Origin of the sequence: Actinomadura nitritigenes (assembly GCF_017573545.1) — a bacterium.
Classification (GTDB): Bacteria; Actinomycetota; Actinomycetes; order Streptosporangiales; family Streptosporangiaceae; genus Spirillospora; species Spirillospora nitritigenes.
In genome coordinates this window covers 1-102,402 of the sequence record NZ_JAGEOK010000037.1, presented here as the reverse complement: position 1 = coordinate 102,402, position 102,402 = coordinate 1, and the positions used below count along the sequence as shown (strand labels likewise).

At 69.4% G+C, this 102,402-nt stretch carries 84 protein-coding genes and 9 pseudogenes; 41 read left to right on the top strand and 52 right to left on the bottom strand.

Features of this window, described 5'->3' with window-relative positions:
• A partial coding sequence (locus J4557_RS40770; RefSeq protein ID WP_208272182.1) for a M24 family metallopeptidase occupies positions 1 to 170 on the top strand: 170 nt, incomplete at its 5' end.
• A 218-nt stretch (positions 171 to 388) separates the two neighbouring features.
• Here J4557_RS40770 and J4557_RS40765 read toward each other — a convergent pair.
• On the bottom strand, positions 389 to 694 hold the full coding sequence (locus tag J4557_RS40765; RefSeq protein ID WP_208272185.1) for a hypothetical protein: 306 nt from the start codon (positions 692 to 694) through the stop codon (positions 389 to 391).
• Here J4557_RS40765 and J4557_RS40760 point away from each other — a divergent pair.
• The 3 genes and pseudogenes from J4557_RS40760 (at position 693) to J4557_RS40750 (ending at position 3,573) form a co-directional block, all read left to right on the top strand.
• Positions 693 to 929, top strand: coding sequence for a dTMP kinase (locus J4557_RS40760; RefSeq protein WP_243777143.1), 237 nt, complete (start codon positions 693 to 695; stop codon positions 927 to 929). The genes J4557_RS40765 and J4557_RS40760 overlap by 2 nt on opposite strands.
• Positions 930 to 1,337: 408 nt before the next feature.
• A pseudogene (locus J4557_RS40755) lies at positions 1,338 to 2,706 on the top strand (IS1380 family transposase).
• A gap of 540 nt (positions 2,707 to 3,246) precedes the next feature.
• Complete coding sequence (locus J4557_RS40750; RefSeq protein WP_208272175.1) at positions 3,247 to 3,573, top strand: hypothetical protein; 327 nt, start codon at positions 3,247 to 3,249, stop codon at positions 3,571 to 3,573.
• Between the two features lie 809 nt (positions 3,574 to 4,382).
• Here the strand turns inward: J4557_RS40750 and J4557_RS40745 are convergent.
• The 5 genes and pseudogenes from J4557_RS40745 to J4557_RS52325 all read right to left on the bottom strand — a co-directional run.
• Entirely contained in the window at positions 4,383 to 4,592 is a 210-nt protein-coding gene (locus J4557_RS40745) for a hypothetical protein (RefSeq protein WP_208272174.1), read from the bottom strand.
• 632 nt (positions 4,593 to 5,224) lie between these two features.
• On the bottom strand, positions 5,225 to 5,488 hold the full coding sequence (locus J4557_RS40740) for a histidinol dehydrogenase (RefSeq protein ID WP_208272173.1): 264 nt from the start codon (positions 5,486 to 5,488) through the stop codon (positions 5,225 to 5,227).
• A gap of 643 nt (positions 5,489 to 6,131) precedes the next feature.
• The gene (locus J4557_RS40730) at positions 6,132 to 6,482 is read right to left on the bottom strand and encodes a MerR family transcriptional regulator (RefSeq protein ID WP_208272172.1); all 351 of its coding nucleotides are present in this window, start codon (positions 6,480 to 6,482) and stop codon (positions 6,132 to 6,134) included.
• Positions 6,483 to 6,492: 10 nt separating this feature from the next.
• On the bottom strand, positions 6,493 to 7,251 hold the full coding sequence (locus J4557_RS40725) for an SDR family NAD(P)-dependent oxidoreductase (RefSeq protein ID WP_307800499.1): 759 nt from the start codon (positions 7,249 to 7,251) through the stop codon (positions 6,493 to 6,495).
• A 411-nt stretch (positions 7,252 to 7,662) separates the two neighbouring features.
• A pseudogene (locus J4557_RS52325) lies at positions 7,663 to 8,115 on the bottom strand (transposase); the annotation flags it as partial.
• 50 nt (positions 8,116 to 8,165) lie between these two features.
• On the opposite strand from J4557_RS52325, the gene J4557_RS40715 reads away from it, so the two are divergent.
• Complete coding sequence (locus tag J4557_RS40715) at positions 8,166 to 10,271, top strand: ISAzo13 family transposase (RefSeq protein WP_208272171.1); 2,106 nt, start codon at positions 8,166 to 8,168, stop codon at positions 10,269 to 10,271.
• Positions 10,272 to 10,286: 15 nt separating this feature from the next.
• On the opposite strand, the pseudogene J4557_RS52320 reads toward J4557_RS40715, so the two are convergent.
• Both J4557_RS52320 and J4557_RS40705 read right to left on the bottom strand, forming a co-directional pair.
• Positions 10,287 to 11,060 (bottom strand): annotated as a pseudogene (locus tag J4557_RS52320) (IS256 family transposase); the annotation flags it as partial.
• A gap of 207 nt (positions 11,061 to 11,267) precedes the next feature.
• Positions 11,268 to 12,545 (bottom strand): FUSC family protein, encoded by a 1,278-nt coding sequence (locus tag J4557_RS40705; RefSeq protein WP_208272170.1) that lies wholly within the window; start codon positions 12,543 to 12,545, stop codon positions 11,268 to 11,270.
• A 438-nt stretch (positions 12,546 to 12,983) separates the two neighbouring features.
• Here J4557_RS40705 and J4557_RS40700 point away from each other — a divergent pair, with 438 nt between their 5' ends.
• The 4 genes from J4557_RS40700 (at position 12,984) to J4557_RS40685 (ending at position 16,627) form a co-directional block, all read left to right on the top strand.
• Positions 12,984 to 14,660 carry an FAD-dependent oxidoreductase gene (locus J4557_RS40700; RefSeq protein WP_307800498.1) on the top strand — a complete coding sequence of 559 codons (1,677 nt, stop codon included), beginning with the start codon at positions 12,984 to 12,986 and terminating at the stop codon, positions 14,658 to 14,660.
• A 52-nt stretch (positions 14,661 to 14,712) separates the two neighbouring features.
• Positions 14,713 to 15,393, top strand: a complete 681-nt coding sequence (locus J4557_RS40695) for a DUF1345 domain-containing protein (protein WP_208272168.1) — start codon at positions 14,713 to 14,715, stop codon at positions 15,391 to 15,393.
• 407 nt (positions 15,394 to 15,800) lie between these two features.
• Positions 15,801 to 16,358 carry a hypothetical protein gene (locus J4557_RS40690; protein WP_208272167.1) on the top strand — a complete coding sequence of 186 codons (558 nt, stop codon included), beginning with the start codon at positions 15,801 to 15,803 and terminating at the stop codon, positions 16,356 to 16,358.
• A complete protein-coding gene (locus J4557_RS40685) occupies positions 16,352 to 16,627 on the top strand; it encodes a hypothetical protein (RefSeq protein WP_208272166.1) in 276 nt (91 codons plus the stop codon). Before J4557_RS40690 ends, J4557_RS40685 begins: the two co-directional genes overlap by 7 nt.
• Here the strand turns inward: J4557_RS40685 and J4557_RS40680 are convergent.
• Genes J4557_RS40680 through dnaK form a run of 6 tightly spaced genes read right to left on the bottom strand, consistent with a single transcriptional unit; the run spans position 16,622 to position 23,389 of the window.
• Entirely contained in the window at positions 16,622 to 17,089 is a 468-nt protein-coding gene (locus tag J4557_RS40680; RefSeq protein ID WP_208272165.1) for a thioredoxin family protein, read from the bottom strand. The genes J4557_RS40685 and J4557_RS40680 overlap by 6 nt on opposite strands.
• Before the next feature lie 5 nt (positions 17,090 to 17,094).
• The gene (clpB, locus tag J4557_RS40675) at positions 17,095 to 19,698 is read right to left on the bottom strand and encodes an ATP-dependent chaperone ClpB (protein WP_243777142.1); all 2,604 of its coding nucleotides are present in this window, start codon (positions 19,696 to 19,698) and stop codon (positions 17,095 to 17,097) included.
• Complete coding sequence (locus tag J4557_RS40670) at positions 19,695 to 20,060, bottom strand: chaperone modulator CbpM (RefSeq protein ID WP_208272163.1); 366 nt, start codon at positions 20,058 to 20,060, stop codon at positions 19,695 to 19,697. Before J4557_RS40670 ends, clpB begins: the two co-directional genes overlap by 4 nt.
• Positions 20,060 to 21,007, bottom strand: coding sequence for a DnaJ C-terminal domain-containing protein (locus tag J4557_RS40665; protein ID WP_208272162.1), 948 nt, complete (start codon positions 21,005 to 21,007; stop codon positions 20,060 to 20,062). Before J4557_RS40665 ends, J4557_RS40670 begins: the two co-directional genes overlap by 1 nt.
• Positions 21,007 to 21,528, bottom strand: coding sequence for a nucleotide exchange factor GrpE (locus tag J4557_RS40660; RefSeq protein WP_243777141.1), 522 nt, complete (start codon positions 21,526 to 21,528; stop codon positions 21,007 to 21,009). Before J4557_RS40660 ends, J4557_RS40665 begins: the two co-directional genes overlap by 1 nt.
• The gene (gene dnaK, locus J4557_RS40655) at positions 21,506 to 23,389 is read right to left on the bottom strand and encodes a molecular chaperone DnaK (RefSeq protein WP_208272160.1); all 1,884 of its coding nucleotides are present in this window, start codon (positions 23,387 to 23,389) and stop codon (positions 21,506 to 21,508) included. The genes J4557_RS40660 and dnaK overlap by 23 nt, the downstream gene beginning before the upstream one ends.
• Positions 23,390 to 24,081: 692 nt before the next feature.
• Between dnaK and J4557_RS40650 the strand changes: the two genes are divergently transcribed.
• Positions 24,082 to 26,853 carry an ATP-binding protein gene (locus J4557_RS40650; protein ID WP_208272159.1) on the top strand — a complete coding sequence of 924 codons (2,772 nt, stop codon included), beginning with the start codon at positions 24,082 to 24,084 and terminating at the stop codon, positions 26,851 to 26,853.
• 23 nt (positions 26,854 to 26,876) lie between these two features.
• Here J4557_RS40650 and J4557_RS40645 read toward each other — a convergent pair whose 3' ends face one another.
• Positions 26,877 to 27,308 carry a DUF2267 domain-containing protein gene (locus tag J4557_RS40645; RefSeq protein WP_208272158.1) on the bottom strand — a complete coding sequence of 144 codons (432 nt, stop codon included), beginning with the start codon at positions 27,306 to 27,308 and terminating at the stop codon, positions 26,877 to 26,879.
• Between the two features lie 216 nt (positions 27,309 to 27,524).
• Between J4557_RS40645 and J4557_RS40640 the strand changes: the two genes are divergently transcribed.
• Both J4557_RS40640 and J4557_RS40635 read left to right on the top strand, forming a co-directional pair.
• Positions 27,525 to 29,429, top strand: coding sequence for an MFS transporter (locus J4557_RS40640; protein WP_208272157.1), 1,905 nt, complete (start codon positions 27,525 to 27,527; stop codon positions 29,427 to 29,429).
• A complete protein-coding gene (locus J4557_RS40635) occupies positions 29,426 to 29,677 on the top strand; it encodes a hypothetical protein (RefSeq protein WP_208272156.1) in 252 nt (83 codons plus the stop codon). Before J4557_RS40640 ends, J4557_RS40635 begins: the two co-directional genes overlap by 4 nt.
• A 57-nt stretch (positions 29,678 to 29,734) precedes the next feature.
• On the opposite strand, the gene J4557_RS40630 is transcribed toward J4557_RS40635, so the two are convergent.
• Positions 29,735 to 32,368, bottom strand: coding sequence for a winged helix-turn-helix domain-containing protein (locus tag J4557_RS40630; protein WP_208272155.1), 2,634 nt, complete (start codon positions 32,366 to 32,368; stop codon positions 29,735 to 29,737).
• A 270-nt stretch (positions 32,369 to 32,638) separates the two neighbouring features.
• On the opposite strand from J4557_RS40630, the gene ligD reads away from it, so the two are divergent.
• Entirely contained in the window at positions 32,639 to 33,592 is a 954-nt protein-coding gene (ligD, locus tag J4557_RS40625) for a non-homologous end-joining DNA ligase (RefSeq protein WP_208272154.1), read from the top strand.
• Here ligD and J4557_RS51955 read toward each other — a convergent pair.
• Complete coding sequence (locus J4557_RS51955) at positions 33,501 to 33,764, bottom strand: ClpB D2-like domain containing protein (RefSeq protein WP_307800496.1); 264 nt, start codon at positions 33,762 to 33,764, stop codon at positions 33,501 to 33,503. The genes ligD and J4557_RS51955 overlap by 92 nt on opposite strands.
• Here J4557_RS51955 and J4557_RS50270 point away from each other — a divergent pair.
• From J4557_RS50270 to J4557_RS40605, 4 genes are all read left to right on the top strand, one after another.
• Complete coding sequence (locus J4557_RS50270; protein WP_243777161.1) at positions 33,733 to 34,014, top strand: hypothetical protein; 282 nt, start codon at positions 33,733 to 33,735, stop codon at positions 34,012 to 34,014. The two genes, J4557_RS51955 and J4557_RS50270, sit on opposite strands and share 32 nt — an antisense overlap.
• 367 nt (positions 34,015 to 34,381) lie before the next feature.
• On the top strand, positions 34,382 to 34,831 hold the full coding sequence (locus J4557_RS40615; RefSeq protein ID WP_208272153.1) for a DUF1931 family protein: 450 nt from the start codon (positions 34,382 to 34,384) through the stop codon (positions 34,829 to 34,831).
• 1,085 nt (positions 34,832 to 35,916) lie between these two features.
• Positions 35,917 to 37,473 carry a Na+/H+ antiporter gene (locus tag J4557_RS40610; protein ID WP_307800495.1) on the top strand — a complete coding sequence of 519 codons (1,557 nt, stop codon included), beginning with the start codon at positions 35,917 to 35,919 and terminating at the stop codon, positions 37,471 to 37,473.
• Between the two features lie 100 nt (positions 37,474 to 37,573).
• Positions 37,574 to 38,023 (top strand): Hsp20/alpha crystallin family protein, encoded by a 450-nt coding sequence (locus J4557_RS40605; protein ID WP_208272151.1) that lies wholly within the window; start codon positions 37,574 to 37,576, stop codon positions 38,021 to 38,023.
• Positions 38,024 to 38,717: 694 nt separating this feature from the next.
• Here the strand turns inward: J4557_RS40605 and J4557_RS40600 are convergent.
• From J4557_RS40600 to J4557_RS40535, 16 genes and pseudogenes are all read right to left on the bottom strand, one after another.
• Positions 38,718 to 39,556: pseudogene (locus tag J4557_RS40600) on the bottom strand (IS5 family transposase).
• Positions 39,557 to 39,762: 206 nt separating this feature from the next.
• Complete coding sequence (locus J4557_RS40595) at positions 39,763 to 40,008, bottom strand: hypothetical protein (protein ID WP_208272150.1); 246 nt, start codon at positions 40,006 to 40,008, stop codon at positions 39,763 to 39,765.
• A gap of 214 nt (positions 40,009 to 40,222) precedes the next feature.
• Positions 40,223 to 40,915 (bottom strand): SDR family NAD(P)-dependent oxidoreductase, encoded by a 693-nt coding sequence (locus J4557_RS40590; RefSeq protein ID WP_208272149.1) that lies wholly within the window; start codon positions 40,913 to 40,915, stop codon positions 40,223 to 40,225.
• A 123-nt stretch (positions 40,916 to 41,038) separates the two neighbouring features.
• A complete protein-coding gene (locus J4557_RS40585; RefSeq protein WP_208272148.1) occupies positions 41,039 to 41,362 on the bottom strand; it encodes a putative quinol monooxygenase in 324 nt (107 codons plus the stop codon).
• 72 nt (positions 41,363 to 41,434) lie between these two features.
• The gene (locus tag J4557_RS40580) at positions 41,435 to 42,259 is read right to left on the bottom strand and encodes an alpha/beta fold hydrolase (protein WP_208272147.1); all 825 of its coding nucleotides are present in this window, start codon (positions 42,257 to 42,259) and stop codon (positions 41,435 to 41,437) included.
• Between the two features lie 160 nt (positions 42,260 to 42,419).
• Entirely contained in the window at positions 42,420 to 45,203 is a 2,784-nt protein-coding gene (locus tag J4557_RS40575) for a helix-turn-helix transcriptional regulator (protein ID WP_208272146.1), read from the bottom strand.
• A gap of 50 nt (positions 45,204 to 45,253) precedes the next feature.
• The gene (locus J4557_RS40570; RefSeq protein ID WP_208272145.1) at positions 45,254 to 45,682 is read right to left on the bottom strand and encodes a hypothetical protein; all 429 of its coding nucleotides are present in this window, start codon (positions 45,680 to 45,682) and stop codon (positions 45,254 to 45,256) included.
• Between the two features lie 479 nt (positions 45,683 to 46,161).
• The gene (locus tag J4557_RS40565) at positions 46,162 to 46,365 is read right to left on the bottom strand and encodes a hypothetical protein (RefSeq protein WP_208272144.1); all 204 of its coding nucleotides are present in this window, start codon (positions 46,363 to 46,365) and stop codon (positions 46,162 to 46,164) included.
• A gap of 219 nt (positions 46,366 to 46,584) precedes the next feature.
• Positions 46,585 to 47,709, bottom strand: a pseudogene (locus tag J4557_RS40560) (low temperature requirement protein A); the annotation flags it as partial.
• Positions 47,710 to 47,822: 113 nt separating this feature from the next.
• Positions 47,823 to 48,182 carry a putative antibiotic biosynthesis monooxygenase gene (locus tag J4557_RS40555; protein ID WP_208272142.1) on the bottom strand — a complete coding sequence of 120 codons (360 nt, stop codon included), beginning with the start codon at positions 48,180 to 48,182 and terminating at the stop codon, positions 47,823 to 47,825.
• Positions 48,183 to 48,198: 16 nt separating this feature from the next.
• Positions 48,199 to 48,627: pseudogene (locus tag J4557_RS40550) on the bottom strand (SDR family NAD(P)-dependent oxidoreductase); the annotation flags it as partial.
• An 83-nt stretch (positions 48,628 to 48,710) separates the two neighbouring features.
• Complete coding sequence (locus tag J4557_RS40545; RefSeq protein ID WP_208272141.1) at positions 48,711 to 50,168, bottom strand: aldehyde dehydrogenase family protein; 1,458 nt, start codon at positions 50,166 to 50,168, stop codon at positions 48,711 to 48,713.
• A 312-nt stretch (positions 50,169 to 50,480) separates the two neighbouring features.
• Positions 50,481 to 50,615 (bottom strand): hypothetical protein, encoded by a 135-nt coding sequence (locus J4557_RS51265; protein WP_279576358.1) that lies wholly within the window; start codon positions 50,613 to 50,615, stop codon positions 50,481 to 50,483.
• Between the two features lie 453 nt (positions 50,616 to 51,068).
• A complete protein-coding gene (locus J4557_RS50265) occupies positions 51,069 to 51,428 on the bottom strand; it encodes a tyrosine-type recombinase/integrase (RefSeq protein WP_307800493.1) in 360 nt (119 codons plus the stop codon).
• A gap of 5 nt (positions 51,429 to 51,433) precedes the next feature.
• On the bottom strand, positions 51,434 to 51,643 hold the full coding sequence (locus tag J4557_RS50260; RefSeq protein WP_243777140.1) for a hypothetical protein: 210 nt from the start codon (positions 51,641 to 51,643) through the stop codon (positions 51,434 to 51,436).
• A 262-nt stretch (positions 51,644 to 51,905) separates the two neighbouring features.
• Complete coding sequence (locus tag J4557_RS40535) at positions 51,906 to 52,343, bottom strand: helix-turn-helix domain-containing protein (RefSeq protein WP_208272140.1); 438 nt, start codon at positions 52,341 to 52,343, stop codon at positions 51,906 to 51,908.
• 407 nt (positions 52,344 to 52,750) lie between these two features.
• Here J4557_RS40535 and J4557_RS40530 point away from each other — a divergent pair, with 407 nt between their 5' ends.
• From J4557_RS40530 to J4557_RS40510, 5 genes are all read left to right on the top strand, one after another.
• Positions 52,751 to 53,470, top strand: a complete 720-nt coding sequence (locus J4557_RS40530) for an ABC transporter ATP-binding protein (protein WP_243777139.1) — start codon at positions 52,751 to 52,753, stop codon at positions 53,468 to 53,470.
• A complete protein-coding gene (locus J4557_RS40525; RefSeq protein WP_208272138.1) occupies positions 53,467 to 54,186 on the top strand; it encodes a hypothetical protein in 720 nt (239 codons plus the stop codon). The genes J4557_RS40530 and J4557_RS40525 overlap by 4 nt, the downstream gene beginning before the upstream one ends.
• Positions 54,183 to 55,304 (top strand): sensor histidine kinase, encoded by a 1,122-nt coding sequence (locus tag J4557_RS51950; RefSeq protein WP_208272137.1) that lies wholly within the window; start codon positions 54,183 to 54,185, stop codon positions 55,302 to 55,304. Before J4557_RS40525 ends, J4557_RS51950 begins: the two co-directional genes overlap by 4 nt.
• Positions 55,301 to 55,975, top strand: coding sequence for a response regulator (locus tag J4557_RS40515; protein WP_208272136.1), 675 nt, complete (start codon positions 55,301 to 55,303; stop codon positions 55,973 to 55,975). Before J4557_RS51950 ends, J4557_RS40515 begins: the two co-directional genes overlap by 4 nt.
• A 416-nt stretch (positions 55,976 to 56,391) precedes the next feature.
• Positions 56,392 to 59,766: a DUF4132 domain-containing protein gene (locus J4557_RS40510; protein ID WP_208272135.1), complete on the top strand. Its 3,375-nt coding sequence runs from the start codon at positions 56,392 to 56,394 to the stop codon at positions 59,764 to 59,766.
• Positions 59,767 to 59,900: 134 nt separating this feature from the next.
• Here the strand turns inward: J4557_RS40510 and J4557_RS40505 are convergent, their stop codons facing one another.
• Positions 59,901 to 60,521, bottom strand: coding sequence for a TetR family transcriptional regulator (locus tag J4557_RS40505; protein WP_208272134.1), 621 nt, complete (start codon positions 60,519 to 60,521; stop codon positions 59,901 to 59,903).
• Between J4557_RS40505 and J4557_RS51945 the strand changes: the two are divergent.
• The 4 genes and pseudogenes from J4557_RS51945 to J4557_RS40490 form a co-directional block, all read left to right on the top strand.
• Positions 60,520 to 60,849 (top strand): annotated as a pseudogene (locus J4557_RS51945) (NAD(P)H-binding protein); the annotation flags it as partial. The gene J4557_RS40505 and the pseudogene J4557_RS51945 sit on opposite strands and share 2 nt — an antisense overlap.
• A 37-nt stretch (positions 60,850 to 60,886) precedes the next feature.
• Positions 60,887 to 61,579, top strand: coding sequence for a Rossmann-fold NAD(P)-binding domain-containing protein (locus J4557_RS40500; RefSeq protein WP_243777138.1), 693 nt, complete (start codon positions 60,887 to 60,889; stop codon positions 61,577 to 61,579).
• A gap of 50 nt (positions 61,580 to 61,629) precedes the next feature.
• Positions 61,630 to 62,622, top strand: coding sequence for an alpha/beta hydrolase (locus tag J4557_RS40495; protein WP_208272133.1), 993 nt, complete (start codon positions 61,630 to 61,632; stop codon positions 62,620 to 62,622).
• A 208-nt stretch (positions 62,623 to 62,830) separates the two neighbouring features.
• A pseudogene (locus J4557_RS40490) lies at positions 62,831 to 63,154 on the top strand (hypothetical protein); the annotation flags it as partial.
• On the opposite strand, the gene J4557_RS40485 reads toward J4557_RS40490, so the two are convergent.
• Positions 63,155 to 64,282 (bottom strand): helix-turn-helix transcriptional regulator, encoded by a 1,128-nt coding sequence (locus J4557_RS40485; RefSeq protein ID WP_208272132.1) that lies wholly within the window; start codon positions 64,280 to 64,282, stop codon positions 63,155 to 63,157. It abuts the pseudogene before it with no gap.
• A 62-nt stretch (positions 64,283 to 64,344) separates the two neighbouring features.
• On the opposite strand from J4557_RS40485, the gene J4557_RS40480 reads away from it, so the two are divergent.
• A complete protein-coding gene (locus J4557_RS40480; RefSeq protein ID WP_208272131.1) occupies positions 64,345 to 65,496 on the top strand; it encodes an epoxide hydrolase family protein in 1,152 nt (383 codons plus the stop codon).
• A gap of 194 nt (positions 65,497 to 65,690) precedes the next feature.
• On the opposite strand, the gene J4557_RS40475 is transcribed toward J4557_RS40480, so the two are convergent.
• Both J4557_RS40475 and J4557_RS40470 read right to left on the bottom strand, forming a co-directional pair.
• Complete coding sequence (locus tag J4557_RS40475) at positions 65,691 to 66,116, bottom strand: nucleoside deaminase (RefSeq protein ID WP_208272130.1); 426 nt, start codon at positions 66,114 to 66,116, stop codon at positions 65,691 to 65,693.
• Positions 66,113 to 66,952 carry an LLM class flavin-dependent oxidoreductase gene (locus J4557_RS40470; RefSeq protein ID WP_208272129.1) on the bottom strand — a complete coding sequence of 280 codons (840 nt, stop codon included), beginning with the start codon at positions 66,950 to 66,952 and terminating at the stop codon, positions 66,113 to 66,115. The genes J4557_RS40475 and J4557_RS40470 overlap by 4 nt, the downstream gene beginning before the upstream one ends.
• Before the next feature lie 93 nt (positions 66,953 to 67,045).
• On the opposite strand from J4557_RS40470, the gene J4557_RS40465 reads away from it, so the two are divergent.
• Complete coding sequence (locus J4557_RS40465) at positions 67,046 to 67,504, top strand: Lrp/AsnC family transcriptional regulator (RefSeq protein WP_208272128.1); 459 nt, start codon at positions 67,046 to 67,048, stop codon at positions 67,502 to 67,504.
• A 923-nt stretch (positions 67,505 to 68,427) separates the two neighbouring features.
• On the opposite strand, the gene J4557_RS40460 is transcribed toward J4557_RS40465, so the two are convergent.
• Positions 68,428 to 69,114, bottom strand: coding sequence for a TetR/AcrR family transcriptional regulator (locus J4557_RS40460; RefSeq protein ID WP_208272127.1), 687 nt, complete (start codon positions 69,112 to 69,114; stop codon positions 68,428 to 68,430).
• Between the two features lie 184 nt (positions 69,115 to 69,298).
• Between J4557_RS40460 and J4557_RS40455 the strand changes: the two genes are divergently transcribed.
• The 9 genes from J4557_RS40455 to J4557_RS40415 all read left to right on the top strand — a co-directional run bounded on the left by J4557_RS40455 (position 69,299) and on the right by J4557_RS40415 (position 79,281).
• The gene (locus J4557_RS40455) at positions 69,299 to 70,855 is read left to right on the top strand and encodes a bifunctional 3-(3-hydroxy-phenyl)propionate/3-hydroxycinnamic acid hydroxylase (protein ID WP_208272126.1); all 1,557 of its coding nucleotides are present in this window, start codon (positions 69,299 to 69,301) and stop codon (positions 70,853 to 70,855) included.
• Positions 70,856 to 70,880: 25 nt separating this feature from the next.
• A complete protein-coding gene (locus J4557_RS40450) occupies positions 70,881 to 71,822 on the top strand; it encodes a VOC family protein (RefSeq protein WP_208272125.1) in 942 nt (313 codons plus the stop codon).
• Entirely contained in the window at positions 71,822 to 72,673 is an 852-nt protein-coding gene (locus J4557_RS40445) for an alpha/beta fold hydrolase (RefSeq protein ID WP_208272124.1), read from the top strand. The genes J4557_RS40450 and J4557_RS40445 overlap by 1 nt, the downstream gene beginning before the upstream one ends.
• A 103-nt stretch (positions 72,674 to 72,776) precedes the next feature.
• Positions 72,777 to 73,658, top strand: a complete 882-nt coding sequence (locus tag J4557_RS40440; RefSeq protein ID WP_208272123.1) for a VOC family protein — start codon at positions 72,777 to 72,779, stop codon at positions 73,656 to 73,658.
• Positions 73,659 to 73,782: 124 nt separating this feature from the next.
• Positions 73,783 to 74,769 (top strand): dihydrodipicolinate synthase family protein, encoded by a 987-nt coding sequence (locus J4557_RS40435; RefSeq protein WP_208272122.1) that lies wholly within the window; start codon positions 73,783 to 73,785, stop codon positions 74,767 to 74,769.
• A gap of 11 nt (positions 74,770 to 74,780) precedes the next feature.
• Positions 74,781 to 76,298 (top strand): aldehyde dehydrogenase family protein, encoded by a 1,518-nt coding sequence (locus tag J4557_RS40430; RefSeq protein WP_208272121.1) that lies wholly within the window; start codon positions 74,781 to 74,783, stop codon positions 76,296 to 76,298.
• Positions 76,299 to 76,309: 11 nt separating this feature from the next.
• On the top strand, positions 76,310 to 76,594 hold the full coding sequence (locus J4557_RS40425) for a Dabb family protein (RefSeq protein ID WP_171069082.1): 285 nt from the start codon (positions 76,310 to 76,312) through the stop codon (positions 76,592 to 76,594).
• A 49-nt stretch (positions 76,595 to 76,643) separates the two neighbouring features.
• On the top strand, positions 76,644 to 77,390 hold the full coding sequence (locus J4557_RS40420; protein ID WP_208272120.1) for a class II aldolase/adducin family protein: 747 nt from the start codon (positions 76,644 to 76,646) through the stop codon (positions 77,388 to 77,390).
• Positions 77,391 to 77,397: 7 nt separating this feature from the next.
• A complete protein-coding gene (locus J4557_RS40415) occupies positions 77,398 to 79,281 on the top strand; it encodes an FAD-dependent monooxygenase (RefSeq protein WP_208272119.1) in 1,884 nt (627 codons plus the stop codon).
• Between the two features lie 206 nt (positions 79,282 to 79,487).
• Here J4557_RS40415 and J4557_RS40410 read toward each other — a convergent pair whose 3' ends face one another.
• Together J4557_RS40410 and J4557_RS40405 are read right to left on the bottom strand one after the other, a co-directional pair.
• The gene (locus J4557_RS40410) at positions 79,488 to 80,747 is read right to left on the bottom strand and encodes an outer membrane protein assembly factor BamB family protein (RefSeq protein WP_208272118.1); all 1,260 of its coding nucleotides are present in this window, start codon (positions 80,745 to 80,747) and stop codon (positions 79,488 to 79,490) included.
• 186 nt (positions 80,748 to 80,933) lie between these two features.
• Positions 80,934 to 81,884 carry an AraC-like ligand-binding domain-containing protein gene (locus J4557_RS40405; RefSeq protein WP_307800492.1) on the bottom strand — a complete coding sequence of 317 codons (951 nt, stop codon included), beginning with the start codon at positions 81,882 to 81,884 and terminating at the stop codon, positions 80,934 to 80,936.
• 1,384 nt (positions 81,885 to 83,268) lie between these two features.
• Between J4557_RS40405 and J4557_RS40400 the strand changes: the two genes are divergently transcribed.
• A complete protein-coding gene (locus J4557_RS40400) occupies positions 83,269 to 84,339 on the top strand; it encodes a hypothetical protein (RefSeq protein ID WP_208272116.1) in 1,071 nt (356 codons plus the stop codon).
• 524 nt (positions 84,340 to 84,863) lie between these two features.
• On the opposite strand, the gene J4557_RS40395 is transcribed toward J4557_RS40400, so the two are convergent.
• The 3 genes from J4557_RS40395 to J4557_RS40385 form a co-directional block, all read right to left on the bottom strand.
• Positions 84,864 to 86,261: a glycosyltransferase family 39 protein gene (locus J4557_RS40395; protein ID WP_208272115.1), complete on the bottom strand. Its 1,398-nt coding sequence runs from the start codon at positions 86,259 to 86,261 to the stop codon at positions 84,864 to 84,866.
• A 567-nt stretch (positions 86,262 to 86,828) separates the two neighbouring features.
• A complete protein-coding gene (locus J4557_RS40390) occupies positions 86,829 to 88,394 on the bottom strand; it encodes an amidase (protein WP_208272114.1) in 1,566 nt (521 codons plus the stop codon).
• Positions 88,391 to 88,705, bottom strand: a complete 315-nt coding sequence (locus tag J4557_RS40385; RefSeq protein ID WP_208272113.1) for a hypothetical protein — start codon at positions 88,703 to 88,705, stop codon at positions 88,391 to 88,393. Before J4557_RS40385 ends, J4557_RS40390 begins: the two co-directional genes overlap by 4 nt.
• A 455-nt stretch (positions 88,706 to 89,160) precedes the next feature.
• Here J4557_RS40385 and J4557_RS40380 point away from each other — a divergent pair, with 455 nt between their 5' ends.
• The 3 genes from J4557_RS40380 (at position 89,161) to J4557_RS40370 (ending at position 93,355) form a co-directional block, all read left to right on the top strand.
• On the top strand, positions 89,161 to 89,808 hold the full coding sequence (locus J4557_RS40380; protein ID WP_208272112.1) for a TetR family transcriptional regulator: 648 nt from the start codon (positions 89,161 to 89,163) through the stop codon (positions 89,806 to 89,808).
• Between the two features lie 115 nt (positions 89,809 to 89,923).
• Positions 89,924 to 92,050 carry an acetate--CoA ligase family protein gene (locus tag J4557_RS40375; protein WP_208272111.1) on the top strand — a complete coding sequence of 709 codons (2,127 nt, stop codon included), beginning with the start codon at positions 89,924 to 89,926 and terminating at the stop codon, positions 92,048 to 92,050.
• 99 nt (positions 92,051 to 92,149) lie between these two features.
• The gene (locus J4557_RS40370) at positions 92,150 to 93,355 is read left to right on the top strand and encodes an amidohydrolase family protein (RefSeq protein WP_208272110.1); all 1,206 of its coding nucleotides are present in this window, start codon (positions 92,150 to 92,152) and stop codon (positions 93,353 to 93,355) included.
• Between the two features lie 107 nt (positions 93,356 to 93,462).
• On the opposite strand, the gene J4557_RS40365 is transcribed toward J4557_RS40370, so the two are convergent.
• The 9 genes and pseudogenes from J4557_RS40365 to J4557_RS40325 all read right to left on the bottom strand — a co-directional run.
• The gene (locus tag J4557_RS40365; RefSeq protein WP_208272109.1) at positions 93,463 to 94,593 is read right to left on the bottom strand and encodes an ABC transporter substrate-binding protein; all 1,131 of its coding nucleotides are present in this window, start codon (positions 94,591 to 94,593) and stop codon (positions 93,463 to 93,465) included.
• A gap of 27 nt (positions 94,594 to 94,620) precedes the next feature.
• A complete protein-coding gene (locus J4557_RS40360) occupies positions 94,621 to 95,496 on the bottom strand; it encodes an ABC transporter permease (RefSeq protein WP_208272108.1) in 876 nt (291 codons plus the stop codon).
• Positions 95,493 to 96,206 (bottom strand): ABC transporter ATP-binding protein, encoded by a 714-nt coding sequence (locus J4557_RS40355; RefSeq protein ID WP_208272107.1) that lies wholly within the window; start codon positions 96,204 to 96,206, stop codon positions 95,493 to 95,495. The genes J4557_RS40360 and J4557_RS40355 overlap by 4 nt, the downstream gene beginning before the upstream one ends.
• 206 nt (positions 96,207 to 96,412) lie before the next feature.
• Positions 96,413 to 97,732 (bottom strand): CaiB/BaiF CoA transferase family protein, encoded by a 1,320-nt coding sequence (locus J4557_RS40350; RefSeq protein ID WP_208272106.1) that lies wholly within the window; start codon positions 97,730 to 97,732, stop codon positions 96,413 to 96,415.
• A 292-nt stretch (positions 97,733 to 98,024) separates the two neighbouring features.
• Positions 98,025 to 98,549 (bottom strand): YceI family protein, encoded by a 525-nt coding sequence (locus J4557_RS40345; protein WP_208272105.1) that lies wholly within the window; start codon positions 98,547 to 98,549, stop codon positions 98,025 to 98,027.
• 284 nt (positions 98,550 to 98,833) lie between these two features.
• A complete protein-coding gene (locus tag J4557_RS40340; RefSeq protein ID WP_208272104.1) occupies positions 98,834 to 99,319 on the bottom strand; it encodes a carboxymuconolactone decarboxylase family protein in 486 nt (161 codons plus the stop codon).
• Positions 99,320 to 99,575: 256 nt separating this feature from the next.
• Positions 99,576 to 100,727, bottom strand: coding sequence for a hypothetical protein (locus J4557_RS40335; RefSeq protein ID WP_243777137.1), 1,152 nt, complete (start codon positions 100,725 to 100,727; stop codon positions 99,576 to 99,578).
• Between the two features lie 547 nt (positions 100,728 to 101,274).
• Positions 101,275 to 101,595: a hypothetical protein gene (locus J4557_RS40330; RefSeq protein ID WP_208272103.1), complete on the bottom strand. Its 321-nt coding sequence runs from the start codon at positions 101,593 to 101,595 to the stop codon at positions 101,275 to 101,277.
• Positions 101,596 to 102,117: 522 nt separating this feature from the next.
• Positions 102,118 to 102,247, bottom strand: a pseudogene (locus J4557_RS40325) (IS5/IS1182 family transposase); the annotation flags it as partial.
• Positions 102,248 to 102,402 lie beyond the last annotated feature (155 nt).

Genomic DNA, 102,402 nt, shown 5'->3' with positions numbered 1-102,402 from the left:
CATCGGAGGACCAGACCGTCTTCGAGCCCGGCATGACCGTGTCCGTCCAGCCTGCCATCTACCTTCCGGGACTGTACGGCGCGCGGATCGAGGACGTCGTCGTCTGCACCGACATCGGAGCCCGCCGCCTGAACCAGAGCCCTCGCCTACTCACCGTCACCGACCGCTGACCGAGCGTCCAGGGGTGCCCGCGGTTCGTTCGCGTCGGGTCCGCGCCGCACCGCGGGCGATGTCCTGGGGTGCACCGATCGTGGTGAGGGCGGCGACTCCGCCGGGGGAGTCGCCGCCCGGTTGGACGAGGTGGCTCAGGAAGCCGAGGGCTGTGCCCGGGGCTTGAGCGGGACCGTATCCGCGGCGGTGGGCTTGAGGATCTTGAAGGCGTGCACGGTCAGGCCGCCCAGGGCCAGGAGAGCGGCGACGAGGGGGAACAGCCGGCCGGGCGTCCAGTCGGCGTCCAGGAGCCGTCCGGCGACGGCGGGGGACAGGATGGCGCCGATGACATCCCGGATTCGACGAGGAGCTTCGACGTCCAGCTGGTGACGAAGTAGAAGCCGAACATCACCAGGAAGAAACCGGCCCAGGTGAGCAGGGTGTTGCGGCGCATGGAGGGCGTGAGGATCTGCGCGAGCCACGGTGCGAGGGGGGCGGTGTCGCGGGCGGCGGGCGGCAGGTGCTCGATCGCGGGGTGGCACATGGCGGTAGCGCTCGCGGTCGCCGCCGAACGGCCCGCCCACGTGGCCGGCGAGATCGAACCCGCACTGGCCGCGGGAAAGGTCGTCATCAGCGACCGCTACCTGCCGTCCTTGCTGGTCCTGCAACGGCTCGACGGGCTTCCTCTGGCGGAGATCTGGTCCTACAACGCCTTCGCGCCGCGTCCGTTCCTGACCGTCTGCTGGAGGAGGATCCCGCGGTCATCGCGATGCGGTTGAAGGAGCGCCAGGTTCTCAGCAGGCTTGAACGGGCCGGCTCGCCGACCTGTGAGCTGGAGTTGTACCGCAAAGCGTACGCGTTTCTGGGGCGGCGACGCTGGCGGCAAGCGCGCATCGACTGCCGCGGCCTGGCACCCGATGACGTCGTGAAGGCCATGCTCGGCCGCATCGAACTGTTGAGCCTCTGGAAAAGGAACCCCCAGGCACAGCAGATCAGTCGATCAAGGTCGATGGAAGTACTACATCGGGGGAGTGCGGACCTCGACGTCCGACACCCTGCGGATTAACCTCGGCTTTCACCGGACAGCGAGTCGGGAGTGACCGTTTAGACAAGAAAAGTGCCCTCGAGCTGGGAGGATAGGGCTTGTCGAAGGTCCTGTCCGCGCCAGTCCAGAAGGCACTTTTCACGTGAAGACTGCAGGTCGTCATGCCAGGCTCGCGGTGTCTTCGGACGGGGCAGGGATCGTCGGGCAGGCCGGCGGGGTGCTGCTTACTGAAACACTTCGTGCGACCGGGCTCGATCAGGCGCTTTCCGCCGGCCTGGAACGCTGGCGCTGGCCGCGGGCGATCCATGATCCGGGCAAGGTCGTCGCGGACCTGGCGATAATGCTTGCGCTGGGCGGGGACTGCCTGTCCGACATCGCGGTCCTGCGGGCCGAGCCCGAGCTGTTCGGGCCGGTGCCGTCCGATCCGACGGTGTCGCGGCTGGTCGCCACCCTGGCCCAAGCAGGCCCGCAGGCGCTGCGGGCGATCCGCAAGGCCCGCTCGTCCGCCCGTGCGCGGGTCTGGGAGTTGGCTGGCGAGCATGCTCCGGGCACCGGCGGCATCCTGATCCCGGTGGATCTGGACGCCACGATCGTGCTGGCGTACTCGGAGAAGGAGAATGCGGCCCCGACGTGGAAGCGCACCTTTGGGTTCCATCCGATGACCGCGTTCATCGACCACGGCCCCGGCGGGACAGGTGAGGCCGCCGCGCTGGTGCTACGGCCGGGCAACGCCGGATCCAACACCACCGAGGACCACATCGCCGCTGGACGTCTGGCCCTGCAGCAGATCCCCATTCACCTGCACAAACAAGTGCTGATCCGGACCGATGCGGGGGCGGCACCCACGGTTTCCTCGACTGGGTCTCCCGCCGGCGGCTGAAGTACTCGATCGGATTCAACCTGACCGACGACGTCTGCGCCGCGATCCTCGCCCTGCCCGAGCACGTGTGGCAGTGCGCCTACGACGCCGACCGCAGGCCCCGCCCCGGGGCGTGGGTGGCCGAGCTGACCGGCATGCTCGACCTGACGGGCTGGCCCAAGGGCATGCGCGTCCTCGTCCGCCGCGAACGCCCCCACCCCGGCGCCAACTGCGCTTCACCGACATCGACGGGCACCGCTTCACCTGCTTTGCCACCGGCACCCGACCCGGCGGGCAACTCGCCGACCTGGAGCTGCGCCACCGCCACCGGGCCCGCTGCGAAGACCGCATCCGCTGCGCCATGGACACCGGCCTGCGCAGCCTGCCCCTGCGCAGCTTCGCCGCCAACCGGATCTGGCTCGAACCCGTCGCGCTCGCCACCGACCTGACCGCCTGGACCCAGATGCTCGCCTTCGCTGATCATCCAGCCCGCTGCTGGGAACCCAAACGCCTGCGCCTGCGCGTCTTCTCGACCGCCGCACGCCTGGCCCGCGGCGGCAGACGACTCCGGCTCCGACTGGCCCGCCACTGGCCCTGGACCGGCCTGATCGTCTCGGCGATTCGGCGCCTGCAGATGCTCCCGGCACCCTGACCAGCACCCACCGCCCCATCAACGTTAGGGAGGAGAACCCCCCCGGGCCCGTGGAACCCCGCCCACCCGACGCGACAGTCGGGCCCAACTGCTGTCCCGCCGCTGAAAGCCAAGAGCCGGTTGGGTCGCTCCGCGACCCAACCGGCCTCACGAAAAATCGAGGTTAGCGCCATCCACAAACATTCCCTGACCTGGCCACGCCTCTTCTGCACCTCCACCGCCGTCCGAAGGTGTCCAGCGTTGTTGTTAGCTTTCGCGTTAGCGCGCGGACCGTCCCTGAGGGCGCGCTCGCGCGAACGGCGGGACGGTGTGACAGGCGGCTTCGCGCGGGCGTGCCCTCCCGCGGTGGGCTGGGGGCGCGAGACCCTCGCCTCGGGCACGTCAAACCGCCCTGGTTGTCGTCAGAGTCCTTGTCGTCCCGAACTATGGGCGATCACGGCTCCCGGTCCAGAAGCGCCAACGGGCCGTCTTGAAGCCTTTCAGCCACCGAGACGCGAAACCATGGTCGGCGCGTGCCGGTTGCGGTCGCACCCTCTGGACATGGATGATCAAATCATGGGTCTTGGACTGGCTCCGCACACAATCGCCATCGTGGCGATCGTCGCCCTCATCGTGCTCCTTGCGCTCCTGAAGGCGATTCGTCAGGAGCATGTCGAGCACGATAGCTGGCGGCTGGTTTCCGCCGAAGTGGAACAGATGGGACTCTCTGAGATACAACGACTCCTTCGGCGGGGTCTTATGGCGCCCCATCCGCGGTACTGGCAGGTCGTCGAGGAGGGATTGGTCGGGTTCCGCCCCCGCGACCGTAACGAGGAGTTGCAGCGCCAGCGACTGCTTCAGGAGGTCCGGCTCCGCCTGATGCCGTAGCGGAAGGTTGGCTTGGGGCTTGCCAGCAAAGTGCTCTTGCGCTTCGGAGTGTTTCATGAACCAGGTGGCCGTGACCGGGCTGCGCGACGAAACCGGACGAGACAGGCCGCATGCCCGGCGCGCAGAGGTCGGGCGCGACCGTCCGGCGCCCCCCGTCCGCGGGACGCCCTTGAAGACGTAATGACAGTTTTGGTCGGCGTTGTTGGACGTCCAGACCGAGTGCGGCAGGTGGGCCTGGCCGCGGTGGTGTTGGCAGGTTGCCGGTCGGCTGTTGGCCAAGTGCCGGATCGACGACGGCGCCGAGGGGTTCGAGGACCTGCTGAAGCTGCTGGCCGAGGATCTTCCCGCGGCGGCGACCGCCGCGCTCTGCACGCCCCCACTGACCGCCGAGAGCCACCGATGCCTGCTGACCCGCTCCCCGAAACGACGCTGCCGCCGCCGCCCGGCGGCGCCAAGCGGGTCGCCGACCCGTGTCCGACCCGTGTCCGGCGTGCGGGCGGTCGCACGCCCTGCACATCGTGGAACGCCTGATCGCCGATCCGCCGCCCGGCTCGTACTCGCTCGCCGAAGTGCAGACACGTCCGCCGCCCGCCCCGGTGTCGTGCTGACATCCCGCGCCCTCGGCCCGGCCGGCCCGCACGCCGCCTTCAAACGCCATGACGCCTCCTCACCCAGAGAGAAGGAACCACCGGCCCCGATGAGCGACCACACCCTCGAGGCCGCCAGCACGGCGGCCGTCCCGCCGGCGGACGGCCCGGCTCGCTGGACGATCACCCCCGCGATCACAACCTGGCAGGGCCGGCCGTGACCTACTTGGCGTCCACCGGCTCCCAGCCCGCCACCATCTGGAACCCGCCGTCCTGGAGCTCGACCGGGCCTTCGACCTGGTCGGGCTGCCAGCGGACGCGGTCGAGCAGATGTACCCCCGAGCTCGGGCCGGGAGGCGAGCGGTAGATTTCCGCGGATACACCGCCGCCCGGCTCGCCGACCCCCTGCTGGCGCTGCCAGTCAACCGGCACAACTTGACGTCCTGGTAGCCCCGGACTCGGCGGTGCTGGACTTTGCGCAGACGCACCAGGACGTGGAGCCGGCGCACCGCGAGTTCGCCGCGGCGCGAATCGCCCACCGGGACGCTCCCGCCCGCCGGACGCCGGGCAGCGGCCCCGAACCGCCGCCGAGTGGAAGGCCATGCTGACAGCGGCCGCCGGGCTCGCCACGGCGCTGCGCCCCTACGGCCGGGCCCGCGTCGGCGCGGACTGACCCCGGCGGTTGGAGATCGCCTCGGAGGTGATGGCGGCCGGCGTCCGAGCAGGCCATTCCGGCTCGCCGCGTTGAACGTTGGCGCTGAGGACTACCTGCACGCTTCTCGCAACGCTGATACCGCGCGCGTATGCGCAGGACTGGACGAACTGGCCGAGCTCTGCGCCGGGCTTGACACCTCGGAGGTGTCGGCGCCCCGGGGCTTGCCAAGCGCGTATGTGAACTGGCGGTGGCTGGCCGGGCACGGCCCTTCCACCATCGTGCGGTCGCTGTCTGGCATCTCCAACGACCACACCGAACGCGGCGTGCAGATGACCCGGCCGCTGCCCTGGCAGACCCCGGACACCCTGACGGGGCTTCGGGACCGGGCTCTGCTGCAGATTCAGACGTTTCATCCGCGGGTGGGCCGCTCCAGCCGCTTCAGGCGCTTGGCCGCGGTTGCCTCGTGGGCGGGCATGAGGTCGGCCTGGGAGATGGTGACGACGTGCGGCGCGATCATGCGGATGCCCTCGTCGGTGTCGATCCGCTGCCAGGTGACCGTCTTCAGGAAGGAGGCGACGGACAGGCCGCCGGTGTAGCGGCCGGCACCGGCGGTCGGAAGCACGTGGTTCGTGCCGATCGCCTTGTCGCTGAACGCGACGGTCGTCCAGCCCACTGCCGGACACCCCTCGCAAGATCTTCAGCAGTCTTCTAGCCCCGCACGTCGCCGTGCGCCGGGCGACATGGGTCGAAGCGGTCGTCGGGCACGGCCGCCAGTCGATCGGGCGGAACTCGACGACGGGGCAGGCCGGCCAGTCGCGGGCGATGGCCAGTGCCTGGTCGAGGTCCTCGACGTCGACCTCGGCGTAGCCGGAGACGACCTCCTTGCCCTTCACGAACGGCCCGTCGGTGACGACCGGCCCGGCGCCCTCGAGCCGCACCGTGGTCGCGGTCTCGGCCGGTCGCAGGTGAGCGTGGTGGGTGATGTGGGCGGCGTGATCGGCGAACCACCGCCCGACTCGCTCGAACGCCGCCTGCCGCTCGCTCTCGGTCATCGCCTCCTGCTCGCGTGCGAACTTCTCGGTCTCGACGAACATCAGCACGTACTTCACGGTCTCGACCCGCGATCACCCGCCTGCAGGCCCTATCGGGTCCCTGAACGGCACCAACTCGCCCCAGCGCCCAGGAAGGACACAACCGGGCCCGTGGAACCCCGCCCACCCGACGCGACAGTCGGACCCAACGACCGCATCTGTCACTGACAAACAAGGGTCGGTCGGGTCGCTCCGCAACCCGACCGACCCTGTGAAAGATCGAGGCTAGCCTTCGGCTTGGGCCAGTACGTCGACGAGACGTTTGCGGACGACGTCCAGCGCGGCGATCTTCCCCTCGACGTCGGTGAGCTTCCGGGCGATGACCCGCGCGCTCGCGGGACAGAGGGGACCATCGGCGATGTCTTGATCGAGACAGGCCAGGAAGCCATGGACGTCGTTGGCGGTGAGGCCGAGTGAGAGCAGCAGTTTGATGTTGCCCACCCGGCCGATCGACGTCTCGTCATACTCCCGGTAACCGTTCGGCAATCGCCGGGCCTGGAGCAAGCCCTGCTGTTCGTAATACCGCAGTGCGCGAATGGTGGTTCCGGCTTCGTTCGCCAGTTCTCCGATCAGCATTGCCCTATCTTCATCCAGCCGCACTCAGCCCGCCGTCGACACGAATGATCGTACCGGTGAGGTAACCGGCCTCGGGGCGCGTCGCGTTCACGATCCACCAGGCGATCTCCTCCGGCCGAGCGATACGCCCGAGCGGGATTCGGGCCTGAAGCTCCTTGCCCGCCGCGGCGATCTGCTCGTCGGAGAAACCGGCATGGCTCAGCACCGGTGTCGCCGTTATCCCCGGGGCCACGGACAGAACACGAACACCGCGCTGCGCGAGTTCGACAGCCCACGTGTGGGTCAGGAAATCCAGAGCCACCTTCGTCGATCCGTAGACCGAGTTGTTCGGCCAGCCATAGTGGGGCGGGTTGGACGTGACATTGACGATGGTGCCGCCGGCCTCCAGATGCGGCAGAGCATGTTGGGCGAGGAACACTGGAGCCAGAAGGTTCGTGGCGAGCTGCTCCTGGGCGATCTTCCGATCGATCGCACCGAGCGGAGCCGGACGAGTGATCGCTGCATTGTTGACCAGGACATCGATGCGGCCGAACGCCTCCAGCGTTGCGGCGACGATGTCGGCGGGCGCGTTCGGCTCGGCGACATCGGCAACGAACGTCCGAATGCGCGGATGGTCCCCCGCTGTCTCCGCCAAGCGTCCGGCAGTCCGGCCGACGATGAGAACCTCGGCGCCCAAGGCCGCGAACTGCTGCGCCGTCGCTTGACCGATCCCGGTGCCTCCACCGGTAACCAGCACTGCTCGGCCATGAAGGGTGTTCGTCTCTTCCACGCTCGAGACGCTAAACCCTGACCTCGGCGTCAAGGTCAAGGACCGGGCCGGTATCGGGTACTCAACCCGGTGAACGTTGGTGGTCAGTGCCCTGAGCCGTGTCGATGCCGACGTTGACCGCAGCGCGCAGAGTGGTGGAGTCGGTGGTCGAACTGCCTGGCGGTCGGAGCCCCACTCCAGGAACGAGCCGAAGGTCACCGGTCCCCGAGCCAGCCGTGATCTGCGCGAAGTCGCGGCGGTTCAGGTGGTGGCGGCAGACCGCCAGGAAGGTGACGCCAAACCGGCGGCGGCCTGCGCTGAGCGCCGGTCCCACCCCGCCTCCGCAACCACCAGCCAAAGAAAGTGCCACTGCGCTCACGCCGACCTCAATGGGACTGTCTGAATGTTTGTGGGTGAGGTGGTGATCGGCCTTCAGTTCAGGGTGATGCGGTCACCGTAGTGCAGCGACAGCGCGTTCAGCGCTGCCTTCCAGTCAGGGGTTTTGCCGGTCACGTTGGGCCTGCCTTTCAGCGGTTGGCGGATGACCAGGTAGAGGACCTTGAGGGCGGCCTGCTCGGTGGGGAAGTGCCCGCGGCGGCGGGTGGCTTGGCGGAACCGGGCGTTCAGGCTTTCGATCGCATTGGTGGTATAGACGATCTTGCGGATCTCGGCCGGGAACGCCAGGAACGGCGTGAAGGTCGGCCAGGCGTCCCGCCACAGCCGGACGATTGCCGGATAGCGGTCGCCCCACTCGGTTTCGAACTGGGCGAACCGCTGCTCGGCGGCGGTCTCGGTCGGGGCGGTGTAGATCTGCCGCAGGTCCTTGGTGAGCCGGCTCCAGTGCGCCTTGGAGGCATACCGCAGCGAGGAGCGGACCAGGTGGACTTGTAAGGAAACAACACGGTGCGTCTTGGTTTCCGGTTCGATGGGTCGGTATGGCCATCTCGGGCGAGGTTCGCGACCAGCTTGCGGCGCGGTTCGCGGTGTTGTTGCCGCATTTGAACGAGCGTCAGCGGCGTCTGGCGCTGGCGACCGAGGCCCGGTTGTTGGGGCATGGGGGTGTTCGGCTGGTCGCGCGGGTGGCCGGGGTCAGCGAGACCACCGTCCGCAAGGGCGTGTTCGAGCTCGAGTCCGGGGTTGATCCGCTGCCCGAGGGGCGCGTGCGGCGGACGGGCGGGGGCCGGTTGCGGGCCGAGGCCGTCGATCCGCGTCTGCTGCCGGCGCTGATGGCCCTGGTCGAGCCGGACGAGCGCGGAGATCCCGAATCGCCGCTGCGGTGGACGACGAAGTCGCTGCGGCATCTGGCCGCCGAACTCACGCGCCAGGGGCATCGGGTGGCCGCGCCGACGGTGGGCCGGCTGCTGAAGCAGAACGGGTTCAGCCTGCAGGGCACCGCCAAGGTTCTGGAAGGCGATCAGCATCCTGACAGGGACGCCCAGTTCCGCTATATCAACGCGCAGGTCAAAGACCATCAGGCGGCGGGCGAGCCGGTGATCAGCGTGGACGCCAAGAAGAAGGAGCAACTCGGGCTGCTGCCCATGAACGGACGAGAATGGCACCCACGCGGCCGGCCGGTGCAGGTCGAGGACCACAGCTTCTGGACCGGCCCGAACGTCGAGACCGTGGTCCCTTACGGGATCTACGACATGGCCTCCAACATCGGCTGGGTGAACGTCGGGGTCGACCACGACACCGCGGCGTTCGCGGTCGCCTCAATCCGCCGCTGGTGGCAGGCACGCGGTCGCCTGGACTACCCGGAGGCGTCTCGTCTGTTGATCACCGCGGACGCGGGCGGGTCCAACAGCTACCGCTACCGGCTCTGGAAGGCCGAGCTGGCCGCGTTCGCCGCCGAGAGCGGGTTGACGGTTACGGTCTGCCATTTCCCGCCGGGCACCTCCAAATGGAACAAGATCGAGCACCGGCTGTTCTCCCACATCACCATGAACTGGCGCGGACGGCCGTTGACCAGCCATCAGGTCGTCCTGAACACGATCGCGGCGACCACCACCTCGACCGGCCTGAAGGTCGAAGCCGTCCTGGACCCGGGCTCCTACCCGACCGGGATCGCGGTCAGCCGCGACCAGCTCCAGGCCCTGCCGATCACCGCGCATACCCAACACCGAGCCTGGAACTACAGCATTGCGCCGCTCGGCGCCGCCGTCGCCCCACCGCGCGCAGACCAGCGAGCCGCAGCCCGCGCTCAAACCCTCGCGATGCTCGCCGACCCCCGTCTGACCGGCATGAGCAGCGACGAACTCGACGCGCTGCGCTCACGGCTCGCTCCGGCCCAGCAGGCCCGGGCCGAGCAGCACCGCTACGTACTGCGCGGCGGCCGACGTGTCGCCACCACCGGCCGCAGCCGAGCCCTGCTCTCGGGCTCCGACGAGGTCCTGATCACCGTCATCTACCTGCGGCAGCTCTGCCCACAGAAGGTTCTGTGCGATCTGCTCGGGATCAACCCGGTCACAATCGGCCAGGCGATCAAAGCCACCCGCCGACTCCTGGACGAGGAGAAGATCAGCATCACCCCGACCGTCGTCCGCTACTTCACCCGAGCCGACGACCTACGCGCCTGGATGACCGGCTGCGATCCTGCCGCGCACGCCCCGGCGCACCCGACCCGCCACGCCTTGACCGACCCACGTCTGACCGGCATGAGCCGCGACGCGCTGGACACCCTGCTGGAGAAACTGATCGTGCCCTACGCCGCCGCGATCGAACAGCGCCGCCACCGCCAACGCGGCGGAACGCGACGCCCCGGCACCCGCGGTGGAGTCTTCCGCCAGAAGATCACCGACGGCGACCGAATCCTCGCCACCATCCTCTACCAACGCCGAATCTGCGCCCTCGACACCCTCGCCGAACTGTTCGACATCAGCCGCAGCACCCTCTGGAACGCGATCAAAGACGTCCTGCCCGTCCTCGACAGCCACCACCCCGCCATCAACCCCGCCGATCACCGCTACGCCTCGGCCGCCGAGCTGCTCGCCTCCGCCGGCGCACCACCAGAGCCTCCCGGCCCCGAAAAACCAGCATGTTGATTCTTGGCGGCCACGGTGCACCACGCACTGCTGGACGGTGGCCTGCGGCCAGATCTCCTCGATCGCCTCGGGCAGGCCCTTGAGGCCGTCGCAGCAGGCGATGCACACGTCCTGCACGCCGCGATTGCGCAGTTCGGCCAGCACGGTCATCCAGTGCTTGGCGCCCTCACCACCGGTCCCGACCCACAGTCCGAGCACGTCCCGCTCGCCGTGGCAGTTGATGCCCACCGCCACGTAGACCGGACGGTTGGCCACCTGACCCTCGCGGATCTTGACGTAGAGGGCGTCGATCAGCACGACCGGATACACCGCATCGAGCGGCCGAGCCCGCCAGGCCTCCATCTCTTCCACGACTTTGTCGGTGACCCGCGAGATCAGGTCGCGCGACACCTCGACCTGATAGATCTCGGCCAGGTGCGCGCGGATCTCCCCGGTGGTCAGGCCCTTGGCATACAGCGAGGTGATCGACTCGTCGAACCCTTCGATCCGGCGGGCGTGCTTGGGCACGATCTGCGGCTCGAACACCCCCGCCCGGTCCCGCGGCACCTCGATCCGCACCGGCCCGACCTCGGTCGACACCGTCTTTCCCGAGGTGCCGTTGCGGTGGTTGCCGGACGGGACGGCCGGGCGTTCGCCCCGCTCATAGCCCAGATGATCGGTCATCTCGGCTTCCAGCGCGGCCTGCAGCACGGTCTTGGTGATCCCGGCCGGCAACCCGTCCGGCCCGACCAGCGACACCCCCTCGGCCCTGGCCTTCGCGGCCAGCTCAGCAGTGAGCTGGACCTCCAGACCACCAGCGGTCTCGTCCTCGTCGTCGTTGGACACGTGTGATCCTTCCCGGCTGGGGCATCGGCCCCAGCCTTCCGGATCACCACCCCACCCACACGATCTTCAGGACAGTCCCGCTCGCGCGGGAGAGCGATTCTGGTGACGACCGGGTTCGGGTGCGGGCCTGTCCGGCTCTTCGCTCACTGTCGCTGACACGGAGGGGTGTCGTTAACTTCGCACTCCCCGGGTGCGCGGTCGAGTGGACGACCAGGTGACGCGTCGATGCGTCGACGTTGGCGCAGTGAAGCGGCGCCTGCGGGCCTGGACACGCCTGTTGCCGCGTCGCGTTCGGGGCCGATGTTGTCGTATTCCCCGGCGGGGGCGCAGTTCGGTTCGGATGCGGTCGAGGTGGACGAGTAGTTCGCCGTGCAGGGGCCAATGCGCTGCGTCAGTGTGCAGCCGGTGGCTGAGTTCGATGTGGTCGCGGTGTGCGGTGGTGAGGTGCTGGCTGAGAGCGTCGTCGAGGTCATTGGATCCGGTGGAGATCTGCTGCCTGATCAGCCGACCGTAGGTTCGGATGGCGGCTGCGAGGTGCCGCATGGTTTCGGCTAGCAGTGTTCGAGTGGTGGTGTCGGTCAGGTAGTCGTCATGCGTCCGCGCATCTTCGGTGTCGTTTTGGGTGGCATGGTCTGCCAGCGAGCGGGCGAGCCCGCGGATGTTGATCGCACAGTGCTCCAAGGTTTCCAGACTTTCGCGCAAGGCGATGATGGTGTCGATCATCCCGATGGCGCGCGGGTTGAGGCGGATGCTCTCCTCGGCTTCCTGGAGGGCGTTGCCGACCTGATGGATCTCGTCGTCCAGTAAGCGGGCCCGCACGAGCCACGTGTCGAACGGGGGCTGTTCGGGGTCGTGCTCGACGGTTTCGGCGATGTCGTCGAGGATGTCGGCCATGGTCCGGCTGAGATCTTCGATGGCTTCTTCGGCGTGTTTGATTTGAATGGGAGAGGCGACGAGGCCGGCTGCCAGGCCTGTGGCGGCACCGATGATCGTCTCGGTGATCCGTTCGATGGCGGCCGCCCGTGTGTCGAAAGACAGGATGAGCATGGCGCTGATGGGCACCTCGAGGAGGTAGTTGCCCAGCCTCAGCACGAATCCGCAGATCAGTGCTGCGGTGATGGTCAGTCCCAGGCTCCACCAGGTGAACCGCACCTCGCTTGACAGCAGGACTGCGACGAGCACGCCGGCGACAACGGCGACCAGGCGCTGCCAGGCGTGCCTCAAGGTCTGGTAAAGGGTGGCTTGGAGGACCAGCAGGGCGGTCAGGGGAGCCAGCAGCGGCCGGGAGGTGCCCAGCGACCAGACGGCGAGTTCGTAGGCCACCACGGCCGTCAGAACGAGCCGGCCGATCATCGCGGCATTGGGCCGTCCTCGGAAGCGCTTGAGGTGTAGAAGGACCGGCGAGGTGGTGGTCTGGATCGTCGTTCTGATCCCCCGGCTTTCGCTCACGTCAGGTGTATGCCCAGGTCGAGCCGTTCCCGATGCCCTGGGGAGCGGGTTCGTCAAAGATCTGCTCGGTTGAGGGATGTGGGCGTGCCGCAGTGATCGGAGCCTGGGCCATGAGAGTGGAACGGCAGAAGGCGGAGCGCCATGCCATACGGCCAGCGCCTCGCTCGGATTCCTGATCGAGATGGGTATGGGAGCCGTGAAGAGGCGGCGGGGGGTGGAGGTCGCTCGCCGATGCCGTCACCGGCGGTCGGCTCAATCAGATCTTCAGTCGATTGCCGGGCGGGTCGCGTCGCCGTTCGGACGGCCCGGTGCCAGTTGAAGATCTTCGTCTGTGCTGAGGGGCCGGTGCCCGGCGGTGGGCAGAGGAAAGGGGCTGTCGGGTTGTCCGGTCGGCTGAGTCGGATGCCTGCGGAGGAGGGTGCTGTGGAGGAGGGTGCTGTGGAGGAGACACCGGATGCGAATGGGGCGTTTCCCAGGCTCAACGATGCGCAGATCGAGCTGCTTTCGGAGTACGGCGGTGTCCACCAGCGCACCCACGTTGGCGATGTGCTGTGCCGGACGGGGGAGTCCTGGCCAGGCTTCTTGGTGATCTTGACCGGCCAGATCGCCGTCGTCGACCGGCCCGCTGAGGAGGCTGCTGGGGGACCTGGTGATCGGGAAGCCGGGGATGGGAAAGCCGGGGATCGGGACGGCCAGGGCGGGCGGCCGGGCTTGGTCACGGTGCATGGCCCGCGGCGTTTTCTCGGCGAATTGGGTCTGCTGACCGGGCAGCGGTCGTTCGTGACCGCCGTGGTCCATGAGGCGGGGGAAGTGCTCGCGGTGCCGGTCGACGGGCTGCGCGAGTTGATTGCCTGCGACCCGCCTCTTGGTGATCTCATCTTGCGTGCGTATGTGATCCGGCGTTCCATGTTGATCGGCAGCGGCACCGGGTTGCGCATCGTGGGGTCCCGGTTCTCAGCTGACAGCCGACGGCTGCTGGAGTTCGCGGCCCGCAACCGTTTGCCGCACCGATGGATCGATCTGGAGGACGACCCGTCCGGCGAGACGCTGCTGCGCCATTTCGGGATCGCGCCGCAGGACGCCCCGGTGGTGGTGTGGGGGGCGGAACGGGTGTTGCGTAATCCCAGCAACGCCGAATTGGCCCAGGCCGTCGGGCTGACCACGCCGGCCTCGCCGCCGGACACCGATCTCCTGGTGGTGGGGGCGGGGCCGGCCGGTCTCGCAGCCGCTGTCTACGGCGCTTCGGACGGGTTGACGACGATGGTGGTGGACGCGGTGGCCACGGGCGGACAGGCGGGCACATCGCCGCGGATCGAGAACTATCTCGGCTTCCCCGCCGGAATCGCGGGCGCTGATCTGACCGACCGCGCGACACTTCAGGCCGATCGGTTCGGAGCACGTGTCAGAATCCCCGCGAAGGCGGTGGATCTGGAACGGCGAGATGGGCTGTTGGTGGTGGGGCTGGCGGACGGGGAGCCGGTGCGCGCCCGCTGCCTCATCATCGCCACTGGTGCGCGCTATCGGCGGCTGGACGTACCGTGTCTGCAGCGGTTCGAGGGAACGAGCGTGTTCTACGCCGCCACCGTGATCGAGGCCCAGGCATGCCATCCCGGACCGGTCGTGGTGGTGGGGGGCGGCAATTCGGCCGGACAAGCCGCGCTGTTTCTCGCCCGACACGGTTCGAGAGTCACGTTGCTGCTTCGTGGTGGTGAGCTGACCGCCAAAATGTCGCTATATCTGGTGGAGCAGATAGAGCGCGCCGAGACGATCGAAGTACGGCGGCACACCATTGTCCGGGAGGCCTGCGGAGACGGAACACTGCGCGCGGTGGTCACCGAGGACAACCGCACCGGGGAACGTGAGACGGTGCCGGCGCGGGCGCTGTTCGTGTTCATCGGCGCTGTGCCGCATACCGGATGGCTCGCTAGGCATCTGGAGTTGGACGAGCGCGGGTTCGTGCGGACGGGGCCGGGCACACCGCTGGAGACGAGTTGGAGGGGCGTGTTCGCGGCCGGTGATGTCCGGAGCGGGTCGGTGAAGAGAGTCGCCTCGGCCGTCGGGGAGGGCGCCATGGCGGTTCAGATGGTGCACAGGCACCTCGCCCGAACCGGCTGAGGTCACCGGCCGGCGTTCGCGACCTCGGTGCTTTTGACGATTGGGGGGCGAGGTGGGCGATGAGGTCGACCCGTCCGTTGAGGATAACGGGGCCGAACCTCCCAAGCGGTTCCTGTCGATCCGCAGGCTTGTGCTGTCGCTGGGAGCGGGTGTCGTCGGCGGTGCCGCGGCCGCCGTGCTCGGGGCCGGGCACGTGAGCCTGCTGGTCGGGTGGGTGCTGGCCACCGGCACGATCTTGACATGGGTGTGGTGGCTCAGCTGGCCGCAGGGTCCGGAGGACACCAAGTCTCTGGCCGAGGCGGAGGGGGACGCCCGCTCGACCGACACGGCGGTGCTCCTGGCCTCGGTGGCCAGCCTGGCCATCGAGGCCGACGCCCAGATCCGCTATGCGGGTCGTCAGGACGCGCTCTCGGTCACGGCGGTCATCCTCGTCGTCCTTGCGGTCGTCCTGTCCTGGGCGCTCGTGAACACCGTGTTCGCGTTCCGATACGCCCGCCTCTACTACGAGGGCGCCGACGGAGGCATCGATTTCCGGCAGACTGCGCCTCCCTCCTACAGTGACTTCGCCTACATGGCCTTCACCCTCGGAGTGGCGTTCGCGGTTTCGGAGAGCCAACCCGCCGACACCCGGATCCGCCGAACCGTTTTGGGGCATGCCTTGCTGGCGTATGCCTTCGGCACCGGGATACTGGCGGTTGCCATCAGCCTGGTCACCGGGATCGGGCAGGGGTGACGAGGCAGCTCTTCAGACAGGGCCGAAGCCAGGGAAAGCGATAGGACGGGGGACTGGCCGACCAGGACGTCGGCCGGGTGCTTCGCCTCCACCTGCTCGTCGGCCGTCAAGGCGCCGGGCCCGGCGTCGGCCTCCCATGCCACCGGGACCGCCGAACGCTTCCGCATGTCGTCGGGCAGCGTCTCGGCGATCTGATGCACGATCTCCAACGGCAGCCCAGGATCAGCCGCGAAGCACCACGCGCACCACGTCTTGGCCGGCCAACCCGCCGCTCCCCCCGATACGAACAGTTGAGGCCCTACCCGGAAGAGGTACCTAAAACCTCGTCCGCGACCGCCGTGCTCCGGGCCCTTCGACCGAGCCGGCACTCCGCGGGGATTCCCCCCGGTAGAGCTTACGACGTCGCCGTGTTCGTGACCGACCTGCCGCGTCGTTACAGAACTCAGCCGATTCTGGCGGAAGTGAGCAGGCCCGAGAGGATCGCCTTGTTGTCGCTTCCCGCTCTCGGCTGGTTCCATCGGCCGAGCCGGGCCCGCCGCGGTGTGGTGGATCTGATCGCATTGATTCATGACGGGACGCCGCCGAGGTTCGCCCGGGAGTACACCGTCCGCCGGGCCGGTCCCGGACGGCGGCCTGAGCAGCGGTTCGTGACACCGGGGCTGCTGGGTCGGCTCCGGCTGCTGTGCGGCATGATCCGAGCGAACCGTCCCTGGCGGCTGTTCGCCGGCCTGTCCAAGGCGTTGGCCGGGGTGCTGGCGACTGCGGCTTTCGCGATGGTCAACGCCACCATCTGGAAGATCATCGATGCGCTCGGCCCGATCCGGCAGGCGGTGCTGGCGGTGCCGGCGGTCGCGGCCCTACTCGGGGGCTCATCATCGACCACGAGTTGTGGGAACGCCCCGGCGGCGTCATTAATCGCCAGCGTGCCAGGCTGTACAACGCCGTCACTCTGGCTACGTTGCTGATCGGTGTGCTGTGCCCTTATGCGGCCGTTTTCGTGCTGACGATCATGCTGGTGCCGGTGGTGCTGACCGGCGACGCACTGCGGTCCAGCCTCGACCACGGGACCGGCTGGGGTTTCTATCTGTCGATGGCCTGGCTCACTATGTCCATGGGCATGGCCGGTGGTGCGCTCGGGTCGGGGTTGGAGGACGAGTCGGCCGTGCGTGACACTGCGTACGGGGTCCGTCAACGCAGCCGCCTGGAGCAGCAGAGGAAGCGACACAACTCATGATCGGGGCCCGTCCCGCTGTTCACTGTCGGTGACCTTTTCCGTCACCCAGGCGCGGATCTGGTCGGCTGGTGCCCCGGCGGGCAGCCGTGACACCAGTTCGCCGCGGTGGAAGACCATCAGGGTGGGAACGTGTCGAATATCGAACTTTTTGGACAGTCCTGGCGTGTCATCAACGTTGATCTTGACGAGTTTCATCCTGCCCGCCAGATCTGCGGCGATGCGTTCGAGGGCGGGGCTGATGCGCAGGCACGGAGCGCACCACGGGGCCCAGAAGTCGGTCACCACCGGCAGTAGGGCACTTTCGACAACCTCGCTGAAGGTGGTGTCGTCGGCCTCGGCGATCCAGGCCAGGGGCCGGTGGCAGCGGCCGCATCGGGGCCTCCCGCTGGCCATGGCGGGCAGGCGGTTGCGGGCCCCGCAGGCGGGGCACGTGACGACGTCGGCGGCGAACCGGGTGGCCATGCTCCTCAGTCCCAGGGATTCTCGAAGCGGACCTTCAGTTCCCCGTCCTCCGCGGTCACGTGGATGACCGCGTCGTCCCGGACGTCCCCGGCGAGTAGGGCACGGCCGACGCGGGTCTCGACCTCGTGGGCGATGAACCGGCGGAGCGGACGCGCACCGTACACCGGGTCGAAGCCCTGTTCGGCGATCAGCCGGCGGGCGTCCTGATCGACCTCCAGGCGCATCCTGCGGTCGGCGAGCCTGGCGCGCAGGTCGTTGAACATCAGGTCGACGATCTGTTCGATCTGCCGCAGGGTCAGCGGCTTGAACAGCACGACGTCGTCGACGCGGTTCAGGAACTCCGGGCGGAAGTGACGGCGCAGTTCGGCGTTCACCTGGTCGCGCGCCGCTTCCTTGATCTTGCCCTGGTCGGTGACCCCCTCCAGCAGGTGCTGCGATCCGATGTTGGAGGTCATGATGATGACGGTGTTGCGGAAATCGACGGTGCGTCCCTGGGCGTCGGTCAGCCGCCCGTCGTCGAGGACCTGGAGCAGGGTGTTGAACACGTCGCCGTGGGCTTTTTCGATCTCGTCGAACAGCACCACCGAGTAGGGCTTGCGGCGTACCGCCTCGGTGAGCTGGCCGCCCTCCTCGAAACCGACGTAGCCGGGCGGGGCGCCGACCAGCCGGCTGACGGTATGGCGCTCCTGATACTCGCTCATGTCGATGCGGACCATGTTCTCCTCGGTGTCGAACAGGGCTGCGGCCAGGGTGCGGGCCAGCTCGGTCTTGCCGACGCCGGTAGGGCCGAGGAAGACGAACGAACCGATGGGCCGGCGCGGGTCCTTGATCCCGGACCGGGCTCGGACGATCGCGTCGGCCACCAGCTGGACCGCCTCGTCCTGTCCGACCACCCGCTCGTGAAGGATCTTGTCGAGGCGCAGGAGTTTGTCGCGTTCGCCCTCTTGGAGGCGGCTGACCGGGATTCCGGTCCAGCGTGAGACGATGGCCGCGATCTCTTCCTCGGTCACGACCTCGCGGAGCAGTCGGCCTCCGTTCTGCTTGCTGGTCTGCTGCTCTTCCTCGGCCCGCAACCGCCGTTCCAGCTCGGGGAGCCGACCGTGGCGCAGCTCGGCGGCGCGGTTGAGGTCGTAGTCCCGTTCGGCCTGATCGGCCTCCTGGCGGACCTGTTCCATCTCCTGGCGCAATGCCTGTACCTTGCGCAGTGCTTGGCGTTCGGCCTCCCATTGGGCCCGCATGGCGTCGGCCTCGGCGCGCAGGTCGGCCAGCTCCCGGCCGAGGTCGTCGCGCCGTCCCCTGCTGGCCGCGTCGTCCTCCTTGGCGAGTGCGGCCTCCTCGATCTCCAGCCGCATCACCTTGCGGGTGAGCTCGTCGAGTTCGGCGGGCATCGAGTCGATCTCGGTGCGCAGCATGGCGCACGCCTCGTCGACCAGGTCGATCGCCTTGTCCGGCAGGAACCGGTCGGAAATGTAGCGGTGGCTGAGCTGCACCGCGGAGACCAGGGCGCCGTCCTGGATCTTCACTCCGTGGAAGACCTCGAACCGTTCCCGCAGTCCGCGCAGGATCGAGATGCTGTCCTCGACCGTGGGCTCGTCCACCAGCACCGGCTGGAAACGCCGTTCCAGAGCGGCGTCCTTCTCGATGTGCCGGCGGTACTCCTCGATGGTCGTCGCACCGATCATGTGGAGTTCGCCGCGGGCCAGCATCGGCTTGAGCATGTTTCCGGCGTCCATCGCGCCCTCGGTGGCGCCGGCGCCCACGACGTTGTGCAGTTCGTCGACGAACAGCAGGATCCGGCCCTCGGCCGCCTTGACCTCGTTGAGGACGGCGGTGAGGCGCTCCTCGAACTCGCCCCGGTACTTGGCGCCCGCGACGAGCGACCCCATGTCCAGGCTGAAGATGGTCTTGTCGCGGAGTCCCTCGGGCACGTCACCTCGGGTGATCCGCTGCGCGAGGCCCTCCACGATCGCGGTCTTGCCGACGCCCGGGTCGCCGATCAGTACCGGGTTGTTCTTGGACTTGCGGGACAAGATCTGCACCACGCGGCGGATTTCGGTGTCGCGCCCGATGACGGGATCGAGCTTGCCCGCCGACGCGTCCGCCACCAGGTCGCGCCCGTACTTCTCCAGGGCCTCGTAGGCGGTCTCGGGCATCGCGGAGGTCACGCGCTGGTTGCCGCGGACCCGGGTGAGCGCTTCGAGGAAGGAGTCGCGGGTCAGTCCCTGCCGTTCCAGCGACCGTCCCGCGGCCGTCTGCGGCCCCTCCTCCAGCAGTGCGATGACTAGGTGCTCCACCGACACGTAGTCGTCCTTGAGCCGGTCGGCCTCTTGCTGAGCGGTGTCGAGCAGCCGCGACAGCCGCTGGGTGACCAGCACCTCCCCGGGACCGGTACCCGGCCCGGTCACCTGCGGGCGGCGGCTCAGCTCGGCCTCCACCGCCTCACGGATACGCTGCGGTTCGACCTTGGCCTCCGAAAGCAGCCGTGGCACGAGGCCTCCGGGCTGGTCGAGCAGGGCGAGCAGGAGATGCTCGCCGTCCACCTCGACGTGTCCGAAGCGCAGCGCCTTGGTCTGGGCGTCGTGCAGAGCCTCTTGCGACTTCTGGGTCAAGCGGTTGGCGTCCACTGTCGTCCTCCGGTGGTGTGCGGAGAGGTGGTGTGCGGCGGTCCCCGGCGCAGAGCCCGCTCCAGATCCGCGATGCGGTCGAGCAGCTCCACGACCAGTCCCAGCGCCGCGTAGTTGAGAGACAATCCCGCCCGCAGTCGCTGGAGGCGGCCGAACTCGCTGAGTTGTTCGGGGGCGAACCACAGCTCACCCGAGGCATCGGCGCTGGCGTCCAGCAACCCCAGACGCACTAAACGCCGTACCAGCACGGGATGGGCGCCGGCGGTGGAGGCGAAGGTCTCCAGGCTCAGCCGCGACGGCGGGGTGCGCACGATGGCGTAGACGGTGCCTGGCAGCAGCTGCTCCATCAGGCCCTCCTCGGATCGAACGACGATGCCTCTGCGAGCTGCTCGAATAGCCGCCGCTCCTGCTCGGACGGCTCGGACGGCACCATGATGCGGGCTTCGGCGTACAGGTCTCCCGGGTCGCCTCGAGGGTTGGGCAGGCCGCGGCCGCGCAGCCGCAAGCGCCGCCCGCTGGAGGTTCCCGCGGGCACCTTCACCTTGGCCTCCCCGCCCGGTGTCCGGAAGGCCACGGTCGCGCCCAGCGCCGCCTCCCAGGGCGCCAGCGGCAGGTCGGCGGTCACGTCACGGCCTTCGACGCGGTAGCGGGGATGCGGTGCGATCCGCGCGATCAGGTACAGGTCGCCGGCGGGGTCACCGCCGCCGCCCTGTCCGGCCAGCCGGATTCGCTGGCCGTCGGTGACGCCCGCCGGGATGGTGACTTCCAGCCGGCGGGGGCCGTCCGGGCGGTCGAGGGTGACCGTGCGCTTGCCGCCGCGGTAGGCCTCGTCGACGCTCACCTGAACCTCGGCCTCCTGATCGGCTCCCCGTACCGGGCCCCATGCGCCCGACGCGGCGCGCCCGGTCGGGCCGCCGCGCCCACGGGCGCCGAACAGCCCGCCGAACAGGTCCTCGAAGTCGATGCCCTCGCCGAAACCGCCCGCGGTGGTGTAGCCGGCTCCGGCGCGGGCACCGGCCCTGGCGCGGGACTGCGAGCGCGCCCACATATCGGGGTCGACGTCTTCGGGGATTTGGCGGAAGTCCGGTCCGAACGCGTCGTAGCGGCGGCGCTGGTCGGGGTCGGAAAGGATGGCGTAGGCCTCCGAGACGTCCTTGAATCTCTCTTCGGCGTCAGGGTCCTTGTTGATATCGGGATGGTACTGACGGGCCAGCTTCCGGTACTCGCGCTGGATCTCGTCCTGATCGGCGTCCCGCGGGACGCCCAGGACCTCATAAGGATCGCTGACGGCCATTACTGATCCTTGCCCGCCACCGACACCAGCGCGGGCCGCAACTGGTGCTCGTCATCGCCGTAGCCTGGCTTGTGCACCTCTATCACCGTGCCCGGGGGCGAGCCGGTATGGGTGCGGACCGCGACCGCTTCGTGCCGGGCCGGGTCGAAACGTGCTCCCATGTCGTCCCGGCGCGAATAGCCGAGTTCGCGCAGCGTCGCCAGCGCCCGGTCGTACACGCCCCGCACGCCCTCCATGAGGCTCGCCGGGTCGGCGCTGGCGTGCTGCAGCGCGCGTTCGAGATCGTCGACGACCGGCAGCCATCGCACGGTCACCTCGTCCCGCTGCGCCTGGCGTTCGCGTTCCAGGTCCCGCGCCATGCGTTTACGCGTGTTGTCCAGGTCCGCGAGGGCGCGCCGCCGCAGGTCTTCGAGCTCGGCCACGCGCGCTTCCAGCTCGGCCACGCGTGCCGCCAGATCCTCCGCCCCCTCGGGCCGCTGGGACTGCTGCCGGGCATCGTCATTCGGTCGTGAATTCGGCATCGATGACATCGTCGTCGGATCCTCCCGTCGTGGGGCCGCCCTCCCGCGGGCCGCCGCCCGCGCCAGGGCCGGAGGTGGTGCCGAGGCCGTGCAGCACCTGCTGCAGATCGGCGGTCAGTGACCGCAGCTGCTCCAGCGGCGCCTCCTCCTTGACGGCCTGACGACCGTCCTCGATCAGCGACTCCGCACGCGCCCTCTCGTGCGGGGGCACGCTGTCGCCCAGCTCTTCGAGTCGCCGTTCGACCTGGTAGGCGGCCGCGTCCAAGTCGTTGCGCGCGTCGACCTGCTCGCGCAGCCGGGCGTCGTCCTGGCGGTGCCTCTCGGCATCGGCGACCATCCGCTCGACCTCGCTCTCATCGAGGTTCGAGCTCTGGCTGATGGTGATGCGCTGCTCCGCGCCGGTGTCCTTGTCCCGCGCGGAGACGTTGAGGATGCCGTTGGCGTCGATGTCGAAGGTCACCTCGATCTGAGGTTCCCCGCGAGGCGCGGGACGGATGTTCTCCAGCCGGAACCGCCCCAGCACCCGGTTGTCGGCCGCCCGCTCCCGTTCGCCCTGCAGAACCACGATGTCGACGGCGTTCTGGCTGTCCTCGGCGGTGCTGAAGGTCTCGGTGCGGCGCGCCGGGATCGTGGTGTTGCGCTCGATGACCTTGGTCATCACGCCGCCGAGGGTCTCCACGCCCAGGGACAGGGGAGTGACGTCCAGCAGGAGGACGTCCTTGACCTCTCCCTTGAGCACGCCGGCCTGGATGGCCGCGCCCAGCGCGACGACCTCGTCGGGATTGACGGTCATGTTGGGCTCGCGGTCGCCGGTCTTGCGGCGGACCAGGCTCTGCACCGCCGGGATCCGGGTGGCCCCGCCCACCATGATCACTTCGTCGATGTCGTCGGCGGTGACTTTGGCGTCGCGCATGGCCCGCTCCATCGGCCCGATGCACCGCTCGATCAGATCACCGGTGATCTGTTCGAACGTCGACCGCATCAGGGTGGTGTTCAGATGCTTGGGGCCGGTGGCGTCGGCGGTGACGAACGGCAGGTTGATCTGGGTCTGGGTGACGCTCGACAGCTCGATCTTGGCCTTCTCGGCCGCCTCGAACAGCCGTTGCAGCGCTTGCGGGTCGGCGCGGAGATCGATGCCGTTGTCGCGCTGGAACTCCTCGGCGAGGTGATCGACGACACGGCGGTCGAAGTCGTCGCCGCCCAGGTGGCCGTCGCCGGAGGTGGCGCGGACCTCCACCACGTCGTCGCCGATGTTCAGCAGGCTGACGTCGAAGGTCCCCCCACCGAGGTCGAACACCAGCACGGTCTCGTTGGACTTCTTGTCCAGGCCGTAGGCGAGCGCCGCCGCCGTCGGCTCGTTAATGATGCGCAGCACTTCCAAGCCGGCGATGCGTCCGGCGTCGGTGGTCGCCTGCCGCTGCGCGTCGTTGAAGTAGGCCGGAACCGTGATCACGGCTTCGGTGACCTTCTCGCCGAGTGACTTGCCCGCGTCCTCCACGAGCTTGCGCAGCACCTGCGCGGAGATCTCCTCCGGGGCGTACTTCTTGCCCCGCACGTCGAAGCGGACCGTCCCGTCCGGCCCCTCGGTCACGTCGAAGGAGACCGCGTCCTTCTCACTGGCGACCTCTTCGTACCGGCGCCCGATGAACCGCTTGGCCGAGGAGATGGTGCCCTTGGGATTGAGGATCGCCTGCCGCCGCGCCAACTGGCCGACCAGGCGTTCCCCCTGCTCGGTGAACGCCACCACCGACGGGGTCGTCCGGGCGCCCTCGGAGTTGGGGACGACGGTGGGCTTGCCGCCCTCGGTCACCGCGATGACCGAGTTGGTGGTGCCCAGGTCGATTCCGACTGCTCTGGCCATCACATGTCCTTCCGTAGCTTTGCGGAACGGCCTCGGACCCCTCGACAGGGCCGAGACTCCGGCCACCCGCGCCTTTCGGCTGAAACCGGCGGGGCGGTGCGTGCGGCGTGGGACGGTAGGTGTCAGATCTCGAAGTAGTGGGCTCAGCGGCCTGGTGGCGCGCTTTGCGGCGCCACCGAACGCACACGACAACCCATCACTAACGATGCTCGTGCCGTGTGCCGCCGGACACATCCTTCAACCGTGTAGGTGGATTCTGGGAACCGTCGCGCTCTCCCGATCTGCTGCTGTCCGGTTCCTACCGTCTGCAGGGGCCTGTCCCTCCCCTCGGCCGGACGTCTCGAGCTGACGCCAGGCCGTATCGTCGCCCCCGTAGCAGGCCGGATCCCTTTGGCCTGTCAGTTCTGAGGATGCGGTGTGCGGCTGAACCACGCGCCGGCCGGGTCTGCCGGACCGTGCTCCCCGGCTGGCGCATTTCTCAGACCCTGCTGGGAGAACCCGTGCAACCCGTTCTTGGCCTCCGGCTTTGCCAGCACCCTGTTTCGGCCGGCTCCGGTCGCCAGCCGGTAAAAGATCGGTGTCTTTGGGGGAGAGGGCCGGCCGCCGATCTTCGGCACGGGCATGTCACCTGCAATGAGGGGCAGAGCCGCCCTGTGAACCGACCGCAGCCGCCACCAGCCGAGCGAACGGCCTTGAACCGGGTCCATGAGCACCGACAGGTCACTGACCTGTTGGCCGGGGCCGACGCGCCGGCCGACCCTGCGGCGAGCGCGGCCCGGGTTCTGCTCGTCGAGGGAGAGATGGGAATCGGGCGTACCCATTTTCTAGCCGAGTCCTGCCAGGTGGCTGCGCGCAACGGACACTTCGTGGCCGCTGGTCACACTGTCGAGCTTGGGCCGCCGACGCCGATGGAGCCGCTTGTGTCGGCTCTGACCGGGATCGTGGATGTTGGCGAGACAACCGCCGAATCCGGGCGTCAGGCTTGGCAGGTCGAACAGTTGCGCGCCGCGGTGGAAGCCAAGGCCCGCTCCACCAGAATTCTGATAGTGCTGGACGATCTGCAGTGGGCCGATTCCGCCTTGATCAGCGCGCTCCGGGTTCTGCCGGCGCAATTGGCGGCGTCGCCCGTGTGCTGGATCCTGGCCCGCCGTTGCGCAGCGGGCGGGCGCGCCTTGGACCAGTTGTTCACCCTGCTGAGAGCGACGGGCGCGACCCAGATGACGTTGCCGCCCTTGGACGATGAGGCGGCCCTCGGGCTGTGCATCGACACGGTCGGCGCGCAACCGGACCGGGCCCTCCGCGCCTTGGTCGGACAGGCCGGCGGGAACCCCTCGCTGGTCGTTCAGCTGCTGAAAGGACTACGCGAGGAGGGCAGCCTCGTGATGAATGAGGGACGCGCATGCCTGACCAGCTCCCGTCTCCCGGAACGACTCCGGTTGCTGGTGAAGCAGCGGCTCGATGCCGTGGACTCCGGCACCCGGCATCTTCTCGAGGTCACGGCCGTCGTCGGCGCCACCTTCCACCCCCGGGACGCCGCCGAACTCCTCCGAATCACCCCAGCAGAACTCCTGCCCGCGCTGGAGACAGCGGTCGCGGCCGGCCTCCTGGAGGCCCGCGGGGACGATCTGGCCTTCCGGCATGCCCTCGTCCGCCGGATCGTCGCGGCTAGCATCCCCGCCCCCGTCCGCCGGTCCCTGCAGGTGCAGATCGCGTGGCTGCTGCTGGAGCGCGGGGCCCGGACCACGACGGCGGCTGCTCTCCTGATGAGCGGTGCGAGTTCGGGCGACCCCCATGCCCTGGCGGGCCTGGACGAAGCCGCAGCCCGTATGTCCGCCTGCGCCTCACGCATCACCGTCGACATCGCAGGACGCGCTCTCGAACTCACCGACCCCACCGACCCGTTGCACATCCCGCGGGTACTAGCGGTTCTGCATGCGCTCTTGGCCGCCGGCCGGCCGGCCGAGGCGGTGAAGCTCGCGGATGCGGCGCTGTGCGGCAACGCGACCGGCACCAGCGCCGCCGAGATAATGATCATCCAGGCGCTCGCTCTGATACTCATGGGCCAGACGAGCAGGGCGGCGGAGACGGCCCGTGCCGCCCTCGACGTCGCGGGGTTGCCCGAGGAATTGCGCCAGCGTGCCGAGCTCGCCCTCCTGCAAGCTGGAACCCCCCGGGGCGGGAACACCGATCTGCGGGAGCGGGCGCAACAGATCATCGACGGCGACGAGTCCTCCAGCCGGCCTCTGACAATCGCGGCGCTCATCCTGCTCGCGCAGGACGCCTGGGACGCGGCGCGCCTGACGACCGCTCTCGACCTGATGGAGGAGGCCGCAAAAAGGACGCTGGGCGCCACGCTCGACGCCGGTCAGCCACATCCCAGCATGATCCTCGCCATGAGGCTGGTGCAGTTGCGGCGGCTTGATGAAGCCCGACAGGCGATGGAAACGGTGACCGGAGGCCTCGGCAGGAGCAGCCCGGCGGCGTGGTCGCCGGGCCTGACGATCCTGCGGTCTTGGCTGCACCTGGCAGAGGGACAACCGGAGGAGGCGATCGCGGAGGCGAGAACCGGACTCGATGAGGCCACCGCGGCAGGCGCCCATCTCCTGGCGGCGGCCGCGAGCTGCGCACTGTCGGCCGCCGCGCTGCACCACGGTGACCTGGAACATGCGGCGGCGGCCTTGGCAGAAAATCGCCGGGCGGCCGAACGCCCTCCACATGACCTCGGTCTCCCAGACCTGGTCGCGGCGCAGGTAGCCGAAGCCCTCGAGGGTCCACAAGCCGCCGTTACAGCGCTGAGCGACCTGTTCGACAGTCCGCAGGACTACAATCGGTTGCTTCTCAGCGGCCCCGCCACACCGGCATGGCTGACACGGACCGCATTAGCGGCCGGTGAGGCCTCAGGGGCTGAACGGATCGTCGCGGCCGCCGTTGATATCGCCCGACTCAACCCCACCGTGCCCAGCGTGTCGACCGCAGCCCAACACGCCCGCGGTGTCCTGCACGCAGACCCCGAGGCCCTGCGTGCCGCCGCCAGCGGACACACCGATGCGTGGGCGCGTGCCTTGGCCAGTGAAGACTTGGCGTTGCTGCTGCAACATCAAGGCGATCAACGCGAGCAGACAGTGCAGGCGCTCGATGCGGCGCTGTCGCAGTATCGGGCCGCCGGGGCGGCCCGAGAGACCGCCCGAGTGCGCAGCAGGCTCCGCCAGTTGGGCGAGCGCCGCCGCCATTGGGAAAACCGCAAGCGGCCCGCCAGCGGCTGGGCGGGACTCACCGGGACCGAGCAGCGGGTTTCCCTGCTCGTCGCACAGGGACTGACCAATCAGCGCATCGCCGATCGACTGTTCATCAGCGTGCACACCGTCGCCTTTCACCTGCGGCAGGTGTACCGCAAGCTCGGCATCGGCTCGCGCGTCGAACTCACGCGACTGGTGGCCGAATCCAAAGACGAGCCACCGCTGTGATCGCCGCGACGACCGGCGTCGGCCTAGGCGGGAATCACTGCCCGGACATCGGCAGGCACGCTAGACCGCACATCCGCCCACTCGCCTTCGCTGACATAGTGCCTGAGCGCCTGCAGGACCACCCGGACCAGGTGCTCGGTGCCGCCCTCGATCCGGTACCGGACATTCTCCCGGACCCGCTGCAAGAACTCCTCGCGGTCCATCTTCTGCGGCACGCGGCTGGGGTCCCAGCCTTCGTAGTACACGCCGCGGATCAGCAGTGGGAGTTGAGCGCCCAGTTGCGCCGCCTCATCTATCGTGAGCCGGTCCCGCAGCGTGTGCAACACCACTCGCAGGACCTCATAGGACTGATTCCGTCGCTCTTTGGGCCACCCGTATGCCGACTCGATCTCCTTCAGCACCCGGTTGGTCTTGTCCAGCGTCTTGTCGAAGGTGCTGAATCGCCATTCGTTCATCACTGCCGCCTCTCGGGGTGGACGCGGATCGTTGCCCAGATCAGCCGGGCAACCCGATGCTTTCGATGGTCGTCGGTGAAGGGTGACCTCCCATCACCCCCTAGGGATGATTTGTGTCGATATGTCCATTCACCTGCTGTGGGTGATGTCATCTCATCCGACAACGGCAAAAGATGCTGTGCGTAGTGGTCTCGCACACCGAGGGAGGTTGAGATCATGAGCGACGCCGCCGAGCCAGGCACGATCCGTACGCGGATCCCCGCACGGCTGGACCGGCTGCCCTGGTCCCGCTTTCACTGGCGAATCGTCATCGGCCTCGGCACCGTCTGGATCCTGGACGGGCTGGAGGTCACCGTCGTGGGCGCCATCGCCGCCCGGATGACCCAATCGGACAGCGGCATCGATGTCACCAGCGCCGACATCGGCACCGCGGCCGCCCTTTACGTCACCGGCGCGTGCCTGGGCGCCCTGCTATTCGGACAGCTCACCGACCGGCTGGGCCGCAAGAAGCTGTTCATAGCCACACTCGGGCTGTATCTCGTCGCGACCGTCGCGACCGCCTTCGCCACCGACGCGTGGTATCTGTTCCTGTTCCGGTTCCTCACCGGAGCGGGCATCGGCGGGGAGTACGCTGCGATCAACTCCGCCATCGACGAACTGATCCCAGCCCGCAACCGCGGCCAGGTCGACCTCGCCATCAACGGCAGCTACTGGCTGGGCGCGGCGATCGGGAGTCTGGGCACCGTAGTGCTGCTCAACACCGCCCTGCTCGCCCCCGACCTCGGTTGGCGGCTCGCCTTCGGGATCGGCGGGATCCTCGGCCTGGCGATCATGGTCGTGCGCCGCAACGTCCCCGAGAGCCCCCGCTGGCTGTTCATCCACGGCCGCGAAAAGGAGGCCGAGCGGATCGTGGACGGCATCGAGGCGGAGGTCGCAGCGGAAACCCGCCGGCCCCTGCGGCCGCCGGGGGAGAGCATCACGGTACGGCAGCGCCGGGCGATCAGCTTCCGAGAGATCGCCCGGGTGACGCTAGCTCGCTACCCGAACCGCACCGTGCTCGGCCTGGCGCTGTTCGTGGGGCAAGCGTTCATGTACAACGCCGTCACCTTCGATCTCGGCACGATTCTGAGCGGCTTCTTCAACGTGGGGTCCGGCACCGTCCCCTACTTCATGGCGGCCTTCGCGCTCGGCAACCTGCTCGGGCCACTGACGCTGGGGCGTTTGTTCGACACCGTCGGCCGCAAACCGATGATCACCGCCACGTATCTCGGGTCCGCGGTCCTCATCGGCCTGACCGCCGCGCTTCTGCTCATCCACGCGCTCACCGCGACAACGTTCATCGTGCTGGTGTGCCTGAGCTTCTTCGTCGCCTCGGCCGGAGCGAGTTCGGCATACCTGACGGTCAGTGAGATCTTTCCCATGGAGACCAGGGCCCTGGCCATCGCGCTGTTCTACGCCGTCGGCACCGCGGTCGGCGGCATCACCGGACCGGCGCTGTTCGGACAGTTCATCCACAGCGGCCGAACCGGCCTGCTCGCACTCGGATTCCTCATCGGAGCTGTGGCCATGGTGATGGGCGGCGTGGCCGAGTTGATCTTCGGGGTGCGTGCGGAGCAGCAGTCGCTGGAGAACATCGCACGCCCGCTGACCGCGGAGGAGGCCGACCGGGAGCCGGCCGAGCAGCAGGCTCTGCGGCGCGCCGAACGGGAGCGAGACCTGTCCCCGGAGGACAGGAGACGAGCCGACGAGCGAGACCTGCGGGTCCGAGAGCGGAGCAGCCGCAACCATGACCGCGAGACCGCGGGCCTGCGGCGTCTGCGCCCCGGCCCCGCACGGTCCTCCTCCTACTCCCCGGGCATGATCGGAAACGCTGGGACGGCCAGCCGGTGGAACGCGGTTTCGAACCAGGAACTCGACCGCGAGATCGACGACATCGCCCAGACGGTCGAGAAGCGAGGGACGTGCTCCAAGGATGAGCTGGCCGAACGCGTCGGCGCGCGGACTTGGGGCCCCGGGCGCTTCAGCCACGCACTGGCCCAAGCCACCCGCGAAGGCCGGACGCGCCGCCTGCACCGCGGTGTCTACCGCTCCGGCTCCGGCTCCGACCGGGAGCGGCGATGATCGCCTGCCGCCTGCTCGGCCATCGCTTCCGCTTCACCAGCGATGGCCGGGCGATGCTGTGGAGATGCCAGCGCGGATGCGGCGCCGGCGGTGTCAAGCAGTTCTCGGCGCCCGCGGACGCGGCTCGCTACGCCCGCGCCTTCGATCGTGAAGACCGTGAGGATCTTGGCCGCCGCGCTCCACTGGTCGGCCTGTTTCCGCTCCGCTTGCTCAGAGCCTTCCGGCAGGCTCGCCGGAAGGCCGGCTGAGAGGCCTTGCCTGGCAGGGGCTGGTGACACGGACGGTGCAGAGGGGCCACGGATTGTTTACAGGGCCCACAGCTCGCGGGCCTTGCGTACCGCATCTCGGCGCTGTGAGACGCCGAGCTTGCTATAGATGTGCTGCAGGTGGCTCTTCACCGTGTTCACCGACACATGCAACTCCGCGGCGATCTCTGCGATCGTCAGGTCGCTCTGCAGATATCGCAGGACCGTTCCTTCCCGTTCGGTGAGCATGCCGGGTCTCTCTGTGTCAGGCACGTCCAGGCGCTCCGCCCCGGCCTGCAGAAGATCTATGACGAAGCCCTCATAGGACGTTCCAGACTTCAGTTGCGCCGCCAGCAGCCGCCGCGTGGCATGTGCTTCGCCGAAGAACACCCTGCGGAAGCCCTCCGCGTCGGCGAGCCGCAGGGATTCCTCAAGGCACGCCGTGGCCAGAGCAGTGTCGCCGAGATGGTCGGCTGCCAGCGCCTCCACGAGCCTGGCCTCTATCCTCAGACTCTTTTCCGCCGTCGTGACGTGCGCGGCGATTCGCGCGGCCGCGTGTGCGTCGCCGCAGGCCAACCGCAGACGCGCCGACGCCAGGGCGAGCGTGGCAGAAGTCCCCTGCGTGTCCAACGCCTCTGTAGTGTGTGGCAGTAGCCGAGAGGCCGTGGTCAGATCACCGGTCGCCGCACTCGAAAATACTTCCGCGGCAGTGAGGTGATCGGCGATGTAGGCGGGGACCACCCTGCCCCCGGGATCGTGGCGGGCACCGCGCAGCACCCCCAGCGCTTGGGGGTGAGCGCCGCGGAACTGCAGGATTTTCGCGCGGACAAGGGCGATCAGGGCGGCCAGGAGTTGGTCGGCGCCTGCGACGGCCAGATCCAGATACCGATCGGCGTCATCGATTCGGCTCCACTCGTAGTGGACGACCGCCAACGCGAGGTAGCCATATCCGCAGTCCTCCGCGTCGGAAGCCAAGCCGATCGAAGCGCGTGCGGTCCGCTGGGCATGACCGAGATCGCCGGCCAGCGCACGGGCCGCGGCCAGCCGCCCGGAACATGCCGTGCGAGCCCGCACGGAACCGCCTCGTTCGGCCGCGGCCAGCCCACTCTGGAGAGCCTGTTGTGCTCGGCTCAGATCGCCGGTCCCCAACCGAGCGGTGCCGAGTCCCAGGAACACCAGAGCCCGGGTGCCCTCCTCTCCGTCCCGGTGCGCACCCAGCTTCCTGGCCTGTGAAAGCAGCTCCTCGGAATCCCCTTCTGACAACGCCCGCCCCAGCAGTACGGCCGCCGTCATAACCCGTAGGCGATCACTGTCGTCGGTGCCGGCCTCAGCCAGATGTAGATTGACCAACCGCAGATACCGCCCGGCGCTGTCGGTGTCGTCACGCATCTGCTCGTACAGTGCGCACGCCAGAGCCGCCTCCGGTTCCTCTCGAAGCGCGTCTTCGGGCGGGGCTGGCAGCGGCCAGGCCCGATCCTGTCGGCACAGCACCAGGTCACGCCAATGTGCGGCCGCCGTCCGGGAGGCAAGGTGCCAGTCCTTGGCGCAGAGGGCATGCCTTAGCGACCGTCCGGGCTCGCCGCCTGCCGCGTACCAGGCGGCTGCGCGCCGGTGCAGATCCGGAGCCCGCGAGGCTGACCGGCGGGTTATCTCGGCCTGCAAGAACTCGCGGAGCAGACGATGGCAGCGGGACCCGGGCGGCGGCTCTCCTGCGGTGCCCAGAAGTACGCCCTCGTCCTGCAACTCGGCAAGAGCCCGTCCCGCGTCCGGACGGCCGGTGAGAGCCTCCGCTGCACTGCTGGTGAGTGCTTCCACCACCGAGCCGCACATCAGCAAGTCCCGCGCCTGGCCACTGAGCCCGGCGAGCACCTCCGACGCCAGATACCCGGCGATATCCTCCCGATCGCCGGTCAGCCGATCGGCGAAACGAAGCGGGTCGAGTTGCTGGCGCATGGCCAGGCACGCCAGCCGCAACCCGGCGGGCCATCCTTCGGTGCGCTCGAGCAGGACTTCGACACAGCTTTGGGGCACGTCTAATCCGAGTTCGGTGAGCAGACCAGCGGCCTCGGTGAAGTCGAAGGACAGTTGAGCGGCCCCCACTTCGCAGACCCTGCCTTCCAGACGCCAGCGCGCCAACGGCAGCCCCGCCCCACTGCGGGTTGCGATCACCAGACACAGCCGCTCTCCGGCGTGCCGCGAGAGGAAGTCGATGCCTCCGAGGACATGCGGATCGCGGACCCGCTGCAGACCGTCTAACACAACGGTCAGTGGCTCTCCGGGTGCGTTGAGCACGGCTGCCAACCCTTTTACGAAATTATCTCCATATTTTCCCGGCGCGGGGGGCAGTGCCCTGTTCGGCAAGACCGTCGATGCACGTACCGTGGCTCGGAGATAAGACCAGAAGCGGGGGCCATCGCCCTCCTCGAGGCTGAGCCACCCGAGGTGCCGCTCCCTCGAACGCGCCCAACCGGCCAGCAGCACCGACTTGCCCCATCCGGCAGGAGCGTTCAGCACGATGATCGGGTGGTGGTCGTTACTGTCCAGCAGCCGCTGGAGGCGTGGTCGCGCCTGCATGTTGCCCGGCTGTGCCGGTACCGTCAGCTTCGAGCCCAGCAAGGGCGGCTCCCCGGCGTCGCCCGCTGCTGCAGGTGGTTCGTGCAAGCCGACCAGCGAGTTGCCGAAGGCTGAGGTCATGGCACGGTCTCCTCGGCTGCAGAAGTGGTCCACACCACGTCCACGATCCGTATCCGACGGACGCCTCGTATCCCCAGACCAGATAGTTCCTGTACAGCCGATGCGCCCATTTTGGGGGCATGTCGGAGGTGCCGGTCGGGACGGGCGAGCGACTCTGTCTCGCTCGGGAACCGGGCTTCGTTCCCACCTCCAAAAAATACGGAAGCGGAGTTTCCCCGATGGTTGCGGTCGGCTGGTATTCCGGAGCCCGCCGGGCGGTAGGTCGTAGTCATGGGGAGCCTGCCGATGTATCCGCCGATGTTGGCTGTGCTGGGGGAATTGCCGACTGTTGAAGGCTGGGCGGCCGAACTGAAGTGGGACGGAGTCCGTGCCGTCGCCTACATCCGAGACGGACGGTTGCGGCTGATGTCGCGCAACGACAAGGACATCACCGTCGCCTGGCCCGAACTCGCCTCACTCGCAGACGCGGTCGACGTGCCGGTGGTGCTGGACGGGGAGATCGTGGCGTTCGGATCGGACGGCAGGCCGTCGTTCAAGGCGCTCGGCCCACGGATGCACCTGCGTCGGCCACACCGCATCAAGGCCTTGGCCCACTCCAACCCCGTCACTTATATGATCTTCGATGTGCTGCACTCCGGTGACGAGTCGCAGATCGCCCTGCCCTACGCCGAGAGGCGCCGGGTTCTTGACCTGCTCGGGCTGGACGGACCGCGCTGGAAGACGACCACTTCCCACGACGACGTCGCGAACGTCTTCGCCGAGTCGTCCCGTCTCGGCATGGAGGGCGTGGTCTCCAAGCGCCTCGACTCTCCCTACCGGCCGGGGAAACGGCATCGGGACTGGACCAAGACGAAGAACTTCCGGACCCAGGAAGTGGTCGTCGTCGGCTGGAAGCCCGGAGAGGGACGCCGCGCCGACCGGATCGGCGCGCTCCTGCTGGCCGTCAACGACGAGCGGGGGCGGCTGAGATATGCGGGCCATGTCGGCACCGGCTTCACCGAGGGAATCCTCGACGACCTCGCCGAACGTCTCGCACCGTTGCGGCAGGACGACCCGCCGGTTCCCGACGTGCCCGCTCAGCACGCGCGGGACGCCCGGTGGGTGCGGCCGGAACTGGTCGGTGAGGTCGACTTCACCGAGTGGACCGGCGATGGCCGACTGCGGCACCCGAGCTGGCGCGGCGTACGCACGGACAAGGAACCGGGCGAAGTCCGTAGCCGGTAGACCGGCGCATCCGGCCGGTCACTTCGGGTTCTCGTAGCGGACGTTCAGCTCCTTGTTCGCGACGGTGATGTGATGGTCGAGTCGTCCTGGACGTCCCCGCGAGCAGCATGTGGCCGAGGCGGGGCTCGACATCTCGCGCGATGAAGCGGCGGAGCGGGCGGGCGCCGTACACCGGGTTGAAGCCCTGCTCGGCGATCGGCCGCCAGGGCGTCCTTGTCGATCGACAGGCGCATCTGCCGGCCGGCCAGCGGGGTGTGAAGGTCGTTGAACATCAGGTCTGGCGCCTGCTCGATCTGCGGCAGCATGAGCGGCTTGAGCCGGACGATGTCGTCGACCCGGTTGAGGGACTCGGGACGGAAAGGGGGCGCAACTCGCCCATCACCCGGTCGCGGGCGTCCGGCTCGATGTCCCCCTCCGAGTGACGCCCTGCAGCAGATGCTCCGACCTGATGTAGGACATCATGATGATGGCGGTCTTGCGGAAGTCGACGGTGTGGCCTTGTGTGTCAGTCAGGCGGCCGTCATCGGTCGCGGACCATGTACTCCTCAGCGTCGAACAAGGCCGCGGCGAGGGTGCGGGCCGGTTCGGTCTTGCCGACGCCGGTGGGGCATGAACGGAAGGCGACCGGGCCGGCGGCACTCAGGCCTTGCATCCGACCGGGCGCAGGGCGGGCGGCTTCGTCGCGCGAGCCGGGCCTACACGATCTGACGATGCGACGGTCCCTCCGGGACTGGGAGGCTGCAAGAAGGTTCTTCCACTTCGGCAGGAGATGACAGGGGAGGTGGTCTCATGGCCGTGATGGGAATCAGCAGGTTCGAGCGCTTCTTCAAGGCGGCCGCCGGGCTGGACGTCGATAAGAACGATCTGCGGCGCTACCAGGAGTTCCTTGACGCCAAGCTGTACGACCTTCTTCTCATCGGACAGGCCACGGCGAAGGCGAACGGGCGCGACATCATCGAGCCGTTCGACCTGCCGATCACAAAGGGTCTGCAAGAGAGCATCCACCGGTTCCGCCGGTTGGACGAGGGGATCGAGATCGAGCCGATCCTGGAGCTGCTGGCGAGGCGGCCGCCGCTGGACCTCGCACTCCGCGATGTCACTGATGAGAAGCTTCCCGAGATCGCGGGCGGCCTCTCTTACGCGCTGTCACAGGCCTTCCGGATTGTGTTCCCGGACCGGCGCAACCCGCAGACCACCCAGTGGGAACGGGTCCAGCAGATCTTCGACCTGCTCTTGTGACGCGGACTGCTGCGTTGACCGGTTTGCGGCGGACGATCCGCCTTTGTGTAATCAGGCCGAGGTCGGGCTGCAGGAGAGCGAGAGCGGACTGACCGTGCAAGAGCGATCATCAAGGCGGGTGGCGTGCCCGGTCATGGTCTGTTGACCGGGGCGCTCATCGTCCTTGCAGTGAAGGACTGGGCGGCCGGACCGGCGATCGTGTGATCACGCATCGGCCTTGGAGGGGCGTACCGGCGAAGCGATCAGCGGGCAATGGCGGTGAAGGCGGCCGATGCGGCCCGGGGCGCACCTGCTGGGCGCCTCCGCCCGGTCCGCGCCGTCGCTTGCGGTGCCGCGCTCCGGCGATCTCGAGACGGCCACCCGCGGTCCGCCCCTTGCTCGGCTTGAGTCGCCCAGTCAAGGGCCTTTCGGAGCACAATCGGGCACTGACCTGCGACCCGACGGCGGCCTGACCAGTCCGGAAGGTGGTCGTCAGAGCACGCCGGCCGCTGGGCTTGCGCCTCCGCCGACGAGGGCCTCGGCATGCTTCTAGTCGCGTTCCACCTGCGGGAGGTCTTCCGTGAACTCGACCTCGTTCGCGCGTCGAACTGGCACGCCAGGTCCTCGAATATCCCGACGAACACCTCGTGCACCCCGGCGACGGCAGCATGTCTCTTGGGAAACCTCCTCCGAACTGCAGCGCGGCCCGCAGGGACGACCAGAACCGAGGATCGTCCCCGTTTCGCCGCAGACCCAGCCGACCCTGAAATCCGTCGCCCCGTCCACCAGCTCAGCACCACGGATGTCCCCAACCCGGCGAGGGGTGACCCGCGTTTTCGGACGCTGCAGCTGAGTGGAGAAGGTGGCGGAGGCGTGAACGTTCAACAGCCCCGGTGGGGGCCGGGTGGCTCCAACCGAGCCGTGCTGTGGTATCTCGTCACGAGTGTTCGGCTGGCGGCTCGCATCCTCCGTCCGAGCAGCAGCGGCCGCTGAGCGCTCAACGGCCGTGAGGGCTGGCTTGTCAATCCCTCTTGCACCTTTCCCTACCTGCGCGTTCGGCTGGCAGGGTCTTCCCGGGGAAGGCCACGATCATGGGCCCGGAATCCGTGTTCATCGTCGTCCTGGCCACCGCGGCCGTGGTGGTGCTCTCCCGGGCCCTGTCCGCGCGGCTGGGGATGCCCAACGCGATCCTGCTCGTCGTGCTCGGCGCGGCGATCGCGTTCCTGCCGGGCATGCCCGAGATCGAGTTGCCGCCGGAAGTGGTGCTGATCGGCTTCCTGCCCCCGCTCGTGTACTACGCCGCGTTCTTCAGCGCCCCGCGGGAAGCGAAGGCGGACGCCGTGCCGATCACGGCGCTCGCGATCGGCCTGACGACGGTGACCACCTTTACCGTCGCCGCGGTCCTGCGGTGGGTCCTGCCTGACCTGGGCTGGGCGGCGGCCATCGCGCTCGGTGCTGCCGTCGCCCCCACCGACCCCGTCGCCGCAATATCGATCATGAAGCGGTTGGACGCGCCGGTTCGGATCGTGACCATCATCGAAGGGGAGAACCTCGTCAACGACGCCGTCGCGCTCACCGCCTTCGTGCTGGCCGTCGAGGCGCTGACGACGCACTTCACCGTCGGCCACGGCATCGCGCGGCTGGCCGTGGTGGTCGCCGGTGGCGTGGCGTACGGCCTGGCAGTGGGCTTTATCGCGTCCCGCCTCCGCCGCCGGATCCGCGACCCCGGCAGCCAGATCATCGTGTCCCTATTGACGCCGTACCTCGCGTTCGTTCCGGCCGACGAACTCGGCTTCTCCGGGGTACTCGCCACCGTCTGCGCGGGCTTCTACCTTGGCACGCGCGGAGAGGGCCTGTTCCAGCCGGCGTCCCGGCTGCCCGGTCAGCTGTTCTGGGAGGTGCTGGTCTTCCTCCTGGAGTCGGCATTGTTCGTGCTGCTCGGCCTTGAGATACGCGTCATCGTGCGCGAGTTGACCAGCGCCGCATGGCCGTCGGCGGTCCTCGGCGCGGCCGCGGTCACGGCCGTCATCGTGGCCCTGCGTCTTGCCTGGACGCAGTTCATCTTCCCGCTCTCCCGATATCTGCCCGGCCGGCACATCGCCTTCGACCACCTGCCCTGGCGCGACCGGCTCGCCATCGGCTGGAGCGGCATGCGCGGCGCGATCTCACTGGCGATCGTGCTGTCCCTGCCGGTGTCCGCACGCCTGCCGCAGGAACGGCGCGGTGAGCGGCTCTTCGTGACCGGCGCCGTCGTGTTCGTCACCCTGATCGGGTGCGCGAGCACGCTGCCCGGCCTGCTGAGGCGGCTGGGCCTGGCTGAGTCCGACCGCGTCCGGATCGAGTACCAGGAAGCACGGAAAGGCGTAGCGGAAGCCGCCCTGGCCCGGCTCGACGAGCTCATCGAGAACGGCGAGGTCGATGGTCGCACCGGCAGGACCTTCCGCCAGTTGTACGAGGATCTCCTGGACCAGATTCGCGCCGAGTTCGGCGAGGACGTCGAGGAGGAGGTCACCGACTCCCTCGGCCTCCGCAGGGAGCTGGTGCGGACGCAGCGAGAGAAGCTGCGCCGGCTCTACTCCAAAGGCAAGATCAGCGCTGAGGTACTGCGGGCCGTAGACCGGTGGCTCGATCTCGAGGACCCCGACATCCGCGAAGTCGGCTGACTCGGTGCCCTTGACCGGCCTGTCAAGTCTGAGGATGTGCCGGCCCCGCCGGCCGGGCAACGTTCTATTCAGAAAACCGTCCCAACGAAAGGATCAGACCATGGCGCTGCCCAGCATCCACCGCCCCGGAGACACGATGCTCACGCCGAGGCCGCGGGCGTTCGACGCCCTCTACGAGCAGATGGAACAGCTGGCCAACGCGGCCTTCGCCAGTACCCAAACGGAGATGCCCTGGGCGCCTGCGGCGGACGTGAGCGAGACCGATGACGCCTACGTGATCGAGGCCGAGCTTCCCGGCCTGAAGAAGGACGAGATCGACGTATCGCTGCACGACCGGGAGCTGACCATCACAGGGGAGGTCAAAGAGCGGGAGAGCCGTGGTCTGCGGCATCGCAAGCAGCGGCGCACCGGCCGGTTCGAATACCGGGTGTACCTGCCCGGTGACATCGACGCTGAGCGGGTCGACGCGAACCTCGGCGACGGCGTGCTCACCGTAACGGTCCCCAAGACCACGACCGAGAAGGACCGCCACATCGAGGTCAAGGGCTGACCCTCACGCGGCACTCCGCCCCCACCTAAGGGAGGGGCCTGCCCGGCAGTCGCCTGGTCCCCAGGCAGCAGGTGACGCGTCCGGCCGCGCCGAACCCCCAGGCAGCAGCACGACCGGTGCGCGGCGCTGGTGGCCGCGATGTGCCCGGCGCTGCGCAGCGAAGCCGCCGACGGCGGCCGCGCAGCTCCTCCTCGTCACCCGCGCCGACAGCGACACCGCCGGTTACTTCGCCCCTGAACTCGGCATGACCAGGTGGACCCTCCTCCCCGCCCGCGGGCGCCGCGGGCGGGGTCCACCCGGCTCATGTAGGACGTCCCGCCGGTCGGTGTTGGCGACAGATGTGCGACATCCGAGCGAACATCGAGCTAACACGGGGACATATCGGGTGTGGATCTTGGTGTGTAAGCACATGTTTACCCTGGTCAGGGGTGGCGCGCCCGGCAGGATTCGAACCCGCGACCGTCGGTTTAGAAGACCCCTGCGTCCCCAGGATCCCCATGCCAGCCACTGACGACCCGTACGGTTCTGTGCCGCTCTGTCCGCTGAAAGGCCCACGCTGATGACGCTCCGTGCGGGCCCCTGACGCGCCGTTCTGCGACATACGAGCAAACAACGAGCGAACATGCGCGCACATCACGCGGCCTGCAGATCGCTTACTGGGCGTTTCATCCTGTGAGTTCCGTTTGATTCCGGGTCAGGTGCCCCGCCATGTGGGAGTGGATTCGCCGGTGAGGCGGCGGCTCATGAGGTCGATCATTGCGAGGTGGATCATGGCGGTGGAACTGGCCGGGAGGGTCTCGTGGTCGCGGACCAGGCGGTGGTGCAGCATGAGCCAGCCGAGGGTGCGTTCGACCACCCAACGGCGTGGTAGCGGGGTGAATCCCGGACGCCTGGCGGGCGTTGGACGATCTGCATGTCGATGCCGACCGCAGCAGCGTGTTCGACCAGGTGTTGGCGGTAGCCGCCGTCCACCCAGATGGCGCGGAGGGCGGGCTGCCGGCCGGCGATCTGGTTGATCAGAGTGGTGCCGGCGATCGAGTCTTGGACAGAGGCGGCGGTGACCAGGACGGCCAGCAAGAGGCCGAGGGTGTCGACCACGATGCTGCGTTTGCGGCCGACGATCTTCTTGGCGGCGTCGATGCCCTGGTCGGTGGCCGGAACGTTGCCTGAGGTCTTGACGCTTTGGGCGTCGATCGCGCCGGCGCTGGGTTGGGCGCAGCGGCCCTCGCGGATGCGGACCAGGCGATGCAGCAGTCCCGACAGCCGGGTGAAGACCTCGTCGTCGCGCCATGCTCGAAAGTAGCCGTAGACGGTCTGCCAGGGCGGGTAGTCGTGCGGCAGGTAGCGCCAGGGGATGCCGGTGCGGTCGACGTACAGGATGGCGTTCATGATGGTGCGCAGGTCGTGTTCGGGTGGACGGCCGATGTCCAAGGCGCCGGCGCGACGCCGGTCGCGCCAGGCGATCAGGGCCGGCTCGATCAATTCCCATCGGGCATCCGACAGGTCGCTGGGGTAGCCGCGTTCGGGGGTCATGACCTCGGCGTAACGCCGTGCCGTCGAGCCCGGCCATAGACGTCTTGGTCAGGTCAGCAAGTCGGAGCTTCGCCGCCACCGGGCCAGCATCGGACGCAACCCGCGTTTTCGGAATGAGATAGAATAACGACCACGAAACATGCTGGTCCGATGCTCCACAAGCCTCAACGAAAGCAGCTATCTCTCATCTCTCTGTCCGGCCGCAGCTAGCCGCACGAGAACCTGCACATTCCCCTCATATAAGGACCAAACGCCCTCTCCGAAACTGTTTGCGATGTGACTGTGGCGAGGGCCTCCGCGGTGATGGGCCGTGTCAGAAGGTCGAGCGTTTTCGTGTCCGATGCCGCCTGCAGCAGAGCGAGCAGCTCGGCACCTTGCGCCCACTGCTGTATCTGTGCACGCCCGGCGAAGGCCGCCTGTAGGGCGCCGAGTTCCTCGAGTCGTTCGTCCATCGTGATCTTCCTTCTCGTGGGTACCGATCGCTGCGACCGCGGGATCGACGCCGGGCTGGTGGTCCGATCCGGGGGAGTTCCCCGCGCCGGACAAGGTGGTCTCAGGGGCTTGGAGAGTGAGTCCTGATTCCCTCGGTGAGGGCCCGTGGGCCCTGACCGGTGCGCCGGGTGGGGTGTGGTTGCCAGGACTGTCGCGGGGTGGGGCCTGCCGCCGTCACCAGGGGAGTGCGCCGGCGCGGTCGGTCACCGTGCCGGTGGGCGTGTCGGGCCCCAGGGTGGCGATACGCACCGCCGCCTCCGCGCCCTCCTCGACGCTCTGCCCGATGTGGCCGGTGAACTCGGTCGCGGTCTGGCCGGGGTCCACCGCGTTGAAGCGGACGTCGGGGATGGCCCTGGCGTACTGCATGGTCAGCATGGTGACCGCGCTCTTCGACGAGCCGTAGGCGGCGAGCGGATAGTGCGACTCGACCCGCTCCGGGTCGTGGGTCAGCGTGAACGACCCCATACCGCTGGTGACGTTGACGACGGACGGGGCGGCTGCCTTCCGCAGCAGGGGCAGGAACGCGTGCGTGACGCGCACCAGGCCGAAGACGTTGGTTTCGTAGACGTGGCGGATCTGGTCGGCCGTCATGTCCTCGGGTGCGGTCACTTCGCCGAGGACCCCGGCGTTGTTGACGAGAATGTCCAGGTGGCCGGCCCGCGCGCGCAGCGTCTCGACCGCCGCGCCGACCGACGCGTCGTCGGTCACGTCCAGCTGGACGAAGCCGGCGCCGAGCCGGTCGGCGGCCTTGCGTCCGTTCTCGGCGTCCCGGGCTCCGATCCAGACCGTGTGGCCCGCCTGGACGAGTCGGCGCGCGATCTCGTGGCCGAGCCCCCTGTTGCCGCCGGTGATCAATGTGGTGGTCATGTCGTGTCTCTCCTGTGCGGGTCGTCGGAGCGGGTGCTCCCGGAAAGCGGTTACCGGGAGCACCCGCGGGATTGGTTTGCTGCGGTGCGTCCCGTCGGCATCGACGTCGGCGGGCGTCCTCCTCTAGTGGGCGGGGCGGAACGGGCGCAGCAGGCGGATGCCGTCCTCGATGGATCCGTCCAACAGTTCGAGCATCTGCGGGACGAGTTCCCGCATCCGGGGCGCGTCGAGGTGTGCGTCGAGGTGGGCGCGTGTCTCCCAGCGTTCGTAGATGACGAACTCGCCAGGTCGGCCGTCGACTTCGTGGGCCTCGTAGTCGATGTTGCCGGGGTCGTTGCGCGAGGGGGTGACGGCGGCCGTGATGAACGCCTTGAGGTCGTCCTCCCTGCCCGCCTTCGCCTTTGCGTCCCAGACGACGGTCACATAGCCGGTGGGTGTTGCGGTCATGGTGATTCCTTTTCTGTTCCGTGTTGTGTTCGCGTCCCGTGCTGACGGGCTGTGTGTCGGTACTGGGCCGGGTCAGCTCTTGATGAAGTCAAGGAGGTCGGCGTTGACGGTGTCGGCGTTGACGGTGCACATGCCGTGCGACAGGCCCGGGTAGACCTTCAGGTACGCGTGCTCGGCCAACGTGACCGCCAAATGGGCGGAGTTGGCGATCGGGACGATCTGGTCGTCGTCACCGTGCAAGAGGAGCGTGGGCACGTCGATCGCCCGGAGGTCGTCGGTGAAGTCCGTCTCCGAGAACGCTCTGATCCCCTCGTGGTGCGCCTGCGCACTGCCGGCCATCCCCTGGCGCCACCAGTTCTGGATGATGCCCTGGGAGACGTCCGCGCCCGGACGGTTGAACCCGTAGAACGGCCCGGAGGCGATGTCGAGGTAGAACTGGGAGCGGTCGGCGGCCACGCCCTCGCGAAAGCCGTCGAAGACCTCCACCGGCAGCCCTGCGGGGTTGCATTCCGTTTGGACCATGAGCGGCGGGACCGCTGCGATGAGGACGGCTTTGGCAACGCGGCCGGCGCCGTGCCTGGCGACGTACCGGGCGACCTCTCCGCCACCGGCGCAGTGGCCGACGTGGACGACGTCGCGCAGGCCGAGGTGCGCCACCACGGCGGCGGCGTCCGCCGCGTAGCGGTCCATGTCGTGCCCGTGGCCGACCTGGGCGGAGCGCCCGTGCCCGCGGCGGTCGTGGGCGACGACGCGGTAGCCCCGCCGGACGAAGAACAGCAACTGAGCGTCCCAGTCGTCCGAGCTCAGCGGCCAGCCGTGGTGGAACATGACCGGCCAGCCCGAGCCCCAGTCCTTGTAGAAGATCTCGACTCCGTCGCCGGTGGTGACGAACGGCATGGTCCGCTCCTCGTGGTCTCGCCCGGGTACCGGGCGGATTCGATGTCTCCACGAGAATGGCTCGGCCACCGTGCCGACAGCCTCCGTCAGCTGACTGACATCCGGCCGACGGCTCGCTTGCGTCAGTACCGTGGCAGTGCTGAGACCCGACCGGTAGCTCTCACGGCGGGGTGGCCGGAGGCTCGGGAGGCAGTGCCTCCAGAGCGTCGCGGAGCCCGGCCCGCGACGTGATCCCCAGCTTCGGGAACACACGGTAGAGATGCGACGACACGGTCCGCGGCGAAAGGAACAGACGTGACGCGATCTGCATGTTCGACAGCCCCGTCGCCGCCAGCCTGGCGACCTGCAGCTCCTGCGGGGTGAGGGCCTCACCAGCCTTGCCCCGGCCGGTCCGCGTCATCCCGGTGGCGCGCAGCTCCGCTGCGGCCCGGGCCTCCCACGAACGGGCCCCGAGCTCCTCGAAGCGGCCGCGGGCGGCGGCCAGCTGTACCCGGGCCTCGCGGTTGAGCCCCTGACGGCGCAGCCTCTCGCCGTACGCCAGATGAGCACGGCCGACTTCGAAGGGCCACTGCTCGACGCCCGGCAGCCCGAGCGCCTCCTCGAAGCACCGGACCATGTCCTCGGCAGCCGATGTCATCGCCGTGACCGTGGCCGCGCTCAGCGCGAACCGCGACGAGAGGTGACCGACACCGGAGTCGCGCAGCGCGTCCGCGTGCCGTCGCGCCTCCGCGTGCCGCCCGGAGCGCACGGCGGCCTCGACGAGGTCCGGCGCGGACCACACGGCCTCGGGGTTGAACGGCGGCAGCACACCCGGGGCGCAGATCGCCGTGGCGTGCCGGAACGCCGTCTCGAAGTCGGCGGCGCCGACGGCCGCCCGGGCCGCCGCCTGGTGGGCGCAGTTCTCCAGCCGCCGCAGGCCCCTGGGACCCGACCACCCCCAGATGTCCTCGCAGTGCTCCCGGCACGTGTCGAGGGCGCCGCGCTGGGCCGCGGCCATCGCAGCGACGTAGTGCCCCACCTGGGCGAACAGGTGGTACCCCATCTCCTCGGACAGTGCGATGAGCTCGTCCGCAGCGCCGGCCGACGCCTGCCACCGGCCGGCGTACAGGTCGTCCAGGGCGACGAACATCAGGGCCGGCATGCTCGACCCCACCGCACCGCCGTCGCGTATGACCCGGCACACGGCCTCGCGACAGCCCGGAAGCCGGTCGAGGTACGAGGCGGTCAGGGCGGTGCGGATGACCACGTCGGCGTCGCTCTGGTCCCTCAGCCGCGCGATCTCCTCGTCCAGGCGGCGCAGCATGCCGTCGGTGACGGAGCCGAGGTCGTGGTGGAGGCGCCCCAGCGACGCCGCGGCGGCGGGCGCCGCCTCGGGGAACCGGGCGAGCACGTCGACCAGAGGCTGCCAGTGCTCGGGCCGACCCGAGTACTGGCTGGCGAGGGTGAGGGTGAACAGCGCGGTCTCCAGCTCCTCACGCGGCGGTCCGGGCATCACCGGGGCCTGCTCGACCGCCTCCATCAGGAGTGCATGGGCCGTATCGGCGTCGCCTTCCGTGACGAGCACCAGGAAGCCGGCCGTCGCGGCCGCCGAGAGCGACCGGGCCGCCGGATCGCCCTCGACCTCACGCATGATCTCGTGGCTGACCTCCAGATGGCCTGCGACCCAGGCGGCGGCGTAGGCGGCCTGCGACAGGCGGCGCCTGCGGTCCGCTCGGTCGGGGCTCAGCTCGGCCGCGCGCCGCAATCTCGCGATCGCGCCGTCAGCGTCACCGCGCCGCAGGCTGCTCCGGGCCGCCGACTCCACGACGGCGGCGACCGCCTCGTCGGGCGCCGTCGTGGCTCTCGCGAGGTGATCACCGTGCCGCTCGGGCTGGTCGGCCAGTGCGTCGGCCAGTCGGTGGTGGGCGCCGCGCCGCTGTTCACCGGTGGAACCGTCGACCACCGCGGTCCTGACCAGCGGATGCCGGAAGCGCACCGCGCGGCCGTTCTCCGCGACCATGACCAGGTGGTCACGCTCTGCGGGAGCGAGTTCCCCAAGGATGCCCGGCCCGCCGGCTGCCTCGAGGACGCCGATGTCGCCGGAGCCCTCAAGAGCCGCGAGCAGCAGTACCTCGCGCGTTCCCCGCGGCAGTCGTCCGACGCGGGCGCCGTACAGAGCGCGGACATCCCGCCCCGGGCCGCTCGCCCCCCCGGCCCCTTGGCCGTGTTGGTCGCCGGACACCCTGGTGGACCCGGCGAACTCGAGCAGCGCCAGGGGATTTCCCTGCGCCTCGTGGGCCACGGTCGAAAGAACCCGGCGGGGAAGGTGAGCAAAGCGCCGGGACAGCAGCCGCAGGGCGTCCGCGTCACCCAGCGGCGCGACCTCGAGCTCCGGCAGACCGGTGGACCGGAAGGGTTCGCCGGACTCCGCCCGCTGCGCTCCGAGCAGCCCGATGCGGCGGCCCCCCAGTCTTCTGGCGACGAAACCCACCGCAGCCCGGCTCGCCTGGTCGACGGCATGAAGGTCATCGACCACGAGGAGCAACGGCCGCTCCTTCGCGGCCTCGTCGAACAGGGATAGTGCCGCGTTCAGGACGGCGATCCGGCTCGGCGCGGGACCGGCGCCGAGACCGAGGGCGACCTCGAGGGCCTCCCGCATGGAGCGCGGCAGACGACCGAGCTCGTCCGGCAGCGAGCCGACGAGCTGATGGAGCCCCGCGAAGCTGATGTCCGTCTCGTACTCGACACCGCTCCCGCGGACGACCCGTCCTCCCCTCGCCACCGCCAGCTCGGCGGTCGCGTCCAGGAGGGCCGTCTTCCCCACGCCCGGATCACCGGTGAGCAGCAGGACAGCTCCGTCCAACCCGGCCATGTCCAGGAACGCCGCAAGCTCGGCGAGTTCGCCCTCCCGGCCGACCAGCCCGGTCGGGCCGACGCCTATGCCTGTCCCTGACTTCGCCCACATCCGCCGCGTCTCTCGTCCTGCCTCGCGAAGCAATCGAAACACTCGCCACGCTACCTGACCAGGAAATATTGCACCCACCGGCAAACGGAGCCTGAAGCCATCTGCTTCGCCGAAACCCGCAGCTTCCAAACGAAGATCATGCAGAACACCCGTCGGGCGCTGCAGCCCCACCGCAAGGACGGCACCAAGGTCGCGCGGATCATCGTGCTGGTTTTCTCCCGTCCGGCAAAGACCCGGCCGACATGGTCGCCTCCGCCAGCTACCGCCCCCTCGTCGCCGTCCTCCGAGGCCTGCGCAGTCATGATGAACGACTCGTCGAGCAGCTCGCCTCCCGCGCCCACACCAGCGGACAGCACAAGATCCACGTCCGACACGACGAAGACGGACGGAGCTTCGGCGCCGGCACCGGCGGCGAGGACGACGGCGAAGACCAGGAACACGCCGACGCCGACGCCGCTGCCGAGTCCGCCCTGCTCCACTTCTCCACCCCGCGCGACCCAGCGACCATCGCGGCCTTACTGCGCACCCGGGTCTACCGACCCGGATCCCTGATCTGGCTGGTGGTCGTGAAACTGGGTGCGTGGACATCGAGCACCCGTACGAGGCGAGACGGGCTCAGTCAAGAGCAGTGGGAAGCGCTGCGGGTGCTGGGGGTTGAGTGGGCATGACGCCGGTAGTCCGCAGGCGGTCACCCATCTGGACGCATCCATGCGCGCGCGACCCCGGGCCGTCATGCAGATTCCCGAGGTTCCGTGCTGCCTGCAGGTTCAGGCCCTGAGCTTCTTGAAGACCGTCTCGAAGCGGTCGAGGGTCTCGTTGTCGACCTGCTCGAAGAAGGCTTCCTTGTCGCGGGTGAGCTTGTGTGCGGGGCCGACGTGGTCGAAGTCCCGGGGCTTGTTCTGCTTCTCCCGGGCGATCCCGATGCGCTTGAGGATCGGGAAGTGCTTGTCGGTAGCGATCAGGTCTGCCTCGTTGATGGTGACGTGGCCCTGTTGTGGAGCCAGAGGTAGTCCTTGGTGGAGAACAGGTCCTCGATGTCAGCCGTCCCGGAGAGCCCTTCGAGTTGGCTGATGACGGTGATGTGGGTGGCGTCGACGTTGGCGGCCTGAGCGGCGTTGAGGACCTTGGTGGTCTCGGCTCCGTCGATGAGTGCGTGACCCACTCGGCGGTGCCCACAGCGCGTACGGTCGCGTGGGTCACCGCGTCCGCGCCCTGCCGTGAGGACGTCGTCCAGGGGCGGCGGGTTCGCGGTGCCGAGCGGGCGCGTCCCCGCCGCCGGTGTGAACAACGTGTCGCCGTCGTTGAGCAGGTGCACCGGGCGTACGGCACGGGCGCCGTCGTACGCTGTGCCGGCCAGGTTCCCGCGGCGGCGAGGGTTCCCTCACAGAACTGGCACCGCGACGCTTTCCTCGCCCCTCCTGCGCTCCGGGCTCGTCCCGAGCGTCTTCAGCGTCACTCCGGCTGCCACCGCCAGCGCCGCCACCAGCCCCGCCGCGAGCACCGCCCAGTGACCCAGGAACGTACAGACGACCACCAGCAGCGCAGTGGCCGGCAGCACCGACTGCTGGGCGATCCCCACCTTGTAGAAGCGCGAGTGCAGCGCCCACACCGTGAGCAGGAACAGCGCTGTCGGCAGCGTCACCGCCGCCGACGCCGACAGCGCCGAAAGGTGCGCCTTGCCCACCGCCTGCTCCACCGCCACCTCCAGGCCGGCCCCGATCGCGGCACCCGAGACGAAGATCAGGTAATGGCCGTAGCCCCAGAGGAAGGACTGCCGGTTGGAGCGGAGGTGCCCGTGGATGGGGACTGCGAAGTACACCCACCAGGCGGCGAAGATGATCAGCAGTCCGCCGGCGGCGATGGGCAGCAACTCACCCAGGGCCTCGTGCTCGTCGATCCCCGACTTCACGGCGACGGTCGCCGCCGCGATGGTCTCGCCGAGCACGATGAGCGTGAACAGCCCGTACCGTTCGGCGATGTGGTGGGGGTGCCAGGGCGTGGGGTGGGCCCGCTCCGCATACAGCGGTACGGCCATCTCCAGCAGCGCCATCACCAGGAAGACCCACGGGCGGCCGGCCTCCGGCAGGGCCAGTAGCCCCAGCCAGCCGATCTGGCACAGCCCGATGGCGTACCGCAGCGCCATCGTCCGCTCGGGGCCCTGGCTCGACCGCGCCACGCGCAGCCACTGCGCCGTCATGGCGAGCCGCATGATCACATAGCCCAGGATGACGACCAGGTACGCTTGTTCCTCGGACGCCTGGGAGACGCCTGCCGTCAGGACAAGCACGCCGGCTATCTGAATCAGCGTGACGATCCGGTACAGCACGTCGTCGTTGTCGTAAGCCGAGGCGAACCAGGTGAAGTTCATCCACGCCCACCAGATGGCGAAGAAGATCATCAAGTAGTCGAGGATCCCCTCGCCCGCGTGTCCCTCGACTATGGCGTGCACCAACTGGGCGCCTGCCTGGGCTATGGCCACGATGAAGCACAGGTCGAAGAAGAGCTCCAGTGAAGAGACGCCGCGGTGGGTCTCGTCGCGGTCTCGCGCCGTGAGGCTGCGCACTGGTCTGTGGTGTGCGGGCGCCGCGGAGGACACCGGCGGCGGAGCCGGGCTGCTTGTCATCTGGTGAGCCAAGCTCCGAAATGCCGCTGCAGTCGGGGCATGATCTGCCAGACCATCGCTGCTGCCGCCGCCGGGACGAGTACAGCGAGTCGCACCGGCAGGTACAGATCCTCCAGAACAGAGTTCGTGGCCAGGCCCAGCAGGACGATGGTGGGGTAGATACCGCACACGGTGAGGAGCCACAGCTTCCAACGCCGGACGACGGCCGGAACGGTGGGGCCGAGCCGGGGTTCGGCATTCGCGGACGCGTTCCGGCTCTGCTCCCGGAGCGTGTGCCGGATGTCTGTCACTGCAGGTGGGCTTGGCAGTCCAGGATCGTCGGCACCGTAGGCATGGGAAACAATTCCCTCGCTCATGGACCACTCCAAATCGAATTGCTGCGTATCGTTTTGATTCCATCGGTTCCTGCGCGACCGAGGCGGTGTTGGTGCTGCGTGATGGGCTGCCCGCGCGCAACAGCGGCAGCAGTTGCCGGGTGAGCAGCACAGGGCTCAGATGGTTCACCGCCAGCCGCTGCTGGTATCCGTCTGCTGACATGCTTCGGATGGTGCCGTTCCAGGTGAAGCCCACACCCGCGTTGTTGACCAGCACGTCGAGGCGATCGTGCCGTGCCGCCACTTCGGCCGCGAGTCGCTGGGTCTCGGCCAGAGCGGACAGGTCGGCGATGTATTGCTCGGCCCCGAAACGCTGCGCGATCGGCACCAGTCGCTGCGGGGAACGACAGTGCAGAAGCAACCGGTGCACGGCTTCCGCAGGCTCCTCAGCCAGAGCGATACCAAGACCGTTCGTCGCCCCGGTGATCAGAATCGACGCCTAGTGCAACCTTCCCGTGCAGGGGGACGGCCCGGGGGCCCAGGTGGGCGCCGGACCAGGTCATGATCTGATCAGTGAGCGGACTGGGTGTGGTCCTGCTCCACGTACACCTTGAGGGCCTGGAACTCCTCGATTGCGCGCGGGCCGCACAGGTAGCCGTAACCGCTTCCCTTGACGCCGCCCTCCTCGAAGTCCTCGCTGATGGCTCCCCAGGTATTGATCCATACCGTGCCGGTGCGGATGCGCCGGGCGATCCGGCGGGCCTTCATCGAGTCCGAGCTGAACACCGAGGCGGCCAGGCCGTAGATGGTGGCGTTCGCCTTGGCCACGGCGTCGTCCTCGTCGTCGAAGACCTCGAATGTCTGGACCGGACCGAAGACCTCTTCCTGCACGATCCGGACGTCGGTGCGCTCCACCTCGATCAGGCTCGGCCGGTAGAACGCGCCGGCGGGCAGCGGGCCGTCGGTGACCACGCCGCCGCGAAGCAGCACCGTGCCATACGAGGCGGCCTCCTCGGCGATCGCGTCCACCCGCTCGGCGGACGCCCGGTCGATCACCGGGCCGAGCTGGGCCTTCTCGTCGTCGCCCGAGCCGAGCCGCACCTGCGCGAGGGCGTCGGTGAGCCGGGTGCGCACCTGGCCGGCGATGTCCCGGTGAACCAGTACACGGGAGCCGGTGCAGCAGAACTGCCCGTTCATCAGCACCAGCGACTGCACCACGGTCGGGATCACCATGTCCAGATCGGCGTCGGGAAGGATTACCATCGGCGCCTTGCCGCCCAGTTCCAGACCGAGCCGCTTGAGCGTGGTGGAGGCCGCGGCCGCGATACGGCGCCCGACCGGCGTACTGCCGGTGTAGTTGATCACGTCGACCTTGTCCGAGGAGACCAGGAACGGGGCCCCGGTGTTGCCGGACTCGGTGAACACGCTGACCACGCCCGCCGGGATCTCCGTGACCGAGGCCAGGACCTGCGCGAAGAGCTCATTGGTCAGCGCCGTCTGAGCCGGGAGCTTGACCACGACGGTGCAGCCGGCGGCCAGCGCCGGGCCCAGGGCCCGCACGGTCAGCATGATGGGGGAGTTCCAGGGAGAGATGATCCCGGCGACACCGAGCGGCTCGGGCACAGAGTGGGTGTACTGGCCGGGTGCCGTCTCGGCGGCGCGCCCGGCGGTCTGGGTGCGCGCGGACGCCGCCGCGTACCGCAGCCACCCGACTGCACCGCTGACCTCCCACGTGGTCTCACCCAGCAGCTTGCCGTTCTCCCGGGACAACATGGCCGCAACCTCGGGTACCCGGGCCTCGAGGGTGTCGGCCAGCCGGCTGAGTGCGGTCGCCCGGAGCGAGGGAGTGCGCGCCCATTCGGTGGTCGCGAACGCGGCGGCGGCGGCGTCCACGGCGGCCGAGGCCTCTGCTTCGCCACCGTCGTAGAACGAGCCGACGACGGTACCGTCGGCCGGGTTGATCGATTCCAGAACCGAGCCGGAGCCGGTCCACTGTCCGTTGATCCAGTGCTGCGCGATGGTGTTCATGGTCCGCTCCTCGTGGTCTCGCCCGGGTACCGGGCGGATTCGATGTCTCCACGAGAATGGCTCGGCCACCGTGCCGACGGCCTCCGTCAGCTGACTGACATCCGGCCGACGGCTCGCTTGCGTCAGTACCGTGGCAGTGCTGAGAAAGATCGAGTCCATTGTGATCTCCCATGATTCGCGCCTCGGCGGCCGCGGAAGTAGCGCCCGGTGGTGTTCACCTAGGCGTGCCTGAGGAGGGTCGTAGATGCCCGTGAGCGGTCCAGACAGCAGCTCCAGTTGGATCCGGGGCAGCAGCCGGGCGGTGCGGGTTTGTCACACGATCGTGTCCACCGCACCGCCCTTGCGGCGTACATTGGCTCGCCGGTTGCGCAGGAGCAGGTCCTTGATGTCCAGTGCGAGCACCTGGCCTGAAGAGGGAAACCTGTTGAGTGAGCGGTCAGCGTCCACGGTGAGAGCGCTTTTGAAATCTACTATGTAAAGGAGATGGGTTATGGTGCTTTGATATACACCGGTACTGTCACATGCAAGACCAATCTCTCACCGAGAGGACCGTAGGCACTTGCTGAGGGCTTGCGGCGCTGGCTGGTCCGGCGGGCGACTACTGGGCGTTGCATCTGTCGTCAGCATGTGAGGTGTTAATAGTGGGAGATCACAAGGGACTTGATCTTCTTTGAGGTGCGCTGTGCTGCGCTGAAGAACTGTGTCTGACCTGCGGTGACGTCGGGAAGCTGGCTACCTGGGGTCCGATCGATCGTGTTCACACCGAAGAGGTCACTGGTTCGAACCCAGTATCGCCCACCCCGTTTCAGTAGGTCAGGCAGGGTCTCGGAGATCACTCCGGGACCTTTTTCGATCTTCAGGCCCGTCCGGGAGCCAAACGGGGAGCCACCGCTCCCAGACCTACCCCGACCGGCTCCGACCGAAGATCGTGTTCATGGCCTCGGTTCCCTGGGTGATGACCGGCCTGAGCCGGTGTTGGTAAACCTTCTCGGTCACGGCCGTCCCGGCGTGCCTGACCAGGTCGGCGATCGCCTCCAGGGGCACGCCGCTGTCACTCGTGATCGAGACGAACGAGTGACGGAGTTCCCGAGGAGTCCAGTCTTCCCCGATCCCGGCCTTCGAGGTGATAAGCCGGAAGCCGCGCCGCACATTGGCGGTGTCCAGCGCCGTCCCGATCCCCGTGCAGAAGACCCGGTTGTTGTCCTCCCAGAGCTCCGCGCTGAGCCGCTGGACGGTGTCCCTGCCGAGAACCTCATCCACGCAGGTCAAGCTGCATGTTCGTACTCGTTGAGGATTCCGTCCAGCCGTTGCGTTTTCCGGATGTTCAGGTGGGCGATCTCGTCGGGTTCCGTGATCGGTGGGGGCGGCGGCTTCAACGAGCGGGCGTTGGCGATGCTCTGATGCGGGCGATGCTCGTTGTAGGAGGTCTCGGACTCGCGGAGTGCGTGGAGCAGGCGCCGTTGGTTCCAGATCAACGTGCGGTCCAGGAGCTCGCGGCGGCAGGTCGCGGATCAGGAACCGTGTCCGGCAGCCGGCGTCCTCAAGGTCCATGACCAGGTTCCGGGCCGCCTGGATCACCCAGGCTGCGTTCGGGTGGCGGTGGCGCCCAGAATCCCGGATCCGGCGGGTGTGATGCTCGATGACCGCCAGCACGTACATTCGGGCACCGGTGAGGGTCACCGTCTCCAGGAAGTCATAAGCCAGCAGCGCCTCGGCCTGGTTCCGCAGGAACCCGGCCTAGGTCGTGGAGGCACGCTCGGGCGCCGGGTCGATGCCTGCGTCCTTAGGAATCTCCCAGACGGTCGAGGCGGCCACCTTGACACCGAGCACCAGCAACTCGTCGTGCACCCGCCGGTAGCCCCAACTCGGGTTCTCCCGTACCAGGCCCAGCAGCCGGATGGAACGGACGGTCGGTGGACGGCCCGGGCGTTCGGGTTGCGAGCGGGCAGCGTGCCTGCCGACGGCCTGGTCGCGGTGCCAGCGCAAGACCGTGGCCGGCCGTACCAACAGCCGCATCCGCCGCAACGCCATGAGAGGCAACCGGTGCAGCAACGCCGCCAGAAGCGCCCGATCCGCTGCAGTGAACCGCATTTTCTTCCTGGCCAGCCGGCGCTCCAGCACGGCGATCTGATGCCGCAACACCAAGATCTCAGCGTCCTTGTCCCGATCAGTCATCGGGAGAGGGCGGAGGGCCGCGAAGGTGTTCGCCACGGTCAAGTAGGCCAGTCGCGACCGCACAGCCGCTCATCATCTCGCGACGACCGCCTCGCCACGACCCGTCGCTGCGAACCGATCAAGCCCCGCACCAGAACCACGCCCTGCACGTCTCACCTGCACCGGACGTAATTCTTGGCAGGCACGGGGCTACAGGTGGTGGAGAACTGGAGTTGCTGCCGTGCGGCATGTCCCGTACACCGGTGGCGTCCTGACGCCGCCGAGCCCGGGACAGACCTGCAGTCGATCTGGGCCGTCGGCGGCATCGGCCGCAGACCGCCCCCCGGCGAAAGTCATGCCGCGGTCGGAGAACGGCTTTCGACCGTGGTCTGATGACCGAGAGACACAGGCGGCCGAAGCTGGGCGCCATGACATCACAGACGAAGGCCACTCCGGCGATCAGGGTCGAGGGGCTGACGAAACGGTACGGCCGGCGCACGGTGGTCGACGATCTGACGTTCACGGTCAGGCCGGGCGCGGTGACGGGCTTCTTCGGCCCGAACGGCGCGGGTAAGACCACGGCGCTGAAGGCGGTCGTGGGACTGGCCCGGCCGTCGGCCGGCACGGTGTCGGTGCTGGGAGCGCCGTTGGCCTCGACGGTGCCGGACGCGCGCCGGATCGGCGTCCACATCGAGCCCTGCGGCGCGCACCCCGCCCGGTCGGCCCGCGCGCATCTACGGGCGCTGGCGCTGTCGGCGGGGCTGCCGCGCCACCGCGTCGAGGAGGTCTTGGAGGTCGCCGAGTTGACGCAGGCGGCGGGCCGCCGGGTCGGCGCTTTCTCGCTGGGGATGCGGCAGCGGCTCGGGCTCGCCGCCGCGCTGATGGGCGACCCGGAGATTCTTGTGCTGGACGAGCCAGCCAATGGGCTGGACCCGCAGGGGATCCGCTGGCTCCGGACGATGCTGCGGGATCGGGCGGCGAAGGGCGGCACGGTGCTGCTGTCCAGCCACCTGCTCGCGGAGGCCGCGCAGACGGTCGACGATGTGGTCGTCATCGACCGTGGCAGGCTGGTGCACGAGGGACCGATCAGTGAGGTGGAGTCGCTGGAGGACCTGTTCCTCGAGCTCACCGGAGGGTTGGAGCGATGATCGGCCTGCTTCGAGGGGAACTGCTCAAGTCGGTGACGACCCGTGCCGTGTGGGGATTCGCGGCCGGAGGGATGGCCTTCGCCGCCCTGAACGCGGTGCTCGTCGCCGTGGCGTCGGGAACGCTCGACGAGGTGCCGGAGAAGAAGGAGGCGTTGTCCGGGCTCCCGGTCCTCCTGCTGCTGTGGGGACTGGTCGGCGCGGCGGGCGAGTACCGCCACCGGACCGCCGCGCCCACGGCTCTGGTGGCCCGGCGTGGTCGCGGAACCGTTCTGGCGGTGCGGATCGCAGCATATGCACTGACCGGTCTCGGGCTGGCGCTGCTGATCAATGCCGTCGCGGTCGGTGTGGCGCTGCCGCTGCTGGCTCACCAGCCCGGCCCGGACCTGACGTCCGGCCAGGTGGCCGAGGTCGTGGCGGGCAACGTCGGGGCGCTGGTGCTGGCGACGGTGCTGGGCGCGGCGCTCGGCGCGCTGATCCGCAGCCCGGTCATCGGCGCGGTGACCCTGTTGATCCTGGACCTGGCGGTGCAGCCCCTGGTGGGCGGGGCATGGGAGCGGGAGGCCAACCTTTCGCCGTTCGGCGCGGCGGGCATCATGACGGGCGGGACGCACAACACGACTCTCACGGTCACGCAGGCCGGCGCGGTGTTCGCGGTCTGGACGGTGCTGGTGGTGCTGGTCGCGGTCGGCTGCGAACGAAGGCGTGACCTGGCGTGAGTGTCGCGGAGAGGATCCGGGCGGTGCGGGGCCCGCGGGCCGCGCACCGCCCGGTGCTGTTCGACATCGCGCTCGCCGTGGCCGCGACCGTCGTGGAGGTCGGGCTGCTGTTCAACGGCAGCACCCGGCCCGCCCCCCTGCCGATCGCGGCGACCGTGCTCACCGGTGCGGTGCTCCTGGCCCGCCGCCGGTTCGGGGTGGCGGTGACAGTGGTGACGGTCGCGATGGCCGCCGCGGTGACGGCGGCGGGGTATTCGCCCGGAGGCGCGCCGGCCGTCGTGGCGCTGTGGTCGCTCGCCGAGACACGCGACCGGCGCGTCTCGCTCGCGGTGTTGGCGCCGGTGGCCGTGTTCCTGGAGGTCGACAACGTCTGCAGCCCGCCGGTGTCGATCGGGGCGTGGATACTGGGCGCCTACATGCAGACGCGCCGCCGCTACGTCCGTGCGGTGGAAGAACGAGCCGCCACCCTCGAACGCGAACGGGAACAACTCGACCTGATCGCGGCGCAGCGTGAACGCGGCGCGATCGCCCGCGAACTGCACGACATCGTCGCCCACTCGGTGACGGTGATGCTGATCGGGGTCCGCGGCGCCCGCGACGTCCTGGAGACCGAACCGCACGTGGCCGCGCGGACGCTGGAGCGGGTGGAGACCAGCGCCGAGCAGAGCCTGGCAGAGTTGCGCCGGATCCTGGTCCTGCTGCGCGGGCAGCATGCGGCGGAGACGCGACCACAGCCGGCACTGGCGGATCTGGACGAAATGGTCGCCGGGTACCGCGCGGCCGGACTGCCGGTCCGGCTGGAGATCACCGGGGAGCTGCTGGACCTGCCGGGCGGGGTGGAGTTGTCCGCCTACCGGATCATCGAGGAGGCGTTGACCAACGCGCTGAAACACGCTGGGGCGACACTGGCCACGGTACGGCTGAGCTATGGCGGAGCGGAGCTGGAGGTGCGGGTGCACGACGACGGCACGGGAACCGGCGAGCCGGGCCCTGGCGGGCACGGCTTGGTGGGGATGCGGGAGCGGGTCGCGGTGCTCGGCGGGGACCTGGAGACGGGCCGGGTCCCGGGCGGCGGGTTCCAGGTCGTGGCACGGCTGCCGATCGGGGAGCGGGCATGACGATCCGAGTCCTGATCGTCGACGATCAGGAACTGATCCGGATCGGGTTCCGGCTGTTCCTGCAGACCCGGCCCGACCTGGAGGTCGTCGGCGAGGCCGCGGACGGCCACGAGGCCCTCGTGCAGGCGGCGGAGCTGCGGCCCGACGTCGTTCTGATGGACGTCCGGATGCCGCGGATGGACGGCGTCGAGGCCACCGCCCGCCTCACCGGTACCGACCGTCCGCCTCGCGTGCTGATCCTCACCACCTACGACCTCGACGAATACGTGTTCGGCGCGCTGCGTGCCGGGGCATCGGGATTCCTGTTGAAGGACGCGCCCCGCGAGCGTCTCCTGGAGGCGATCCACGTCGTCCACCAGGGCGAGGCGCTGCTGTCCCCGTCGATCACCCGCCGCCTGATCGAGGACTACGCCGGCCGCACCGACCCCGTCCGGCCGGCACCGGATCTGCTGACCGCGCTGACCCCGCGCGAGCGCGAGATGCTCCTGCTCGTGGCGCAAGGCCTGTCGAACCAGGAGATCGCGGCACGGCTCGTGGTGACCGAGGCCACCGTCAAGAGCCACGTCGGCAGCGTGTTCGCCAAACTCCACCTCCGCGACCGCGTCCAGGCCGTCGTGCTGGCCTACGAGCACGGCATCGTCGTCCCGGGCCGCCGTCCCGACCCTCATTGAAAGGCCGCCAGTTGGCGGCCAGTTGGAGAGCACCACGTGGTAGCCGCACCGGATCGCCGCTATCGAGAGCCGGGTGCCACCTCGCCGGCGCCGGACGATGCCGATGGTCGCCATCACCAGCCGGCGAGCCGAAGCGGTCGATGACGCCACCCCATCGGCTCGTGCGCGGCGACGTCAGTCGCGGCCTTCGCCGCCGACCGAACGCCTCATGCCGGGAGGCAGAGTGCACGGGCGGCACGGCGGCGGGGAAGTCGCGGTAGAGGAACCGGTTCGCCGGGGCCGGCAGTGGCACACGATGATCATCTCAGAGGTCGTCATGGGAGATGCTGTGCGAGCGGGCGAGGGTGCTGGTTCCAGGACGCCTGTCAGGGGTGGCCTCTACGCTAGCCTCCCGTATCCCCCAACGGCGAGGAGCCATGGCGACCCACCTGAGCATCGCATCGGACGAGAGCACCCTGGAGTTCCCGGATTCGTGGCGGCGCTCGCTGTATCCGCGACGCGGTGGGCGGCCGGGTCCCCGGATCAAGATCGACCGCTCCGCGAGCGCGGACCTACGGGAGCGGTTCGACCAGATGGAGGCGTCGAAGCCGCTCGCCGAGCGGGCCGGTGTCAGCGCGGAGATGGCGGAGGCGGCGCGCGACCACGTCTCCGGTGGTGCGACCCTCCGCGGGGCGGCCGTGGTCGCCGCTCTGCTGACCGAGTCCACGGGCGGCTATCAGCTCGGGGACCCGATCGCCAAGCCGCTGGCGGACGCATGGGTGGGCGAGCACGGGCTGGTCTTCGCCGCCTGCGCGTTCGCCGAGCTCGGCGGGCTTCGCTGGGGCGACCACGGGATCTGCGCCGTCGAGGACAGCATGGAAGGCCGCAGCCGCACGGTCGGTTCGACCAAGCTGACGCGCACCGGTGCGCGGCTGCGCGGCCTCCTGGCCGCCGCTTCGGACGAGGAGTACCGGGAGGCGGTGGACCGTCTGGCGGAGCATCGCCGTACACCGGCGCAGCGGGTGGCGGTCTCCTTTCTGGTACCCGACCGGCACGACTGGGTGGAGGAGTGCTTGGCGGCACCGCCGGACCTGGGCAGCGACCCGGGTACCTGGAGGATGCTGCTCGCGTCGCTGGGGTCGCCGCGGCACGTCGATCTGGCCGTGGGGCTGCTTCAGGGCAGCCGATGGCTGCTGTGGAGCTGGAACCGGGAACTCCTGATCACCATGCTGGACGGGGTGGGGGAGGCCGGCGCGCCGCTGCTCCTCCAGGCGCTCGACCTCGACCCGAGCGTGGACATCGTCCGCAAGAGCGTCCCGGAGATGCTGTCGGTTCTGCCGAGCGACGCGGCGTTCCAGGGCCTGATGGACCGTGCCGACCTGGCGGACCACACCGGCCGCAAGATCGTGCGGCCTGCACTTCTCGACGCGATGCGGCGCTTCCCCGTCCGGGCGCTGCGGCTGCTGGCACCGGCCGCGTCCGGTTCGCCGCAGCTCGCCGCGCTGCTCGCCGAGCACGTCCAGGCCAACCGGGACCTGGTGGCCGTGGCGCTGCCCGGCCTGGCACCCGAGGCGCGCGCGATCATCAGCCCGCTGCTCGACGGCGGCGACGCGCTGCCGGACGCCCCGCCGGACGCGCTGCCGCCGCTCCTGGTCGACCCGCCGTGGACGCGTCCCGCCAAGCCGGTCGTGGTGGCAAGGCTCACCCCGCCCGGGCCCGTGATGCGCTGGGCGCCCGGCGAGCGGGACCGCTGGGCGCGGCCCGAGCGGCGGGACGGCAAGCCGGAAGGGATGAGCTGGGACGAGCTCGCCGACGATGCGGTCGCCAAGGGGTACGTCCCGTACAACGCGCTGCCGAGCATGATCATCCATTGCTCCGAGGACAGGGCCCGGTCGCTGCCGCCCTTGCGGGAACCCCAGGGAGCCATCGCGATGAACTGTGCACGGCAGGTGGCGGCGCGGTTCGAGATCGAGGGACTGCCCGGCGCGATGGCGGCGACCAAGGACGATCCGGCCGCGCACGCCGATGTGCTGATGCCGTTCCTGGATGCCGGCGTGGCCCGGCTGATGGCCGAATACCTGCACCAGCAGAGCAAGGGCCACCGCAAGGGCCACCGGGAGGCCGCGCTGGCCTGGTTCGACCGGCATGGCCTGGACGCGGTGCCGCTGCTGGTCCCGGACGCGGTGGGCCGTCCCGGCGTGCGGCGGCGGCACGCCGAGGGCGCGCTGCGGCTGCTGGCCCGCGAGCATCCGGCCGAGGAACTCGTCGAGGCGGCGGCGCGGGCACACGGCGATGAGGCCGCCGGGGCCGTCAAGGCGCTGGTGGCGGACGAGCTGGCGGTGGTGGACGAGCTGGAGCGCCTGCCGGCCCGGATGCCGTCCGTCGGCACGTGGGCGGATCCGCGCCTGCTGCCGCAGATCCGGTTGCGCGGCAGGGATGACGCGCTCCCGGCCGGCGCCGTCCCGCACGTGCTGACGATGCTGGCCATGTCCGAGCCCGACGAGGTGTACGCGGGCATAGGGGTCGTCCGGGAGCTGTGCGACCCCGAGTCGCTCGCCGAGTTCGGGTGGGCGCTGTTCCAGCTGTGGGAGCAGAGCGGGGCGCCGTCCAAGGACGGCTGGGCGCTGACGCAGCTGGGCCTGCTCGGCGACGACGAGACCGTCCGCAGGCTCACCCCGCTGATCCGAGCCTGGCCGGGGCAGAGCGCTCACCACAAGGCCGTGGCGGGGCTGGAGATCCTGGCGGCGATCGGCACGGACGTGGCGCTGATGCACCTGCACGGCATCTCGCAGCGGGTGAAGTTCACCGCCCTCAAGAAGCGCGCCCAGGAGAAGATCGAGAAGGTCGCCGACGGGCTGGGGCTGACCTCCGATCAGCTCGCCGACCGGCTGGTCCCCGACTTCGGCCTGGACGCGGGGGGCGGGCTCGTCCTGGACTACGGGCGGCGCCGCTTCCACGTCGGGTTCGACGAGAACCTGCGGCCGTTCGTGCGGGACGAGGACGGCGCCGTCCGCAAGGCCCTGCCCAAACCGGGCGCCAAGGACGACCCCGAGCTGGCGCCCGCCGGCTACAAGCGGTTCGCCGCCCTGAAGAAGGACGTGCGGACGGTGGCCGCCGACCAGATCCACCGCCTGGAGAAGTCGATGCTCACCCGGCGCCGCTGGCCGGTCGGTGAGTTCCGGCGGCTGTTCGTCGAGCATCCCCTGGTCGGCCACCTCGTGCGGCGGCTGGTGTGGACCGCCGAGGACGGCGTGGCGGAGGGCGGCGGCAAGGCGACCGCGTTCCGCGTCGCCGAGGACGGCACGTTCGCCGACGCCGCCGACGACGTGCTGACGGTGCCGGAGTCGGCGGTGGTCGGCATCCCGCACCCCGTGGAGCTGGGCGGCGGGTCGCTGGAGGCGTGGTCGGCACTGTTCTCCGAATACGAGATCCTGCAGCCGTTCCCGCAACTGGACCGCAAGGTGTACACCCTGACCGACGCCGAGCGCGCCGCGTCCCGGCTGGAGCGTTTCCAGAAGCAGAGCGGCGACGTGCGCAAGCTGGAGCGGCACGGCTGGCGGCGTACCGCCCCCATGGACGCGGGACTCCAGCACGCCCTCTACCGGGTGGTCCCCGGCGGCCGCTCCATCAACATCAGCCTCAACCCCTCGATGTCCATCGAGGAGTCCGAGGCGTACCTGGCGGAGATCTGGCTGGACGAGCACGGCCCTAATGACTCCGGGCCGAGGCCGGTCGCCGAACATCCCTTCGGCGACCTCGACCCGGTCACGGCATCGGAGGTGCTCGCCGAACTGACCGCCGCAACGTCCTGACCGATCGCGACGTGCGGGCCCGCCTCCAGGGACGTTGAGCAGTCGGGCCGCAGGTCAGCGCGTCGAGTGCCGCCGACGGCGGTGGGCCGGGCTGCGGCACCCCGCGGGCCCCGCGCTCAGGGTGCCCACCGCATTCATGCCGCACCCTCCTGGACTTTGGAGTCCACGTCGTCGCTCGCGGCGACATGTTCGGCGGGTGAGGTCAGGCGCCTGGCGGTGTGCAGGGTTTCCTGGAGGTGCTGGGCGAGGGGGCGCCGGTCGGGGTCGTTGACCCAGCGTTCGTAGGCGACCTTGAACGTGGCGATCCCGATTTCCGCGGCGAGTGCCGCGGTGGTCGTCTCCAGACCGCGTTCGCGCAGCGCGTGGGCGAGCGTGGAGGCGAGTACGGCGAGTTTGGCCAGTTCGCGTTCCTGGAGTTCGGGGTTGGCGGCGATGACGGACTGGCGTTGCCGTACCAGGTCTCCGCGTTCCTCGAAGACGGGAGCGGCTTCGGTCAAGGCGTGGGCGATCACCTCCAGCGGCGGGAGCGGGAGGGGAGCGGCGGCTGCGGCGTCCGCGAGGACGTCGGCGATCGGGTTGCCGGCCGGGAAGAGGACTTCCCGTTTGTCGGCGAAGTGCCGGTAGAAGGTCCGTTCGGTGACCCCGGCGCGGGTGGCGATCTCCGCGACGGTGGTGGCGTCGAAGCCCTGGTGGTTGTAGAGCTCCAGCGCCGCCTTCTCCAGGCGGCCTCGTGCGTCGGGTTTCCATCGGCCCATGCTGCCGATCCTACCCGCGATGACAGAACCTGACGTCATGGTGATGACAGAGACTGACATGGGCGCTATGGTGATGACACGAACTGACATCAGGCTTCCCGCCCCGTGGGGAGCCTCCAGCAGGAAGGCGCACACCATGCGCGTATTCGTCACCGGAGCCTCCGGGCACGTCGGCTCCGCCGTCGTTCCCGAACTTCTCGACGCGGGACACCAGGTCATCGGCCTGGCCCGCTCGGACAAGTCCGCCGCCGCGTTGACGGCCGCCGGTGCCGAGGTGCACCGAGGCGACCTCGACGATCTGGAGGGCCTCGCCGCGGCCGCCGCCGCGGCCGACGGTGTCGTCCACCTGGCCTTCAACCGACGCCATGTTCGCCGGCGACTTCGGCAGCGCGGTCGCGGCCGATCTGCGCGCCGTCGAGGCGCTCGGGGACGCGCTCGCCGGCACCGGCAAGCCTCTGGTGGCCACATCGGGAACCATGCTGCTCGCCTTCGCGGGGCTGGAAGACGCCGCCACCGAAGCCGACGCGCTCGACGCGGGGCCGCGCATCGACGCCGAGAACGCGGTCGTCGCACTCGCCCGGCGAGGCGTCCGCTCGTCCGTCGTCCGGCTTCCTCCGACCGTGCACAGCACGCTCGACCACAACGGCTTCATCCCGACCCTGATCTCCCTCGCCCGGTCCAAGGGCGTCGCGGCCTACGTCGGCGACGGGGCCAACCGCTGGCCCGCGGTGCACACGCTCGACGCGGCACGCCTGTACCGGCTGGCGCTGGAGTCCGCGCCGGCCGGATCACGGCTGCACGCCGTCGACGACGAAGGCGTCCCCTTCCGGGAGATCACCGAGGCCATCGGCCACCGGCTGAACCTGCCCGTGGCCGGCATCGCGCCGGCCGAGGCCGACGCCCATTTCGGTTTCCTCAGCGGCCACGCCGCGGCCGACAACCCGTCCTCGAGCACGCTGACCCGGGAGCTGCTCGGCTGGAAGCCCGTCCAGCCCGGCCTGCTCGACGACCTCGGCCAAGGCCACTACTTTCACGAACCGGCGACCACCACGAGCTGAGCCCCCTCCCGTGTCCCTGACGCGGCCCCCGTCTCCAGTAAGGAAGAACCATGCCCCGCTCCGGTCCCGCGATCGACGGCGAACTGGCCGCAGCCCTCGAGGCCATGCCGATCGGCCCCAACGGCGTCTTCGACCTGACCGACGTCCCCGCCACACGCCGGGCCGTCCGCGCGCTCGCCGAGACCATCGCCGCCACCATCCCCAATGAGCCCACCGTCACCACCGACGAGATCCAGGTGCCGCGCGCCGACGCCCCCGACGTCCCGCTCCTCCTGCTGCGTCCGCAGAACGCGCCCGAACCGCTGCCGGTCCTCGTGTGGTTCCACGGCGGCGGGCAGGTGCTCGGTTTCGCAGCCCAGGACGCACCCTGGCTCAAGCAGTTGTCCGCGGCGCTCGGCTGCGCCGTCGTCGCCGTCGACTACCGCCTGGCCCCGGAGACCCCCGCGCCGGGCGCCGCCGAGGACGGGTACACCGCCTACCGGTGGATCGGCGACAACGCCGCCGATCTCGGCCTCGACCCCACCCGGATCGGCCTGGCCGGCCAGAGCGGCGGCGGAGGCATCGCCGCCGCGACCGCGCTTCTGATCCGTGACCGCGGCGCCGTGACCCCCCTGTTCCAGCTGCTGCAGTACCCGATGCTCGACGACCGCAACACGACCGACTCGAGCCGGGGGATCACCGGCATCGGCATCTGGGACCGGGCGACCAACCTCCTGGCCTGGCAGGCGATCCTCGGCGACCGCGCCGGCACCGAGGACGTCACGCCCTACGACGCCGCCGCCCGGGCGAGTGACCTCGCCGGCCTGCCCCCGACCTTCATCGGCGTCGGTGAGCTCGACGTCTTCCGCGACGAGAGCCTCGACTACGCCGCGCGCCTGCGCGCCCACGGCGTCGACGTCGAGCTGCACCTCTACCCCGGCGCCTACCACGCCTTCGACCTGTTCGCCCCGCGGTCCCGGCTCGCGGAGAGCTTCCGCCACACCTGGAACAACTACCTCGCCCGGCACCTCACGAAGGCCGGGGCAACGGCGACTGCTTCGTGACACGCAGGTCGGACGGCGTGCCGCCGGTCCGGAATCCCACCGGCGCCTGCGAGCCGATCGCCACACCCCGCTCGGCTCGCGGGCGCCTCGTAAATGAAGGCAACCCCCATGCGCATTGGAGTCCCTTGCGAGCCCGCAGGGGAGACGCGCGGCGCCGCGACCCCGGCGACCGTCGAGCAGCTGACACGCCTCGGGGACGGGGGCCGGGACGCTCGCCGCCTTCGCCGATGAGTCGTACGTGCAGGCCGGGGCGCGGATCGGCACGGGCGAGGAGGCGTGGAGCGCCGACATCGTCTTCCGGGTCAACGGCCCGTCACCGGGCGAGCTGGGCAAGCCGAAGGACGGCGCCGCACTGGTCTCCACCCTCGCGCCGGCCCTCGACCCCGACCTGGTCGACGCACTCGCGGCCCGGCCGATCACGGTGCTGGCGATGGACGCGGTGCCGCGCATCAGCCGCGCCCAGTCCCGTGCTCTCGTCCATGGCCGACATCGCCGGCCACCGCGCGGTGGCCGAGGCGGCTCTATCCGTTGATCACGCCCGTGACGACGGGTCTTCGCCGGATGGATCGCAGGTCGTTGAGTTCAGCCGGGGTCCGGATGGGCTGGCATTCGGCATCTGGAGGTCGTTGTCGGCGGGCTTGGCGTGGCCCTTGCCCATCCGGCTGATCGCGCGCAGGTAGCGTTCGCCCAGGACCGCGAGATGGTCGATGAGCCCGGGCGGGCCCGTGACCTCGAAGTCGAGTCCGAGCATGCCGATGTAGACCGCGATGGTCTCCAGGCTGTCGGCTCCCGTCACCAGGACGCACCGCTCGTCGCTGACCGACTCGACGACGCCGACGGTGGCGTTGATGCGCGACAGCACTTCCTGCGCGGAGGCGAACACGGTGATCCGGGCGTGCACCTTCCAGCCCGTCGAGGCGACGTCGCGTAGGACGAAGCCGGTGTAGTCGAGTCCGGGCAGCGGGGTCGGGGTGAACACGTGGCGGGTGGGCATGCGGGGGGTGATCCAGTCGACCCGGAACGCCGCCCAGGCGCCGGTCCGCGGATCACGGCCGACCAGGTACCAGCGGCGCGCCCAACTGACGAGCCGGTAGGGCTCCACGAGCTTGGGCCCGGACGTCGCCGCCGTGCCCGAGGGCAGTTCGCCCGGCCGGTCGTCGGGCCCTGGGTTGTACTCGAAGCGGAACCGTTCGCGGTCGCGGACGGCCTCCGCGATCTGGGCCAGGACCGCCGCGTCGACCTCGGGGTCCTCGACGTTGGACCCGGTGTTGTGCGGCCCCTGCGAGGTGGACTGGTGGATCGCCGCCACCTGGCGGCGCAGCCGGTGCGGCAGCACCTGCTCCAGCTTGGCCAGGGCACGGGCGCTGCTGTCCTGGATGCCGCTGATGCCGGTCGCGGCGCGCAACCCGATCGCGATGGCGACGGCCTCCTCGTCGTCCAGCAGCAGCGGCGGCAGCTTCGCTCCGGCGCCGAGCCGGTAGGAGCCGATCGTGCCGCGGGTGGCGTCCACGGGATAGCCGAGCTCACGCAGCCGCGCGATGTCGGTACGGATGGTGCGGCCGCTCACGCCGAGGCGTTCGGCCAGTTCAGAGCCCGGCCAGGACGGTCGCGACTGCAGCAGCGAGAGCAGGGCGAGCAGTCTCGCCGAAGTTTCCAGCATGATCTGCATGATGCCGCACCATTAGGAAGCAGATCTTCCTATATGGGTCCTACCGTGAGGGCATGACGACGACGAAGACCGCTTCCACCGAGATCCGCCCCTTCCGCGTAGAGATCCCGCAAGCCGAACTCGACGACCTCGCCCTGCGGCTGGCCAACACCCGGCTGCCCCGTCCCGCCGCCGTCGACAACTGGGACCTCGGCACGCCCAACGGCTACCTCCGCGAGACCGTCGACTACTGGCGCGACGGCTTCGACTGGCGGGAGCAGGAGGCGCGGATGAACGAGTTCCCTCACTACCTCACCGACATCGACGGCCAGACCGTCCACTTCGTCCACGTGCCCTCCGCTGAGCCGGACGCCACCCCCCTGCTGCTCGTCCACACCTACCCCGGCTCGTTCGTGGACTTCCTCGACATGATCGGCCCGCTCACCGACCCCGTCGCGCACGGCGGACGGGCCGAGGACGCGTTCTCCGTGGTCGTCCCCTCGATCCCCGGTTTCGGCTTCAGCACCCCGCTGTCCGGCGGGGACTGGACGATGGCGCGGGCCGCCCGCACCTTCGACGCCCTCATGCGCCGGCTCGGCTACGAGAGCTACGGCTCGCACGGCAGCGACGGCGGCGCCATGGTCTCCAGGGAGCTCGGGCTGCTCGACCCGCCCGGATATCTCGGCATGCACGTGCTGCAGCTGTTCTCCTTCCCCTCGGGCGACCCGGAGGAGTTCGCCGGCTTCGGGCCCAAGGAGTACGCGGCGCTGGAGCACATGCAGTGGTTCCAGTCGGTCGGCGGCTACAACGCGATCAACGCCTCCCGGCCGCAGACCGTCGCGGTCGGCATCGCGGACTCGCCGGTCGGCCAGCTGGCCTGGAGCGAGCTGTTCAACTCCTTCGGCAACGGCACGAGCCTGGTGACCCGCGACCAGATCCTCACTCAGGTCACCCTGTACTGGCTCACCAACACCCAGGCCACGGCGGGCCGCTACCACTACGCCGAGGCGCACTCCGGCGCCGAACCGGCCGTCAACACCGCGCCGACCGGCGTCGCGGTCTTCGCCGACGATTTCCAGACCATCCGCTCGCTCGCCGAGCGCGACAACACCAACATCGTGCACTGGAGCGAGTTCCCCACCGGCGGCCACTTCGCCTCGCTGGAGGTCCCCGACGCGGTGACCGCCGACCTGCGCGCCTTCTTCGCGGCACTGCGAAAGGACTGAGCCGCCCTGCTGGACGCCATGGTCGCCCACCCGGTCGCGGTCCGCCTCGGCGCCGCGCAGGACGAGCCGTTCACCGCGCCGGGTGCGAACTGGCAGGAGCGGCTGTGATGAACACGAAGTCGATTGTGCGGCCCAGATCGAAGGCCCGCATGTCGCCCCGCGTCCATTCCACCGCCACGCCATCCAGGGCTGTGTCAGGTGTAGTAGCCGTCGATCGGGACTCGGGCCTCGTCGAAGAGGGCGGGCCCATCCTGGGAGACGCGGGGAAATCCGCCCTTCGGGTTGAGCTCGGCGTGCTGCTCGGCGGAGAGGGCGTAAACGACCCGGCCCAGGCCCGAGCGGTCGATCGCGCCGGTGCACATGCCGCAGGGCTGGCAGCTGGTGAACATCGTGATGGTCGCGGCGGTGGCCGGATCGAGCTCGCGAGCCGCCCAGCGGGCCAACTTCATCTCGGGGTGGGCGCTGATGTCCCGGTCGGCGCGCACCGTGTTGTGCTCCTCGATGAGGATGGCGCCATCGGGACCTGCCAGCAGCGATCCGTAGGGGGCGTGACCGGCGGCGCGGGACTCGGCGGCGAGGTCGATGGCCCTGCGCAGCAGGCGTTCGTCGTCGGGTGTCATGGGTGCTCCTTCTGGTGGGCGGCCACGGTGGCGAGGGCCTGCCACGCGGTCTCGGGGCGGTAGGTCTCGTCCGGGTCGCCAAGGTAAGGGTCGAGCAGGACGCTCTCGGCGCCCAGCCGGCGCAGATGTTCCAGGTCGGCCATCACCTGGTCGATCGTCCCCTCGCCCGCGCGGCGTTCGGTGAGGGGCTCGGCGGTGAGACGCAGCACGATGCGGGGAGCCAGGGCGGGGGTCGGGCGGCCTTCGGCTGCGGCGGTCGTCCTGAGCCGTTCCACCGCCTCGTCGAGCCAGGACATGGTGAAGCGGAGCGGGTGCCAGGCGTCGCCGAGGAGCACGGCGCGGCGGAGCGCGGCGTCGCTGCTGCCGCCCACCCAGAGGGGGATCTGGCCGCTCCGGTAGTCGTCGGCGTCGTTCCAGGCGGACCTGAGGACCTGGAGGTACTCGTCGGTGAGGCTGCCGCGGCGTTCGAAGGGGACGCCGAGCGCCTCGAACTCCTGCCGCGCCCAGCCGACGCCTACGCCGAGGACCAGCCGTCCGCCGCTGAGCCGGTCGAGGTTGGCGGCCATGCGGGCGACCAGCAGCGGATGCCGGTACGGCACGACCAGCACCGTCGTCCCCAGCCGTACCCGGTGAGTGACGCCCGCGAGCCACGACAGCGTGGTGAAGGGCTCGTAGAAGGGGGCCGGGTACTGCTCGGCGACATCGGGCGTGACCGCAACGTGGTCGGAGACCATCAGCAGGTCGAAGCCGAGCCCCTCAACGGTCTGAGCCCAGCCGCGCAGCCTCTCCGGATCAGTGCCGGGCCCGAAGTTCGGAACGTTGACTCCAAGTTTCACGGGGTCAGGCTATCCAGCGGATCGGGCCTATCTGAAGGGAGCCAGCCCTGCGTAGCTGGGGTCTGGCCGTGGATCTGACGGTATTTTGGCCCGGTGACCGAGAATCTCGACGCGACCGACTGGGCGATCCTCACCGAGCTGCAGCGCGACGGCCGGATCTCCCTCACCGAGCTGGGAAAGCGGGTCAGCCTCAGCGCGTCGGCCACCACCGAGCGGGTCAGGCGGATGGAGTCGGCAGGCGTCATCACCGGCTACCACGCCCGCGTCGACATGGCCAAGGCCGGGCTGCCGGTGTTGGCCGTCGTACGCCTGAAATACCCAGGTAACCGGCACACCCCGCTGCACCACCTCCTCCAGGAGCGCGAGGAGATCCTCGAATGCCTGCGGACCACCGGCGAGGACTGCTACGTGCTGAAGATCGCCGCGACCTCCATGGGGCACCTCGAGGAGGTCGTGGACGAGCTGCTGGAACTCGGCAGCACCACCACCAACCTCGTCTACAGCGAGCCGCTCCCTTATCGCGGCCTGCCGGCCCATCCGGTCGAGCCGTGAAAATGCCGGGGGCCCCGTCCCGGACATCGAACGCCGAGCGGTGGACCCTCGCCCGGGCCGCGGCTGGGCTCGAGCCGGGGCGTGAAGCCAGGAGCACGACGATGACCGATGGCGTCACCCGGCGCACGAGCCGCAGCCGAGCGAACATCGGGCTAGCGCACGGACATATCCGACGTGAATCCCGGCTTGGTCCGAGATCTCCTGCAGCGCGGTGCCCGGCGGTGTCCATGAGTTCGCCTGCACCCACAGCTCGCGGGCGCGGTGTGCGGCGTCGAAGCCGGCGGCCAGTGCCGCCACGAGCGGCGACGGTGCCGGGTCGCGAGGGCGGGACGTTCGCCGAGGCGATGATGCGGCGGATGAATCCCGTCCCGGCCAGCCCGCCACCGCCGCGGTGCCGTGCGCCTGGGCCGCGGCACGGATCTCATCCAGCGTCGGCGCCCCGCCCTGCAGGTAGAGCCGGTGTAGCAGCTGCTTCAATTCCCGCAGCGGCCCCGGCTACGCGCCAGCCATGCAGAGCCGCGAGCTGGAATCGATCTGGTTTGTGCCGGTGAAGCCCTTGGCGAGTTCGTTGGCCGGGTACTGCGCCTCGAGGCTCGTCTGGCCTGAGACATTGGTGCGGGCCGGTGGACGGCTGGACCCGACGCTGAAACCGACCGCAGGCCCAAGACGAGCGGCGTCAATGTCGGGTGCAATGCCCGCAGCGCCTGGCGCATCGAGGAAGGCGCTGAGGCAGTGCCAGGCGTCGGGGTCGTGCAGCGTCCGATTCGACGATGTCGACCAGGCGGTCGGCGCCCGCGCCGCGGCGGCCGACCCCGAGGGGTGGCGCGGTCCGGTCCGCTACCTCGAGGAATCGATGAACACGCAGGTGGGCGACTGCGGCCTGCGGGGTCGTTCGGGCCGTGTTGTCGAGTTCCAAGCCTTGGTCACTTGTATGTCGGCGCCGCTGGAGTCGGCGCAGCGGACCGCAGCCTCGCCGCGAGCCGCTCTCCCATCAGTGCGATGGTCTCGGCCAACAGTTCCATGTCATCGGCCATCGAGCGGCCCTCGTCAGCCTGAACCGCGAGGAACGTGCCGTCGATCCCGGCCATGCCGATGTACTCGAGTCTGTCGGCGACCGCACCGGCGATCTCCGGGCCCTCCTCGTGGAAGGACTCCCGGATCATGTGATTCATGTGGCGCCTGCCCTCGCGGCGCACCTTGTCGATCGTCTCCTTCACCTCGGCCTCGGCGTCGGCCTCGTCGTTGTCCTCGCTGAGGATCAGGAACATGTGCAGGCGGAGGAACTCCTCCCGTTCGGTCAGCACTCCGGCCGCCCGGCCGAGGAACCAGCTCAGCCGTTCCTGGGGGGTGCCGCCGACGGGCGGGTCGGCGTGCGCGGCGCTCATGGCCCTGAAGAAGTCGTTCATGCCGCGCTCCATCACCGCCGAGAGCAGGCCGCCCTTGGTGTGGAAGTGGTGGAAGATCACACTCTTCGCCAGCCCGATCTCGCTGCTGACGACGGAGAGCGGTGTGGCTGCGTAGCCCCGCTTCCCCATGATGCGTGAGGCCGCTTCAAGGATGTCCTCGCGTGAGCGCTTCCCCCGCCGGTTGCTGACCCGCTGCCTCTCCACCCCTGAAGCATACGGCGGCGGAACACGTCGCCTGGCAGGGCGGACAAGCCACATACGGGCCCGCTTGCCAAGGGAATTCTGCAAACCAGAAACTCCGATCCGGAGGTTGACCGAAACCTTCTGCGGACGTGACACTCCTCACCAAGAAATCGACCGCTCGGTCGAACTCTTGGAGGAGCACCGCATGCCTGAACACTTCGACGCCGACGTCGCGATCATCGGTTACGGTCCGACCGGCCTGGTCGGCGCACTGTCGTTCGCCACCAAGGGAGCGTCCGTGATCGCCTTCGAGCGGGACCACGACGTCTACGCCCGCGCCCGAGCCGTCACGATCAACGACTGGACGATGCGGATCTTCCAGGACCTCGGCATCGACGAGCGGATCGAGAAGGTCATCGAGCCGCAGGACCAGCTGCGCTGGAAGACCTACGACGGCCAGGAGATCCTCCGTGCCAAGCAACCGCCGTCGGCGCTCGGAACGCGCAACACCAAGCCGCGCTTCTTCAGCATCTACCAGCCGACGATGGAGGCCGAGCTGCGCCGCTGCGCGGAGGAGGCCGGCGGCATCGAGGTCCGCTACGGCGCCGAGGTGATCGGCGTCGAACAGGACGACACCGGCGTCACGGTCACCGCTCGTGATGGCGCGACCGGCGCGGAGACCACCACCCGGGCCCGTTACGCGCTCGCCGCGGACGGCGGCTCCAGCCTGACCCGGAAACTGCTGGGCATTCCGATGCTGGGCGACACCGACCCGCAGCTGTGGATCGTGATCGACTGCCGCGTCAAGCGCTGGTGGCCGGACCGCGACCTCCTCACCTTCTGGAGCGACAAGGAGCGGCCGGTCGTCGACATCGCGCTGTCCGCGGGCAACCACCGCTGGGAGATCCCGCTGAGGCCTGGCGAGACCGAGGCCGACTTCCAGACCCCGGAGCAGGTCTGGCCGCTGCTCGCCGCGATGGGGATGACGCCCGACGACGTGGAGATCCACCAGCACGCGTTCTACCGCCACCACGTCCGCGCGGCCGAGACCTGGCGCCTGGACCGGGTCTTCCTGGCCGGCGACGCCGCCCACCTGATGCCGCCGTGGGCCGGCGCAGGGATGCAGTCCGGCATGCGCGACGCCCACAACCTCGCCTGGAAGCTCACCCGGGTCCTGCGCGGGGAGATGGACGTGGCGATGCTCGACACCTACGAGGCCGAACGCCGCCCCAACGTCGAGTTCTTCACGCAGATCGCCGTCCAGTTCGGCCGCGTGATCAAGCAGCAGGTCTCACCCGAGGAACTCGAGGCGATGAACGCGGTGCCGGAGAACACCGTGACGCCCTACGAGGAACCGATGATGGCGCCGCCCGTCCTCGACGCCGGGGGCTGGCTGCGCGGCGAGGTGGAGGACGCCTCCATCGTCGGACGGATGATCCCGCAGCCGGTGGTCGGCGACACGGTGGGCCTGATGAGGCGGCTCGACGAGCTCCTCGGTGACGGCTTCGTCCTCCTGGGCGCCGACACCGACCCCCGGACGCTGCTCAGCGCCGAGGAGAAGGCGGAGTGGGACGCGCTGGGCGCCCGCTACCTCACCATCCGGCCGAAGACCGCCTACACCCAGGGGCCCGACGAGCTGGTCGATCTCGAAGAGGTGCTTCTCGGCTGGTTCGCCCGCTACGGCGTCCAGGCGATCGCCCTGCGACCGGACAAGTTCGTCGCCGCGTCCGACAAGGCCGGGCTCGCGGTTCCGGCGTTCTGACCCCCACACCCGAGAGAAGGAACAGATGTCTGGAGTCAAGGAGCTCGCGTACGTCGTGTTCGAGGTCAGCGACCTCGCCGACTGGGAGCACTTCGCCGCGGGCCTGCTGGGAATGCAGGTCGGCCACAAGGACGCCGGCTCGATCAGCTTCCGCACCGACGAGAAGGCGTATCGCTGGCTCTGCACCGAGGGTCCGGCTGACGACCTGGCCGCCACCGGCTACGTGGTGGAGAGCGGCAGCTCGCTCGACCGGATCGTGGAGAAACTCCGCGGCGCCGGCGTCGAGGTCACCGAGGGCGGCTCCGCCCTCGCCGCCGCCCGACAGGTCGACCGCATCGTGATCACCGCCGACCCCATCGGCAACCGGCTCGAGCTGGTCACCGGCTTCGCCGACGCCGAGACTCCTTTCCAATCGGACGCCCTGCTCGGCAAGTTCGTCACCGGTTCCGGCGGCGCGGGCCACGAGGTGCTGGTGTCCAAGGGCGTCAGCCGCGAGGAGTACCTCGCCTTCTACATGGACATCCTCGGCTTCAGGATCAGCGACTTCATCGTCGAAGAGGTCGCTCCCGGGATCGTCGCCGACGTCGTCTTCCTGCACTGCAACCCGCGCCACCACTCCGTGGCCTTCGGCAACATGCCGCACCCGAAGAAGATGCACCACTTCATGGTCGAGGTCGGCGACATCCGCGACGTGGGCATGGCCTACGACCGGTGCATGGACGCCAAGCAGCCGTTCGAGATGACGCTCGGGATGCATCCGAACGACCGCATGTTCAGCTTCTACGTCCGTACCCCCTCCGGCTTCTCCGTCGAGTACGGCTGGGGCGGGCTGCTCATCGACGACGAGACCTGGCAGGTCGAGACCCTCGGCAAGCTCAGCAGCTGGGGCCACCGTCCGCCGGAGATGGTTCACGGCCTGCTCGGCCAAGCCCCCTTCACCAACATGCCCCCGGAAGGTGCCCGCTGATGGCTCTCACCGAAGCGGACGTCGCCAAGGACGTCCGGACCAAGAGCTGGAACATCCACTACAACGAGGCCGGCCCGGCCGACGGCCACCCCGTCCTCCTGCTCCATGGCGGCGGTCCCGGCGCCACCGGCTGGAGCAACTACAACCCGAACATCGAGCCCATCGCCGCGGCCGGCTTCCGGGTGATCGCCCCCGACCTCCCGGGCTGGGGCCAGTCCGACGAGGCCGACTTCGCGACCTACGACCACGTCGAGGTGATCTGCGAGCTCCTCGACGCGCTCGGCATCGACAAGGCAGCCTTCGTCGGCAACTCGATGGGCGGCCATGCGTCGCTGCGGATGGCGATCGAGCGGCCCGAGCGCGTGTCCCACCTGATCACCATGGGCGCCCCGATCCAGATGAAGCCCATCCTTTTCGGTGCCGGCGGCGGCCCGACCGAGGGGCTCAAGGTCATGGCCAGGAGCTACGCCGACCACAGCCCCGAGCAGATGATGCGGCTGGTCGAGATCATGGTCTACGACAAGGAGCGGTTCGCCACCCCCGAGCTGTCCGAGCAGCGCTCGGCCGCCGTGGCCAAGCGCCCGGAGCATCTCGCGAACGTCGCCAAGCACGGGCCCAAGGCGCCGATCACGATCTGGGCCGACCCCCATCGGCTCCCGGAGATCTCGGCGCCGGCGCTGCTGATCCACGGCCGCGACGACCGGGTCGTCTCCTTCGAGACCGCGCTCCTCCTGGCGGCCGGCATCCCCGACTCGCGGGCACACATCATCAACCGCTGCGGCCACTGGGCCCAGCTCGAGCACGCCGACGAGTTCAACCGGCTCGTGGCCGACTTCGTCCGCAATCACTGACGTGGTCCAGAGGCGGCCCTCGAGTCCCCGGGGCCGCCTGTGAAGGAAGGTCTCCCGGCCCCCGCCGTGCGCCTTTCCGCAGAGCCAGAACCGGAGGCTTCCCATGGTCCGTGTGCAAACCCTCAACAACATCGCCCTAGCGGTGCCCGACCTCGACCGGACGGAGGACTTCTACGTCGATCGCTGGGGCTTGGCCCTCGTCAATGGCGACGGCGACTCCCGGCGCCGGTACTTCCGCACGCTGACGTCCGCGCACCACGGCCTCTCCCTCGAACAGGCGCCCGCCGGGGCAGAACGAGGCGAACTCGTGCACATCTCCTTCGACGTCGCGACCCGTGCCGACCTCGACGGGGCCGTCGAGGCGGCCGTGGCCGCGGGCGGCCAGGTGGAGCGTGAGCCCGGGGAGGCCGTCGGACCCGGCCACCAGGCCGGTGCGGCCGTCCGCGACCCGGACGGCAACGTGGTGCAGTTGCTGTACGGGGCGGAGTTCACCGAGGAGAGCCACCGGGCGCGGATCGTCGCGCCCCGCAAGCTCGGGCACGTAGTCCTCAACTCCCCTCAGCGAGCAGTGCTGGAGCGCTTCTACGCGGCGCTCGGGCTGAAGGTGAGTGACCGGACCGCGCGCGGCATGTCGTTCATGCGCTGCAACCGCGATCACCACAGCCTCGCCGTCTGCGACTCCGAGCGCACCGGCGTTCAGCACATCGCGTTCGACGTCGTCGAGATGGACAGCGTCATGACGGCCCTCGGCGCGCTCACCCGCGAGGGAACGGCCTGCGTGTGGGGTCCCGGGCGTCACGGGCCCGGCCGCAACATCTTCACCTACTACGCCGACCCGGCAGGGGTGTTCATCGAGTACTACGCCGAACTCGAGCAGGTCGAGGAGGAGATGGAGGGCCCGCTGGAGGCGAGGTTCTGGGGCGAGGAGTGGAAGGGCGACACCTGGGGGTACGCCGGCCCGCCGCCACCGAACTTCACGAAGTGACCTGGTCGCTCTGTGAGCGACCGAAAGAACGAGTTCGAAGCACGCCGTAGGGCGTGTGAGAAGGAGTGTCGATGTTGACGAAGCAGCAGACGGCCCGTCCGGCCGCCGGGCAGGGAGCCCGACCGTGATCACCGCGGCGGAGATCAACGGCATGTACGGCATCATCCCGACCCCGGCGCTGCCCGGCGCCGAGCGGCTCGACGCCCGGAACACCGTCGATGTCGACGAGACGGCCCGGGTCGTCGACCGGCTCGTGCGCGACGGAGTCTCCGGGATCATCGCCCTGGGCACGACGGGCGAGTGCCCGGCCCTGAGCGAGGAGGACTTCGACGTCGTCGTCGACACGGTCGTCGAGGCGGTCGCCGGCCGGGTGCCCACGTTCGTGGGCGCGACCGGTGCGGGCGGCCACGGCACGGCCCGTCGGCTGCGGAAGGTGGCGGGCTCCGGCGCCACGGGCGCCCTCCTCGGCCTGCCCATGTGGCAGCCGCTGACCACCGAGATGGCGGTGGACTACTTCGCCCAGGCGAGCGAGGCGTTCCCCGATCTCGCGCTCATGGTCTACGCCAACGCCCGTGCCTTCCGCTACACGTTCCCCGTCGAGTTCTGGCAGGGGGTGTCCGCCGAGGCGCCCACCGTCACCTCGGCGAAGGTGTCCCGGGCGCCGCACCTGGACCGCATGCTGGAGGCCACGGGGGAGAAGGTGAACTTCGTCCCGAGCGACATGGTCGTGCACGACTTCGCCGCACGTGCGCCCAAAACCACCACCGCCTGTTGGGCCACCGCCGCGGGGATGGGACCCGAGCCCTCGATCGCCCTGATGGAGGCGCTGACGCGTGGCGACGCGGAGGCCGCCGGCAAGGCGGCGGCCGACATCGCGTGGGCCAACGAGCCGCTGGCGCACCTCTTCGCCGACCAGGAGGTCTTCGCCTCCTACAACACCCAGATCGAGAAGGCCCGGATCGCCGCCGCCGGCTACTGCCGGCCGGGCCCGGCCCGGTCCCCGTACCACCACCTGCCGGAGGAGTACGCCGCCGCGTCCGCCCAGTGCGCAGAGCGCTGGCGTGAGCTGCGCGCGCGGCTCACCGCGGCCGGGACGAACACCCAGAAGTGACGAGGAAGCCCATGTCATCCACTGCCACGACGCCCTACGCGGACGAGTACGCGCCGCACCGGGCGACGCTCGAGGCGATCCGCTCCCGCGACTGGGGTCTGCTCATCGGCAACGAGCTGCGTCCGGCCGCGAGCGGAGCGACCTTCACCACGTTCGACCCGGCCACCGAACTCCCCCCGGCGGAGGTCGCCGACGGCGGTGAGGCAGACGTCGAAGCCGCCGTACGGTCGGGCCGGCGCGGCTTCGAGAGCTGGCGCCGCTACTCGCCCCAGGGGCGGGCCTCGGCACTCCGCGAGCTCGCCGCGCACATCCGGGCCAATGCCGGCGAACTCGGCCTCCTCGACGCCCTCGACGGCGGCAGCTCGGTCACCGCGATGCGCAAGGACGCGCTGTGGGCGGCAGACCATCTCGAGATGTTCGCCGACTGGGCGCTGATGATCAAGGGGGAGACCTTCCCGGGCGCCGGGACCGGCCTCCACTACTCGCGGCCCGAGCCCTACGGGGTCGTCGGCCGGATCATCCCGTTCAACCACCCGATCTTCTTCGGGGCGGGAAAGCTGGGCGCGCCGCTGATGGCGGGCAACGCCGTCATCCTCAAGCCGCCGCCGCAGGCACCGCTGTCGGCGATTCGGCTCGGCGAGCTGATCGCGGAGGTGCTGCCTCCCGGCGTGGTCAACATCGTCAACGGCGCCGGCCCGGCCCCGGGCGTGGCGATCGCCGCCCACCCGGAGATCGAGCGGATCGCGTTCATCGGCAGCGAGCGCACCGGGCGGGACATCCAGCGGGTCGCCGCCGGGGTGGGCGTCAAGCACGTGAGCCTGGAGCTCGGCGGCAAGAACGCCATGGTGGTGCTGGAGGACGCCGACATCGAGGCGGCCGCCCAAGGCGCCGTGTTCGGCATGAACTTCACCGCCACCCAGGGCGAGTCCTGCGGATCGAACTCGCGGCTCCTGCTGCACCGGTCGATCGCCGACCGGGTGCTGGCGCGCGTCGTCGAGCTCGTCGAGCAGATCGAGGTCGGCGTGCCGGTCTCGGAGTCCACCCAGATGGGCGCACTCGTCTCCCGCGAGCACTTCGAGCGGGTCAGCCGCTACATCGCCATTGGCCGTGAGGAAGGAGCCGTCGTCGCCACCGGTGGTGGCCGCCCCGCTCACCTGCCCGAAGGCCTGTTCATCGCGCCCACCGTGTTCTCCGGCGTCACGCCCGCCATGACGATCGCCCAAGAGGAGATCTTCGGTCCGGTGCTCTCGGTGCTCACCTTCGACACCGACGACGAGGCGGTCGAGATCGCCAACGGCGTCCGCTACGGCCTGACCGCCGGCGTGTGGACCCAGGACGTCGACCGGGCGCACCGGTTCGCCGAGGATCTGCGGGCCGGATACGTGTGGATCAACGACTCCTCGCGTCACTTCCCCGGACTGCCCTTCGGCGGTGTCAAGGCCTCGGGCCTCGGCAAGGAGGAGAGCCTCGAGGAGATCCTCTCCTTCACACAGGCCAAGACGGTCAGCATCCCGCGCAGAGGTCGATGATGCTCCACCACGTGATCTCCCTGCGTTTCCACGAGGGCACCACGGACGAGCAGATCCAGCGGATGGCCGACGGCCTCCTGGCCCTGCGGAACCAGATCGGCACCATCCGGTCGATGCGGATGGGCAGGGACCTGCGGATCCGGCCGGACAACTTCGAGTTCTCCTCGCTGACCGAGTTCGACGACGAGGCCGGCTACCTCGAGTTCCGTGACCACCCTGCCCACCAGCAGGTGGTGCGCGAGCTCATCCAGCCCATCATGGCCGAGCGCGCCGGCGTGGTGTTCCTCAGCTCATGACCGCACAGCTCATGACCCCACGCAACGAACCACCCGGAGTACCGACCTCATGACCACGCTCACAGCGGCACAGGCAACGGACCTGGTCGCCGCGAACCGCATCCTTGTCCGCCAGGGCGTCCTCGACGCCTTCGGGCATGTCAGTGTGCGGACCGCCCCGCGCGCCGACACGTTCTGGCTGTCACGGAACCTGGCTCCGGGGTCGGTGACCGCGTCCGACCTGCTCGAGCACGATCTGGACGGGCGCACCGACGACCCGCGCCGCCCCTACCTGGAACGCTTCATCCACGCCGAGATCTACCGCCGCCGCCCGGACGTCATGGCGGTCGTGCACAGCCACTCGCCCTCGGTCGTGCCGTTCAGCGTCGTCGACACCGGATTGCGGCCGGTCCTCCACATGGCCGGGTTCCTCGGGGGACGGACGACACCGGTCTTCGAGATCAGCGACGTCGCCGGAGACGCCAGCGACCTGCTCATCACCTCGTCGTCGCTCGGTGCCGCGCTCGCCGGGACGCTCGGGGACGCACCCGTCGCGCTGATGCGCGGCCATGGCTCGGTCGCCGTCGGCGGTTCGCTGCAGGAGGCCGTCTACCGGGCGGTCTACACCGAGGCCAACGCGCATGCCCAGGCCACGGCGCTCGCTCTCGGACAGCCGCGGTACCTCTCGGCCGGCGAAGCGGCGGCGGCGAACGCGACCATCAGCGGCCAGGCCGCCCGAGCGTGGGACGTCTGGTGCGAGCAGGCGCGCCCTGACAACCCGGCGGAGGACCACGCGCCCGGCACCGGGCAGGAGTGAGACCGGCGTGCAGTTCCATCACTTCGGATACGTCTCGGGTGATCCCCGCGTTCAGCCTGCCGCCGGTGTCGGGCCGAACCGTCCCGACGGCCTCCCCGACGAGGTCGACGTTCTCATCGTGGGCACCGGACCGGCCGGAATGATCACTGCGGCCCAGCTCTCACAGTTCCCCCGGATCAGCACGCGTATCATCGAGCGCCGCGCGGGGCGCCTGCAGACCGGTCATGCCGACGGGCTCCAGGCGCGGAGTGTGGAGACCTTCCAAGCGTTCGGCTTCGCGGACCGGCTGGCCGCCGAGGCGCACCACGTCACCGAGTTCGCCTTCTGGCAGCCGGACCCGGACGATCCCACGCACATCGCCAGGGCCGGCCGGTCGCCCGACGACCCCAAAGGTCTGAGCGAGTTCCCGCACATCCTCGTCAACCAGGCGCGCGTACTCGACTACTTCGCCGAGTTCATGGCGAACTCGCCGACCAGGATGCGCCCGGACTTCGGCGTGGAGTACGTGAGCCACCAGGTCCTCCCCGGAACCGAGCACCCGGTGCTCGCCACCCTGACCCACTCCGTGGGAGAGACCGCCGGCGAGGAATTCCAGGTCCGTGCGAAGTACCTCGTCGGGGCCGACGGCGCGCACAGCAGGGTGCGCCAGACGATCGGCTGCCGGTTCGAGGGCCACAGCGCGAACCATGCATGGGGCGTTCTCGACATCCTGGCTGACACCGACTTCCCCGACATCCGACTGCTGTCGACCATCCAGTCGAGCAGCGGCGGCAACATGATGGTCATTCCCCGCGAAGGCGGGTTCCTGTTCCGCCTGTACGTCGACCTGGGTGAGGTCCCCGCCGACGACGCGGGAAAGGTGCGCGGTACGCCGGTGGAGGCCGTCATAGCGAAGGCCGCCGCGATCCTGCATCCGTACTTGCTGGACGTGAAGAAGGTGGCCTGGTTCAGCGTCTACGAGGTCGGACACCGGCTCGCCGATCAGTTCGACGACGTGCCGCCGACGGAGACCGGCGATCGTCTGCCGCACGTGTTCATCCTGGGCGACGCCTGCCACACGCACAGCGCCAAGGGCGGCCAGGGAATGAACGTCTCCCTGCAGGACGGATTCAACCTCGGTTGGAAGCTGGGCCACGTCCTGGACGGACGAGCGCCGGAGGCGCTGCTCACCACGTACGGCGCGGAACGCAAGGTCATCGCGAAGAACCTGATCGACTTCGACAAGGCGTGGTCGTCGATGATGGCCAAGAAGGCCGACGAGTTCGCCGACGCCGCGGAGTTGCCGGAGTACTTCAAGTCCACGGAGGAGTTCCGCACCGGATTCCGGACGGAATACGCCCCATCGATGATCGTCGGCCGCCCGATGCACCGTGACCTGGCCAAGGGCTTCCCGATCGGGCAGCGCTTCGCCTCCGCGAGGGTACGACGCGTGGCCGACACCAATCCCGTGCATCTGGGGCATCAAGCGACGGCCGACGGGCGCTGGAGGATCTACGTGTTCGCGGACGAGGCGGCACCCGGCGGTGACGGCTCCGCAGTCGCCGAGCTCGCGGAATGGCTCACCACGTCCTCCGACTCGCCGTTCACCGGGCTTCCGAAAGGCGTCAGTCCCCACGACTGGTTCGACCTTGAGGTCGTCTACCAGCAAGGCCACCACGCGATCGAACTCTCCCAGGTGCCCGAGGTCTTCAAGCCGAGGGTCGGTCCCTTCGCCCTGGCCGACCTCGAGCGGGTCCACGCCACGATGCCGGAGGACGACATCTTCGAAGCGCGCACGATCGACCGTGGTGGTGCCGTTGTCCTCGTGCGACCAGATCAGTATGTCGCGCATGTCATGCCTCTGGCGGCGACCGACGAACTGGCCGACTTCTTCGCGCGGCTGCACAGGTGAGCCCTTCACACCCCGCGCGGGAAACTCGCGGGAGAACCGAGGATCCGCGGCCTGCGCAACTGCCGCCATAAACGCGACGGCATCCACCACGCCACCCGCGGCATCGCCTTCATGCGCAACCTTGCGCAGGCCAACTGACCCAGCCCTGAAGCAGCAGATCACCGGCAGCACGCCAGCCGTGCTTCTCCACCATTACAAGACAGCTTTTAGCGGGCCGTTGGAAACACTCTCCACTCGCCCTCCGGGTCTGTGTCCAGCCCGCCGTATCCGCTCACCGCGCGGGGTGCGGCACCAGGGTTGACCTCGCGGTCCTTGCCTGAACGGGCGTCGAGGACGACCGGGCCGTTGGAGGTCTTGCCGTAGACCGCGCCGTGCCAGAACGCGGTGACCGCCGGTGAGAGGCGCCCGTGGGACGGCAGGCGCCACAAGGTGTCCAGCGTGCCGGCGTCCAACGCGACGAGGTCCAGACCGTCCTGTTGGCACAGGACGGTCCGGGCCCCGTCGAAGACGCAGTGCCAGGAGTGCTCCAGTTCCAGGTGTTTCCGCGGGGTCCCGGACTTGACGTCGTACAAGACCGTGGTGTTCTCGTCGAGGGCTCCTGTCGAGGAGTACAGCGAGTACAGGCCCGGCCCCGCCGAGTCGGCGTGGAAGAACGGTACCTCGTACTCCTTGGACGCCCACGCCTGCCGCTGGTCGGCGGCGCGCAGCCCGAGCATCCGGTAGTGGAGGAGGTCCCCGGCCTGCCCCGCGATCACGCCGCCGTCCAGCCCGAGTGCGCGGAAGCCGTACCGGACCCAGCGCACCTCGTGGGTCGCCGGGTCGGCCACCAGGGTGCCGCCGTCCCAGCTCAGCACCACGGTCGTCGGGTCCGCTCCGACCACCTTGACCGGGTTCCCCGCGGAGGACTCGCCGCGGGGCAGCGGCAGCGTGTCGTGGACGACGGTCCTGCCGCTTCCGAGGTCCACCCCGATCAGTTCGATCGCCGCGCCCGAAGGCGTGGTGCCCTGCCCGGGGATCTTCGTCATGGACGCTGCGAGGGCCGTCCGCCGGCCCTGAAGCGTGACAACCACGGCGCGCGTGGAATTCGACTGGCTCAGCGGTTCGTTGCTCGGTGCCGCCTGCCACGTCTGCCGGCCGGTGATGATGTCCACTCCGGTCAGCGCGCCCTCGACGACCGTCACGGCCGTGCGGCCGTCGATCACCACCGGAAGCGCGCCGTACTCGGTCGTGTAGCGGTCCGGCCTGGACTCGCGCGGAATCTCGACGACGTGGTTGGCGTCGAACCGGACGGGAGGGTCGGCGAAGACGGCAGCGGGAGACGCTGTGGCCTTCGGCCGTCCGGCGGGGGACTTGGCCGACCTGCCGCCGTTTCGCGTTTCACCATCGCCGCAGCCCGCGAGGACAAGGGCGAGGGAGGCCAGAATCGCCGCAGCGACCTTTGTTCTTTTATCTATATTGCTCATCATGTGGCCGTCTATACGGATTTGAGCGATAGATGAGTCATTCTCGCCATTCATCCTGTCCACGTTGAGTACGGGCGCCGCCGCGACCGCGCCTAGCGTCCCGGCGACTTCCCCAGTCTGCTGGGGCACTGCCCGGCTCGTCCTTTACGGTGCCTCCGGGATTCCTTGACACCGGGTCCCCGCGTCCGGCTACCGCGGTGGCGACGTCGCCTGGCGGTAGTCGCTGGGTGAGGTGCCGTAGGCGGCGCGGAAGGCGCGGGTGAAGGCCGAGTGGTGGGTGAAACCCCAGCGTGCGGCGAGTTCATGGACGAGAACGGTGCGCTGGGCGGGGTCGGCGAGATCCCGGCGGGCGCGCTCCAGCCGCTGCCGGCGGATCAGGGCGCCGACGGTGAGGTCCTCGTCCTCGAAGAGCCGGTAGAGATGGCTGGGGGAGATGTGGTGCGCTGCCGCGACGGTGCGCGGGGTCAGGTCGGGATTGTGCAGGTTCCTGCCGATGAAGGCGCGGATGCTCAGGACCAGTGCCCGCCGGGCAGCGTCCGGGGACAGTTCCCGGTCGGCCTCGGCGGTGTGGGCGAGCAGGGCCGAGACGAGGTCGGCCAGTACGGCGCCGAGCCGGGGTCCGTCGGTCGCCAGGTAGGCATCGGTGTCGCTGCACAGGCGGGTGAGGAAGCCGGCCAGCAACGCCCCGACCCCCTCCCGTCCCGAGAGCCTCCGGTCGACGGCCCGGTCGGCGCTCCGGCGCGGCAGCGCCAGCAGGTCCTTGGGCATCTCGACTCCCACGAACGCGACCGCCTGCGCGTTCCGTCCCACTCGGACCGTGCACGGCTGCGAGGAGTTCTGGCTGTGCAGGTCGTACGGGCGGTAGTCGGCGTCGCGGCGGCCCCAGGACGCCCCGACCGCCCCCTTGAGGATGAGCGTGAGGTTGTAGGTGTCGGGATCGGAGCGCCTGACCATCTTCGCGGTCCGGCGGGACACCAATGGTTGGACGGTCGCCGGCCACACGGTCACCTCGCCCAGTAGCAAGATGCGTTTGTGTGCGCGGAAGTCCGCAGCATGATCGCTCGTCAATTCGACCGGGGAGTGCGTGCGGCCGACCCATTCTCGCCAGCGCTCGAACCGATCTTCCGGAGGAAAGTCCACAGTCCGGAATACCGTCTCGATCAATGGTTTCTCCACGTTCCCGATCGAGGTCGACGATGAAACGGAATCATCTTCTCGGGCGCCAGTATATGCGCGGTGACCGGCAGGTCGGCCAGTCACCGGGCAAGATTCCACGTCCGGACGGCGGCCGCTCGGCTCTAGCCGAACTGGTAAAAGCGCGGGCCGGCCTCCGTTGCCTGGAGAGAGTCCTTGACCAAGGGCGACGTCTCGCACTGGTAGCGTGTCGGCCGGCGAAGAGGAACCAGCTCGACATCAGGCATGGCCGAGCAGCGCACCTGATGACCGAAGGCCTTGCTCTCCCAGTAGAAGCGGGCGGCCCCTGCACGAGTGATCACACGCTGGGTCGGCTCAGCGGTGTACTCGACCAGACCGGGCGTTATGCCCTGGCCCTTGATCAGGACGTTCCAGGGGACGTGGACACCTCGTAGGCACGGTGCACTTCACGGTGGCGGCCGGCTCGACCTGGAGATGCTTCTTGTTGCACGTCGCGCTCGTCTTTCCCATCGCATAGGCCATTTTGATGGTCTCGACTCGAAGGTCGTACTTCAGGTTCTCGACGAGCGAGGCATCCGTGCCGGGGGACGGTGAGAGCCTCACATCGCCGAGCGTGGGCGGCCCGGTCGGGGAGGGCACGATGTTGGGCAGCGAGGTGGCCGACGGCTTCGCGGCCGTGGTGCCGGATGCGGCGCATCCGCGTTCAGAGTCGAAGCGGCCCCCACCAGTACGAGGACGTAAATCCATTGCACGGGGCGGGACCATACCGACGAAACGCGGCTCGTGGAGGCGGCTTGCATCGGTGGTGCGGTGAGGGATACACCGAGATCCGCGAACTCGGGCAGGACGGTCAGAGACAGGTCGCGCCCTGACCGATCGGCGTCGGGCGTTGCGGGAGTTGGTGGCGGCTCGGTTAACACCTTCGTCTCTGCGTGAGCGTCCTCCTTCGATCATGCGGGTCCCAGTCCCGGACACCGTTGGCACGACATGCCACGTCCTCCATCGGATACCTCCCTGCTCCTCCTGCGTCGCCATTGATTGGTCCGGAATCATCGGATCGCACCACGGGCCGGTGCCTGTGATCAAGTGAAGCGCTCCCTCGCGTCAGAGCGGCGCTCTCGGGGCCGGTCTGTGTCACTCTGCCCGTCCGATCCGCTCCTTGTGCTGCACGTTGTCGCTGGATGCCAACTCGTGTTAAAACCCGTGAGCCAGCACGGAGACACCCATGGGCCGCCTGTGCACGTTGCCCGGTCCTGCTTCCTGTGGCAGTTGACATGGATCCTGGGGGTGCAGACCATTCCTTCGGGTGCGCACGCAGTGTTTCGATACGTGCTTGCGAGATAGTGAGGTCCGAGGAGCGGAGGCGCCGATGGTGGGGATCTGGCATGAAACCAGTGGCGGTCTGGTGGCTTTGCGACCTGAGCCGTTCGAGCGGGAGCAGGTCCTGCACGACAGCATCGAGCGTGGCGCGGCGATGCTTCCGCTCCCGGGCCAGCCGACCCTGGTGATGCTGGGGCGGGAAGTGCAGCTGGGCAACGGTTATGCGGACCTGATCGCGATCGAGGTCGAGACCGGACGGCCCGTGGTGATCGAGGTCAAGCTCGCCTCTAATGCCGACCGTAGGCAGGTGTTCACTCAGACGCTCGGCTACGCCTCCTACTTGTTCGGGCTTTCTGTGGATGCGTTCGAGCAACTCCTGCGGCCTCATCTGGCTAGGGGAGGGCACGCCTCGATTGCCGAGGCGGTCGTTGCCGGGGTCGGCGACGGCTCGGTGGACGCCGAGTCGCTCAACGCCCAGATGGCGCAGGCGTTGGAGGAGGGACGGTTCCGGTGCGTGGTGGTGCTGGACACCGCTCCGGCGGACCTGATCGAGCTCACCGGATTTCTGCAGGCGGTCACCAATGACCGGCTCGATATCGACGTGGTGACCGTGGCCGCGTACACCGTTGAGGGCACTCGGGTATTGGTGCCTCAGCTGGTCGAGCCTGAGCGCACGGCGGCGCTGGCCTTGGCAGCGGCACCGGTCCGCCGGGACGCCAAGCCGGCGCCGGGGGCACAGGCGTTCGCCGACAGCATCGACCAAGCCGGACCGGAGCACCGGGAGTTGCTGCGCCGGTTGCTCGACTGGGCACGACACTTGGAAGCCGAGGACTTGGCTGTCCTCTACACCACCATCGGCAAAGGGCGGTGGGTGCTCAATCCACGACTTCCCGGCCAAGGGCGCGGGCTGGTCACCATCTGGAACGACGGCGGCGCGTTCGTCAGCCCACAGCGGTCGGTCTTCCAGACCGAGGCGCCGCGAACGTTGGCCCACCTGGACGAACGCCTCCCGGGGGAGATCCGGCAGAACAACTATCTCACGAGCCCAATCGACCAGGACGTTCTTGCGCTGCTGACCGACGCCTATAAGGAAGCTCGCATAAAGAAGAGCGAGAGCTGACCGCCTGCACAAGGACATGCAGTTTGAAGCACTCTCGCTGGTCCTCCATGCCGTCCTGTGGTTCTCGACCTCGCAGCTACGCCGATCAGGTCATCAGACTCAACGTTCAGGCTCCCGGCTGAGGAGGAGGCGGGTGTGACGGCCCGTCGGGCCGAGGCGCTCAAGGTCTACAGCGTAAAGGTCCTGGCTCCTTTTCCTCTAAACAAGAGCGCAGGCGAATCTAAACCCCCAGCTCAGAGGCATACCCTCACCGGGAGCATGCCTCTTCGCGCATCCCGGCGGCGGCCGAAGAGGTCACAGGTTCCCGCGGTGTGGTGCAGCTCCTGGGGGCAGATCTGGGGCACCGATCTTGCCCCACCCCAACTGTGTTCGGCAGAACTCTCACGAGTCGGTCGGGAACGTCGCCATGGCTCTCCTCAGGCTGCCGTGGCCACGACGATCGGGAATCCGCCGTCAAAGAAGAGCTGCGCTAGCGCGGACTCACCCGTTCTGCTCCAGCTGGTTCACCCCACCGGACGCGGAAGTCAGCTTCCGGGCGTGCGGCGGACGTACAGGGTGAGCTGAATGCTCCCGAACCACCTTGAGTCGATCGCCCGGAAACCCTTGTCGTTCTTGAGGATCGCGAGATCGCGTGGAGACGCGGCGCTGCGGTACTGGTGGTCGTGTGGGGGTATCTGGACGAGCCACACCCGGGACTCGGTTGCCAGAGCGGACCGGAAAGAGCCGGGCTGGAAGTTCGTCTCGTGGTCTTGCAGGGCCGTCGTGTTCAACCGGGCGAAGGCGCCGGCATAGGCGGTCGCGAAGGCCTGCCGGTCTGCGGGCAGGTACAGGACCGCGTCTCCCGGGTGCGAGCGCTGCCGCAAGGTGGCGGCCAGTGAGCGGAGGTCGTCCGGACGGCTCCGGGGCCCACGTTCAGCGAGCTGGGCGGGCAGCGTCGCCAACGCCAGGACGACCAGGACGGTGACCGCGGACGCCGTAGCCAGCCACGGTCGGTTAGCAGACAGCCGCACGGTCGCGGTGTCCAGCGCCACCCCGCCCAGTATCGCCAGGGCGCAGACGGAGTAGAGGATGTAGCGAGGGTGGTAGACGGGATGGACCTGCGACACACTCCACGCCAGGGCGAACGGTACGCACATCCACGGGACGGTCAGCGCGGCGGCATTGCGGTGGTCGCGGGCGAGCAGCCGCGTCGTCCCCACCACGACGGCCACCACCAGGACGAGCAGCAGCACAAGTCCGTGGCCGGTGACCCACAGACCAAGGTCGTAGAGCGCCCTGGGGCCGGGACGCTTCAACCAGGACACCTGGGCGGCCTCTTGGCCGTGCGCGACCACTGCGAGCGGTGACACCAGGACAATCGCCGCCAGGGCGGCCAACCCCCAACTCGCGCGGTGGCGGCGCCGCCACTGGGGATGCCTCCACAGGCCGGCGGTCACGGCGTGGGCGGGCAGGAGGAACAGCGCGTAGAGATGAAGCCATCCCAGCAACCCCATCGTCCCGGCGTATGCGGCGTACCACCGGACCTGGGGACGTGAATCCTCCAGCGCTCGGACCAGGAAGTACGCGGCCAGGACGGCGCCCGCGCTGACCAGCGCGTACTGGCGGGCCTCCTGACCGTACCGGCTGGTGATCGGGAGCAGGCCGTACAGCAGGCCGCCGTAGAGCCCCGCCTTGGGCGAGTACAGCCGCCTGCCGATGGCGGCGATCCCCAGAGCGGCCAGGGCGGAGGCCACCGCCGAAGGCGTCCGGGTGATCACCTCGCTCGTCCCCAGCCCGGTCACCAGGTGCATCAGCAGGTAGTACAGGCCGTGGACCGCATCGATGCGGGAGATGAATCTCGTTATCGCGCCGAGCCCGCTGTGCCCGACGACCACGCTGACCGACTCGTCACGCCAGTACGAGGGCACACCGATCCGCCACATGCACATACAGAGCGTGACCACCCCTGGAATTACGAGGTCCGGCCACGCCGCGGCAAGGCGCCCCGCAGTGCCCGGCAGCGCGATGGTCGTGCTCTGAGTGCTGGTCGACGCCATGCCTCACCCCCGTCGACCGAGTCGAGGACGTTGAGGTGGTCTTCACCATTTGTCACGACCTCTAACCGAACGTGTGGCGCGAGGTTCGAGGGCGCCCGTCAGGCCGCGCGCACTCGCGGGTGTCCCGGCGGAGCGGCTGAGGAAGATCTTCGCCGGGGCGGTCAGCCGAGTGGGGGAGTGACCACGAAGGCCGCTTCCCCTCCAGCTTCACGTCGCCGTCCGCGGATCCGGCGGGCCTGCGGGCTTAGGGCCGGTGTGAGGTGGGTGAGTGAGTGGTCAGCGGCAGGATTGTGCGGTGGTGTCGGGCCGAACCGGGAGCGGGCCTCGTTCGACTCGACCTGGGTGATGAAGTTCGGACCGGTTACAGCGGCGCTCGGAACTGTGGTGACGGTCCGCTGCGCGCAGGCCCGGAACCGTGTCCGGTCCCGGGCCTCGTCCTACGGGGCGCTTCGGTCAGGCGCTCTGCCGGGCGGCGCTGACGGCGTCGATCCGTGGTCGTGCGGCCAAGGACCTCAGCTTGGACTGGGGCGGATCGGCGGGTCGGCGCCAGTGCCAGTCCGTGACGGCCTGATAGGCCGCCACCACTTCCAGCAGCCGGTCCTCCTCGTACGGGCCGCCACCGAGGATCGTGCCGACAGGCACCCCGGAATCGAATCCGATCGGGAAGCCGATCTCGGGCAGCCCGAGGATGTCGAAGGGGACCGGACCGGTCTGCAGGAGGACATCGCAGTCGTTCAGCAGCCCGTCGACAACCTGGTGGAGCAGGTGGGTCTTGGCGCGCTGCCCGGTGATCCATTCGTCGCCGGACAGCATCAGTCCGCCGAGCCAGCTCAGGACCGAGACTCCGAACAGTTTGAGGTCCTTCTGCAGCCAGGGCCGGAACGGTTCGGTCCGCTCGGACAGGCGCACGTCGTTGAACGCCCCCGTCAGCAGGGACCAGTCGTCGGGGTAGGAGACCTGGACGATCCGCGCCCCGGGGATCGCCTCCAGGGCGGCGAGGAACTTCTTGCGCAGCGCGAGCACCGGCGCGCTCGCTCCGGTCAGGTAGTCCGGGGGGACGCCGATGCGCGTGGTGCGCCGCAGTCGGACCTTGCCCTTGTCGCGCACGGGCGTGGCCGCGCGGACGAGGTCGGGCACCGCGGGCAGGCCGAGGGTTCGCACGTCATGGGGGTCGGGCCCGGCGAGCACCGTCATCATGATTGCGGCGTCCAGGGCGTCGCGGGCGAGTGGTCCGCTGTGGTCACGGGTGAACGACAGGGGGATGACCCCGTAGATCGAGGTGCGGCCCATGGTCGGCTTGAGCCCGGTCAGATTCTGCTGGTTCGATGGCAGCACGATGCTGCCGCCGGTCTGCGTGCCGATCGACGAGGTGGCCATCCGTGCGGCCACCGCGCAGGCGGGGCCGGTCGAGGAGCCGCCGGGATCGACCGAGGGGTCGGTGGGCGTCCAGGCGTTGACGGTCGTGATCCGGCCGTCGGGGGTCGTCGCCCGGGTGGTGGCCAACGGCCCCATCTGCCCCTTGCCGATGACGATCCCGCCGGCGTTCTTCAGCCGGGCGACACCCGTCGCGTCATAGCCGGGAACGAACTGGTCGAAGATGAACGAGTTCGCGGTCGTCCGGACCCCGGCGGTGTAGTAGTTGTCCTTGATGCACAGGGGGATGCCGGAAAGCGGGCCGCCGCGCTGCCGATCGGCTCTCCTCGCAGCGGCGAGCGCCTGCTCCCCGGTCACGGTGACGAACGCCTGGTAGGTGCCGTCGTGGGCGGCGATGCGGTCCAGGTGCGCCTGGACGAGCCGCACCGCGCTGATCTTGCGGTGGCGGAGCAGCGCGGCCGCCTCCGCCAGTGTCGCCTCGGTGGGATCGGCCGCCGCCTCCGGACGTACGGGGACGTCGGGGATCGTCAGCCGGCGGGTGGTGGCCAGGGCCGGCGTCGTGCCGGGCGCGGTCGCCAGAGCCGCGGCGGCGGTCACCGCGCCCGAGCGCGCCAGGAACAGTCGGCGGGAGACCGAGCGGCTCATCGGGTCGCCGTCCAGGCCGTGGTGATCGAGGGGTAGTCCAATGGCGGATCGGCCTGCTGCGACAGCGCGGCGGAGTCCGGGCCCTCCGCCGGCGGCCGCCAGCCGCCGATCGCGGCGGGCCGTCCGCCGGGCCGCGCGCCGCCGCTCTTCGCACCGGCGAGGAATGTCCGCAGGTACTCCATGGCCTGCTCGCGCGACGGCGCGCCGGTCGTGGCATCAGGCGACTCGGGAAGCTGGTTCAGATCGACGCCCGCCAGCGCCAGCCGCGCCGTGATGAAGGCATCGAGATCGTCATCCGACGGTAGGCCCATCGGCCCTCCTCCGCTTGTAGATCATGAGTCGCGAGGAAATCGGATGACCGTTTCCGGCGTATTTCGCCAGTGTCGTAACCACGTAACGCCTGGGGCGACGCATCGGCGTCGCGACGGACTCGCGAAAGACGGTTGCACGGCGAACGGCTGGCGGGATGTGCCCGCCTGCTGCGGCTCCTGGCAAGCGCTGTACTCGCTGTTTCGGTGCTGGCAACGCGACGGCACCTGGGCGCCCCTCCTGGCCCGGCTGCAAGCACAGGCCAACGCAGTCGGGCTGATCGGCTGGCAGGGTGCGCGCAGACAAGGCAACTTGTCGCCCTGGCCATCACTCTCTCGCTGGCCGAAGACGCGCTTGCCCCCACCTCCGGTTCGGGTGAAAGCCGAGACGTCCGACGTGGCCGTGGCGTTGCGGGACTCCTGGGCCCGTTCGCGGCCGGAGGCCCTAAGCTGACGGTATGCCAGAAACCGTGCTGACCGCAGACGGCAGGGTCGCGGGCCGGCGGGCCAAGGCGACCCGGCAGCGGCTGCTGAGCCGCCTCACGGAGATGCTCGCCACCTCGCCGTACCGCGACATCACGGTGATCGACGTGGCTCGGCGAGCCGGGACGTCCCCCGCCACCTTCTACCAGTACTTCCCCGACATCGAGGCCGCCGTCCTCACCATCGCGGCCGAGATGGCCGAGGCGGGAAGGCAGCTGCGCCCGCTCGTCGAGGACCAGCCGTGGACGGGCAAGTCCGGCTACGAGACGGCGCAGATGCTCGTCGACGGCTTCCTGGACTTCTGGCGCGACAACGAAGCGGTCCTGCGGGTGGTGGACCTCGCCACGATCGAGGGCGACGAACGCTTCCACACGCTGCGCGTCCGCATGCTCAACAACGTCGTGACCGCGCTCGCCGCGGTGATCGCCGAGATGCAGGAACGCGGCCGGGTGGCGGAGGGCGTCAATCCCGAGGCGATGGCCGGGGCGCTCGTCGGGATGCTGGCGCACAACGCCGCCCACCAGCGCGGCTACGAGGCGTGGGAGATCAGGGTCGAGGACCTGCGGGAGAGCATGGCCCAACTGGTCTTCTGGGCCGTCTCGGGCAAGCGCCCGCCCAAGTAGCCGCCGGCCGGGCGACCGCGGACGCCACGTGATCCGACGAGGCCGGGACCGGGCCTTCTCCCATCGTTTCTGATGACCCATCAGTTATCGACGCGTCCAAGGTTAAGCTGATGGTATGTCAGATAACAGCCCCTCTCGGGCCGAGGACATCGAACGGGACGTGAGCGGCCGGGTCCTGGCGCTCCGCGGCGAGGATCTCGGCCTGTTCTTCAGGCCGCGCACGCTCGCGGTCGTCGGCGCCTCGGACACGCCGGGCCGGCCGAACACCGCCGTCTACCGGAGGCTGCGCGCCTGGGCCGGGCGCGTCGGCGCGCGCGTCCACCCGGTCAACCCCGGGCGCGACCTGGTGGACGGCGAGCCGTGCCACCGGTCGGTGGCCGACGTGCCCGAACCCATCGACGTCGCCGCCGTCCTGGTCGGCGATCCGGCCGGGGTGCTCGACGAGCTCGCGGCCGCCGGGGCCCGCTTCGCCGTGGTCTTCGCGTCCGGCTTCGCCGAACTCGGCGAGGAGGGCAGGGACGCGCAGGAGCGGATGGGCCGGCTCGCGCTGGACGGGCCCCGGGTGCTTGGCCCGAACACCAACCTCAACGCGTTCGAGGAGTTCCGCGACGATCTGGACGGTCCCGCGATCGCGCTCATCTCGCAGAGCGGCCACCAGGGACGCCCCATCTTCCAGGCGCAGGAACTGGGCGTCCGGGTGTCGCACTGGGCGCCGACCGGCAACGAGGCGGACCTGGAGTTCGCCGACTTCCTGCGGCACTTCGCCGACCTGCCGGAGGTCGGCGCGGTGGCCGGGTACGTCGAAGGGTTCAAGGACGGCCGCACGCTGATGCTCGCCGCCGACCACGCGGCCCGGCGCGGGGTGCCGGTCGTCGTGGTGAAGGTCGGGCGGACCCGGGACGGCGCGTCGATGGCCGCCTCGCACACCGGCAAGCTCACCGGGTCCGACGCGGTCGCCTCCGCGGTGCTCGGGCAGTTCGGCGTCACCCGGGTCGACGGGCTGGACGAGCTGCTGGACACCTCCATGCTGCTGGCCCGCGCGAAACCGCCGGTGAGCGGCGGCGTCTGCGTGTACGCCATCTCGGGCGGCACCGGCGCGCACATGGCCGACCTGTGCTCGGCGGCGGGCCTGGAACTGCCCGAGCTGTCGGCCGGGACGCAGAGGGCGCTGCACGAGTGGATTCCCGGCTACCTGCGGGTCTCCAACCCGGTCGACAACGGCGGCCATCCGGTCGGCGACTGGCGCGGGCGCCGCATCCTGGAGACGATCGTGGCCGATCCGGCGGTCGGGGTGCTGATCTGCCCGATCACCGGCGCGTTCCCGCCGATGAGCGACGTCCTGGCAAGGGATCTCGCCGAGATCGCCGAGCGCACCGACAAACCCGTCTGTGTGGTGTGGGGCTCGCCGGCCGGGACCGAGTCGGCCTACCGGGACGTCCTGCTCGGCTCGCGGCGGCTGGCGGTGTTCCGCACCTTCGCCAACTGCGTCAGGGCGGTGCGCGCCTACCTTGACTTCCACGAGTTCCAGGGCCGGTACCGGTCCGCGTTTCCGGACGCGCCGCGGACTTCCTCGCCGGCCGCCGCCGAGGCGCGGCGGCTGCTCGCGGCGGGCCCCGCCTCGGAGCACACCGCTAAGGAGCTGCTGCGCGCGTACGGGATCCGGACGCCCCGCGAGGAGCTTGCCGGCAGCGCCGCGGCGGCGGCGCGGGCCGCGGCGGCGATCGGGTTCCCGGTCGTGCTGAAGGGGTGCGGCCCGGACGTGGCGCACAAATCCGACCTCGGGCTGGTGCATCTGGACCTGCGCTCGGCGGCGCAGGTGCGCGAGGCGTACCGGCGGGTCACCGCGCATGCCGGGGTCGACGCGGCGCTGGTCTGCGAGCAGGTGCGGGGCGGCGTCGAGACGGTCGTCGGCCTGGCGCACGACGAGCTGTTCGGCCCGACGGTGATGGCCGGGCTGGGCGGGGTCTTCGTCGAGGTGTTCCAGGACGTGGCGTTCCGGGTGCCGCCGTTCGACGCGGCCGAGGCCCACCGGATGCTGGCCGGGCTGCGCGGGTTCCCGCTGCTGGGCGGGGCCCGCGGCCGGCCGCGGGCCGACGTCGGCGCACTGGTCGACGTGATCATGAAGGTGCAGCGGATGGGGCTGGAGCTGGACGGCGTGCTCGCCGAGCTTGACATCAACCCCCTCGCGGTACTGCCGGACGGCGCGGTCGCGCTGGACGCGCTGGCCGTCGTCCACCCCTAGCTGACGGCCCATCAGTTTCTGTCGCGGGCGACCTTCCGGAATGGGCGGCACGCCACTACCTTGTTTCTGACGACCCATCAGTTAAGTGGGGTGTACATCATGAGCCCGTCCTTCGGCGAGCTACCGAAGATCATCAGCGTCGACGACCACGTCGTCGAGCCGCCGCACGTCTGGCGGACCTGGCTGCCCGCCCGGCTCCGCGACCGCGGCCCGCGAATCGAGCGCCGGGGCGTCGGCGAGGTCGAGCACATCGGCGGCGGCACCTACCGCCAGACCTTCGACGACGACGGCCCGCAGGCCGACTGCTGGGTGTACGAGGACCTCGTCTACATCCACAAGCGCCATGTCGCCGCCGTCGGGTTCGACCGCGACGACATGACGATGTCCCCCATCACCTACGACGAGATGCGGCCGGGCTGCTGGGACCCGAAGGCCCGGGTCGCCGACATGGAACTCAACCATGTCGAGGCGTCCCTGTGCTTCCCGACCTTCCCCCGGTTCTGCGGGCAGACCTTCACCGAGGCCAAGGACCGCGAACTCGCCCTGGCCTGCGTGCGGGCCTACAACGACTGGATGGTCGAGGAGTGGTGCGGTGACTCGGGCGGGCGGCTGATCCCGCTCTGCCTGATCCCGCTCTGGGACGCCGAACTGGCGGCCCGGGAGGTGCGCCGCAACGCCGCGCGGGGCGTCCGGGCGGTCTGCTTCAGCGAGATCCCGCCGCACCTGGGGCTGCCGAGCGTCCACTCCGGCGCGTGGGACCCGTTCTTCGCCGCCTGCCAGGAGACCGGCACGGTCGTGAACATGCACATCGGGTCGTCGTCCAAGATGCCGGCGACCTCGGCGGACGCGCCGCCCGCCGTCTCCGCCGCGCTGTCGTTCAACAACGCGATGGCCTCGCTGTGCGACTTCCTGTTCTCGGGGGTCCTGGTCCGCTTCCCGCGGTTGGAGGTCGCCTACTCCGAGGGGCAGATCGGCTGGCTGCCCTACGTCCTGGAGCGGGTCGACGACGTGTGGGAGGAGCACCGGGCCTGGGGCGGCGTGCGGGACATCATCCCCGAGCCGCCGTCGACCTACTTCCACCGCCAGGTGTACGGCTGCTTCTTCCGCGACGTGCACGGGTTGGAGTCGCTGCACAGGATCGGCGTCGACCGGGTGACCTTCGAGACGGACTATCCGCACACCGATTCGACCTGGCCGCACACCAGGAAGGTGGCCGAGGAGATGTTCGAGGGCCTCGACGCCGAGACCGTCTACAAGATCACCCGCGGCAACGCGATCCGGATGCTGAAGCTCGACCTCGTCTGAGCGTCCCCCGCCGCCGCGCCCGGCGCGGCGGCGGAGGAGGCCCACAGAACCAGCGCGGCCCCGGAACCGTCCTCCCGGTTCCGGGGCCGCGCTTTCCCGTGCCCAGGTCAGGGTTTGTGTCCCACGGCCTCCTCATAGAAGGTGCGGTCGACGGCCTCCGACTCGGGCACCGTCTTCCCCAGGGCGCCGCCCTCGACGTACGCCTTCTGCAACCGGTCGGTCGTGCCCTTGCGGATCTCCCAGTCCCAGACCGGGGCCGGGACGGCGGTGAGCGCCTCCGGCTTGAGGCCGAGGCTCGATGCCAGCTCCCCGACGAACGCGGCGTTCTTCTTGTAGTCCCCGGTGAAGTAGGTGTTCACGATCCGGATCAGGGCGCGGACGAACGCCACGCCCGCGTCCGCGTTCTTGCGCAGCATCCCCGGCCCGTAGATCAGGCCGCCGAGCGGCTCGCCGAGGGGCTGGCCGCCGAGGAACTGGAACCCGGGCCTGCCGTCCACCTGCTTCCACACCGGGTCGACCATCCACGCCGCGTCCACGCCGCCGTTCTCCAGCGCGGTCACCGTGTCGGCGGGCCCGGTGAGGCTGGTGAAGCGGACCTTCTTGAGGCTGGTGCCGTGCCGGCCGAGAACCCGGCTCATCGGATAGGTGATCACGCTGCCCTTGCCGATGAGCGTGCCGACCTTCGCGTCGCCCAGCCTGACGGCGTCGGGTGCGGCGCCCTTCGGGGCGCGGGCCCAGAGCCCGGACTTGGACTGCGGGCTGGAGGAGTAGTTGCCGAGCACCCAGCGCAGTTCGAACCTCTGCTGGAGGCCGTTGAAGAACGCCGCCTCGGGCGCGGACCACATCGCGTCGAGATCCCCCTTGGCCAGCAGCGGAATCGAGTCGGCGACACCGAGCTGCTTGAACTCCACCTCCAGGTTCTCCTTGGCGAACTCGCCCTTGGCGATGCCGAACCGCAGTGGGGCCACGAACTCGGCCGATCCGGTGCTGGCCGAAATCGTGATCTTGGTCTTCTTCGCCAGCGGCCGGGGCGCGGGCGCGCCGGCCTTGCAGCGGGCCGGGGCGCGGTCGGGTGCCAGATCGGCTGGATCGCTCCAAGCCGCCGCGTCGCAGCCCGCCACCGGAGTGATCGGACGTGCCTTGCGCGGGCCGCCGGAGTCGGCGGCGCCCTCAGCGCCGCACGCACCGGCGGCGAGCGCCACCGCGGCGACGATCGGAACGAACAGGGGAAGTCTCATGGTGTCCTCCGGTGCCGAAATGCCTGGTCAGGTACGGACGCGGTCACGGTCACCAGGCGCCCAGGGGGTCAGCCGCCGGCCGATGAAGCGAATGATCTCGGAGAAGATCACGCCGAGCACCGCGACGCAGACGATGCCGACGTACATCACGTCGTTCTGGAACAGCGCCCGCGAATTGAAGATGAGGTAGCCCAGCCCGTCGGTCGCGGCGACGAACTCCGAGGCCACGATGACCAGGACGGACACGCCCGCCGCGATCCGGGCGCCGACCATGATCTGGGGCAGCGCGCCGGGCAGCAGCACGTGCCGGAACATCTGCCACCGGCCCGCCCCGAAGACCTCGCCCGCCTCGCGGTAACCCTCCGGGACGGCCAGGAACGCCGACATCGTGGAGATCCACACAAAGAAGAAGACGGTGGCGGCGACCAGCGCGAGCTGCGGCCCCTCGCCGAGGCCGAACATGTTGAGGAAGATCGGCAGCAGCGCCAGCTTCGGGACCACGTACAGCGCGTCGAGCAGGGGTTCCAGCGCGGCGCGCACCGTCCGCGAGGTGCCCATCACCAGGCCGAGCAGCACGCCGATGCCGGTGCCGAGCAGGAAGCCGAGGACGACCCGGCGGCTCGTCGCCCAGACGTCCGGCCAGAGCTTGCCGTCCACGGCGAGGTCCCACCCGTTGGCGACGATGGTGGACGGCGAGGGGTACAGCCGCGCATCGATCCAGCCCCGGCTCGCGGCGAGCTGCCAGAGCCCGACGAGGACGACCGGGACGGCGATCGCCAGGCCGAGCTCCAGCGTGCGCCGGCGGGTCGCGGCGGCCGCCGGGGACCGCTCCGCGGGGCCCGGCCGGCGCACGATGATCCGTTCCTCGGCCGAGGCCGCCCGCAGGGTCTGCCGTTCGGTCATTCTCCGCCACCTCCGGCCGGTTCGATCTCGCCCCGCAGCAGGTCCCACAGCTCGGCCTTCAGCTCGGCGCACTCGGGGGAGTGCCGGACGTCCCCGCTGCGCGGGCGGCCGAACGGGGGTGTGCGCTCGGCCAGGACGCGGCCGGGACGGGCGCTCATCACCAGCACCCGGTCACCGAGGACGATGGCCTCCTCCAGGCTGTGCGTGATGAACAGCACGGTGCGTCGGTCCGTCTCGCAGATCGCCAGCAGCTCCTCCTGGAGGATGGTGCGCAGCTGAGCGTCGAGAGCCGCGAACGGCTCGTCCATCAGCAGGATCTCCGGTTCGACGGCGAGCGCACGGGCGATCGACACCCGCTGCCGCATGCCGCCCGACAGCGAGGCGGGGTAGGCGTCGGCGAAGTCCGTCAGCCCCATCCGGGAAAGCCAGTCGCGGGCCCGCCGTGTCGCCTCCTTGCGCGGGACGCCCTGGACGTCCAGCCCGAACCGGACGTTGCCGAGCACGGTCTTCCAGGGGTAGATGCCGTAGTCCTGGAAGATCATCGCGGCCGGGTGCTGGGCGGTGGCGCGGATCTCCAGGCGTCCGGCGCTCGGCCGCAGCAGCCCGGCGACCAGCCGCAGGAACGTCGACTTGCCGCAACCGGAGGGCCCCACCACGCAGCAGAACTCGCCCGCCGCGATGTCGAGGTCGACCGGCCCCAGAGCGTGCACGTCCGCGCGGCCGTGGCGGAACCGGCGCTCGACCCCGGTCGCGCGGATGGCGGCGGGCGGTGGCTCCGAATCGTGCCGGGGGATCGTAGAACTCGTTCTGTTTCGGGCGAGTTCCATGGTCTCACCTCCAAGGACGCAGTGGAAGCGACAATATGATGGGCCGTCAGATTTGTGCAATAGGTAACATCGGCCGTCTCCCGGCGCGGTCAGCCGCCCCGCGTGCCGGAACCGAAGGAACCCGGCCGTGCGCCGCCCGCCCCTTCCGCCCGCTCCGCCTCGTCCGGCGAGCCCAGCGCGCCCGACTCGCGCAGTCGCGCGATCGCCGGCGGTTCGTAGCCGAGCACCTCGCGCAGGATCTCCCCCGTGTGCTCGCCCAGAGCGGGCGCGCGGGCCGGGACCCGGCGCTCCTCGCCGACGAACCTGATCGGGCTCGGCAGCTGGTCGGTGCCGAGCCGCTCGGCCGGCAGCCAGGGCAGGCGCTCCTGGAACTGCGGGTCGGCGGCCAGCGTCCGGGGCGTGTTCACCGGCGCGATCGGCACGTTGTGCTCGCCGCCGAACGCGATCCACTCGGCGCTTCCGCGACCGGCGAAGATCTCCGTCAGTTCGTCGCGCAGCACGGTGTCGCCGATGGCGTGGTCGGCGTAGCGCGAGCCCGGATGCCGGTCGAACAGGTCGGGGCGGCCGACGGCGGTGCAGAAGTTGCGCCAGAGTTCCCGTTCGGAGGCCATGAACAGGATGTGACCGTCCGCCGTGGCGTAGAACTGGTACCGCACCCCGTCGCGCATGCCGGCGGTCCCCGGCTCGCGGCGCCGGAACCCGTCGGCGCCGTTGCCGGTGACCTCGCTCTCGGGCCGCTCGTAGGCCCGCCAGGTCTCGCTGCGCAGCCAGTCCATCGACGCGGCCGCGTCCGACTGGGCGACCTCCAGGCGGCCCCCGACGCCGGTCGCCCGCGCTCGGACGACCCCGGCGAGGATGCCGATGGCGGCGAACAGCGGCCCGGCGTTGATGCCCGTCGAGGGGTGCTCGGGGATCGCCCAGTGGCCGTCCCCGGTCGGTTCCGGGCGAACGAGCCCGGCCCAGGTGTCGAAGGCGACGCCGTGGCTCGGCAGGCCGCGGTACGGGCCGGTCTCGCCGTATCCGGAGATGCCGCAGAACACCAGCCGCGGGTTGACCCGCGCGAGCACCCCGGGCCCGACGCCCCGGCGTTCCAGCCCGCCCGGTCGCATCGCCTCCACGACGACGTCCGCGCCCCTGGCGAGGTCGAGGAACACCTCCCGGCCTTCGGCGGTGCGCAGGTCGAGCACGATGCTGCGCTTGCCGCGGCTGATGTGCAGGTGCATCAGCGACACCCCTGAAACGAGCGGCCAGGTCGTCTCGCGGAGGTAGTCGCCGCGGGGCGGCTCGACCTTGATCACGTCGGCGCCGAGGTCGGCCAGGTGGGTGGTGGCGGCGCCGGGCCCGAGCATCGACGCCTCGACGATCCGGATCCCGGCGAGCGGCGCGCCGGGCGGGGTGTGAGCTTCCATCGGGACCTTGCCTCCGCGAGCCGACCGGACGGGCGGCCGCCGGCCGCCGTTTCTGACTGCCCGTCAGGTTAATGCGGAGGAGCCGAAACTGAAACCCCGTCAGATCGCCGTCCCGCTCAGCCGTGGCCTACCGTTCGCGGCCGTGTGCCGATGAGCGCTTCGTAGGCTCGGGAGCCGGTGGGGGAGCCGCCGCCCTCACATCCGTACGCTTCGCGGATTGCCGAAGCGCTCAGACAGACGGTCGATCATCGTCACTGCGTCTTGCCGGCCGGCCGAGTGGCGGAAGACGTTGTCAGGGCCGTCGGATCGCCGCAGCCTCGACCTCGATGGTCGCGCTCGGCCTGATCATGATCCTGGTGGCGGCGTTCCAGTTCACGCCCCAGTCATTGCGGTCGATCGTGACGCTGCCCTTGAAGTCGACCCGCGCGCCTTCCTCTGTGCCCGTCACCTCAACGTCCACGGTGACCGGTCTGACCAGGCCCCGCATGCCGAGGTCACCAGTGACCTCGAATTTCGTGCCATCGGTCTGCTCCACCCTCGTCGAGGTGAAGGTGACGGTCGGATGGTCGGTCACCCCGAGGAATTTGGCGCGCAGGAGGTCGTCACGCTGCGAGTTGCGGGTCTGGATGCTCCGCGTCCGGATCGTGAGTCGCACCTCGGACTTCGACGGTTGGTCGCCGTCCAGGTACACCGCGCCCTCGAACTCCTCGAATCGCCCGCGCACCCTGGTGGCCATCGTGTGCCGGGCGACGAATCCGATCCGGGTCTGGACGGTGTCGAGGTTGTAGTCGCCGGTCAGCTTGCCGAGATCTGTCATGCTCGGTGACTCCTTGAGGAAAAGAGATGGGTGGAAGGAACTGCCGCCCCTCGGGCCTGACGTGCGCGTCCCGGGGGAGGAAGGGGCGCCGGGATCACCGCGCTTGCGTGTCGCTGCGGGTGATGGGCCGCAGGACCTCAAGGGCGGGGGAGCTTGTCGGGGTTCAGGAACCGGGAAGTCGCTGATCCGGCCCTCGGCGATCTCGATCAGGATCGCTCCACTGCGGACGCGCAGGCCCGGCCCGGATCGGAAGATCCAGGCCGGGCCGATGTTCCTACGTCCGGCTAGCTCGACATGGCGGCGAACGCACCGGCCTCGTACGATCCGCCCTTCTGGTGCAGGATCACACCGAGCCGGTTGGCCGCGTTGATCATCGCCACCAGGGACACCAGCGCGACGATCTCGTCGTCGCCGTAGTGCTTGCGCAGTTGGTTCCAGGTCTCGTCCGAGACACCCTGGTGGGCGTCGGCGAGCCGGGTGCCCTCCTCGGCGAGCGCGAGCGCGGCCTGTTCGGCCTCGGTGAACACCGTCGACTCCCGCCAGGCGGCCACCAGGCTGATCCGGACGGCGGTCTCACCGGCGGCCGCGGCCTCCTTGGCGTGGGCGTCGACGCAGAAACCGCAGCCGTTGATCTGGCTGGCGCGCAACTCCACCAGTTCCATCAGGGCCTTGGGCAGCGGCGACTCCTGGATCGCCAGGCTGACGCCGGCGATCCGCTTACCGATCTTGGCGCCGAGCTCGTTGGCGAACAGGTTGAAACGAGGCTCCATGACTTCGTCCTGACTCCTTGAGGGGGAGGCGCCGCGCGGGTGGTCCGCGTGGCGCCCTGACGAACACGAGATGCCGCCGACCCGCCCGCCGTGACAGCACGTCCATGTGATCCAGCCCACCAGCCCCCGATCGGGCCCCAGGTTCGTCCTCACGACAGAACAGGCCCCGTCATCACGGCCAGGCGGCTCGGGAGCTCGCCACGGCGTCAGCCGGTGGGGGTGTAGAAGGGGCCCTGCTCGGCTGGCCGCGCGGTTCCTACCTGAGCCACTGGCCGTCTTGGCCAACAAGTTCGGTGATGCGCGCCGTGACGTCGCGCAGGAGAGTGTCGGGGACGACTGGTCCGGCGGCGATCGCGGAGAACAGCGCGGGCAGGCCGGGCAGCGGGTAATCCTCGTCGTTACCGCTGTCCAACACGGCTTCGCCGAGGAGGTGGTGACGCAGTGAGGCACGAGAGCGTGCCCAGGCGGTCTGGACCTCCTCCGGCGACGGCACTCCGAAGCCGCTCCCGACGGGCGCCGCGTGGCGCAGCCGGACCAGCGCGCCGTCGGTGAATTCCACGGCCAGCTTGCAACGCTCGGTGAGATCGGCCCGTACGGCGTCATCCAGGCGCAGCATCACGCTGCAGGGTGTTCGACAGCGGGCCGCGCAATCGCCAAGCGCCTGGGCGACCTGGCTGTGCTGGCGATCGAAGTAGGCGCGCCAGCCCGGCGGCGGTTCCGCCGACGCCCGTAGCACTCGCTCGCAGGCGGACCGTTCCGGCCGGGTGTGGTCACACAGCCGCTCGGCGCCGGGTTTGATCGGGACGCCGAACCGGCTGCCCTCACCACTCACCGAAGAGCCCAGCAACGCCGGGTCACCTGCGTGCCCGAGCACCGGCTCCCAGGCCAGCAGAGGCATGTACTGGCCGGCGATATGGACTGCGGCGAGCAGCGCATTCATGTCCTGGCGGCGCCAGTTGATCGCGATGACCTCCAGAATGAGCGAATAGACCGGCCGCAGGCTCGCGAGCGCACCACGCGGCCGCTCCCGGGGTGCCTGCGGGATCCGACTCGGAAGGGCCCGCTCGAGCAGATCCTTGGGGACCTCGACGGCTGTCTCGGGCATGCCGAAGTCCTCGGCGTCCAGGTCCAGCACGCGCTGCCCGAACGCACAGAGTGCCGCCACGGCTCTCACCTTCTGGTCTCCGGCGAACACGCCCTGTGCTGTCAGCGTCCCCAGGTCCGCGAAGGCATAGAGGCGAGCGAGCCCGTCCACCAGCTTCAGCGGCACACCGGAAAGGTCGTCACCGTCTGGAACCGGGTGCCGGACGGTGCGGTCGCTGGCGAACGGGCCGCCATCCGACGAGGGATTGATGGCTGTGGGGGAATCGCTCCATTGACCGGAAGGGTCCGCCTCCAGTCGATCCATGCTCGCTTCGAGCTGCCGAGCGCGGAGTTCGGCACGGGTCGCGCGCTCGCGAGCCAGCGATAGTGAGACCGGCGACCCCTCGAACGACCAGGCGCCGTAGGCGGCTCCGACGCCGCTGAACCGTGGGGGGTGTCCACCTGCTTGCTCGCCCGGATCTGGCCGCCACGGCTGACAGATGTCATCCTGCTGAGCCGGTGAGACCGTAGTCCCGCACACGACCCTCCATCACCACAAGATCAGCTTAGGTGCAGGGGTACCGCGCCGAAGCCGGGGAGTAGCACGCGGCCGAGCCGAATAGTAGCTCCGTGCAGGCGAGAGGCGTAATGTCCGGCGGGTGGTGGTGCCGGGCTGGGACCGTCGCGGGCCAGGCCACGACACCGCCCTTGCCCCTGCGCCCGATCCAGACCCACGAGGTCGGGGCCGCCCGCCGACCGTCCGTTCCGTCTTCAAAGATGCCGGCGTCGACCCGGCGTCCGACTTCGCCCTTCCCGCGGCCAGTTCCGGCAGAGCCCCGACGGCCATCCAAGGCGGGTTCTTTTGAATCTTCCTAGCGGCGATCGATGTAGTTGTCGATCGCCTGTAGCGCCAGTGTGGCGACGAGTGAGCCGTTGTCGCCGGTGTAAGGAAGGCCGCGCGAATCGGCTAGGGGGACCTGGGGGCCATCGTCTTCGAATCTGAGGGTCCAGCCCTCGTCGGGCTCATAGAACAGAGCCACGGCGATTTCGCGGTGGTGTATGTCGAGGCGACCGAGGGTGTGTGAAGAGTAGGGCGCCCCGTACGAGGTGCCGGGGTATGCCGCGTCGATGGTCTGCCGGACGTCGTACAGGGCGTCGCGGATAGCCTGCCAGTCGAGGATGTTGTCAGGCATTCGGGTCCTCCCGGTGCTCTGCCCGTCCATCTCTTCATCCGGCAACCACCGTAGCGGTGTCATTTCCGGAGCGCTACCGAGGTGGAAGGCTTATCTGGAGCTGATTGGTGAGGCTCCAGACCGATGTGGCCCCATGATCGGAAGGCGGTGCTCCAGTGCGCTCCATCACTTCACCAGCGTCACGCCGAGCGGGGTGGAGCTTCTCGTGTACCCAATCTTTGAGAGCGCATTTGATCCTATCCGAGCAGCCCGCCGAAGCGCCCGAATCGGTTGCAGAAAGGTACAAGGCGCTGACGCGCTTGGACGAGTCCAAGCGGAAGAGCGCGCTCAAGGAACTGGATCATTTCAAGGGCCACGAGCGCGGCCGATGCCGAGCGGGTCGTCACCGACGCCCGGGGGCGGCAGGCCACGCTGCTGGAGAGCGGGAGCGAGCGGAACCGGCGCCGCCTGGGGCCGTCGCCGCGAAGGCAGACGTTCCCGGACGACGCCCTGGCCCCCATGGATCAGCGAGACTGCCGTTCAACCGAGTCGTTGCGAGGACTCGATCCCGCGGCGGGCGATGCGCGGGAGGATGCCGCGGCCACGTAGCCGGCGCCGAATGTCAGCGAAGTCATACCCCCTTGTCGGCGCGCAGCTTGCCGGGGCGTCGGCGGCCTTGGCGCCATCTTCGATGGCGACACTGAGCCTTTTTCAGCAGCGGTGTGGTGACTGTTGATCACATGATGGTCGCGGTCGGTGCATCTGCCCCGGAACGTCAAGGAGCCCCTGGTAGGACGGTTGATCTCTCACAACCCTCCGTCCAACCAG

Coding starts and splice junctions, on each gene's coding strand:
- J4557_RS40500 (WP_243777138.1), top strand. CDS start 60,887: ATGTTCGCCGGCGACTTCGGCAGCGCGGTCGCGGCCGATCTGCGCGCC.
- J4557_RS40395 (WP_208272115.1), bottom strand. CDS start 86,261: ATGTGGCGGATCGGTGTGCCCTCGTACTGGCGTGACGAGTCGGTCAGC.
- J4557_RS40375 (WP_208272111.1), top strand. CDS start 89,924: ATGTCAGATAACAGCCCCTCTCGGGCCGAGGACATCGAACGGGACGTG.
- J4557_RS40645 (WP_208272158.1), bottom strand. CDS start 27,308: ATGAACGAATGGCGATTCAGCACCTTCGACAAGACGCTGGACAAGACC.
- J4557_RS40660 (WP_243777141.1), bottom strand. CDS start 21,528: ATGCCGAATTCACGACCGAATGACGATGCCCGGCAGCAGTCCCAGCGG.
- J4557_RS40545 (WP_208272141.1), bottom strand. CDS start 50,168: ATGAACACCATCGCGCAGCACTGGATCAACGGACAGTGGACCGGCTCC.
- J4557_RS40765 (WP_208272185.1), bottom strand. CDS start 694: ATGTGCCACCCCGCGATCGAGCACCTGCCGCCCGCCGCCCGCGACACC.
- J4557_RS40555 (WP_208272142.1), bottom strand. CDS start 48,182: ATGAGCGAGGGAATTGTTTCCCATGCCTACGGTGCCGACGATCCTGGA.
- J4557_RS40510 (WP_208272135.1), top strand. CDS start 56,392: ATGGCGACCCACCTGAGCATCGCATCGGACGAGAGCACCCTGGAGTTC.
- J4557_RS40450 (WP_208272125.1), top strand. CDS start 70,881: ATGTCTGGAGTCAAGGAGCTCGCGTACGTCGTGTTCGAGGTCAGCGAC.
- J4557_RS40485 (WP_208272132.1), bottom strand. CDS start 64,282: ATGCTGGAAACTTCGGCGAGACTGCTCGCCCTGCTCTCGCTGCTGCAG.
- J4557_RS40335 (WP_243777137.1), bottom strand. CDS start 100,727: ATGGATCGACTGGAGGCGGACCCTTCCGGTCAATGGAGCGATTCCCCC.
- J4557_RS40495 (WP_208272133.1), top strand. CDS start 61,630: ATGCCCCGCTCCGGTCCCGCGATCGACGGCGAACTGGCCGCAGCCCTC.
- J4557_RS40360 (WP_208272108.1), bottom strand. CDS start 95,496: ATGACCGAACGGCAGACCCTGCGGGCGGCCTCGGCCGAGGAACGGATC.
- J4557_RS40420 (WP_208272120.1), top strand. CDS start 76,644: ATGACCACGCTCACAGCGGCACAGGCAACGGACCTGGTCGCCGCGAAC.
- J4557_RS40665 (WP_208272162.1), bottom strand. CDS start 21,007: ATGGCCGTCAGCGATCCTTATGAGGTCCTGGGCGTCCCGCGGGACGCC.
- J4557_RS40390 (WP_208272114.1), bottom strand. CDS start 88,394: ATGAGCCGCTCGGTCTCCCGCCGACTGTTCCTGGCGCGCTCGGGCGCG.
- J4557_RS40670 (WP_208272163.1), bottom strand. CDS start 20,060: ATGGAGCAGCTGCTGCCAGGCACCGTCTACGCCATCGTGCGCACCCCG.
- J4557_RS40455 (WP_208272126.1), top strand. CDS start 69,299: ATGCCTGAACACTTCGACGCCGACGTCGCGATCATCGGTTACGGTCCG.
- J4557_RS40615 (WP_208272153.1), top strand. CDS start 34,382: ATGGCCGTGATGGGAATCAGCAGGTTCGAGCGCTTCTTCAAGGCGGCC.
- J4557_RS40630 (WP_208272155.1), bottom strand. CDS start 32,368: ATGACCTCAGCCTTCGGCAACTCGCTGGTCGGCTTGCACGAACCACCT.
- J4557_RS40535 (WP_208272140.1), bottom strand. CDS start 52,343: ATGACTGATCGGGACAAGGACGCTGAGATCTTGGTGTTGCGGCATCAG.
- J4557_RS40525 (WP_208272138.1), top strand. CDS start 53,467: ATGATCGGCCTGCTTCGAGGGGAACTGCTCAAGTCGGTGACGACCCGT.
- J4557_RS40590 (WP_208272149.1), bottom strand. CDS start 40,915: ATGACCACCACATTGATCACCGGCGGCAACAGGGGGCTCGGCCACGAG.
- J4557_RS40445 (WP_208272124.1), top strand. CDS start 71,822: ATGGCTCTCACCGAAGCGGACGTCGCCAAGGACGTCCGGACCAAGAGC.
- ligD (WP_208272154.1), top strand. CDS start 32,639: ATGGGGAGCCTGCCGATGTATCCGCCGATGTTGGCTGTGCTGGGGGAA.
- J4557_RS40515 (WP_208272136.1), top strand. CDS start 55,301: ATGACGATCCGAGTCCTGATCGTCGACGATCAGGAACTGATCCGGATC.
- J4557_RS40340 (WP_208272104.1), bottom strand. CDS start 99,319: ATGGAGCCTCGTTTCAACCTGTTCGCCAACGAGCTCGGCGCCAAGATC.
- J4557_RS40330 (WP_208272103.1), bottom strand. CDS start 101,595: ATGCCTGACAACATCCTCGACTGGCAGGCTATCCGCGACGCCCTGTAC.
- J4557_RS40605 (WP_208272151.1), top strand. CDS start 37,574: ATGGCGCTGCCCAGCATCCACCGCCCCGGAGACACGATGCTCACGCCG.
- J4557_RS40640 (WP_208272157.1), top strand. CDS start 27,525: ATGAGCGACGCCGCCGAGCCAGGCACGATCCGTACGCGGATCCCCGCA.
- J4557_RS40365 (WP_208272109.1), bottom strand. CDS start 94,593: ATGAGACTTCCCCTGTTCGTTCCGATCGTCGCCGCGGTGGCGCTCGCC.
- J4557_RS40475 (WP_208272130.1), bottom strand. CDS start 66,116: ATGACACCCGACGACGAACGCCTGCTGCGCAGGGCCATCGACCTCGCC.
- J4557_RS40380 (WP_208272112.1), top strand. CDS start 89,161: ATGCCAGAAACCGTGCTGACCGCAGACGGCAGGGTCGCGGGCCGGCGG.
- J4557_RS40730 (WP_208272172.1), bottom strand. CDS start 6,482: ATGCTGATCGGAGAACTGGCGAACGAAGCCGGAACCACCATTCGCGCA.
- J4557_RS40750 (WP_208272175.1), top strand. CDS start 3,247: ATGGATGATCAAATCATGGGTCTTGGACTGGCTCCGCACACAATCGCC.
- J4557_RS40585 (WP_208272148.1), bottom strand. CDS start 41,362: ATGACCGCAACACCCACCGGCTATGTGACCGTCGTCTGGGACGCAAAG.
- J4557_RS40715 (WP_208272171.1), top strand. CDS start 8,166: ATGGCCATCTCGGGCGAGGTTCGCGACCAGCTTGCGGCGCGGTTCGCG.
- J4557_RS40635 (WP_208272156.1), top strand. CDS start 29,426: ATGATCGCCTGCCGCCTGCTCGGCCATCGCTTCCGCTTCACCAGCGAT.
- J4557_RS40385 (WP_208272113.1), bottom strand. CDS start 88,705: ATGGGCCTACCGTCGGATGACGATCTCGATGCCTTCATCACGGCGCGG.
- J4557_RS40440 (WP_208272123.1), top strand. CDS start 72,777: ATGGTCCGTGTGCAAACCCTCAACAACATCGCCCTAGCGGTGCCCGAC.
- J4557_RS40410 (WP_208272118.1), bottom strand. CDS start 80,747: ATGATGAGCAATATAGATAAAAGAACAAAGGTCGCTGCGGCGATTCTG.
- J4557_RS40480 (WP_208272131.1), top strand. CDS start 64,345: ATGACGACGACGAAGACCGCTTCCACCGAGATCCGCCCCTTCCGCGTA.
- J4557_RS40575 (WP_208272146.1), bottom strand. CDS start 45,203: ATGTGGGCGAAGTCAGGGACAGGCATAGGCGTCGGCCCGACCGGGCTG.
- J4557_RS40680 (WP_208272165.1), bottom strand. CDS start 17,089: ATGGCCACCCGGTTCGCCGCCGACGTCGTCACGTGCCCCGCCTGCGGG.
- J4557_RS40505 (WP_208272134.1), bottom strand. CDS start 60,521: ATGGGCCGATGGAAACCCGACGCACGAGGCCGCCTGGAGAAGGCGGCG.
- J4557_RS40345 (WP_208272105.1), bottom strand. CDS start 98,549: ATGACAGATCTCGGCAAGCTGACCGGCGACTACAACCTCGACACCGTC.
- J4557_RS40430 (WP_208272121.1), top strand. CDS start 74,781: ATGTCATCCACTGCCACGACGCCCTACGCGGACGAGTACGCGCCGCAC.
- J4557_RS40760 (WP_243777143.1), top strand. CDS start 693: ATGGCGGTAGCGCTCGCGGTCGCCGCCGAACGGCCCGCCCACGTGGCC.
- J4557_RS50270 (WP_243777161.1), top strand. CDS start 33,733: ATGAAGCGGCGGAGCGGGCGGGCGCCGTACACCGGGTTGAAGCCCTGC.
- J4557_RS40400 (WP_208272116.1), top strand. CDS start 83,269: ATGGTGGGGATCTGGCATGAAACCAGTGGCGGTCTGGTGGCTTTGCGA.
- J4557_RS40350 (WP_208272106.1), bottom strand. CDS start 97,732: ATGGAAGCTCACACCCCGCCCGGCGCGCCGCTCGCCGGGATCCGGATC.
- J4557_RS40370 (WP_208272110.1), top strand. CDS start 92,150: ATGAGCCCGTCCTTCGGCGAGCTACCGAAGATCATCAGCGTCGACGAC.
- J4557_RS40580 (WP_208272147.1), bottom strand. CDS start 42,259: ATGCCGTTCGTCACCACCGGCGACGGAGTCGAGATCTTCTACAAGGAC.
- J4557_RS40530 (WP_243777139.1), top strand. CDS start 52,751: ATGACATCACAGACGAAGGCCACTCCGGCGATCAGGGTCGAGGGGCTG.
- J4557_RS40595 (WP_208272150.1), bottom strand. CDS start 40,008: ATGGACGAACGACTCGAGGAACTCGGCGCCCTACAGGCGGCCTTCGCC.
- dnaK (WP_208272160.1), bottom strand. CDS start 23,389: ATGGCCAGAGCAGTCGGAATCGACCTGGGCACCACCAACTCGGTCATC.